The following is a 107,683-nucleotide window of genomic DNA, read 5'->3' as shown; positions in this document are numbered from 1 at the left end:
CAGTTCCTGGACGCGCTTGATCGCCTGCCGCTCGGCGTCCCACTGCGCGAGCAACTGGAGCAGCTTCGACGCGACGCCGAGGAAGCGGAGCGCAACTACGACCTCAACCGCGCCGCCGAGCTGCGCTACGGCGAGATGCGCGACGTGGAACGGAAGTTGGAGGCCGCCGAGGAGCAGTTGAGGTCCAAACAGGGCCAACGGCGGCTACTCCGCGAAGTCGTCACCGAGGATGAAATCGCCGAGATCGTGTCTACGTGGACCGGCATCCCGGTGTCCCGGCTGCAGGAGGGCGAGCGTGAGAAGCTGTTACGCCTCGACGAGATACTGCACGAACGGGTGATCGGCCAGGACGAGGCGGTGCAGCTCGTGGCGGATGCGGTGATCCGCGCTAGGTCGGGAATTCGCGACCCGCGGCGACCGATCGGATCGTTCATCTTCCTGGGTCCGACGGGTGTCGGCAAGACAGAGCTCGCCAAAACCCTTGCCGCAGCGCTGTTCGACAGCGAAGAAAACATGGTCCGGCTGGACATGAGCGAGTATCAGGAGCGGCATACGGTGAGTCGTTTGGTCGGCGCGCCGCCGGGATATGTCGGCTATGACGAAGGTGGCCAACTCACCGAGGCGGTACGGCGCAAGCCGTACTCAGTTGTGCTGTTCGACGAGATCGAGAAGGCGCACGCCGACGTATTCAATACACTCCTGCAGGTGCTCGACGACGGCCGGCTCACCGATGCGCAGGGCCGCCACGTCGACTTCCGCAACACCGTGGTCATCATGACGTCGAACATCGGGTCGCATTACCTTTTCGACGGTGTAACGGGTGACGGCGAGATCAAGCCCGACGCGCGGGAACGCGTGATGGCCGAGTTGCGGGGGCATTTCCGTCCCGAGTTCCTGAATCGCGTCGACGATATCGTGCTGTTCACGCCGCTGGCTATCACACAGATCGAACGCATCGTCGAGCTTCAACTCGAGGATCTGAGAAAGCGTCTGGCGGACAGGCAGATTCAATTCGATATCACACCCGAGGCCAGTCGGATGATCGCCGAGCACGGGTACGACCCGGTGTATGGCGCGCGACCGCTGCGTCGCTACATCGCACATGAGGTCGAGACGAAGATCGGGCGTGCACTGCTCAGGGGTGAGGTCCAGGCTGGCGGCGTCATTCGCATCACGGTCGAGAACGGCGACTTGTCCGTCACCTACTCCGAGTCCGCCATGGCGGCCTGACGAAAGCGAAAACATGCAATCCAATGTTGTGACGTGCCCGAACTGCGGGAAACGCAATCGGGTGCCCGCGGTCGCCGACGGCAAGCCCCGCTGCGGCCACTGCCATCACTGGCTGCCGTGGATCGTCGACGCCGGTGATCAGGACTATATAGATGTTGTCGAGAAGGCGAGTGTCCCAGTACTTGTCGACCTGTGGGCCACGTGGTGCGGACCGTGCCGGATGGTGAGCCCCGCGCTGGAGAAGCTCGCCACGGAACGCGCCGGTCAACTGAAACTGGTGAAGGTCGACGTCGACAAGGCGCCGGCCACCTCACAACGGTTCTCGGTGCAAGCGGTGCCGACGTTGCTGGTCGTCGAGCACGGAGAGGTGGTGGCCCGCCAGTCGGGGGCCGCGCCCGTTACCGCCCTTCGGTCTTGGCTGGATCAGGCCCTGGCCGCACACAGCTCACAGGAGGTTTGACCATGACTTCGATTGGCTTCGACCCGGACGTTGCGGCGATTCGCCCGGTGGCGCCACGCTCAACCGGATGCGAGGAGTGCCTTCGGCTCGGCACCCCGTGGGTGCACCTGCGACTATGTCTCACGTGCGGTCATGTCGGCTGCTGTGATTCGTCGCCCATGCGTCATGCACGGGGACACGCGCACACCGGCGGCCATCCGATTGTGGCTGCGATGGAGGCGGACTGGCGCTGGTGCTATGTCCATGAGAATTATGTCTGAGGCGCCCCCGGCCGAGCAGGTATCGGCGCACCTGCAGGAGACTCCGGATCTCTACGGTGCATATCCGCGTTTGAACGAGATGCAGATCGGCACTCTCGAATCGGGCGGCCAGAGGCGGTCGGTGAACCGCGGCGAGATTCTGGTGCGCGAAGGCACGCCGTCAGACAGCTTCTATGTCATCCTCTCGGGAAAGGTCGCCGTCATCGCCGTTGACCCATTGGGTGATCGACGGACCAGCCGTGTCCACGGTCCGCGACGGTTTCTCGGCGAGCTGGGCGATCTCGAGGGTCAAGCTGCTTTCTACACAGCTGAAGTCGCGGAGGCCGGCGAAGTCCTCGTGGTGCCTGAACAATTGGTGCGTAGCCTTGTCGCTGAGGACCCGGTGCTCAGCGACATCATACTTCGGGCCTACCTCATCCGGCGCACGTTGCTCATCGAAGAGGGCGCCGGGTTCTGGATCATCGGATCGTGCTATTCGCCCGACACCACCCGGCTGCGGGAGTTCGCTGCCCGAAACAGACTGCCCCACCGCTGGATCGATCTCGAACGCGAGAAGAAGGCTGAACGCCTGCTGCAGAGATTTGGGATCGCGCCGCAAGACACACCGGTTGTCATCTGGGGTGACGAAGTCCTCCGCAACCCGCCCAACAGTGAACTGGCCCGTCGGGTGGGCCTGCCGGTGCCAGACGTCATTTACGACGAACAAGACCTCATCGTCGTCGGTGCCGGACCGGCCGGTCTGGCTGCGGCGGTGTACGGATCCTCGGACGGGCTGACCACCTCCGCGGCCGAAGCGATCGCCGCAGGAGGCCAGGCCGGCACGTCCTCGAGGATCGAGAACTATCTCGGTTTCCCCAGCGGATTGTCCGGCGCCGAGCTGGCTGAAAGGGCCATGATTCAGGCCGACAAGTTCGGTGCGCACCTGATGATTTCGACGGAGGCGCGCCGCCTCGAATCCGACGGCGGTCAGCATCTCGTATGCCTCGCCGACGGTTCCTTCGTCGTCGGCCGCGCCGTCATCCTTGCGACGGGAGCTCGATATCGCAGGCTCGCTGTGCCCGGAATCGAGAGGTTCGAGGGGAATGGGATTTACTACGCCGCGACCTTCCAGGAGGCATTGCTGTGTGGTCCCGGACCGGTGGTGGTCGTCGGAGGAGGGAACTCAGCGGGGCAGGCCGCGGTGTTCCTGGCATCCCGGGTTTCCCGTGTCTTTCTGCTCATCCGCAGCGGCGACATCGGCAAGGACATGTCGCGCTACCTCGTCGACCAAATACAACGGCAACCCCGGATCACCGTCTGCCTATACACCGAAGTCCACGAAGTCCACGGACGAAAGCAGGTTGAAACGGTTGTCGCAGAGGACAACCGGACGAGCGAGCGTCGCCGCATCGACACTACGGCGCTGTTCGTGTTCATCGGTGCGGCACCTAATACGGCGTGGGTGCAGGGAATGGTGTCGCTCGATGACAAGGGCTTCGTCGTGACCGGTTCCGGGTTGTACTCGGCCAACGGGCGAGCGGGACTCCGCATCGATCGTGAACCAATGATGCTCGAAACCAGCCGCCCGGGGATTTTCGCGGCCGGTGACGTGCGCAGTGGCTCGGTGAAGAGGGTGGCGTCGGCGGTAGGCGAGGGGTCGATCGCCGTCCGCCAGGTCGAGCAGTACCTGCTGATCTAACGGTGGGTCGATGCGGTTGAAAATGTTGACAATTGACAATAAGGAGGGCACGACAAATGAGCGAAACTTCATTCACATCGTTCAAGACGACGGAAGACAAGACCAACCGAATCCTGCACGAGATCGAACAGATCTTTGACTGGTCGAAGGACCAGCGCACGCATTCATACGCGGCATTGCGGGCCGTCCTTCACGCTCTGCGCGACCGGCTTCCGGTCAATGAGGCTGCTCAGCTGGGCGCCCAGCTGCCGATGCTCGTGCGAGGGATCTATTACACGGGTTGGAATCCAGCGCAGTGCCGATGAAGGTGAACCATGACGAGTTCATGCAGCGAGTTGAGAACTGCTTCGGATATGACTTCGGCGGTGAGACACGTGACCTGGTGGATGCCGTCTTGATAGCACTGCGGAACGACTTCATCACCGACGGTGAATGGGATGACGTCCGGTCGGTTTTGCCGAAAGAGCTCGCCGACGCGTTGCCCTGATCGATGCCATGACACCGTGACGGCGGGTCAATGAGCCCGCGCTTGTATCGTCACCCGACCGACTGACCGGAAGGAACCAGATGACCCACCCATCGGGAATCCCGTTGTTCGAACGCTTCTTTCGCTCGGCCGCTGGAATTAAGGTCGACAAGAACGATCTTCGTCGATTCCAGGAGTTCGTCGACGAGCAGATCGATGACTTCTCCATCGCCGGGCGCGACGCGGCCAAGTGGAACGGTCGCGACGTGATCGAGCCGCAAGATCTGCCCATTACCAAAGGTGTTCAGGAACTCACCCGTGAGTTCGCCAAGCTCGACGAGGCCGACGAAGTGAGAGACCTCTTGCGCCAGCAGGTACGGCGTCCACCGTCGGATGTGACGTTCGGTGAGGATACCGAGAGCGTGCTGGTGGACCTCTTCGGCGGAATGAGCATCGCGCTCGGTCGGACGTTTCGCGTGATCGATCCGACGTCAGAAAATCCGACAACGCAGGACTGGGATCGAGCGTTCGCATTGTTCAAGATGCTTTTTTGAGGCGAAGCCGGCCACTCACGACGGATACAGCTCCGCTGAGGATGACTCTGCTGGTACCGATGGCCGCGTCGTACCACTGAGCCGATTCCTGCTCGAGGGGTTTGTGCTCGAGGCTCGCTACACCTGATTGCCTTGTGAGGCCAGCGGATTCCTCATGTTTTCGCTCTCGTGGGGCGAGGTTGCCCACATCAAGACGTGCGATGGTTGACCTACTCGAGTCGCGGATGCGAAACCGCCGAGAAAGGCGGTAGCTGATGCATTCACCATCGACCGCACGTCCGCCGATCTGGTCACTGCTCGTCGCAGCGCTCGCGGCTCTACTCGTCGCAGCCTGCGGCCGATCAGCACCCCCGGGCCAGACGGCCACCGCGCCCCAAGCCAGACGGCCACAGCGGCCGCACCCGCCCCGACATTCCGGCGATGGTGCGGCAGGTCGAGCCCTGGGTCGTCACGGTGCTCAATCAGTCGGGCCTCGGCAGCGGGATTGTCTACAAAGCCGACGGCACGATCGTGACCAACGCGCACGTCGTCGGCGACGCCCGTCAGGTAACTGTTGCTTTCGCAGACGGCCAGCTGGGACCGGCCACGGTGCGGGCCGTCGATAAATTGGCCGACGTCGCTGTCGTTCAGGCGGATCGCAAGGGGTTGCCTGCCGCGAAGTTTCAGCAGGAGCTGCCACAGGTCGGCGAGGCGGCCGTGGCCATTGGCAGTCCGCTTGGATTCGAGGCCACCGTCACATCCGGCATCATCTCCGGATTGCACCGCCAGATCCCGGGTTCCGCTACCAGCGGTTCTCCGCTTGTCGACCTCGTTCAGACCGATGCCGCGTTTCACCCGGCAACTCGGGTGGAGCATTGCTCGACAGGCAGGGAGACGTTGTGGGTATGAACGTCGCGTACATCCTCCCGGAAGCCGGGGCGGTGTCCATGGGTTTCGCCATCCCGGCAGGGACCGTGGTGAAGGTCGCGGACGAGCTTCTGGCGTCCGGCCACGCCAGCCACGCGTACATCGGCCTCCAGCCCGCGACGCTGACGCCGCAGATCGCCCAGTCGCTGGGCGTCAGCCGTACCAGTGGCGTGCTCGTCCTGCAGGTGGTCAGGCCCAGTCCCGCCACGGACGCCGGCATCCAGCCAGGTGACGTCATCGTCGCCCTCAACGGTCAACAGACACCGACGGCAGAGAAGTTCATCGCGCTACTCAGCGCCGCTAACCCGAACGACCGGACCGAACTGACGGTGGTGCGCGGCGACACGACCCAGAAAGTGACAGTCACCGTGACGGACCGGCCCGCCGATTAGTCGGCTTCTTCACATCATCAATTGGCGCAGCGGCTTTCGTTCCCGATAGCTGCGTTCGCGGCAACGAATCAAGCTCAAAGCGGGTACTCATCGAAAGTAGTTCGGGTTACAAAGGAGGGCCATGGCTTCCGACAGCATGTTCGAGGTGCGGGTGGGTACGCCGGGGAATGTTCTGGAAGTGAGAGTCGGCACGGTCGAAATGGACGTGCCGCGGTCGGTGGGGTATTTCGGCGGGCTGGCGGCCGCGGTGGGCCTAGGCATGATCGAACCGCCGCTTGCGCTGTTCATCGCCGCGGTACCCGCGTTCAAGATATTGACCAACTCGGCGCTTCCGCTATCGGTGCGTGCCATTGGTGAGGTTCTAGAAGGCGCGTCCAAGCCGGTCGACGGTGACGCGGAGGGCGTGATTCAGATCGAAGATCAGCAGAGAGCGCGAACGGACATCGTCAAGGGCCGCCGCACCGCGCGTACAACATCGCCGAGGCGGTCGGCAGGTACCCGCTCTCGCTGACCACGGCCAGGATCCGAAAGGGCGCCTCGGTCACGGGTCGGCAAGGGGGCCGTGTCTGTCAGATCCCCGTCGTAAGGTGACCATTTCTGCGAGTTCGCGAGTAATCGCTTGCCGCGCAGCCTCATTGCGACCGTCCGTCATCAGCCGCTTTGTAGCGGCCACCGACCGCGGGTCGTGCGCTGCGACCGTCGCCGCTGCGAGCGCGGTCTGTTCGAGAAGGGCGCCTTCGGGCACGACCTGCAATGTGAACCCCATCTGCTGCGCCGCCGCGGCGTCGATCCATTCGCTCGAGAGCATCGCCCACATGGCGTCAGCCCAGCGGACGCGTGCGGGCAGAAGCACTGAGCTGCCGGCTTCCGGGACAATGCCGAGCGCGGTGAATGGCAACCGCAGGCGGGCGCTTTCTGCCATCACCACCACGTCGCAGTACAGCAGCATGGTGGCGCCGATGCCAACGGCAAGACCGTTCACCGCGGCGAAAAGAGGCTTCGGGAAGCCGGCCAGTGTTTCTAGAAACAGGCTGAATTCCTCGCCGGCGCGTTCCCGGTCGACCGCGGACAAGTCACCGTCGAGCAGGGACAGGTCGGCGCCCGCGGAGAACGCCCGACCGCGTCCGGTGATCACCGCCACTCTGATGCCGTCGTCGGCGGCCAGACGTTGCAGCGCGATGCGAAGGTCTCGGTAGCCGTCGACGGTGAACGCGTTCAAACGTTCGGGTCGGTTCAACGTCAGCCACGTCACGAACCCGTCTCGCCGCTCGTCGATCATCTCGCCATCTCCCGGCGCACTGCGGTCAGCGCCTTCCGTGCAGCACCATCGGGAACGTCGCCACGGCGCGAACACCGGGGGTGAAGTCGAGTTGGACGCCAGGTTTGATGGAGTAATCGGGTAGGCGCTGATGCCATAGCCGCAAAGCGGTGCGAAGTTCGATGCGAGCGAGGTGTGAACCCAGGCACCGGTGCACTCCGCCGCCGAAGCCCAAGTGGCGGTTGACTCTACGATCCAACCGTACGACTTCTGGGTCGGGCGTGTTGTTTTCGTCGGTATTGGCCGAACCCAGCAACGCCAGTACTTGTTCGCCGGCGTGAATAGGGCATCCGCCCAGCTCGGTGTCTTGGGTGGCTTCCCGCGCCACGGCCATCACCGGTGTTTCGTATCTCAACAGTTCCTCGACGAGGAACGGAATGTTCGCTTCGTCGTCGGCGATGCCCCGGCGAGCGTCGGGATGCTGTGCCAGATAACTGAAAAAGCAGTCCAGCGAGGCCGATACGGTGTCGAGCCCGGCGATGAGGAACAGGAAGCAGATATCGAGTATGTTCTCATCGCTGAGGCGATCACCGTCGATCTCCGCCTCGAGGAACCAGCTCAACATGTCGTCGCGGCGCTGGTGCTTACGCTCCTGCATGGTTGAGGTGAAGTAGCGATAGATCGATTGCGCGGTCGCGGTTTGATAGGCGTCGGTGTCAGGGTCTCCGAGCGGCTTGCCGGTGATTTCGTGCGGGCGGATGATCCCGTCCTTCATCTCCAACAGGTTGGGCGTCTCGTTGAGCGGCAGGCCCAGCATGGTCAGAAATACCTGGGTGGGAAACGGCACCGAGAACTCTTTGGCGAAGTCGATCTCGTCTTTCTCGACGAAGCCGTCGATGAGCTGATTGACCAACGCTGCGATGGACGCCTCGAGTGCTCTCATCCGTTTGGGGGCAAACAGCGGGTCCAAGATCTTGCGGAACTTCCCATGCGCTGGCGGATCCACCTGCAGTGGGATGAGCGGGCGTTCGTTCTTCAGGACGCCCGAGGTCAAAGCCGAGGAGAACAGTTGTGGGTTGTGTAAGACCTCATCGACGAGTTCCCAGGTGCTGACCAGCACGCCGATACCGTCGACGCGCATGACCGGTGCCGAATCGCGCAGCATCTTGTAGGTAGGCTGGGGGTGCCGGGTCAATTCGGGGCTTGCCAACAGGTTCAGGCCAGAAGCCTGCGATTCCTGGGTCATGATTTCCCCTTCACCACTAAAGTGCCGCTGCGTTTCCGAGCACCCGCGGCACGCCATCCGGTATTTATCAAATCTTATTTGTATAGTGTGTAGGTTCGCAGTGCGCAAGCATGCCGTTAAAAGGATGAACCGCTATGCCCCCCTCCGCTGGCCGTGTACTGCCCGTGACACAAGGACCCGGTGGGTTCTTTTGGACGTCGGGCGCCGATGGCCGCTTGCGCTTTCTGCGCTGCGAAACGTGCTCGTATTTCATCCATCCGCCGGTTTCATACTGCCCACGCTGCGGCGGGCGAGGTATCACACCGGAGGTCGTATCCGGTTGCGGCACTGTGTATTCCTTCACAGTCAACCACCAATCCTGGGACGGCACCGGCGACGTCTACATCATCGCGGTGGTCGAAATGGTTGAGCAGCAGGGACTTCGGCTGGTGACAAACATCATCGGCATCGATCCCGAAGATGTGCGGATCGGCATGTCTGTCGAGGTGGTCTTCGAAGACCACGATCCCGTATATCTTCCGCTGTTTCGTCCGGTCGCGTCATGACGGCTGCCGAACGGCGCGCGGTCGTGTCGGGTATCGGTCAGTCGCAGGTGGGACGCCGCCTCGGCCGCGACGGCCTGGACCTGACGATCGACGCTGCGCTTGAGGCCATCGCCGACGCAGGACTTACTGTTGCTGACATCGATGGCCTAGCTACGTACCCGGGAGCGGTCAACGGTCTTCCTGGGTTCTCCGGTCCCGGCTCCGCGGAAGTGCAGGATGCGTTGCGACTGTCGCTGGCGTGGCACAGCGGTAGTGCCGAGGGTCCCGGGCAGCTGCAGGCGGTCGTCAACGCGGTGATGGCCGTATCGATGGGGTTGGCGCGACATGTTCTCGTGTACCGCACCGTGACGGAGTCGACGGCACAGGGCACCGGGCGGCGTGCCGGCATCGGCGTCGGGCGCAGCGAAATCGACGGCGTTCAGCAGTGGTTGATTCCGTTCCGCGCCTACTCCGCGGCGAACTGGTTGGCGCTCTACGCCCAGCGGCACTTTCACGAGTACGGAACGACCGATAAGCAGATGGCACAGATAGCTCTCAACGCCCGTCGTAATGCGGCGCTCAACCCGGCAGCGGTTTTTCGCGCTCCCCTGACCCTCGAGGACTATCTCGCTTCTAAGGTGGTGACTTCGCCGTTTCGCCTTTACGACTGCGATGTTCCTGTGGACGGCTCGACTGCACTGGTGGTGTCTGTAGCCGAACATGCATCAAATGTCGACCATGCGGTTGCGCAATTCGAGGCGGTGGGTACCGCGTTGCGTGGACGGCCCTCGTGGGAGCAATGGGAAGATCTGACGACGATGCCGGCGCGAACTTCGGCCGAGCACATGTGGGCACGGACCGACCTGCGCCAAGCCGATGTCGACGTCGCCGAGTTGTACGACGGTTTCAGCTGGCTGACGATGTCATGGTTGGAGGCACTGGGTTTTTGCGGCCACGGCGAAAGCGGGCCGTTCATCGAGGACGGCACCCGGATCGCGCTTGACGGGGAACTGCCGCTGAACACCAATGGCGGGCAGCTGTCCGGCGGGCGGCTGCACGGATTCGGCTACATCCACGAAGCGGTTTTGCAGCTGCGGGGACAGGCGGGCGCGCGGCAGGTCCCTCACGGGCCTGAAGTGGCGGTGGTGTCCAACGGCGGCGGCCCAATCTCGGGCTGCCTGCTGCTAACGCGTCTGGCGTGAACGGGTTTTGCGGCTACTGCTACTGGATGTCGTGTCTGAGGAGATCCCTAGCGCCGGCCATATGAACCGGATCGCCTGAGCCCGTGCCGACTTCTTGTTGCGCGGGTGGGCGTGCGAAGTCGTCGCAACGCTGCTGACCAAAGCGAACAGGCTCACGGCATCGGCTTCCGGTTTCGGTGAATACATGGTGCCGGCGCGGTGTCCAGCGCGCAGCACTCTGATGAGGGGTTGGTAAAGAAGCCAACGCATTTCGTCCATCAGCTCGGTGTTCATCTGATAAGAATTGAGAATGTCTGGCGTCAGGAAAAGCGCGGTACGCGCGGCTCTTGTCGGTTCGTAAAACTGATCCAACAGCCCGTCGAGCCACGCCTCGAGGGCCGCCACCGGCCCCGAAGCGTTTGCTATGACGCGTTGCAGCCTACGTCGTGCCGATTCCCCATCGCGGCGGATGATGGCCGTCAATAGCGCTTCCTTGGATTGAAAGTGACGGTAGAAACTGGACGTTGACAACTGAGCCTCGGCAAGGATGTCGGCGACCGACAGGCGCGTATACCCTTTGTCGGCCATTAGACGGACCGCGGCGTCCATCACCATCTCCCGTTCAGTGTCGTCGTCGAAGTGGCGTGGCCGGCCCAGCTTGTCGGACGCCTGCCTGTTCAGATTGCCCACGCCACCCTCCGTGCGACCTTCAAACGATGAGCGAACGATATCCTTCGGGTAGAGCGCCCGCATCGCTGTGGTCCTGCAACAGGTCTTCGCCGTCTGCAACAGCTACTGAGCGATGCTGGCAACCCCTTCCGGGCCCAGCGGATTCAGTCCGGCTCAGACGATTGTCATCCTTTGTGGATTCTGTTCGGGTCGCGTCGCGCCAGAAGGCGTCGTCTGGTCGAACAGCGGGGTCGAGCTCAAATCCGCCCAGTGTCGGTTCAAGTCCGACTGGGGGCACGGTGTGCCGTCGCGCCGGCGGGCGCGTCGCTCGATTAGAAGGGTGGGGGTTCGTCTTTCAGGTGGGCCATGGCGAGTGCTTCTTCCCAGCGTCGCCTGCCGCGTTCGACTTCGCGGTCTTGGCGGTTGAGCCGGCGTTCAGCAGCGACACGTAGGGCGCGGTACTGAGCGCGGGTGCGTCGGCGTTTGGGCACTATCGCGGCGCGGTCGGTGGATTGCCAGGCCGGGGCGGGGGAGCCGGTCGCCGCTGCGGTGGGTGTACATAACGAGGGGAACAGCAGCGCGCTGGCCGGTGTGGTGACGTAGGTGTCGCCCGACGGGGAGGTCCAGAGGACGGTGCCGTCGGCAAGTTGTTGGTCGCGCCAGCCGCCGAAGGTTTTGAGCAGATGATGGCAACGACTGGCCGAAGAACACTTCAACCACGACGCGCCGTCGCTCCTACTGGCGCTTCCGCCTGACACGGAAACTGGACGGCTTCCTCGGCTTAGACTTCCGCAATGTTCTCGGAGACGCGCTATGCGATGAACGGGCACTTGCGCGTCGCCTATCGTGCGTCGGGCGAAGGTCCTCGCGACATCGTGTTCGTCCCGAACTGGTTCACCTGCTGCGAGCATTTTCCGGAGCTACCGTCCCTTCAAGGGTGGGTCGAGACGATGACGTCGCTGGGTCGGCTGATCTTCTTCGACCAACCGGGCACAGGAGCGTCCGATCCGGTCATAGCGGGCGCACTGCCGACCTTGGAGCAATGGGCCGACAGCATCACCGCCGTGTTGGACGATCTCGGGAGTCGCGAAGCGGTCCTCCTCGCGAACACCGGCGCGTTCGCGACAGGAGCGCTATTCGCGGCAACACACCCGTCTCGCACCACCGCACTCGTCGTACTGGAGGGCTACGCAAATCCGGTGGCTAACCCAACTGTTATTCATTTGTCCTCTCGGGCTGAGCGCACCGAGGGACCCACACCTGAGCAGTTCCTTGCCGCCGTGGTCGCCGCCTGGGGCACGGGAGAGATGAACCATGTGGTCAATCCGGATATGCCGTGGAACGAGGAGATCCGGGCAGCGTGGGCCCGACATGATCGCATGGCGGCGAGCCCAGCGACCGTTGCCCTCATGCAGCCTCTGGTGGCCGAAATGGACGTGCGGGCGGTCCTTCCGACAGTCCGTGTGCCAACCCTTGTTCTCCAGCACGCCGAAGATCCCGTCATCCCGTCTGAGCAGGGCAAGTACGTGGCTGATCACATACCGGGCGCGAAATACGTTGAGCTGCCGGGGCGCAACCTGTCCCACTTCGTGGAACCGTGGCGCCCGTCTTTCGAGGTGATTCACGAATTCCTCACCGGCCAGCAGGCCGAAGTAGCCGACGACCGGGTGCTCGCCACAGTGCTTTTCACCGACATCGTGGACTCGACGCGTCGCGCGGCGGAGATGGGCGATCGGGACTGGCATGCCTTGCTCGATGCGCACGACGCCATTGTTCGAGTCCAACTCAATCGTTTCCGAGGCCGCGAGGTGAACACCTCGGGCGACGGGTTCCTCGCGATGTTCGACGGTCCTCAGCGAGCGATCCGCTGCGCGGTGGCGATCCGCGACGCGGTGCAGTCCCTGGGTATCGAGGTGCGCGCCGGGTTGCACACCGGCGAGTGCGAGGTGCGCGGCGATGACATCGGTGGGATCGGCGTCCACATCGGTGCGCGCGTGAGCGCACTCGCCGGTGCCAACGACGTGCTGGTATCGAGCACGCTGCGCGACCTAGTAATCGGGTCGGGACTCGAGTTCGAGGAGCGCGGCGCATATGAGCTCAAGGGTGTGCCCGGCGAATGGCGGCTCTTCGCCGTCGCGTAGAGGTACGTTGCGGTTCAACCGATTTCGACCGCGTAAATGGCCTGTGCATCCGGTGTCAACGACTGGCTGAAGAACACTTCGTAATTGGAACTGGACTTAGAACGGATTGAAAATTCTTAGCGGCGGTGAAAAACGACGTCGCAAGCGAGCCGTCACCGATGCGGCGGCCCGAAATGCCACATCAAGATCACTTGCAAATGCTAACTTACGCCTCGACGATGTCCTCCCGATAACGCTCGAACAGCGCAAGGAATTCAGCGCGCTCGGCGTCGCCCACGCCGTTCTTGCCTAGCGCCGCGTCCGAGGCGCTCATATTCGTTTCCCATTCCGCGTCAGTGATGCCGAGTCCGCTGTGCGATGTCTTCATGTTGCGGCCGATGTACTGGCACGGACCGCCACTTAAGGCGCACATCTGGTCGACCAAGAGCTGCCGACTGCGAATGAACGAGTCATTGCTGCGGCCACCGAAGAACCGAGCGAAACCAGGGTCCTCATGCAAGATCGCGAAGAGATCATCGATGACGGCAGCAATCACGTCGTAACCGCCAATCCGCTGATAGAGGGAGCTCGCCGACTGAGTCATCATTCGCCTCCAGAAGGGGTGATTCCGACGGCCTCATGATAGGGCAGCAGTGACCCGAAACGCCCCAACTCCCGTGACGGTGGAGCGGCGAAGAGCATTCCACTGGGCGTGCTACTGACTGGCTGAATGACATTCTAGATAGGAACCAAACCATCAGAGCCGAAGAACTGCGAGATTATGTGCCAGCGCACTACATGGCGGCGCCGGCGTCCGATTCGACCTACGATGCCCTTCCATGCATGAGACCTCTTACTTGGCCGTTCCATCTGATGCTGCGAGCGGCCCCTGGCCCGGCGTCGTCGTTCTGCACGATGCGTTCGGATTTCGGGGCGATGTTCGAGGACAGGCAGACCGGTTCGCTGAACGGGGCTATCTCGCGCTCGCGCCGAACCTGTACGCGCATTGCCGTGGACCGCTCTGTCTGCTGTCCGTATACCGCGGCGCGGCAACGGGTCGCGGCGCCGCGTTCGAAAGCATCGAATCCGCGAGGCAAACCCTGGTCGAGCGTCCGGACTGCACGGGCCAAGTGGGGATGATCGGGTTTTGCATGGGTGGTGGGTACGCGGTGATGTCTGCACCCAGGTTCGACTTCGCCGTGGCCTCGATTAACTACGGCAAGGTTCCCGAGGATGCGGAGCATGCATTGCGAGGAAGCTGTCCAGTGGTAGCGAGTTTCGGAGGCAAAGATGGCTACTCTAAGCGCGCAGCGCACCGCCTAAAAGCGGCGCTGACAGCGCTCGGCGTCGCGCATGACGTTCGGGAGTACGAGACGCTGGGGCACGGCTTCCTGAATGAATTGCCGCGATTTATGCAGTCAGGGCTTAACCCAATGAATCTTGTGCTCAACATTCAACTGCGCGACGAAACTGCCGTCGAGGACGCTTGGAACCGTATCTTCGGCTTCTTCGACGCCCACGTCCGCCGCTAACAAAGCTAGACGTGGCCTGGGTGCCTGATGTCTTCATCAAATGATGGATTCTGCACAGGCACTTCAGGTTTGACGTCTGGGTGGGACCGCCCTGGGTGTAGGGGATCGTATGGTCGACATCGCAGCCGATGGCGGGGCGGTCGCAGCCGGGGAAGCGGTAGGTCAGATCGCGGCAGCGGACGAAATCGGCCAACCGCTGCGATGGGGTGTAGCGGCATTCGGCCGCCGCGTCACCGGGGTGAACGACCGGAACCAGGGTAGCGGTGCGGGCTAGCTCGGCGACGAGGTCGGCAGGGAACAGCTCGTCGGCCTCGACGCTGTGGGCGGGTGTCTCGCTGCTGCCCTCGATGGCGTCTTTGTTGGCCACGACGTAGATGGTGACGGCGCTGGCGGGCTGGTCGCCGGCGGTGCAATCGGGCTGGTCGCATTCGCAGGCCAGGCGGTCTTGTCCGGCGGCCTCGACACGGAGGACGTCTCTCTACGAACACCGATCGAGTTGGCCGGACGCTGTCAGATGATCTGCAAGCCGCCACGCGGAGGATCGCATCCACACTCCCGGTGATGACTCGCGGTTCGGCGGCCGGCTCCTGCCGGACAGAACACATACGTTTAGAAGAGAAATGTATGATCAGTGGACGCAGAAGGCAAGAGCATTCCACAAAATCGCTGTTTGCATTGACCCGCCTAGGCCCCTGGTCATACACTTTGAGGATATCTGTCCGTATGACACTCTAAGTGCAGGTTGAGAGACACGATGAACGCGCATAGCACCGCTCCCGACGTCTTCGAAGCCGGTCTTCCCACGATCGACTACAGCCTCACCGCCACACCGAACGACCTGCTCGATGATCTGCGAAGTGCGCAATCGCGCGCGCCGATCGCCATCGGGCCCTTCGGTCCCGAAATCCTGTCCTACGAGCTGGCTCGTGAAATATTGCGTGACAACAGGTTCCGCTTGCCGCCCGGTATCACTCTGGCGGCGCAGGGCATTACGTCGGGTCCGTTGTTCGAGAAGATGGCGACCAGCCTCCTGGGCCTCGACGGCCCACCCCATGTTCGGTTGCGCAAATTGGTTTCCAAAGCGTTTACCCCCCGCGCCACATCCCGCCTCACCGACACGATCCACGAGGTGGTGAACGGGCTGATCGATCGGGTGATCGACGTTGGACACTGCGACGTGGTGACAGACATCGCGCGCCGGTACCCGACCCCGATCATGTGCGCGCTGATCGGCGCGCCCAGCGAGGACTGGCAGCTGTTCGCGGATTGGACTGAGGAAATCTTCAAAGCACTCAACTTCCAGCCGGATGCCACCTTCGATGAAGGTGCGATCATGCGCGCATGGAGTGAACTCGACGCCTACGTCGACGACATGGTCGCCGCCCGCCGGAACCATCTGACCGACGATCTGCTCTCCGAACTCATCCGCGCCGAAAGCGACGGCGATCGGCTGAATCTCGACGAACTCCGCATGCTGGTGGCCGGCTTCTTGATGGCAGGAACCGACACGACGCGAAACCAACTCGCGGCCTCGGTGCAGGTGCTCTGCGAGCATCCAGATCAGTGGGCGAAGCTGCGCGATCATCCAGAACTTGCCATGCAGGCGGTCGAGGAGAGCATGCGCCACTCGCCGGCAGGCTGCATCGTGCCGCGAGTCGCCGTTGAGGATGCCGCGTTCGGCGGCTATATGTTTCCGGCAGGGACCTTCGTATTCGCGAACACCTTTGCAGCCAACCGAGATCCGGCGATCTATGAGGATGCGGACCGCTTCGACATCGCGCGCAAGGAAGTACCGGCGATTCTGACCTTCGGTGGCGGCGCGCACTACTGCCTCGGGGCGAACCTCGCGCGCCGGGAACTGGCGGAAGCACTCGTAGTCCTGACTCGACGTCTCTCCGCTCCCCATCGTGTCGGACCGAACCCATGGAAATCTGTGTTGGGAATGACCGGCCCCATAACACTTCCCATCGAATTCGACGTCGAAATGCTTGTGACGGCGGATGCGTAGCCGCGGCTGGGCGGGGTCCACGCCCGCCTCGGATGAAGAGGCGATTGCCCGCATTCTGGATGCGGTGGACGAAGTGGTCGCCGAGCACGGATCAGCGATACGCCTTGCCGATGTCGCCCGCAAGCTCGGTGTCACTCGCCAGACGGTGTACCGCTATTTCCCAAATGCCGACGCACTGCTGATTGCCAGCTCAATGCGTGCGGTAAACGGGTTCATCGACCAGGTCGCCAACCATGTACGCGGGGTCAACGACCCGGTCATCGCCATCGTCGAAAGTGTGTCGTTCGGCATCGAGAACCTCGCCGGTGATCCACAACTGGAGAATCTGCTGACCCGTCGGCACGAGGGCGACGCCGTCACGTCACTGACGTCCGACACAGCGATCACTTTCTGCCTGCCCGTTTTTCACCGTTTCGATGTTGATTGGAAACTTCACGGCTTCGACACCACCGCCCTTCGTGAACTCGCCGAAATGACCCTGCGCACCGTGCAATCGCTCCTGACCGACCCCGGACAGCCGCCGCGGCAAGGAATCGAACTTCGCCTTTTCCTTGCTCGATGGCTCGGTCCAGCGATCCTCTTTCCACGGATGACGTCGCTATCGATCCATGAATGGCACGCTGCGGGCCGCCATTTCGCATGACGGTCGCATAGCCTCAGGCGGCGAATCCGCCGTCGACGTTCCAGGTGATGCCGGTGATGAATGCGGCCTCTGGACTCGGCAGGTAAGCCACCGCGCCGGCGATGTCCCCGGGGGCCTCCGTAGTGGCGGTGGGCGAAGGCCCAATGCGCGTGAAAACCTTACGCCTGGCTCGCAGCACGAGTAAGTACTTGACTGAACAACGGCTCATGCGGGCCGCGGAACCGGGTCCGGGAGGTGTCACGACAATGGCGCAACGGAGCAATGCGTGGCCCAGCCTGCGCGTCGACGACTGGGCTCCGACGCGGGACACACTGCACATGTGGCTGCAGATCGTCGGCAAAGTGCGGCTCGTCAATTCGCCCATGATCAATCACTGGTGGCAGGTCACCTCGTACGTGACTCCCCATGGACTGACGACGTCGACGATTCCGTATGCAACCGCTGCTTTCGATATCGAATTTGATCTCATCGATCACCAATTGCTGATCCGGAGCAGCACCGGCCCAACCCGTGTCGTGGCACTGGAACCGAAGTCCGTCGCCGAGTTCTACTCGCAGATCACGCACAGCCTGGACGAGCTGGGATTCCCAACGCGCATCCAGTCACATCCCAATGAGGTTGACCCCGCACTGCCCTTCGACCAGGACGATGAACACGCGTCGTACGACCGTGATGCCGCGAACCTGTTCTGGCGCCAGCTGCTTCAGGCCAATCGCGTCCTCGGCCAGTTCCGATCGCGCTTTATCGGCAAGGTCAGCCCGGTGCATTTTTTCTGGGGCGCCATGGACCTCGCATGTACTCGGTTCTCCGGTCGCGAAGCACCGCCTCATCCGGGCGGCGCACCGAATTGCGGAGACTGGGTCATGATCGAGGGCTACTCACACGAACTGAGCAGCTGTGGCTTCTGGCCGGGAGGGGGCGAGGAAGGCGCGTTCTACGCTTACGCCTACCCCGAACCCGATGGGTTTGGCGATCACCCGGTTAGTCCTCCAGATGCCCACTATCGCGCAGACCTCGGAGAGTTCGTCTTGCCATACGAGGTGGTGCGTCAGGCGGCCGACCCCGATCGGATGCTGCTCGGCTTCTTGCAGGACACGTACGAAGCCGCGGCAGTCAATGCACATTGGGACCGGGCTGCGTTGGAGGCCGACCCGAATCGCTGGGCGGCGTACCAATCGACCCACGGAGCTGACGAACGATAAGCGAATTGCAGCGGGACTCGATCAGCGGCTATTGCGGTGTGCGGCGGCTGCATCGCCGACATCTGCGGGATAGGCATGGATTAGCGCGGTGGTCAGTTTGGGTACTGCGTGGGTGAGTTCGTGCTCAGCGTCATGGGCTATACGGTGCGCATCGCACAGGCTCACAGCCGGGTCGATGTCCAATTCGGCGTCGGCATGCAGGCGATGACCGATCCATCGCATCCGAACGCTACGAACGGCGCGGACATCTGGCCTACCGGCCAGCGCGGATTCAGCGGCGTCAATGAGCTTTGGATCTACGCCGTCGAGCAAGCGACGAAATACGTCGCGCGCAGCGGTGCGCAATACCGCCAGGATCGCCACGGTGATGATCAACCCAATGATGGGGTCAGCCAGGGGAAAGTCCAGAGCGACGCCGGCCGCGGCGAGGACGACGGCGAGTGAGGTGAAGCCATCGGTGCGCGCGTGCAGACCGTCAGCGACCAATGCCGCAGAACCGATCCGACGCCCAACGCGGATGCGGTAGAAGGCAACCCATTCATTCCCGATAAACCCGATAAACCCGGCTAGGGCTACCCAGGCGACGTTTTGGATCGGCTGCGGATGGATCAGCCGCATGATGGCCTCGTAGCCTGCGATGATGGCCGACATCGTAATCATCGCGACGACGAATAGGCCCGCTAAGTCTTCGACGCGACCAAAACCATAGGTGTAGCGACGATTTGCAGGCTTGGTGCTCAACGCGAACGCGACCCATAGCGGTATCGCCGTCAGCGCGTCGGAGAAGTTGTGAATCGTGTCCGCAACGAGCGCAATGGACCCGGAGATCACTACGACGGCGATCTGCGCGAGAGCGGTGACACCGAGCACCAGCAGGCTGATTTTGACGGCACGGATCCCAGCAGCGCTGGACTCCAAAGCGTCATCGAGGCTCTCGGAGGCATCATGGGAGTGCGGAGCGAAGATTCCCTTCACGACTCCGCGTAATCCTTCGGGATGGTCGTGATCGCTGGGAGCCCGGTTGGTCGAGGTTTCGGTGCGTTGGTGAGTCATGAGGTCGCGCTTCTGTTGATCGGGGTGGCGCTGCCGATTGGCTGGATCGCGGGATCGTTTCGGTGATGGGATGGCACACCAGGACCGGCGTGTTCGGCGTTCAACACCGCATCGACCACGAGTCGCTGGACGTGCTCGTTTTCCAGGCTGTAGAAGATCGTGGTTCCCGCTCGCCGCGTGCGAACCAAGCGAGCCATCCGCAGCTTCGCCAGATGTTGCGACACAGACGGCGCTGGCTTGCCCACATGCTCGGCAAGTTCGTTCACCGACATTTCGCCGTCAGCCAGTGCCCACAGCACCTGGACGCGGGTCGGATCGGCAAGCATGCGGAACACCTCGACGATCAGGCTTGATTGGTCGTCACCGAGGCGCCCTTGTCCCTTACCTGCGTTCATACGTAGATATTAGAGGACGCAGCTAATAGAGGCTGGGCCCGCACCGGCCGCGTGCAGCCTGACCGGCAGTAACGCTCCGCGATGACGGCAGTGTCGATACCCTTCGAGGGTGTCGTCGGCCCGCGTGACGCCGAGTAAGCGGCGCGGCAGCGCACGCTCGAACCGTCGTGGAAATTGGCGGCCGACGCTTGGCCTTTTCGCCGTGGTCGCGCTGGCCTACCTCGTCGGCGCGGCGCTGTCGTGGCAGTCCTTCGGCGCCGCCGCCGACCCGGCGTTCTTCCCGCCCGCCGGCGTGACCGTGGCCGCGATGCTGCTGACCCCGCGATGGCGCTGGCCGGTCGTCATCGCCGCGATTATCACGGGGGAGCTGGTCGTCGACCTTTACTACGGCGCGGGCATCGCGGTCGCGTCGGGATTCGCGTTGGCCAATTCTGTGGAGCCGGCGGTCGGGGCGGTGCTCGTCGGGGCGTGGTGCCGAGGCGCGCCGGACCTTCGGGTTCGGGCGGATCTGGTCAAGTTCGTCGCCGGCGCATGTCTGATCGGCCCGGTCGTGGGCGGTGCGATCGGCGGCGCGGTCGGCTCTGTGTCCAACGACGCCTTCTGGCCCGACGCCGCCCTGCACTGGGCGGCCGGTGACGGGATCGGCGCCCTGGTGGTTGGCACACCAATTCTTTTGTGGGCCAAGCAATCTCACCTACTGCGTGCGCGGCTAGCGGAAACCACATTGGTTCTCGCGGCCACCGTATTATTGTCGCTGACCGCACTTTGGTGGCAAGCGCCGCCGACATTGCTACTGCTTCCGGTGATGGCGTGGGCGGCGATCCGGCTCCACATAATCGGCGCCGCGCTGACCGGAGCGGTGCTGGCGGTCACCGTCAACTACATGACGGCCTCCGGCCACGGCCCGTTTGCCGAGTTACACCTGGGCGGCCCGACGCGGCTGGCGGTGACACAGGGCTTCATCGCGGTCATCGTGCTCATCGGGATGCTCATCGCGCAGGAAGCCGCCGGACGCGTCGCCGCGGTCCGGCAGTACGAAGCCGACCGCCGCGAACGCGACCGGCTGCAGATCCTCGCGCAACTGGCACAACGGCTTTCGGCCGCGCTCACGCCGAGTCAAATCGGCGACGCCGTCGTCAAGCAGTTGTTCAATGACGCTGGCGCGCAAGCAGTGGCGCTGGGCCTGCTGACCCCTAACGGACGGCGCCTGGAGTGGGTGAAGGCCGCGGGGTACCCGCCGCTGGCGCGCGACACATTCGGCGACGGCATTTCGCTCGAGGATCGCACGGCGGCGACCGAGGCGGTGAACAGTGCGCACCCGGTGGTGATCAGCACCTCCCCGGAGTATCAGCGGCGGTATTCCGATTACGCGGACATGATGGAGCTGACGGGCGCAGAAGCATTGGTGAACTGGCCGTTGACCTCTGGTGCCAAGTCGATCGGCGTGCTCGCCATGATGTGGACCGAGCCGCAACCGCTCGATGCCGCGCAGTTGGCGTACATCTCGGCCGTCGCCACCATGGTCGGGCAGGCGCTGGTGCGGGCTCAGGTGTACGCCGACGAACATGCCCGCGCCGCGGTTCTGCAGGCCGCGGTGCTGCCCAACGAACCCGCCGACGTCGCCGAACTGGACGTGGCCGTCACCTATGAACCGGCCGACGGGGAGCACGGCCTCGGCGGTGACTGGTACGACGTGATGCGGCTGCCGAAGCAAAAGACCTACCTCGCGGTGGGCGACGTGGTCGGCCACGGCCTGCCCGCCGTCGAAGACATGGCGCAATTGCGAAGCGCCGCGCGCGCCATGGCCCTGCAGGGCCTGCCGCCCGCCCAACTGCTGGCCGAGCTGAACACGTTCACCGCCCACGCCAGCAACGGGCGGTTCGCAACGATGGCCGTCGCTGTCTTCGACCCGCTGGCGGGCACTCTGTCCTACGGTCTGGCCGGACATCCACCGGCACTGCTGCGGCGCTCACGCGACGGAAGAGTGGTGCGGCTCAACGATGCCGATGGCCCGGTGCTCGGGCCCATCCGTGACGCCAGCTATACCGCGGGCAACGTGACGCTGCAGCCCGGCGACATTTTGATCATGTACACCGACGGCCTGGTCGAGCGTCGCCGTCGCGACGTCGAGACGGGCATCGCGCTCGCGCAGCAAATGCTGGCCGGCTGGCCGCCCGACATCCCGCTGGCCGAGGGATGCCGCCACCTCACCGACACGCTGGCCTCGCCGCCCCGCCAAGACGACCTCTGCCTGATTGCCGTCCGCCTGCGTCCTTCCGGCTGAGCCGAATTTTGGTCAATATTCTTTCGCGGGTCCGGGTACCCCCTGTTGATGTTGATCCGTGCATCCGCAGCAGCCGCCCTGCTCGCTACGCCCGTCGCACTGTTGGCGGGTTGCAATTCCGACCAGTCCAGCACTGACAAAACGACGACGACGACGACATCGGGCGCGTCCGCGCAGACCATTAAAGCCGAAGTGAAGACGCCCGACGGTAAGCCCGTCGCCAATGCCACTATCGATTTCACCAGTGGCTACGCGACGGTGACGGTCGAAACCGTCGGATCCGGGGTGCTCTCGCCCGGCAGCCACGGTATGCATATCCACTCGGTGGGCAAATGCGAGGGCGACTTCACCTCCGCAGGGGGACATTTACAGGTTGGGGGTAGCACCGACCATCCTCACAGCAGCGGCGACCTCACCCCGCTCAACGTTCGCTCGGATGGCTCCGGCAAGGTGGTCGCAACCACCGACGCGTTCAAGGCCGACGATCTCAAAGGCCCCCAAGGATCCGCCCTGATCATTCACGCCAACGCGGATAATTTCGCCAATATCCCGCAGCGGTACACCCACGATGGTGTCCCTGGTCCCGACGCCGAGACGCTGGCAACAGGTGACTCCGGTGGACGGGTTGCCTGCGCCGTCCTGGCGCCCGCCTCGGCCAGCGCCACATCGGTGAGCACATCGACCGTCACGGAGACCACTGGTGCGCCCGTGGCTCCCGCCACGAGTCCGACGACAACATTACCGACGTCGCCGACCACGACCACGACGACGCCGTCACCAACGACCACGACGACGACGACAACAACGACGACGACAACAACAACCGCCCCCGCGCCGCCGCCCGGCGGCTAGGCACTCCGACGCCGTGGTCGGGGTATGAGCATCGGCACGTTTTTGCGGTAGTCGCGGTATTGCGCGCCCAGCGCATCGCCGAGATCGCGCTCCTCGAGCTGGATCGCGGTGAGGATGTAGCCGGTGGTGGCTACGGCGAACAGCAGGTGTCCGGCGGTCATGGTCGGCGCCGCCCAGAAGGCGACGATGAAGCCGAGCATCAGGGGATGGCGCACCAGCCGGTAGAGCAGCGACGTGCGGAATGCCAAGTCGGTGTACGGCTTTCCGCGCCATGCCAGATACACCTGCCGAAGGCCGAACAGGTCGAAGTGGTTGATCATGAACGTGGTCGCCAAGACCGTCGCCCAGCCTGCCCAGAACAACACCCACACTGCCAGCCGGCCCGCGGGTGGCCCCACATGCCAGACGGCCGCTGGCATCGTCCGCCACTGCCAGAACAGCAGAATCAGCACGGCGCTCGACAACAAGACGAACGTGCTGCGCTCGACGGGCTGCGGCACGAAGCGCGTCCACCAGCGTTTGAACCCGGGCCGGGCCATGACGCTGTGCTGGACGGCGAAGAGGCCAAGCAGCAGCATGTTGACCACGATTGCCTGACCAATGGGCGCGTCGATCCCGTGATCGACGCTGCGCGGCACGCCGATGCCGCCCACGAAACCAATTGCATAGACGAAGGCCGCCAGGAACAGGACGTAGCTCGCGGCCCCGTAACCGACTGTGAGTAAACGGGTCATGTCTTAACCCTCCGCCGCTTTGTCGCTTTAGCACATGAGGCATCTGCCTCAATCGCGGCTGGCGGCGATTTGACCCTTAGAATCCCCCACGGGGCGGACGGGGGTCCGCGACCAAAGGGGGGTGGTCGTGCTCAGGCTGCTGCAGATCCCTGCGCCGTTACTGGGACTGATGACAGTGGCATTCTTCGTCGTCGTATCCGTCGGCGGGTTGATCCTGTTCCGCAAGGCGGTTTCTCACGAACGGCTCGAGAATGCCAATGCGGTCTCAGGCCAGGTATTTCAGCTTGCCGGCGTTCTGTACGCGGTGCTTGTCGCCTTCGTCGTCGTCGTGGTGTGGGAGCAGTTCGGGGAGGCCGAAAACGCCACCGATGCCGAGGCCAGCTCAATCGTCGATCTGCTGCGGGACTCGACCGCGTTACCAGATGTGTACCAGCCCGAAGTGCAACGGACCCTCGTCGCATACACCGAGGACCTGATCAACGACGAACTGCCCAGGATGCGGCGGGGTGAGCCCATCGAGGAGGAGTCCGAGCACATGACCCAGGTATGGGCCGCATTCCTCAAAGTCCAGCCGGAGACCCGCAACGAAATTTCGTTCTTCGATCACGACATCGAGCAGCTGAACAATCTGAGTGCCAACCGCAAATTACGGGTCTCGGCGGGTGACTCGGCGATTCCCGGAGAACTCTGGGTACTGCTCATCGGCGGAGGCGCGGTCGTCATGGGGTTCACCTTCATGTTCGGGACTCGCGACCTGTTGATCCATGCCGTCGGAGTGGCGCTGACGGCGGCCCTGATGGGCTTTGTCATGTACCTCATTTTCGCGCTCGAGCATCCGTTCGTCGGCGCGCTGTCGGTCAAGCCCGACCCTTACGTGCGCGTGCTGCAGCTGTGGAAAGACGAATTGCCGCATACGTAGCGGTATCGGTCGACGAAGGGCATACGCTCGCATGGTCCCGGCGATCGGAGATCCCATGGCACGCATAACGCCGACCGACGACTTCGCGGCGATACCGACCACCGATATCGGTCAAGGTGATCGCATCAACCTCGGTGTCGCAGGCATCATGTCGCGGCTGCCCGACGTCGCCGCCGCGATCGGCGGCGTCACCGTCGCGCTGCGTGAGACAGGTGCGTTGTCGCCGCGGCTGATGGAGCTGGTCCGGCTGCGTATCGCTTTCCACAACCAGTGCCGCAGTTGCATGTCGATCCGATACCAGAGCGCCGTCGACGACGGCGTCACCGAGGACCTGGTGTGCTCGTTGGAGAAACCTGCCGAGGCAGCGGATTTGACCGACGCCGAGCGTGCGGCCTTGAGGTTCGCCGACCTTTTCGCCACCAACCATCTGGCGATCGACGACGCGGTGTACGACCAGCTCCGCGCGCATTTCACCGAGGATCAGTTGGTCGCGCTCGGGCTGCACTGCGCGATGTGCGTCGGGCTGGGGCGGCTGGCCGCCACCTGGCACGTCATCGACGACCTGCCGCAGGATTACCGCGCCGACAGCGCAACGCCGTTCGCCCCGTGGAGCGCGGCATCGGTGATCGCATCGGGCTAGCCCTACCGGCAATCTCCAACAATCTCCACATCGCCTCCAAGCGCTGACCCGCGCGCTCGCAGCAGCATGGGCCCATGAAGAACTACATGTGTTCGGCCCTGATTGGCTCAGCACTCGCGGTAACGGCACTCTCTTTGGCCGCTCCCGCCTATGCCGAATCCGCCGCCATCACCATCGGCCAGCTCGAGGCCCAAGGCTTCGACGTCAAGCTTGACCGCATCGGCAGCGCACCGCTGAATCAATGCGAGGTCGTCGACGTCCGCAACCCGCGCGAGCGAACCGAACTCGTGCGTGTCGGCGGCCGCGGCGATCGTGATTTCGTTCCCGTGGTGGTGAAGCGGACCATCACCGTCTCGCTGGACTGCTCACGCCACTGACGCTCACGATCACAGAACTTGTTGATAACAAGCCGATCACGCGCGGCGTTGCCGCGTCGGATTCGCTCGGATGCCGTTGCTACCTTGCGCGAAGGCGAGTCCGAGACGGATGAGGTGTGGCGGTGTTGGTGGAGCACGTGGCCTGCAGAACCCTACGAGCGTGGTTGTATGCAGTCGCCGTGGTGGTGGTGGCCGTGCTGACCGTGGTGGTCAGTGTGATTCAGGCGGACACCGCATCGGCCTACTCCCGCGACGGGCTGCCGGTCGAGTCATTGCAGGTTCCGTCACCGTCCATGGGCCGTGACATCAAGGTCCAGTTCCAGGGCGGCGGGCCGCATGCCGTCTACCTGTTGGACGGACTTCGCGCGCAGGACGACGCGAGCGGTTGGGACGTCAACACCTCGGCGTTCGAGTGGTTCTACCAGTCGGGCATCTCGGTGGTCATGCCCGTCGGCGGCCAGTCCAGCTTCTACACCGACTGGTATCAGCCCGCGGTGGGAAGCGCGGGCACCCAGACGTACAAGTGGGAAACCTTCCTGACGCAGGAGCTGCCCGCCTGGCTTGCCGCCAACAAAGGCCAGGATCCGTACAACAATGCCGTTGTGGGACTGTCGATGTCGGGGAGCGCGGCGCTGACGCTCGCCGTCTGGCATCCGGCTCAGTTCATCTTCGCCAGCTCGCTGTCGGGATACCTCAACCCATCGCAGGGCTTGTGGCCGACCCTGATCGGCTTGTCGATGAAGGACGCGGGCGGCTACAACGCGATGAACATGTGGGGGCCGACCAGCGACCCCGCCTGGCGCCGCAATGACCCGATGGTCAACGTGAACACGTTGGTAGCCAACCGGACCGCGCTGTGGATCTACTGCGGCAACGGAGCCATGTCAGATCTGGACGCCAACGACGGCAACTTCGGCACCATGTTCAGCGCCCAGTACCTGGAGAACATCACACTGCAGACGAACAAGGAGTTCGAGCAGAAGTACCTGGCCGCAGGCGGGCGCAACGCGATCTTCAAATTCCCGACCAACGGCACCCACAGCTGGGGATACTGGGGCGCGCAACTGCAGGAGATGAAGCCCGATCTTCTGCGTGTCCTCGGCGTCCAACAGCAGGCCTGAGGACGGAGTTACAGCGGGGCGAGCGTTTCCTGGTTCTCTCTGGAGATCAACGTGTTTCGGTCGGCATGGTTCCAGAGCTCGAAACTCTGAACGGTCCAGAACAGCGCGAACTCGAGCAGCAGGGCGGTCTCTAGGGCGAAGATCGGGATGTTCCACGCGTCGCCGTGCGGGTGAGAGAGCCTGCCGATGACGGCCATCGCGATGGCGCCGGCCACTGAGCCGACCATCATCCATCCGATCACCCGGTACACGCGCCGGTAGCGCTCCCGCTTCAACGGGTCCTGCATGTCCTGATTGCCGGCCAGGTAGGCGTTGATGAAGACGACGGCACCGATGATGACGAAGATCAACACCGCGGCAACCCAGTGCGCCGTCGCCTCGAATTCATCGGGAAACCACCAGAATCCGATGATGAAGGCGGCGACGACGAGCACCGATGCCGCTCGCAGCCCATTGCCCCACCGGCTGGTCTCCGACCGCGATTCTCTGTCGACGAGGTAAACGAACGCGGTGATGGTCCACGCCACCGCCAACGCAACGATCACGGCGCCCACGTTGTTGGAGATCGCCGCCGACCTGTCATCCGCCGTGGGCAGAACCTGTTGGCAGCCGGTGTTATCGGGCAGCGGGATCGGGACGAACGCAACGATGAACGCGAGCGTGCCTGCCAGGTTCAGCAGCACGTCCTCGGTGTCCTTGCTGCCCTTGTAGACGATCAGCAGGATGCCGAGGCAACAGAGCGTCGCGACAAACACGTTGCGTGCGGCGGTGTAGTAGTAGGCGCTGATCGAGTTCTGCCAGCAGTCGGTGGGCAGGCTGTCAATGGCGATGGCTGCGAACAGCATGACGATCACCACGGCCATGCCGGCGCGCAGATAGCGATATGTATCCCGGCCTGTGCGCGGCGATTCCGGGGTGCGCTGGGATGCCGTCGTCATGCCGTCGCTCCTCAGATGACGCAACCGCCGGTGTCGGCGGGCTGTCGCCCATGCACCCGTGCCATCTGCGGGGCCACCTCTTCGGCGGTCATCGCGAAGCCGGTTGTCGAATCGTTGGTGCCCGCACCGAAGAACACGCCGAGGACGTGGCCGTACAGGTCGACGAGAGCGCTCCCGCTCGCACCCGACTGCGCGAAGGAACCGACGAGGAGATAGACCTCGCGCGTCACTATCGTCGCCCGGTAGATGTCGGGTCCGTTGAGGTCGATCACTTGACGGACCTGGACCGGGGACGCGGTGAACGACGCGGCACCCGGATAGCCGAGCACCAATGCGTCTGTCCCGGTGCCCGCGGTGTATTCGGCGAACTCCAACGGTTCCGCCGCCAAATCAGGCACGTCGAGGATCGCGATGTCGGCCTGCGGATCATAGGAGACCACCTGAGCGCCATAAGATTTCGTCTCAGCGGCGACAGAGAAGGATTCGGCGCCCGCGACGACATGGGCGTTGGTCATCACCTTGTGCGGTGCCACTACGAACCCGCTGCCGTCGGTGACCTTCCAGCAGCTCTGCGACTCGCCGTGGACCTTGACCACGCTCGGCCTGGCCTTGGCGACCAGCCCGTCGGTCGACGCGGCGGGCTCCACGTCGTGAGCCGTGGTGGGGTGTGTCAGCCGCCGCACGGTGTCGCCGATGCCCCCGCAGCCCGTGACCGCGACAACCATTGCCACCGTCAGGGCCAGCACGCGAATGAGCTTCACCGTCAACAACTTTACGCCGGCGTCGGTTCGCTGACCTTGACCAGCATCTTGCCGATGTTCGCTCCGGTGAACAGCCCGTTGAGCGCTTCCACGCACGACTCGAGGCCGTCGTACACCGTCTGGCGGTGCGTGAGGAGGCCGTCCCGCTCCCAGCCGCTCAGCGCCGCGAACGCCTCGTCGAAGCGTCCCCACTCGTTGAGCGCATTGAACCCTTGCATCAGCGCGGTTTTCGCCAACAGGTTGACGTAGTTCGCCGGTCCCGGGTGCTCACCGGTCAAGTAGCTGGAGATGACGCCGCACAGCACCACCCGGGCATTGTGTGCCAAGCGGCCCAGCACCGCGTCAAGGATCGCCCCGCCCACGTTGTCGAAGTACACGTCGACGCCTCGCGGGCAGTGCGTTTTGAGCGCGGCCTTCACGTCCTCGTACTTGTAGTCGATGCACGCATCGAAGCCGAAGTCGTCGACCACCGCCCGGCATTTCTCCGGGCCCCCGGCGATGCCCACGACGCGGGCACCCGCGATGCGGGCGATCTGGCCGGCCACCGACCCCGTCGCGCCTGCCGCCGCCGACACCACGACCGTCTCTCCGGGCTGCGGTCTGCCGACGCCGGTCATGCCGAAATAGGCTGTGGCACCGGTCGGTCCGTAGACCGACATGACCGCCAACTGGTCGGTGTAGCCCTCGACCGGCGTGGCGAAGATGTCGTCGCGTATGATCGCGTACTCCTGAAATCCCGTCAGGGTGGTGACCACGTCACCCACGGCGTAGGCGCCACAGCGCGACGCCACCACCTCGCCGATCCCCGCCGCGCGGATGACCTCGCCCACTTGCACCGGCGGCAGGTAGCCGGGTTGGTCGTCGAGCCAGGTGCGTGCGGCTGCGTCGATCCCGATGTAGGTGGTCTTGAGCAACGCTTCACCCTCAGCGATGTCGGGCGCGGGCGTCGTGACCACCTCCGTGTCGTCGGGCTTGACCAACCCGACGGGACGGCGTCGAAGCAGGATCTGGCGATTCATCAGCTCGGCCACGACGCCGAAACTAGCGGAGCAAGCGGCCTTTTGGAGGCGGTACGCGCCAACGTGTCACCGTCTCGCGGATCAGGAAAAGCCGCGCACCTTCGGAAGGAGCGCTTCGGCGACCTGTTCGGATTCGGCCTGGTTCTGCTGATCGTCGCCGCCACTTGCGTACACGTCGAGCTGGATCGTGCCGACGAGCACAAACAGGTGGCAGTCGCGCCAGTAGGCGTCGTCACCGATTCCCGGTAGCGATGGCGACCCGGCCCATGCGGTCGTGAAATCCGCGGGTGCGGTTCGGGTCACGAACAGCGCGAGCTGGCCCCCGGACTGCTGCCACTGGCAGTACCGCGTCGACGCGGTCGCGTCGCCATCCCTATCGACCTGGATGATGTCGCGACCGGTCAGCCCGGTGACGTCGGTGTCGCTCAACAACGTGCACGGGTCGGGGATGCCGGCGCTCGTGCCCGCGGGGCTCTGCGCGCCGACGGAGGACGTCGTCTCGGGGGCGGGAGATTGTGCGGGCGGTGGTGGCTCGTTCCGACTACACGCGGCGGAAACCAGAACGAGGACGATGAGGATGACGAGTCTGCGAATCGATACTCCACCGCCGGGCGCGCGGCCGTAGCCAGAATCGTCAAGATCCGGCGCCCTACCGCCGCGGGCTGTTCCAGCGAACATCGGCGGCGGCCGCACCTAGCGCCGACTGTGACGCGCTCGGACGTCATCCCCCGGTGAGGCGCGGCCGACACGAGTTTGCTGAGCGCAAATAATGTGTTCTGCATCTCATTTTCGGGGCGAAAAGTAAGAATCTGATTTTGAACCTCATTCGTCACATTCCGAAACTTCCCTTGCCTCGGGAATATCCCGACACGTCAGGGCCGTTTTCCTATTTGCCTACGCGGCGTAACAAATTCATAACGGACGCTTTTCTAAGCATTATCTGAGACAAAACATCCCTGAGATGAGAATCCATCGTCAGGCTTACTCGACGGTGGAATTTTCGTCGCTAGACTCGGTCGGGACCTGCGCCGAACACGCGCATCTATTCGTGATCGCTGCCGAACGTAGCCAAACCGGCACAAGCAACCGATGAACAGGGCAAATACCGCCATGCATAAGAACACCGTCCATACGGACCCCACCGGGACCGCGGCCGTAGACCCCGAATACGCCGTGCTCACCGCAGTCGACATCGGCCGCGGCCCGATCGCCGACGTGGCGGTCAGCGCCGACGGCGCGACGATCGTTGCCACCCACTACGGCGACCGCAGCGTCTCTCTCATCGACGCCCACGCGATGATCGTCGAGGCGGACATCGACATGCCTGTCGAACCTCACCTCGTGACCGCCGGCGAACGCCGCGCCTATGTGACGATCTCCGGGCATCACTACGACTCGGTCGCGACGATCGACACGGTAAACAAGCAGGTCATCGCCAATCATCCGGTTGAAGGCATCGCGACCGACGTCGCCGTCAGCCCCGATGCAACCCGAATCTTCGTCGCGCGAATCGCCGACGACCGCCTGGGTCTCGTCGCCATCAACACGTTCGGACGAACCCGCACAATCGACCTCGCCGACGCCGCTGGCCGCACGATCGACGCCGTGCGGGTCAGCCCCAACGGACGCCTCGTCTATGTTGCGACCTCCGACGCCGTCAGCGGCACCATGTTCGTCGTTGATGCCGCCAACGGCCGGGTGGTCCGCGACGTGCCCATCGCATCACCGATCAGGGACATCGTGCTGAGCCGCAACGGCGCGCTCATCTACGTGGCCAGCTTCGACACGCAGTGGGGCGGTTCGGTCGACATCATCGACACCGCCATCAACGAGATCACCGCCAAGGTCGGCATCGGCGGGGCGCCCATGCAGATGGCGCTCAGCGCCGACGGTGAACGCCTCTACATCACCGACTATGAGCACGTCGCCGTCATGTGCACGGAGACCAATTCCGTCATCGACCTACTCAACGTGACCGCAGAGCCGTCCTGCGTCGCGGTCAGCCCGGACGGCACCCGGTTGTACGTCGCCGACCACGCCGGCGCCATCACGGTGCTGTCTGTCGCGTCGGCGCTCAGCGACATGGAGACCGAGCGGCTCATCAGCGTGAACGTGAGCGCTGCACCGGAGCTTCGGCAGCGGGAGCCGGCGACCGTCTAGGTATCAGCGGCCGTTGCAGTCCAACGTCACCGAAATGGACTGGCTGACGACCTGCAGCACCAGCGGCCGGTCGTGGCCGGCATTACCTGGGCCGACGTAGGGCACCCACTGCGTCACCTGTTTCGGGTTGCGGACGTTGGTCACCACACACTCGCTCATCGGTGCTGTGCCGATGCGGTCGATGTTGACGGTGTAGCCCTCGTCGCGCAGCCGGTTGATCGTCGCCTGGGCGTCCTCATCGGCCGACGCGACGCCGACAGGCGCGGCGGCCGCAGCGCACACACCGACGGCCGCAGCTGCGAGCGTCCACCTCATGACCGCACCTCTCTTCGCTGGTTGGGATCAATGATCCCTCACATACATCGCGAGCGACATGCAATTGGTTCCCCGTCGACACTCCCCGCGCGTGTCGTGAGGTTCATCGCTGATCGATGGCCTCGTAATCAACCCCACATCACCAGGGGATGGCATTGGTTTCCGCGAATGGGGAACCATGACGATGTGAGTCAGACATCGGTAGCTCCGCAAGCGGCCACGGCTGCCCGGGTCCGGCTGTCCCACCACGTCCTGACTCTCGACGACGGGCACAAGGTGGGCGTCACCGTCGGTGGCAAAGGTGTGCCGCTGGTCTTCCTGCACGGCATCGCGCTCAGCGGGCGGGCCTACGTGCGATTGCTGAGCCGGTTGGCCGGCATGGGGTTCCTGGTCGTCGCGCTCGACGCGGCAGGCCACGGCGTCACCCCGAACCTGCCCCGCAATGCTGCCGACATGAGCCATCGGGTCGAGCTGACGATGCGCACATTGGATGCGCTCGGCGTCCGCAAGGCGGTCTTCCTCGGGCATTCGATGGGCGGCAGGATGATCGTCCAGCTGGCGGCCATCGCGCCCGAGCGGGTGGTGGCCGCGGTGCTGTTGAACGCCGCCGCAGGCTCGGCATTCGATGAGTCGGTGCGGGCGCCGGTGCGTTCGCCTCGACGGGCCGTGCAGGCGGTGCTGAACGCCGCCTATGACGCGCCGCGCGATCCGCGCCGGCTGCCCGCCCCCGAGCGCAACCGCTACCTGCGGCAGATGGCGGGTGCGCTGGCCCGCAATGTGCGCACGCCGCTCGGGCTGCCCGGCGCCCTGCGGGCGATCATCGACTCCGGCGACTATTCGCCGCTGCTGGAGGCGATGCGCGAGCACGGCGTGCCGACCATCGTCGTGCACGGCGAGAACGACCTCGTCGTTCCATTCGACAGCGCGCTGGACATGGCCGAGCGCGCCGACGCCACGCTGTATCGGGTGCCCGGCGCCTACCACTCGTGGATGCTGGCCAACCCGCGCCAGGGCGCCGACATGATCCGGCAGTTGTTGGCCGCCGAGCTCGGTGACGTGCTGCGCGAGGCGGCTCGGCAGCAGGGCATCGTCGGTGTACCCGGGGGCTGGGCGCAGGCCTTTCTGACCGAGGACTCACGGCTGCACTCGCTGGAGGAAACGCCGCTCGAGGCCGTCGGTGTCGAGCCGTTCGAGCCCGTCGAGCTGGAGCGGCTGCGCAGTGCCCGGCGGGTGCCGCGGCGCAGGGCGGCGTGGCGGTGGCGCTGGTTCGATCGGTGGCGCCGCCGGGGCGACGAGGGGTCATCGGACGGAACCGCCGACACCGCCTGAGCGCCGGATTAGCATCGCGTCCATCTGGCCGCGTCGGGCACGGCGCACGAAGTCTTCAGGGGGTTACCCGATGGACAGCACGATGCAGGACGTCCCGCTGACGATCGCCGCCATCATGCGGCACGCTTGCGATCTGCACGGCGATCGCACCGTCACGACGGCCACCGGCGACGGCTACCGACACACCACCGTTCGTGACGTCGGTGAGCAGGCGGGACGGCTGGCGAATGCCTTGCGCCGCATGGGAATCTCGGGCGATGAGCGGGTGGCGACGTTCATGTGGAACAACGCCGAGCACTTGACCGCCTACCTGGCCATCCCGTCGATGGGCGCGGTGCTGCACACGCTCAACATCCGGCTCTCGCCCGAACAGATCGCGTTCATTGCCAACGAGGCAGAAGATCAGATCGTCATCGCCGACCTGTCGTTGACCGCTGCGCTGGCGCCGGTACTGCCGCTGCTGGAGACGGTGCACACCTTAGTGGTCGTCGGTGACGGCGACATCGACGCGCTATCGGACTCAGGGAAGACCATCGTCCGCTACGACGACGTGCTGGCGGCGGAGTCGCCGGAGTTCGCATGGCCGCAGCTCGACGAGAGATCTGCCGCTGCGATGTGCTACACCAGCGGAACCACCGGCAACCCGAAAGGCGTTGTCTACAGCCATCGGTCGAGCTATCTGCACGCGATGATGACGAACACCGCCAACGCGGTGGGCCTGACGTGCGCCGACACGGTGCTGCCCGTCGTTCCGATGTTCCACGCCAACGCCTGGGGCATGCCCTACGGCGCTCTGATGGCAGGCGCGGGCATGGTGATGACCGACCGGTTCCTCGACTCGAAATCGCTGATCGACCTGATCGAAACGCAACGCCCCACGGTCGCCGCCGCGGTGCCGACGATCTGGAACGACGTTCTGCACTGCCTGGAAAGCTCTCCGGGACATGATATTTCGTCGCTGCGGCTGGTGACATGCGGCGGGTCTGCGGTGCCGACGTCGATGATGAAGGCGTTCCAGGACAAGCACGGCGTCACGATCGTGCAAGCGTGGGGGATGACCGAGACCTCCCCGCTGGCGACGATCGCGCGGCCGCTGCCCGGCGCCGACCGCGACGCATACTGGGCGCAGCGTGCCACGCAGGGCCGCGCGGTGTGCGGCGTCGAGGCGCGGATCGTCGACGACGACGGCAATCCGCTGCCGCACGACGGCGAGGCAGTCGGCGAGGTGCAGGTGCGGGGCCCGTGGGTCACCGGCGCGTACTACGGCGGCCGTGACGAGGAGAAGTTCGCCGGCGGCTGGCTGCACACCGGCGACGTCGGCCGCATCGACGCGGCCGGCTTCGTCACGCTGACCGATCGCGCGAAAGACGTCATCAAGTCCGGTGGGGAGTGGATCTCGTCGGTGGAATTGGAGAACCACTTGATGGGCCACCCCGCGGTCGCCGAGGCTGCAGTCGTAGCGGTGCCCGATGAGCGCTGGCAGGAGCGGCCGCTAGCCGTCGTCGTCGTCAACGAAGGCGCCGATGTGTGCGCGAAGGAGCTACGGGATTACCTCTGCGACAAGGTCGTCCGGTGGTGGCTGCCCGAGCGGTGGGCGTTCATCGACCAGGTGCCGCTCACCAGCGTCGGTAAGTTCGACAAGAAGACGATCCGGGCGCGCTACGCCGAAAACGCCTACGACGTCATCGAACAGCGCGACTGACGGTCCCTGGCGAGCAGACGCTAACGCATGCGACACGCCGCATCACATGATGCGTTTGCGTCTGCTCAGCCGACAAGGGTCGCACGATCGAGGTATCCGAAAATTCGTGCGACGAGATCGGCTTGAGTTCGTCGAATGTCGTCAACGACGATGGGCATCACTGAGTATCCGCATTCTTGCAGTCGCGCAGTCTTGATTCGATCTCGTTTGACGGCTGCAGGATTGGCATGCCATTCCATGCTGTCGTATTCAGCGAGGAGCATCGCGTCAGGCCATGCGAAGTCAACGCGCCACAGATCCCCGCACCTGTCGATGACCTCAAATTGGAGGTCCGGTAGCGGCAGGCCGCCGTCGATGAACACCAGCCGCGCTTCGCTCTCCATCGGCGACTCGGCTCGGCCGTCGGCGTATGCGATCAACTCGCGTACTTTGACGATGCCTCGCCGCCCTGCCTGCTCGTGGATGGCTGCGCTGATTTCCTCGCGATTGCAGGTGCCGGACCTCAACGCAGCGTCGAGGACAGCCAGCACGCGTGGTCGTCTCAGCGTCCGCGCAACTTCGACGGCCGTCCACGCCGGAGCTGTTGCGAGGCGACCGCGCACCCGAATCAGCGGAGCACCCACTCTCTGGTGGACCACGAGGCCTGCTACCGGTCGCATCCTCACTCCGGGATCGAGTACGTGAATGCGTTGGTCCGGCTCGGTATCAAAGCCGTGCAGCTGCGCGGCTGTGTTCATACAGGCCACCATCCGCTCGGGTGCGATCAAGTCCAGCCCGACGAGTTTGGTGCGGGTGTCGGGTGGCGCCAACGCGTAGACACCGCGCCAAACACGCACGAGCGCACCGGACTTGATGTGAGACATCAGCGTGCCCCGGGACATCACGGTCAGCAGCTGTTGCCTGGTGGCGACTCCGCCTGTCGCCATGAACAGCTCCTCGATGAACATTCATCGATGTTGTCCGCAGCCGCAGAGGTGGCCAATACCTCATCGGAGATCTGTGGATAGAAGCGCCAGTCTCAACGGCGAGCAGACGCCAACGCACACGACACGCCGCCAATTCGATGCATTCGCGTCTGCTCGCGGAGGGAAGCTAGCGCTCGGCGCGCTGGTATGCCGTCACCACCGCGGCGCCGCCGAGCCCGATGTTGTGCTGCAGGGCGGCGGTGACATTGTCGACCTGACGCTTGTCCGCGGTTCCGCGCAGTTGCCACGTCAGCTCCGCGCACTGGGCCAGGCCGGTGGCGCCCAGCGGATGACCCTTCGAGATCAACCCACCCGACGGATTGACCACCCAGCGCCCGCCATAGGTCGTCTCGCCGTTGTCGATCAGCTTCGGCGCCTCACCCTCGCTGCACAGGCCCAGCGCCTCGTACAGCAGCAGTTCGTTGGCGGAGAAGCAGTCGTGCAGCTCGATTACTTGGAAGTCCGCAGGCCCAAGACCTGACTGGTCGTAAACCTGCTGTGCGGCTTGGACATTCATGTCGTAACCGATGATGTTCTTGGCGCTGCCGTCGAACGTCGACTCGAAGTCGGTGGTCATCGCCTGCCCAACGATCTCCACCGCCTGCCCGGCCAGGCCGTGCTTGTCGACGAACGCCTCGCTGGCCACGATCGCCGCGCCCGACCCGTCGGACGTCGGCGAGCACTGCAGCTTGGTCACCGGATCGGAGATCATCTTCGCGGCCAGGATGTCGTCGAGGGTGTACTCCTCCTGAAATTGCGCATACGGGTTGTTCACCGAGTGCTTGTGGTTCTTGTAACCGATTTTCGCGAAATGCTCTGCTGTGGTGCCGTATTTGCGCATGTGCTCGCGGCCCGCGGCGGCGAACATCCACGGCGCCACCGGCAACGCAAACTCGTCCATTGCAGCCAGCGCCTTGATGTGCCGCCCCAACGGCGACTCGCGGTCCTCGGCGCCGCCAGCCAGGGCGCCCGGTTGCATCTTCTCGAAACCGAGCGCGATCGCACAATCGGCAAGCCCGCCCCGGATCGTCTGCGCGGCAAGGAAAAGCGCCGTCGAACCCGTCGAACAGTTGTTGTTCACGTTGACGATCGGAATGCCGGTCATGCCGAGCTCGTAGAGTGCCCGGTTGCCGGATGTCGAGTCGCCCGAGCAGTAGCCGACGAAGCCCTGCTCGACCTCGGAATAATGAATGCCCGCGTCCTCGAGCGCTTTGGTGCCCGACTCGCGCGCCATGTCGGGGTAGTCCCAGCCTTCACGGCGGCCGGGCTTTTCGAACTTCGTCATGCCGACCCCGACGACGAAAACCTTGTTTGGCATTTCGACCCATCCCTTCGCTGCACTGCGCGGTCGAGGTGAAACATAGCGCGACGAGGCCCCGGCCGGGGAGAGGTGGGTCCGGCCGGGGCCTCTGGAGGCAGGGCTAGGGGAGCAGCCTGGCGTGCTCGGGGCAGTAGCTGAAGACCGATTCGACGACGAACACGGCGGCCTGGTGTGTGGTCAGGTCGGTGTTGGCGAGGATCTCGTCACCCAGGTCGAGCGGATCGGCGCCGTCGTCGATCGAGCCGCACACGTAATGCGCGTTCGCGACGGCCGTCTTGGCCGAGTCGTACGAGATGCCTTCTTTGCGTATGTTGGCCAGGAATTCGTCGTCGGCCGAGGACACGGCGTTTGCGGTGCCCGCGCCGGTGAAGGCGGCCAGGCCGAGGCCCGTGGCGGCGATCGCGGTAACGGCGAATGTGGTAACTCGATGCGTGGCGAACATTGGCGGCTCCTTGATGTCGATACCCGGCCGTTGTGCCGGTGCGACATCAGCGTCCGACGACGCTCTTGACGGATTCTTGGAGATTTCTTGGGGCTGCCGCGCTCAGCCGACGTCGTTCCACCATTTGTGTAGATCCTCCAGGTTGGGCCCCTGCGCGTCGGCGAGCACGAGGTCGGCATCCTTGGTCCACGTGATGTCGGGATTGCCGTCGTAGGTGCCGCAGGCGACCTGGCCGGCGACCTCGTCGGGGTTGGCGTTGTAATGCCACGCGGTAGGCGAGTCGAGGTCGCTGCCCGGGCACTTCACCAGCTCCGAATTCTGCGCGATCGCGTCCGTGAAGTGCTGGTCCAGCGTGTCCTTGTCGGCGAACAACGAATAGCGCGCGGCCTTCGGGCCGGTGGGGACGTTCGTCTCGCCGCAGTCCACGGTGGCCAGCGCCCCGGTGGCGGGCGGATGCGCCGGCTTGCAGGCACCCGGGTCGTAGCTGTCCGGCAACGCGGAAAGCAGTTTGGCGTCGAACGGTTCGGCGTTCACCGGAGGTGCCGACGTCCTCGTCGGCCTCGTTTTCGTGGTGGTGGCCTTGGTGCTGCTGGTACTGCTGGCCGCGCTGGTGTTCGACGAATCGTCCTTCTTGACCAGCCACCACGCACCCAGAGCGCCGAGCACCAGCACGAACACCGCGGCCGCGGCGGCCAGCGGGATCCACGTCGTGCTCTTCGGCTTGGGCGCGCCGGGCGTCGGCGTATTCCACTGCCCGTGGGGTGCCGACGCGGCGCGAAACGGCGGCGGGGTGGGAGGCGGCGGCGTCGGGTAGGGCGCCGGCGTCGCCGCCGGGTTGGCCAACGCGGCACCGATGGCCCCCGCATAGCCGGGCATCGTCGCTTCCTGGCTGCGCTGCAATATGTCGGCGGCCTGGTCCTGATCGCGTTGTGTCAGCGCGTCATTGGCCGCGGCCGCGAAATCGCCGGCGCTGGCGTAGCGGTCGGCGGGTTTCTTGGCCATGCCGCGGGCGATGACGTGGTCGAAGGCAGCCGGGATCCCGGGTCGCATGACACTGGGCCGGGGTATCGGCTGCATCAGATGCGACGTGATCACCACGCTGACGCTGTCGGCGGGATAGGGCTGCGATCCGGTCAGGCATTCGTGCAGCACGCACGCCAGCGCGTAGATGTCGGCACGGTAGGTCACCTCGTCGTTAGTGAACCGCTCCGGCGCCATGTACGCGTATGTCCCTACCGCCGTACCCAATTCGGTGAGCTTCTCGTCGGTGGCGGCGTTGGCGATACCGAAGTCGACCAGATAGGCGAAGTCGTCGCGGGTGATCAGGATGTTCTCGGGTTTGACGTCGCGGTGCATGATGCCCGCTTCGTGGGCGGCGTCGAGTGCGGAGGCGATCTGACGCACGATCGCCACCGCGCGGGCCGGCGTCATCGGGCCGTAGTTCTTCAAAATTTTGCGCAGATCGGTGCCGTCGATCATGCGCATGTCGACGAACATCACGCCGTCGATCTCGCCGTAGTCATGGATCGGGACGACGTGAGGTTCGAGCAACCTGCCCGCCGAATGCGCCTCCCGCCGCAGCCGCTTGCGGAACACCGGATCGTGAGACACCGCTTCCGGCAACACTTTCAGCGCGACGATGCGGTCCTTCTCGGTGTCCTCCGCCTCGTACACCTCGCCCATGCCGCCCTTGCCGAGGAGCCGACGCAGTCGGTAGCGGCCGAACGTGGTACCCACACGGGAGTCCCCTTCGGTGCCACTCATCCTTTGCTCCTTTTGCATGTGCCGGGCGAACTCACCCTAAGCCACAGTCGGTGTGTCCCACCGCGAATTGCGCTACACCTCGGGCGTCACCACCTCGAAAACGAACTCGTGGTCGCAGATCCGGATGCGGTCGCCGTCGGTGAGAGTGACGCCGGCGCGGATCCGCTGCCCGCGCACGTCGACTCCGTTGGCCGACCGCAGATCCGAGATGACAAAGCTGGTGCCGGTGTCAATGATGACGGCGTGATGGCGGCTGACGTTCGCATTGTCGAGAACGATGTCGTTGTCGGGTAGACGCCCGATCCGGGTTGCGGCAGCCACCAGCGGATATGCGGTACCTCCGCCGTCGCGGAGCCGGGCGACCGCAGATGCCCCGCTTATCGCGGTCCGCTGGTCGAGGGTGTTGGCGGTGTGAATGGCGGTGGTCCTGGCGACCCGCTTGACGTCGAGCGGTTGTTGGCGCAGAACCCGTTCATAGAGCGCCTGGATGGTGGGGCTCGGGTCGATACCCAGATCGTCGGCAAGCGTGATCTTCAGCCGCCGGTAGGCGTCAAGCGCGTCGGACTGGCGTTCGGAGAGATAGTAGGCGCTGATCAGCTGCGCCCACAGCGGCTCGCGATAAGGATATTCGGCGGTCATCCGTTCCAGCTCGCCGATGACGGCATAGCTTCGCCCGCAGGCGATCTCGGCCTCGGCGAGTGCCGTGTGCGCGAGCATCTTGTCTTCCACGAGCGCGGTGGCGAAGTTTTCGACGAACTCGAAGTCACGCAGATCTTCCAGCACCGGACCGCGCCACTGCGCCAAGGCAGCCGTCAGGTGGTCACACGCCTGCTCGAATCGTCCGGCCGCCGCAGCCTGCACGCCCGCTGTCTTGTCCAATATGAATCGGCCAATGTCACAACAGTTTTCGGGCACACTCAGTCGGTATCCCGGCGGCGCGCTGGCGAGCGCAGTGCGCGAGTCGACGCCGATGCCGGCGAGAAGCTTGCGCAGATTCGAAATGTAGGAGTGCAGGCTGGCCCTCGGATCCGGCGGCGGAAACTGTTCCCACGCCGCTTCGATCAAGGCGTCGGTCGCGACGGGGCGATTGCGGTTGATCAGCAGCATGGCCAGCACGGCGCGCTGCTTGGGCGTGCCAAGGGCCACCGGTGCACCGTCGACACAGATCTGCAGCGGTCCCAGCACGCCGAAGTCGGCACCGTTTGCGGCCATCACCGGTCATTGTGACGTGCAGGGCGCTGCCACGGCGCAAAAATCCGTCGCTGCGCCCAACGGTCACGCGGCTATGCTGCCGCCTCCGTCGGCCCGGATGATCTGGCCGGTGATGTAGGAGGCGTCGTCGTCGAGCAGCGCGCAGATGGCATGCGCGATCTCGTGTGGGTGCGCGACCCTTCGCACCGGGATGGCAACCAACAGCCGGGCCTCGCGCTCCGATCCGATCGGGCTGCGCTCCCGGTACAACTCGGTCTCGACCGGGCCGGGCGCCACCGCGTTGACGGTGATGCCGGTCTGTGCGAGTTCGCCGGCCCAGATCCTGGTGCACGCTTCCAGCGCGGCCTTCGATGCGGCGTAGGGGGTCCGCTCTGCCGTGCCGAGGGTGGTGAGGCTGGTGACGTTGACGATCCGGCCCCATCCCGCCTCGAGCATGCCCGGCAGAACCGCCTGAACCACCTGGACGGCGACGCGCACGTTCAGGTCGTACGTGGTGAACAGGTCGTCAAGGTCGATCGAGCCGATCCGGCCGAACCTGGCGAGGCCGACGTTGTTGACCACCGCGTCGATGCGCCCACCCTTTACAACGCGCTCAAGCACCTCGGCAGTGGCCGCCGGGTCGGCGAGGTCGACTTCGTAGAATTCCCCGGGAAAATCGTCGGGTGCATGCCGCGCCAGGCCCACCGGAACGTCACCTGAGGCCGCGACACGGTCGGCGACTGCCCGACCAATTCCCTTCGACGCCCCGGTGATCAGTACGCGCCGTCCAGTCATGGTGTCCTCCTTCGAATGCGTTCGGTGGTTACTACAACGCTTCGGAAAGAAGATCGTGCATAACGCGGTTGATATGGGTGACGCGTGTGCTTTATGGAGGGCCGATGACACCGACGTGGTTGCAGCTCAAAACGTTCGTGACGGTGGTCGACGAAGGAGGATTCACCGCGGCGAGCCGGCGGCTCGGCTTGTCGCAGCCCGCCGTCAGTCGCGCCGTCGCCGCGCTGGAGCATGAGCTGGGACTGCCGCTGCTGGTCCGCGGGCGCGACAGCCTTTCGCTGACAGCGGCCGGCTCCGCCGCCCTGAGCCACGCGCGAGAAGTGTTGCGGCACATGGATCTGATGCGCAGCGAAGTCGCCGGCGTGGCGGGAGACGTTGCCGGGACGCTCAGCTTGGGAAGCATGCCGAGCGTCACCGGAACCTTGATCGCCCCACAGCTGCGGGAATTCGTCGAACGGCATCCGGCAGTGTCGATCCGGCTGTTGGAAGGCAGCGAGGGCGAGATACGCGACTGGCTTGATCAAGGCGCCGTCGAAGCCGGAGTGGTCAGCTTGCCCGCCCGTGGGCTGCGAACCGCTGAACTGGGCAACCAGCTGATGGTTGCCGTGGTGCCTGAGCATAGCTGGCTTGTCTCCAAGGACGTGGTGACCTACGCGGAGTTGGCCAAGGAGCCGTTCGTCCTCGGAACGGCCGGCTGCGCGGACGTCTTCACTCCTGTCGCGCGGGGCCTGGGCGTCGAGTTCGATGTGGCTTTCCAAGCGCGCGATTCGTCGGCGGTGCTCGAAATCGTGCGCGCCGGGCTGGGCGTCAGCATCCTGCCCAGCGATGCGCTGCAGCGTTCGCCCAAAGGTGTGGTGGTGCGCCCGCTGGTGCCCGAAACCGTACGGAAACTGGCTCTTGCGGTGTCGGCGAGCGCATCCGCCCCCGCCCGCGCGTTTCTCGACCAGATCGCCGCGCTCGATCTGCGTTGAGTTGCGTCCACGGCGGGTCCGGGTGGTGTAGACCTTCAGTGGAACGTGTTCTAGTTTCGCGATCCTGGGAGGAATCATGGGCCTTCGGGTCGTGCAGTGGGCCACCGGTGGCGTCGGGGTCGCGGCAATCAAGGGCGTGCTCGAACACCCCGATTTGGAGCTCGTCGGGTGCTGGGTGCATTCACGGGACAAGGCGGGCAAGGACGTCGGTGACCTGATCGGAACCGAACCCCTCGGCGTCGCGGCCACCAACAGCATCGACGACATCCTCGCCCTCGACGCCGACGCGGTGATCTACGCGCCGTTGATGGCCGATCGCGACGAGGTGTGCGCATTGCTGCGGTCGGGCAAGAACGTCGTCACCCCGGTCGGGTGGCTCTACCCGAGCGAACGCAGCGCCGCGCCGATGCGGGAAGCCGCACTGGAAGGTAATGCCACCCTGCACGGCACCGGCATGGCGCCCGGCGGTATCAGCGAGAAGTTCCCGTTGTTGTTCTCCGCGTTCTCCACCGGCGTGACATTCGTTCGCGCCGAAGAGTTTTCCGATCTGCGAACCTACGAGGCACCCGATGTGCTGCGTCACGTGATGGGTTTCGGGGAGACGCCGGACAAGGCCCTCACCGGCCCGATGCAGAAGATGCTCGACAGCGGCTTCATCCAGGCCGTGAAGATGGTCGTCGACCAGATGGGGTTCCGCGCCGACCCGAAGGTGCGCGCCACGCAGGAAGTCGCCGTCGCGTCCGCGCCCATCCCGTCGCCGATGGGCGTCATCGAACGCGGACAGGTCGCGGGCCGCAGGTTCCACTGGGAGGCGCTCGTCGACGGCGAGCCCGTCGTGCGGGTCACGGTCAACTGGCTGATGGGGGAGGAAAACCTCGATCCCCCATGGACTCTCGGTGCCGGACAGCGATATGAGATGGAGGTACGCGGCAACCCCGACATCACGATCACGGTCAAGGGCTTTCACTCCGAGGTCGGCGGGGAGGGCCCGGAGTACGGCATCGTGGGCACCGCCGCACACTGCGTCAACTCTGTACCGGCGACGTGTGCCGCTGAGCCGGGCATCCTGACCTACCTCGATCTGCCGTTGATCAGCGGCAAGGCCGCGCCGGAGCTCGGATAGCGATTCCGGCGTTTCTGCCCTGCGCGGCCGCAGACCTGCGAAAATGCCGGCTATGATCGCTATGAAAACAATCGGCCCGCTCGGGTTGTGCGCTGTCGCGATAGGACTCGCTTGCATCAGCGAGCCGGTGCCCGCTCATGCGGATGTATGCGCATCGGTGGGACGACGGGTGTCGGTATCTGGATGCGGCAGCATCGCGGACGCTGTGGCGCCCTGGGTAGCCCCACCTGCGTATTACGCGCCCCTACCGGAGGACTATGCGGCACCGCCGCCTCCTACACACCCGCCGCCGCCAAACGTCAACGTATGCGCCAACTTTGGTCGGCGCATCAGCGTCAGCGGCTGCGTATAAGCCGCCCCTACCAGTGAAACCGATAGGAGCACAACGAATGTCGATCAATCACGGCTGGGCGCGCGGAGTCGCCGCGTTCGGCGCCGTCGTCGCCGTTGTCACTGCGGCGCCCGCGAATGCCGAGCCCGCGTCGCCGAACTGTAGCGCCGCCGACCTCGCCGGTGTGATGACCGGAGTGTCCGCGGCGATGTCGACGTATCTGTTCGCCCACCCGGACGTCAACGCGTTCTTCACCGATCTGAAAGGCAAGCCCCGCGACCAGCAGCGTCAGGCCGTGCAGGACTACATCGACGCCAACCCGCAGGTGGGTGACGACCTGCGCGGCATCCGGGCGCCGGCGCTCGAGTTCCGTGATCGCTGCGACGTGGAGCTGCCCGACTAGTCTTGGGCCATGGCGAAGCCGTTGGTTGTCGAGCAGTCCGAAACGATTGCGCTGGACCAGGAAAGCGTATTCCGCGAACTGGTGCCGATTCCGCTGCCGGAGTTGTTCCGGCGGTGGTACGGCCCGATCCCACCGATCAAGGAGACGCGCGACCAGACCGGAGATTGGGACGGCGTCGGACAGTCACGCACCGTCGTGCTGGTGGGCGGCGGAAGCATGCACGAGCGGCTCACCGCGTTCGACGCACCGCATTCGTTCGGATACACGCTGTCTGACGTCAAGGGCCCGCTGGCGCCGCTGGTCGATCACATCGATGGTGAGTGGATCTTCGAGTCCCTCGGTGCAGGCACCCGCGTCACGTGGCGGTGGACCATCCACCCGCGCAGCGCGCTCACCGCGCCGTTGTTACCGGTGTTCGGCAAGCTGTGGAAGGGTTATGCCCGGCAGTCGCTCAAGGAACTGTCGAGGCAGCTGGTGCACTGACCCGTCGCCACCGGTTGGCAGACTTACGGTGTGGCATCGAAACGCGCGCTGGTATTGGCCGGCGGGGGACTGGCGGGCATCGCCTGGGAAATCGGCATCCTCAGCGGCATCGAGGACGCCTCCGCCGACACGGCGCGAGCCCTGTTGTCCTTCGACGTGACCGTCGGTACGTCCGCCGGTTCGGCGGTCGCCGCCCAGCTCGGCAGCGGATTGAGCCTCGGCGAGTTGTACGACCGCCAGATCAACGGCGTCTGCAAGGAGATCAACCCCGGCGTCGACATCGACGACATCACCGGCTTGTTTCTCCGCGCGCTGTCGGATCCCGGGGCGACCAAGCAGCAGAAGCTGCAAAAGATCGGCGAGGTCGCCCGAACCACGCAGACCGTCCCCGAGGCCGTGCGCCGCGACGTCATCGCACACCGGCTGCCGTCGCACGACTGGCCGGATGCGGACCTGCGCATCTCCGCGATCGATGTCGGCACCGGTGACCTGGTGGCCTTCAACCGGCATTCGGGTGTCGGCCTGGTCGACGCCGTCGCCGCCAGCTGTGCGGTACCCGGCGCATGGCCCTTGGTGACCATCGGCGAACGGCGCTACATGGACGGCGGCGTCGGCAGCACGATGAACCTCACGCTGGCCGACGACTGCGAGGTCGCCGTTGTGCTGGTGCCCTCGGGCCGGGGCACGCCCTCGCCGTTTGGACCCGACCCGGCCGTCGAGGTCGACTCCTTTCCCGGCCGCGCGTTCGGGGTGTTCGCCGACGACGAATCGCTGGCGGCGTTCGGCAAGAACCCGTTGGACCCCGCATGCCGCGAGCCGTCGGCGCGCGCTGGGCGGGTACAGGGCCGCCGCGTCGCAGCGGAGATTGCGGAGTTCCTGGCCGCCTGACCTGCGGTGATGGATGGTCGAAAACTTTTCTCGAAAGTTTTCGAAAAAAAGTGTGCGACGCCTCCGGGCTCGTTGCTCCTACCTGTGAAAGCGGCCGCGAGGGCCACACAGACAAAGGAGAAATCATGTACACCACCTACCCCCAGCACCAGAACTACGGCCCCCAGCACAACAACTTCGGCTACGCCCCGATGCAGCAGCCGATGCCCATGCAGCCGATGCCGGTGGCAGCGCCGGTGGCGCAGTCCGCAGCCGCCAGCAAGGGCCTGCTGATGGTCGCCGGCATCGCAGTCGTCGGCGCCGCAGCCTTCGGCGGCATTTACCTGATGAACTCCAGCGGCCAGCCCGAGCAGACCGCGGCCTCGCAGCCGTCGACGGTGTTCAACATTCCCTCGGAAATCAACATCCCCGGTCTGAACACCAACAGCGACCCGGCCTCCCCGGTCATCGTCAACAACCCGGCTCCGGTGCGCGTTGTCACTTCGCCGGCTCCGCGGTCCAACACCAGCAGCACGGCACCGGTCCAGGGTCAGGCCCCTGCCGATACGACCAAGCCGGCCGATACCACCAAGCCTGCTGACACGACGAAGCCTGCTGACACGACGAAGCCTGCTGACACGACGAAGCCGGGCGATACGACGAAGCCGGGCGATACGACCAAGCCGGGCGATACGACCAAGCCGGGCGATACGACCAAGCCGGGTGACACCACGAAGCCGGGTGACACCACGAAGCCGGGCGACACGACCAAGCCGGGCGACACCACGAAGCCGGGCGACACCACGAAGCCGGGCGACACCACGAAGCCGGGCGACACCACGAAGCCGGGCGACACGACCAAGCCGGCCGATACGACCGGTGGCGGCACGTCGACCAGTGGTACCGGGCCGTCTCCCGACGATCTCGTCGATTACGGCGGATGTGCATGCGGATAACCGCACAAGCCATCTCCAAGCTTCAGCCCAGGCCTTCTCCCAGCCTGGGCTGAAGCGCGTTGTCAGCTCTCCAGCGTCTTGATCGCTTGCGCGGTCAGCTCGTGGCCGATGTCGATGACCTCGGCGGCGCGGTGGAATTCCAGGCTGCGGCAGGCGGATCGCGGCACTTCGATCAGCAGATCCGGCGGATAGGCGGCCAGCGTGTGCCGCGCCAGCGCGGCCTGCGCGATGTCGATGGTCCGGTTCATCACCTCGAAGCTGCCCATCTTCGGCACCGCCGCTTCCTTGGTGCCGTCAACCAGCTCGTCGTCGCTGCTGTCGGTCGGCTCGTCCGCGTCTCCTTCGTCGGCGGCGGCGCCGAACCGGTTCAGCATGGTGCCGGACTCGAACAGCGACGAAGTGCTGCGCCACATCCTGTTCAGCCATTCCGTCGTGGCCCTCGGTTCGGTTTCGGTCGGCTCGTGGCGGCCGCCCGCTTCACTCCCGCCCAGGCTGACCGCGATCGTCAGATCGGCGTTGACGGCCGCGATCGGTGCCATGGGCAGCGGATCGAGGATCCCGCCGTCGGCAAGCAGGCGGCCGTCGAGGATATGCGGGGTGATGACGCCCGGTATCGCGATCGACGCGCGGATCGCCGCGTCCACCGGGCCGCGCTGCAGCCACACCGACTTGCCCGCGATCAGGTCCGTCGACACGGCCGTATACGGAATCGGCAAATCCTCGATGGTGACCTCACCGAGGATGTCGCGCACCGCGTCAAGGATCTTGGCTGCCCGCAGCACACCGGCGGCGGTGATCTTCGGGTCCAGCAGCCGCAGCACGGCGCGCTGGGTCAACGACTTCGCCCACTCGGCGAAATCGTCAAGCTTGCCCGCGGCCTCCAGCCCGCCGACGAGCGCGCCCATCGACGACCCAGCGATGCCGACGATCTCGTAGCCGCGCTCGCGCAGCTCGCTGATCACGCCGATGTGCGCGTATCCCCTGGCGCCGCCGCTGCCGAGGGCCAGCGCGACGCGATTGCCGGCCATGGGTCTATTCTGCGCGGCCGCGGCAGGGTCGCCGCGGACTTTTTCGCACCCGTGATTCGAATGTCAGCAGAGGGAGTCGGCGCCTGCCTGGGCCGCGATGATCGCCGCCGCTTGGCGTGGGGGTGGCAGCTGCGCCCACGGGGTGCCGTAGGTGCCGGGGCCGGGCGGCGTGTCGGGGCTCTGGAGCATCTTCAGGTACGGCTCGAGCTGCGCGTGCCGGTCGCCGCCCTGCTGGTCGATCCATGCCTTAGCGGCCTGGCAGGCCTGCGAGTACTCCTCTTCGGTCGATTCGGCGTCCGCCCCGACGGCCGTCGTCACTCCGCCCGGCGAGACCTCGATCGCACCCGGCGCCGGGGTGTGGGTTTCGGTGGGTGAGGTGGTCGCCGTGGTCGTCGGCGACGGCTTCTGACCGCTTTCGCCCGAGGACGAACAGCCGGCGATCGCCAGCGCGGTCACCGCGGTCGCGACGAAGAGGGGGTAGGAGCGCATGCCGCCAATCTATGCAACACTCGCCGGCGTGATGGAGGGGACTTGGTCTCGGTGGTGTTGTTCGGCGTAACCGCCGTCTCCCAGTCCGTCCGCCATCCCTGGAGCTCTCATGGTTTCCACCATCTCCGCCCCTGCCCGTGTCCTGCCCTCACGCTCTGCGCCGACCCGCCTGCGGGTGCCCGATCTGCTCTACACCGTCGACCAAGCCGCCGATGAGGTGCTCAGCGGCCGCTACGACCACCTGCTGCCCGCCGGGGGCCTGCCCACCGACGAGCGGTGGTACGCGCGCATCCATGGCGACGACGAACTGGACGTCTGGCTGATCAGCTGGGTCAAGGACCACGCCACCGAACTGCACGACCACGGCGGCTCGCTCGGCGCGCTGACGTTGGTGTCGGGTGCGCTCGACGAATTCCGATGGGACGGTGAGGCGTTGCGGCGACGTCGACTCAACGCAGGCGACCAGGCGGCGTTTCCACTCGGATGGGTGCACGACGTCATGTGGGCGCCGACGTCGACAATCACCGTCTCCGCCCCGACGCTGAGCGTGCACGCCTACTCGCCGCCGCTGACGGCGATGTCGTACTACGAGGTGACCAATCGGAATACCTTGCGGCGCAGCAGAACCGAGCTCACCGACGGCCCGGAGGGGTGAGAAGATGACTAGCCGTATCGACAGGGTGCTTGACGCCGCCCGCGCGCGGCTCGATCGCATGCCGGCCGAGGCTGTCCCCGACGCGCTCTCGCGCGGCGCTGTGCTCGTCGACATCCGGCCGCAGGCACAGCGCGACCGCGAGGGTCACGTCCCGGCGGCGCTGGTGATCGAACGCAACGTGCTCGAATGGCGCTGTGACCCGACCAGCGACGCCAAGCTGCCGCAGGCCGTTGACGACGACGTCGAATGGGTGGTGCTGTGCTCGGAGGGCTACACCTCCAGCCTCGCCGCGGCGTCGCTGATCGATCTCGGGCTGCACAAGGCGACAGACGTGATCGGCGGTTACCACGCGCTGAAGGCCGAAGGCGTTCTGGTGTAGGCGCTTAGGCGTTCTCGTCGTTGGACAGCAGCGGCCGCAGGCGTTCGGTCTTCTCCGGTGTCCATCCCGGGGGCTGCAGAACCGCCGCCCATCCATTGGCGACATCCTTGACGTAGACGTGGCCGTGTCCGTCGGGAACGTCGACGGCCACCGCCATGTCAGCCGATACCTGCAGGAACGTCACCACCGGGATCCACTGCACCCGGCCGGACAAGTCGTAGCCGCGCGGCTCCTTCAGCCAATCCGGTTCTGCGAACAGCAGATCGGGGTTCCACCAGGCGATCGGGTCCGAGGCGTGCTGCAGGTAGACCACGCGCGGCTGACCCCACGGGTCGTTCGGCCGGCCCAGGTTGTCGGGTCGTGCGACGAAGCGGACGTTGTCGCCCTCGTCGTAGATCGGCAGCCACTCCGGCGAGTCCTTATCGCGGTCGCGGGTGAGCGTCGTCCAGATCGTGTTGTTGAACGTGGGCCCGGAGAACAGCGCACCGTCGGTGCGAGCGACCAGGTTGTTCAGCGCCAAAAACGGTGCCTCGCCGCCGAACGAGCCGAGGCTCTCGCCGAACACCACCAGCTTGGGCCGCTGCGCCTCGGGCATCTGCCGGATCAGCCCGTCGACGGCCTCGAACAACGCCTGACCGGCCTGCCGTGCGTTCTCCTTATCGACGAGGAACGACAGCCAGCTCGGCAAAAACGAGTACTGCATGCTGACGATCGCGGTGTTGCCGTTGTACATGTACTCCAGCGCCGAGGCCTCGCCCTCGTTGATCCAGCCCGTCCCCGTCGTCGTGGCGACCGCGACCACATCACGGTTCAGGCCGCCGGTGCGCAGCAGTTCCTGCGCGGCCAGCGCGGCGGTGGCCTTAATGCCGTCGGCCGAATGCAGGCCTGCGTAGGCGCGGATCGGCTCGATCGCGGGTTTGCCGTTGAACTTCGACAGTTCCTCGACCGTCGGGCCTGCCGATACGAAAACCCGGCCTTGATGGCCCAGCGATTCCCAGCTCGCCAGCGATTCCGGCCCGCCGGACCGCAGCCGCGACGTCGGGGCAGGAAACTCCGGGTCGGTTTCGTCGTTCGCCGCGGCGAAAGTCTTGTTCAGGGCGCTCATGCCCGCTCGCACGACGATGCCGTTGAGCAATGCGATCGCCAATGCGACCAGCAGCAGAAACACGACCACCGCCGAAACCCGTGGCGGGGCATAGCGATTCAGCTGGCGGACCAGAAATCGCGCGAGCTTGCCGATGAGTTGACCGATCTCGACGAACAGGAACAGAAAGATGAGCGCGAGGACCGCCGTCAGCGGGTGGTCCCAAAACGACATGCGGGGAACGCCGTTGAGGTCGCGCACCTCGTCCTGCCACACGTGGAAGTAGATGATCATCAGGATCTGGCCGATGATGCCGCCGACGACCACGGCGAGCCACGCCCAGTGCGGAGCATGCGGGCTGGCGTCTTTGGAGAGCATGTAGCGCACCAGCCATACGGCGAAGACGCCGAGCGCGTAGCCAAATGCGCCGGCCGCGCCGCTGACCAGCCCCTGAAACAGCGGCCCTCGGGGCAGCAACGACGGCGTCAGCGACAACCAGAGGAACACCAGGGCGAAGACCGTCCCGGTGAACGTGTAGTGCCGCTGCCACCACGTAGGCCTGGGCTGCGGCGGGTCCTGTTGCGGTGCTGCTTCTTCCGTCGCCTCCGCGGTGTCGGTCACCCAGGTGAGATTAGCGGTGCGTGAAGTTTGGTGGGCGTTTCTCGGTAAAGGCGTTCATGCCTTCGGTCTGGTCGGCGGTGGCGAACGCGGAGTGGAACAGCCTGCGCTCGAAGAGCAGGCCCTCCGACAGCGACGACTCGAAGGCGCGGTTGACGGCTTCCTTGGCCATCCGCGACGCCGACAGTGACATCTGAGAGATGGTGGTGGCCACCGCCTTTGCCTCGCGGATCAGCTCGTCGGCGGGCACGACGCGCGATACCAGGCCGCTACGGTCGGCTTCTTCGGCGTCGATGGTGCGGCCGGTGAGGATCAAATCCATCGCCTTGGCCTTACCGATGGCCCGCGTGAGCCGCTGCGACCCGCCCATGCCGGGCAGAACCCCGAGCTTGATCTCCGGCTGACCGAACTTGGCGGTGTCGGCGGCGATCAGCACGTCGCACATCATCGCCAGTTCGCATCCGCCGCCGAGCGCGTAACCCGCCACAGCGGCGATCAACGGCGTGCGCACCGCGGCCAGCTTGGCCCACGGGGCGAAGAAATCCCCGCCGAACACGTCGCCGAACGACAGCTCGGACATCTCCTTGATGTCGGCACCCGCCGCGAAGGCTTTCTCGTTGCCGGTGATCACGATGGCGCCGATGCCGGGATCGCTGTCGAATTCCGCTGCGGCCGTGGTCACTTCATCCATCACCTGGCTGTTGAGCGCGTTCAACGCCTTCGGCCGGTTGAGGGTGATGGTGCCGACGCGCTCGTCACGTTCGACCAGGATCGTTTCGTAGCTCATGGCTTCTCCTTCAGGGAAAGGTCAAGTCGGGATTCTGCGGGGCGAAGTACGCGTCGATGTCGGCCTGGGTGACCGCCGCCAGGTCCGGCGGCGACCACTGGGGGTTGCGATCTTTGTCGATGACCTGCGCGCGGATCCCTTCGACGAGGTCATGCGATAACAGCGATGCACACGACGTCCGATACTCCTGGCGCAGCACGTCTTCCAGCGTCTCAAGCTCGGCGGCGCGGCGCACCGCTTCCAGCGCGACGGATAGCGAAATGGGGGAGCGGGTCAGGATCAAATCGGCGGCACCGTGGGCTGCTTCCGCATCGTGGCCGCGCAGGGCCGCGACGATGTCGGCGACGGTCTCGCCTGCATAGCACTCGTCGATCCAGCCTCGTTGTGTCATCAGCTCGCTCGCCGGCGGCTCGGCCGCATACGCGGACAGTGCCGCGTCGACACCGTGGGCGACCAGGGTGTCCTTGAGTTTGCCGAGTCTGTCGTGCGGCACGTAATGGTCGGCAAAACCCATTGCGATCGCGTCGCCGGCGGCGAACGGGGCGCCCGTCAGCGCGGCGTGATGGCCGAGGAGCCCCGGCGCCCGCGACAGGATGTACGTGCCGCCGACGTCGGGGATGAAGCCGATACCGACTTCGGGCATCGCCATTTTGGTGGTGTCGGTGACGATGCGGTGGCTGCCATGCGCGCTGACGCCGACGCCGCCGCCCATCACGATGCCGTCCATCAGCGAGATGTAAGGCTTCGGATAGCGCGCGATCTGCGCGTTCATCAGGTATTCGTCCCACCAGAACGAACTGGCGACGCTGTGGTCGCCGCGGGCGCTGTTGTAGACCTCGACGATGTCGCCGCCCGCGCACAACCCGCGCTCGCCTTCACCGGTCAGCACCACCGCGCGGACAGCGTCGTCGTCGCGCCATTCGGCGAGCGTGCGGGATATCGCCGAGACCATCGGATGGGTCAACGAGTTGATCGCTTTGGGCCGGTTGAGACTGATCAGGCCGATCCCACGCTCGACGGTTACTAGGACATCCTCGTTTTCACCCACGGATATGCAATGTAGACGTAATCCTGATTTGCCCGGCCTTGGGTAGGCTTTCCTGTGAACGGCCTGGGAGGTTTCCGCCGGGAACCGCACCGGGTGACGAATCGTTGAGAGTGTGTTCGTCAGCAGACGATCAACAGCACAGGAGAGGATCCGACGGTGCGGGAGACCAGCAACCCGGTATTTCGATCCCTGCCAAAGACGCAGGGTGGCTATGCGCAGTTCGGTACCGGAGCCGCCGGCTACGGTGCGCAGGCCGTACATGCAGACCCCTATGTGACGCAGTACCCCGATCAGCGGCAAGCCGGGGTTTCGCGTCCGATGACCATTGACGACGTCGTCACCAAGACCGGTGTCACGCTTGCGGTGCTCTCGGTCGTCGCCGTCGTCTCGTACTTCCTGGTCGCGGGCAACCCCGCCCTGGCCATGCCGTTTTTCCTGATCGGCGGGCTCGGCGGCCTGGTAGTCGTGCTGATCGCGACGTTCGGCCGTAAGCAGGACAATCCCGCGATTGTGTTGACGTACGCGGGACTGGAAGGGCTGTTCCTCGGGGCGATCTCGTTCGTTCTCGCCAACTTCTATGTGTCCGGCGCGAGCGCAGGCGCCCTCATCGGGCAGGCGATTCTCGCGACCATCGGCGTGTTCATCGGCATGCTCGTCGTTTACAAGACAGGCGCCATCCGCGTGACTCCTAAATTCACCCGGATGATCATCGCGGGCATCTTCGGTGTCGCGGTGCTTGCGCTAGGCAACTTCGTGTTGGCGATGTTCGGTGTCGGCGGCGGTGAGGGCATGGGCCTTCGCGGCAACGGCCCGATCGCGATCATCTTCTCGCTGGTGTGCATCGCGCTGGCGGCGTTCAGCTTCCTGCTCGACTTCGATGCCGCCGACCAGATGATCCGGGCCGGCGCGCCGGAGAAGGCCGCGTGGGGTGTCGCGTTGGGCCTGACCGTCACGCTGGTCTGGCTCTACATCGAAATCCTGCGTCTGCTGTCCATCTTGCAAAGCGATTGACGGACCACCACGACGAAAACCCCCGGCACGCCGGGGGTTTTCTCTTTGACTCTGGACGATTCTGCTAACAGATCGCGATTCGTGCACATATTGCGATCTGCCCGCAGAATCGTCGACGCAGACACGCGAGAGTCGAGCGATGTCGATGCTCGAGGGCCCGTTTGTCGGCAGCGAGGCGATAGCCGTTAAAACGAATACCGCGTCCGACGTACTGCATCGCCTCGACCGGCGTGGCATTCGAATCTGCGTAGAGATCGCGAAAATCTCGTGTTTCACGATCTGTTCGCAGAATCGCGGGCGTCGGTGGAACGCCGAAGTCAGCTCAGGCGCTCGATGATCATGGCCATGCCCTGCCCACCGCCGACGCACATCGTCTCCAGGCCGAAGGTCTTGTCGTGGGTCTGCAGATTGTTCAGCAGCGTCGCCGTGATGCGCGCACCCGTCATACCGAATGGATGCCCCAGCGCGATCGCGCCTCCCGAAACGTTCAGCTTGTCGAGGTCCATGCCCAACTCGCGGGCCGAACCGAGTACCTGCACCGCGAACGCCTCATTGATCTCGTAGAGATCGATGTCATCGATCGTCATGCCCGCGTTCGCCAGCGCCTTACGGGTGGCCTCGATGGGCCCGAGGCCCATGATCTCCGGCGACAGCCCGCTCACACCCGTCGCGACAATGCGCGCCAGCGGCGTCAGCCCCAGCTCCTTGGCCTTCGCATCGCTGGTCACGATCACCGCTGCAGCACCGTCATTCAGCGGACAGGCATTACCGGCAGTGACCGTGCCGTTCGGCCGGAACACCGGCTTGAGCTGGCTGACCTTCTCGTAGGTGGTGCCCGCCCTCGGCCCGTCGTCGGTGCTGACCTGCGAGCCGTCCGGCAGCGTCACCGGCGAGATCTCGCGTGCGAAGAATCCGCTCTTGATGGCTTCCTCGGCCCGGTTCTGGCTGCGCACACCCCAGTGATCCTGTTCCTCGCGGCTGATCCCGGTGTGCAGCACGACGTTCTCGGCGGTCTGGCCCATCGCGATGTAGACATCAGGCAGCAGACCGTCCTGACGCGGGTCGTGCCATTTGTCTGCGCCGGCGGCGGCGTTCACCGATCGCTCCTCGGCGTCGGCGAACAGCGGGTTGTGCGTATCGGGCCACCCGTCGGAGGTGCCCTTCGGGAACCGGGACACCGTCTCCACGCCCGCGGAGATGAACGCGCTGCCCTCTCCGGCCTTGATCGCATGGAACGCCATCCGCGTGGTCTGCAGCGACGACGAGCAGTACCGGTTCACCGTCGTGCCGGGTAGGAAGTCGTAGCCCAACTGCACAGCGACCGCGCGGCCGATGTTGAAGCCCGCTTCACCGCCGGGCTGCCCGCAGCCCATGATCAGGTCGTCGATGTCCTTTGGATCCAGCGACGGCACCTTGTCCAGCGCTGCGCGCACCATCTGCGCGGCCAGGTCGTCGGGTCGCATGTCAACCAGCGACCCCTTGCCCGCGCGGCCGATCGGTGAACGTGCGGTCGCGACAATGACGGCTTCACTCATGACGGGCTCCTCAGTAGTGGCTTACTGGGAAAACCTAGCTGGCGGGCACCACGATCGGTGCGGGGACCCCGGTGGAGCGCCGCCACAACCGGCTCATCCCGCCCAGCCGCGAGAGCAGCGTGGGCATCTCGCCGGCCCTGCTCTCCAGCGGCGACGCAGGTTCCGTCGTATAAGTCAACTCTCCCAACGCATTACACAACGCGGGCAGCAGCTGCTTGGCCGCCAACTCGTAACCGGCGCCCGACGGATGGAACATGTCGTCGGAGAAGAATCGTTCGGGCGCCTGCCGGAAGTCGGTCGTCAGCAGGTCTGCCAGCGGCACCGGCACACCGCCGGAGGTTCGGACGGCGGCGGCCTGGGCGCGCGCCAGGCGCAGGCCGCGAGTGCGGGCGATCGTGCGCAGCGGCTGGGGGATGGCGGTGATGACGCCGAAATCGGGACACGTTCCGACCACGACGACGGCTCCGCTGGCCCGCAACCGGCGCACCGCGGCACCCAGCCGCCGGGCCGACGGGGCCACGCCGTGCAGCCGGGTGATGTCGTTGGCGCCGATCATGATGACCGCCGCATCGGGGGGTGGACCCGCCACGAACATCGCATCGATTTGGCCCGACAACCCCTTCGACGTGGCGCCGACGATAGCCTTGGTGCTCAGCCGGATCCGTTTGCCAGACGCCTCGGCCAGGTTGCGGGCGATGATCACCCCTGGAACTTCTTCGGCGGTACGGGCGCCGTAGCCCGTCGCGGTGGAGTCACCGAAGACCATCAAATGCAGGTCAAACGGCACGCCGCGGTGCCAGCGCTCGACCGGGCCGCCGGCGGGGCTGTAGACGCCGTCCGCGCGTGGCGGGACGTTCCAGGATTTCGGTATGACGCGTCGAGCCTGGTCAGCCTGGCCACTCAGGAAGCTGCGGGCTCCGACGTAGGCGGAACCTGTGCCTGCGAGCGCGGCCGCTGCTGCGAGGGCGGTCGACCGGCGCCATGCCCGGATCCTCACGAAGGCCAGTTTATGGCGAATTCTAGGGATACCCGCGTGGCGAGGCAGGATCTGCGATCACGTTGCGATATCAAGTCGGGTATTGAATAAGTTTCGTTGATTGTTGTATTGGCTATATATGTCAAGCTATGTTCACCGGGGTCGGCCGAGCAACGAGCCACCCCCGGGCACTACGTCGGCGTAGGAAGTGGTGGCGATGACGGCACCAAGTAAGGTTCCCACGACCCCTCGTGCTGTGATTTATGCAGCTAAGGGTCACAAACCTCGCAAGTTTCCTGTCAGCGACGGGGCGCCTGTAGAGGTCATCGAAGACGGTCCCAGCCTGGGCGGACGGATGCTCGCGCTGGGCGCAATGCTCACCATCCGGCCGGCTCTGGCTATCGGTAGCTACGCCCCGCGGCTCCCGTGGCCGTTCGGTGTCGTCGACTTCGCGTGCCGCGTTCTCAAGCCCGCGCCGGGCACCGTCCGGGCAACGATCGCCCTACCGAAGTGCAACGCCCAGCTGGTCCGGGCCGCCGGCGTCCTGCCGGCCGACGGCAACCGCCGCGTCGTTCTCTACATGCACGGCGGCGCGTTCCTGACCTGTGGTGTGAACAGCCACGGCCGCCTGACCGAGGCGTTGTCGAAGTTTGCCGACAGCCCTGTGCTCGTCGTCAACTACCGGATGATCCCCAAGCATTCCGTCGGCATGGCGGTCGACGACTGCTATGACGCCTACAAGTGGCTGCGGCTGAAGGGTTACGAACCCGACCAGATCGTTCTCGCAGGCGACTCCGCCGGCGGCTACCTGGCGCTTGCGTTGGCCGAGAAGCTGCAGCAGGAGGGCTTGGCGGGTGAGACGCCTGCGGCCATCGTCACTTTGTCGCCGTTGTTCGAGATCGACAACACCGCACGCGCCAACCACCCGAACATCCATTCCGATGCGATGTTGCCGCCGAAGGCCTTCCACGCGCTGATCGAGCTGGTGGAGGCGGCCGCCGAACGCAATATCGTCGATGGCAAGCCCGAAGAGGTCTACGAGCCGCTCGACCACATCGAGCCGGGATTGCCGCGCACGCTGATCCATGTATCCGGCTCCGAGGTCCTGCTCAACGACGCCCGCAAGGCGGCCCACATGCTGGCGGCCGCAGGGGTGCCGGTGGAGGTCCGGGTGTGGCCCGGCCAGATGCATGTCTTCCAGATCGCCGGCTCGGCGGTCAAGGAGGCCAGGCGGTCGCTGCGTCAGATCGGCGACTACATCCGAGAGGCCACCTGGTAAGAGTTCCGCCCGCCTGAGACGATGTGCGTATGCGCATCGCCTCGCACGTCAGTGAGCTCATCGGCAACACCCCTCTGGTTGAGCTGAATTCGGTTGCCCCGAAAGGCGGCGGCAGGATCGCCGCCAAGATCGAGTACTTGAACCCGGGCGGCAGCGCCAAGGACCGCATCGCGGTGAAGATGATCGACGCGGCAGAAGCCAGCGGCGAACTGAAGCCCGGCGGCACCATCGTCGAGCCGACGTCCGGAAACACGGGTGTGGGCCTGGCGCTCGTCGCCCAGCGGCGCGGATACAAATGCGTCTTCGTCTGCCCGGACAAGGTGAGCGAGGACAAGCAGAACGTGTTGCGCGCCTACGGCGCCGAGGTCGTGGTGTGCCCGACGGCGGTGCCGCCCGACCATCCCGACAGCTACTACAGCGTCTCCAACCGCCTCGTCGGCGAAATCGAAGGGGCTTGGAAACCCGACCAGTACTCCAATCCGATGGGGCCCGAAAGCCACTACGAGACCACCGGTCCCGAGATCTGGAACGATACCGATGGCACGGTGACGCACTTCGTCGCCGGTGTCGGCACGGGCGGCACCATCACCGGCGCAGGGCGGTACCTCAAGGAGGTTTCCGCGGGGCGTCCAGAGGGTCCCGTTCGCATCATCGGCGCCGACCCCGAGGGCTCGGTCTATTCCGGAGGCACCGGGCGGCCGTACCTCGTCGAAGGGGTCGGTGAGGACTTCTGGCCGGCGGCGTACGACCCGTCCGTGCCCGACGAGATCATCGCCGTCTCCGACGCCGACTCGTTCGACATGACACGCCGCCTCGCCAGCGAAGAAGCACTTCTGGTCGGCGGATCCTGCGGAATGGCCGTAGTCGCCGCGATCGAGGTGGCACAGAAAGCCGGACCGGATTCGCTTGTGGTGGTGCTGCTTCCGGACGGCGGACGCGGTTATATGTCAAAGGTTTTCAACGATGCATGGATGTCGTCGTACGGATTCCTGCGCAGCAGGCTCGGCGGCTCCGTCGAGCAGGCCACGGTCGGGGATGTGTTGCGGGGCAAGTCTGGCGCGCTGCCCGACCTGGTGCACACGCATCCGTCGGAGACGGTGCGCGACGCGATCGGGATCCTGCGCGAATACGGCGTGTCCCAAATGCCGGTCGTCGGTGCCGAACCGCCGGTGATGGCCGGCGAGGTTGCGGGCAGTGTCAGCGAGCGTGAATTGCTGTCGGCCGTTTTCGAAGGCCGGGCCAAGCTCGCCGACGCGGTGTCGCAGCACATGTTGCCGCCGCTGCCGTTGATCGGTGCCGGCGAATTGGTCAGCCAGGCCGCGAAAGCGCTTCGCGACTGCGACGCCGTCATGGTGGTCGAGGAAGGCAAGCCCGTCGGCGTGCTGACCCGCCACGACCTCCTCGGATTCCTGTCCGACGGCAACTTTCGGCGTTAACCCGGCGTCGCCGGTATAACACGCCGCACGGTTTTGTCGAAGACCCTGCGGTAAGCAACTTCTCAGGTACATTAAGCACGCTTGGTCCCAGCTAATGGAACTGGAAGGTGTCCATGACCGATCAACCGCCACCTCCGCCGGGAAATTATCCGCCACCGCCGCCTCCGCAGGGTGGATATCCGCCGCCACCGCCACCGGGCGGTGGCTTCCCGCCGCCGCAGCAGGGCGGCTTCGCGCCACAGGCCACTGGCGCATTGCCGAAAGAGGCTTATACGCCGTGGGGTACGCGGGTGTTGGCGTACATCATCGACTACATTCCGGTCCTCATCATCGAGGGCATCGGCTGGTTGCTGTTGATAGGAACCCGCGAAACCGCCTGCGTCACCGACACATCGGAATACGAACTCGGCGAATTCTGCGCAGAGGGCGCGTCGACGATCGGTCAGCTTTCCATCGCGCTGGCCGGCTTGATCGCTCTGGCCTATGTGATCTGGAACCTCGGCTATCGCCAGGGCACCACGGGATCCAGCATCGGCAAGGGCATCATGAAGTTCAAGATAGTGAGCGAAAAGACGGGCCAGCCAATCGGTTTCGGAATGTCGGTCGTCCGCGAACTGATCTATTTGGTGTTCGGCGGCCTGTGCTTCATCATCTGGCTGATCGCGGTGCTGTTCCCACTGTGGGACGACAAGCGCCAGACGCTCGTGGACAAGATCGTCTCCACGATCGCGGTTCCGCTCTGATCGTCGACGTGCGACCTCGGGAAGTTTGATGACGAATCCACCGCCTCCCCATCCGCCCGGCGGCGGTTATCCTCCGCCGGGGCAGGGCAATTACCCGCCACCCGGACAGGGCGGTTATCCGCCGCCCCCTCCGCCCGGCGGTTACCCACCGCCGCCCCAGCAGGGCGGTTACCCGCCGACGCCACCCCCGAGCGGTTACCCGCCACCACCGCAGCAAGGTGGCTATCCACCGCCGCCGCCAGGTGCGCCGGGATATCCGCCGGGTCAACCGGGATATCCGCCCGCAGGGCCGGGATACGGTGGGCCACAAGCGTTTAACGTCGGCGAAGCGTTCTCGTGGGCATGGAACAAGTTCAGCAAGAACGCCGGTCCGCTCATCGTCGCGACGCTGGTCTACGGCCTGATCACCATCGTGCTGCAGGTCGTCATCAACCTGCTCGAGGCGGCGGTCAGCCCTGGGGCGAGTAGTTACACGTCGGACAGCAGCGGTTTCTCCTTTGCGTGGAGCCCGTTTTCCGGGGGGCCCGTTGCGATCCTGATCTCGATCGTGGGATGGGTTGTTTCGCTGATCGTCAATGCCGCAATCCAATCCGCGTATATCGGCGGCGTGCTCGATATCGCCAACGGCCAGCAGGTGTCGGTCGGCTCGTTCTTCCGGCCGCGCAACATCGGTCAGGTGATCGTCGCCGGGTTGATCGTCGGCATCATCACGACGGTCGGGTTTTTCCTGTGCGTCATTCCCAGCCTACTGGCCAGCATCATGTTGCTCTTCACCGTGGTGGCGCTGCTGGACCGCAACCTGTCGGCCGTCGACGCGGTCAAGACGAGCTTCGACACCAGCAAGGCGAACTTCGGCAACGCGTTCCTCACGTGGCTGGTGTTTGTGGTGACCATCCTGGTCGGAGCGCTGGTCTGCGGTATCGGCCTGCTGGTCGCGGTGCCGGTAGCGACGCTGTTCCTGGTGTACTCATGGCGCCGGATCACCGGCGGTCAGGTCGCCCCGCTCACCCCTTAGTTGTTCATCGGAAAGCGCTGACACCCGTCAGCGCTTCTCCGATGACCAGTTGGTGCACCTCGGACGTGCCTTCGTAGGTCAACACCGACTCGAGGTTGTTGGCGTGCCGAATCACCGGGTACTCCAGCGTGATTCCGTTGGCGCCCAACAGCGTTCGGCATTGGCGTGCGATCTTGATCGCTTCGCGGCAGTTGTTCAGCTTGCCGACGCTGACCTGCTCCGGTCGGATGCGCCCGTCATCCTTGAGCCGGCCCAAATGCAGCGCCAGCAGCTGCGCCTTGCTGAGTTCGACGGCCATATCCGCGATCTTCGCCTGCGTCAGTTGATATCCCGCCAGGGGCTTGTCGAACACCTCGCGGATCCCCACGTACTCGAGGGTGGTCTGCAAGCAGTCCCGCGCGGCGCCGACGCTGCCGAACACGATGCCGAAGCGAGCCTCGGACAGGCAGGCTAGCGGTCCCGACAGGCCCCGCGCCTCCGGCAGCTGCGCTTCGGCGGGTAGCCGCACATCGTCGAGGTGCAGTTCCGAGGTCACCGACGCCCGCAGGGACAATTTCCGCTTCATGTCGGTGGCGGTGAATCCCTTTGTGCCGGCGGGCACGAGAAATCCACGCACCCCTTCTTCGGCCCTGGCCCACACCACCGCGACGTCGGCGACCGACCCGTTGGTGATCCACATCTTCGATCCATTGAGGATCCAGTCGGAGCCGTCGCGGCGCGCGGTGGTGCGCATGCCGCCGGGATTGGAGCCGAAGTCGGGCTCGGTCAGCCCGAAACAGCCGATCGCGTCGCCGGTGGCCATCGACGGCAGCCACTGCTGGCGCTGCTCCTGGCTGCCGTGCCGGTGGATGGCGAACATGGCCAACGACCCCTGCACCGAAACGAGGCTACGCAACCCGCTGTCCACCGCCTCGAGCTCCTGGCAGACCAGCCCGTAGGCAGTGGCGGTCGAGCCGCCGCAGCCGTACCCCCGCAGATGCATGCCCAGCACGCCGAGCTTGCCGAAGTCGGCGGCTAGCTCGCGAACCGGCACCTCACCGGCCTCGAACCACTCGGCAATGTGCGGGCGCAGCCGCTGTTCACCGAACCGGCGGATCGTTTCGCGCAGCTCTTTGTCTTCCGGCGTCAGCAGCGAGTCGAGGTCAAGAAGGTCATCGATGGCGCTCATGGTCCATGTCTACACCGTGGCGTGCTCGACGAATCTCTCCGATGGAGTAGTCGACTACTCCATCGCCGCCGGTGTCTGCGGCCGACAATCACCTCACCTGGAGAAAGGGGTCAACGATGACCACCCTTGAACCCGCTAACTCCGACGTCGCCGTCGAGAGTTGCGACGTCTGCATCGTCGGCGCCGGCGTCACGGGGCTCAACGCCCTGTTCGTCGCCAGCCAGTATCTGTCGCGCGATCAGAAGGTCATCCTGGTCGATCGACGGCCACGCGTCGGTGGCATGTGGGTGGACACCTACCCGTACGTGCGGCTGCACCAACCACATCCGATGTTCACCGCGGGGAACATCGCATGGACGCTGGGCAGGGACCGCTCGTATCTGGCGACCCAGGGTGAGGTGCTCGACCACTTCGCGCACTGCCTTGACGTCTTGAAGGAACGGGTCCGCGTCGACGAGTACTTCGGTTGGGAGGTCGAGTCGCACGACGAGGCACCCGGCGCCGTCCGGATCACGTGCAGTTCGGCCGACGGCCGACGCCTCGTCATCGAGACAAAGCGGTTGATCAAGGCCTACGGCTTCGCGCCCCGGCCCAACGATCCGTTGCAACTTTCCTCCCGGCGAGTGCACTCGGTGTCGCCGAACTACTGCGATGTGCGTGGAGAGGAGATGCGGGGCCGGAACCCGGTATGGGTGATCGGTGGCGGCAAGACGGCGATGGACACCGCGCATGCGCTGATCATCAATTATCCCGGTCGTGAGGTGAACCTGGTGGCGGGGTCGGGCACCTACTTCCTGAGTCGCGACCGCGTGCTGCCGACCGGTGCCGCCAGATGGTGGCGCGGCAAGTCGTTCAACGCGCTGGCGCTGGGTGTGACACGTCGCTTTGATGGCACCAACGAAGACGCCGTCAACGAGTGGTTCAGAGACACCTACGGCGTTCACCTGACGCCGCGCACCGGCAATTTCCTATTGGGACTGATGTCCGAATCGGAGAACACGACGATCGCCGCAGGCTTGAACACCGTGGTGATGGACCATCTCGTCGATGTCGTCGACCGCGATGGCTGCACCCAGCTTGTTTTCCGCAGTGGGGCAACGAAAGTCATCGAGCCGGGCAGTTGGATCGTGAATTGCACGGGATACTTCTCCTACAGAGATGACCTTCCCTACGAGCCCTACGCGTCGCCGAGCGGAGCGGTGCTGTCGATCAATCCGCGGTCGGCCACGCTTCAGTTGACCACGTTCATGGGCTATTTCATGACGCATCTGATGATGCTGGGAATGCTCAATGACATCCCCTTGTATGAGCTCGATGCCATGGAGCTACGGCACAGAGCCAATCCGGTATTCCCGCTGACGATTTTCACGCTGGCGATGCACAACATAAGCCTGATCACCGACGAAGTGCCTCGTAAGGTGTTCTCCCAGTGCGGGATCGACGTCAATCGCTGGTATCCGTTGCCACGCCGGGCGCTGGACCTCGCGCAGTTCATGCTCCTGCACCGGCGGGAACGCGAGCACCTGCGTCACAGCCTCGACACCGTGCGCGAGCGGTTCGACGTCCGGTGCGGCCCGCTCGGACTAGGGGTGGGTGCCGAACCAGTCAAGCAATAGCTCGGCGGTCGCGTCGGGTCGCTCGTCGAGAATCCAGTGCGAGACGCCCGTGAGCACCTCATACCGGTACTCGCCGGTGACATAGTCGGCGCAGAGTCGTGCGCCCTTCTCCTTCAAGGCAATATCTTTATCGCTCCAGACGTACATCGTCGGAACGTCGACCTTGCGCCTGACCTCCTTCGGGTTGCTCAACGGCATGGCCCGGTACCAGTTCAGCGCGGCAGTCAACGCGCCGGGCTCCTGGATGGCCTTCACCTCTGCGTGCGCAAGCTCGGGCGACGATCGAGAGTCCAGGTATCCCTTCTGGGCGCGGGGGTGCGACAGGAACCGCTCGGGTATCCACGGCAGCTGGAAGAACAGCATGTACCAGGATGCGAGTGCCTGGCGGCTGGTGGCGATGGCCTTGAGGAACGCGGCCGGGTGTGGGACGGACAGCGAAGTCAGCGTGGACAGGCGATCGGGATGCTCCTGGGCGACGTACCACGCGACGGCGGCGCCCCAGTCGTGGCCGACCAGGTGCACTTTCTGCGCACCGCTGGCCTCGATCAGCGCCGCGACGTCGCCGACGAGTTCGGTGTTGCGGTAGTCCCGTCGGCGTTTCGGTCGGGCGCCGGCGGAGTAACCGCGCTGCAGCGGCGCAAGGCAGCGGTAGCCCCGTGCGCCTAACCGGTCGATGATCGGCTGCCACATCAGGTGCAGCTCGGGGAAACCGTGCAGCAGGACGACCACCGGTCCGTCGGCCGGTCCTGCGTCGATGACGTCGAATACGAGCTCGCCGCGGCGGAACTGTTCCATCGCCTGACGATATCCCGTATGGGGATCCTGGTTACGCTGAGCGGTGATGAGTGAGAACAGCAGGTGGCAGGGTTTGGCCACCAAAGCCATCCACGCCGGCTTCCGCCCCGACCCGCAGACCGGCGCCGTCAACGCTCCGATCTATGCAACTTCGACGTTCGCCCAGGACGGCGTCGGCGGGCTGCGCGGCGGCTTCGAGTACGCCCGCACCGGCAACCCGACCCGCGCGGCGCTGGAAGCGTCGTTGGCGGCGGTCGAGGAGGCGACGTTCGGGCGGGCGTTCAGCTCCGGGATGGCCGCGACGGACTGTGCGCTGCGGGCGCTGCTGCATCCCGGCGATCACGTCGTGATGCCCGACGACGCTTACGGTGGCACGTTCCGTCTGATCGACAAGGTGTTCACTCAGTGGGGCATCGAGTACACCGCGGTGGCCCTGTCCGACCTCGACGCCGTGCGCGCGGCCATCACATCGCGAACCAAGCTGATCATCGTCGAGACACCGACCAATCCGCTGCTGTCGATCGCCGACATCAGCGCGATAGCTCAAACCGCCGCGTCGTCGGGGCCGCAGCCGAAGGTGTTGGTGGACAACACGTTTGCCTCGCCGGCCCTGCAGCAGCCGCTGCCGCTCGGGGCGGACATCGTGTTGCATTCGACGACGAAATACATTGGCGGGCACTCCGATGTCGTCGGCGGCGCGCTGCTGACCAATGACGGGGAACTCGACGAGAAGTTCGCGTTCCTGCAGAACGGCGCAGGCGCGGTGCCGGGGCCGTTCGACGCCTACCTGACCATGCGCGGGCTGAAGACGCTGGTGCTGCGCATGCAACGGCACAGCGACAACGCGGGCCTGGTGGCCGAGTTCCTATCGAACCATCCCGCGATCGAGACCGTGCTCTATCCCGGCCTGCCCAGCCATCCAGGCCATGACGTCGCGGCCAAGCAGATGAGCGCTTTCGGCGGCATGGTGTCGGTGCGGCTGCGCGGTGGCATCGAAGCCGCTCGCCAGTTCTGCTCGCGGACAGAGGTTTTCATCCTCGCCGAGTCGCTCGGCGGGGTGGAATCACTGATCGAGCATCCCGGCGCGATGACGCATGCGTCGACGGCGGGGTCGCAACTGGAGGTGCCCGACGACCTGGTCCGGCTTTCGGTGGGCATCGAGGATTCGGCGGACCTGCTCGCCGACCTGGAGCAGGCGTTACGTTAGCGCTGGCCGCAGCGCCGACGCGGTGACCGCCAGGTTCATCTCGGGCAACGCGGTTTCGTACTCGTCGATCCAACTGCCGCCGGCGATTTCGCTGGCCCGCATGTGTACCCACCTCCACCCGCGGTCGTTGAGGCTCAGCAGCGCGCCAAGCCCGTCCACGGCGTGCAGCAGCGAGACGATCGCCGCCGTCGGCGGAGTGGGCGGCTCCCGGTCGAACAGGGCCGCCAGCAGCGCCGCGCGGGCCTGCGTCAGCCGTTCGCGGTTGACCACCGGCCACGACGTGTGGTGGCCGAATGGCTTGCTCTGCAACTGAACTTGCTGGATCTGCCCGGTGCGCTCGAGGTGGCCGACGATGGTGTCCTGCACCCGGTGCCGCAGTTTGGAAACGGCGGCCGCGGGCGTCAGCGGCCGCTGCGCCAGCAGTTCGAACGCCGGGTCGACGATGGGATCGATTGGCATGGGCCCGGCCAGCGCCACCAACTTGCCCGGCGGCACGGGTTCACCATTCACGGAGGGTCGGACACGGCACAACAGTGCGAGGTCGAGGAGTACTGCGCCCGACAGCACGCGGCTGCGTCGTGTCCGGTCGAGACCGGGCTGCGAGTCGGCGTTGTCCAACAGCAGCAAAAACAAGTCCTCGGCGATCTGCGCCACGGACGGCACTTTAACGCGCTGGTTCCGGCAGGCTCGCGTCAGGAGTGGTAGGGCTCGGCCTTGACCAGGGTGACCTTGACCGTGCTCCCGTTGGGCACAGTGTAGGTGCGGCTCTCGCCTTCCTTCGCGTCGATCAGGGCGCTGCCCAGCGGGGACGCCGGCGAGTAGACCTCGAGCTTGCCGTCGCTGACGCCTTCCTGGCGGGTGGCGATGAGGAAGGTTTCTTTGTCCGACTTGTCGTCGCCGTAGTAGACGGTCACGACCGAACCGGGCAGGGCGACGCCGGACTGCTTGGGGGCCTCGCCCACCTTCGCGTTGTTCAGCAGCTCCTGCAGTTGGCGGATGCGGGCCTCCTGCTGGCCCTGCTCTTCGCGCGCGGCGTGGTAGCCACCGTTTTCCCGCAGGTCGCCTTCTTCGCGGCGGTCGTTGATTTCCGCAGCGATGATCGGCCGGTTGGCGATGAGCTGGTCGAGCTCGGCCTTCAGGCGGTCATGTGCCTCCTGGGTCAGCCAGGTGACCTGGGTGTCGGTCATGTCGTCGCGCTCCTGTCGTCGTCTTCGCGCTTCTCGCGTATTGAAGTCCGTGCGTCTTCTGCTGGGAGCTCGGTATGTATTGCCACATCGGCAAGCGCCTAATCAACGCGCAAAAGCAGCAATACACGGCCCCAGCAGGAACCGTGTATCAGACGATGCTACCACCGCCGCGACAGCGCAGATTCACGTATTGGCTGTTCGACGTTTGTTGCCAGGCGGCCTCGGCGCGGGTATCAGGACGCCACCAGATAACCCGGCACGTCGGTGCCGCAGCCATACACGTCGCCCATCACCGGCGGCCGGGTCGCCTTGACGGTGGTGGTCACGTTGACCGTGTCCTGCGTCGACGGCGGCACCAGCACCTCGCGGCGGCCGGTCTCGCTGCCGTCGATCGCGCGGGCGCGCACGATGCACACCACTGGGCGCGAGGGGTCGGCCCGGGTGACCTTGATCGTCACCGACAGCGTCTCGTCGTCGACCAGCTGATAGCCGCCGAGTTCGCCCTGCACGTCGCCCCTGCCCAGCCGCTGTGAGCCGACGATCGCCACAATCACGCCGGCCACCAGGACAAGCGCGGTCAGGCCCACCGCCCACCAGCGACGTGACCTGCGTGACATGCGCTGCCGCCCGTAGCGGGCTGCGGGACGATCAATCAAGGGTTCGGTGCCCCGTCGGTCGGCTACATCTACTAGGACTGGAACTATAGGGCTACCGAATCGGTTGGAACGTTCGGTGTGATTCGAATGATGAGGGACCAGTTGAAAGAGCTGCGGTTGATGGCCGTACACGCGCACCCGGACGACGAGTCCAGCAAGGGTGCCGCCACCACGGCCCGCTACGCCGCCGAGGGTGCGCGGGTGATGGTGGTGACCCTCACCGGCGGTGAGCGCGGAGACATCCTCAATCCGGCGATGGATCTGCCCGATGTGCACGGCCGGATGCCCGAGATCCGTCGCGACGAGATGCGCAAGGCCGCCGAGATCCTCGGGGTCGAACATTGCTGGCTGGGTTTCGTCGACTCCGGGCTGCCCGAGGGCGATCCGCCGCCGCCCTTGCCCGAGGGTTGCTTTGCGCTAGAACCGCTGGAGGTGCCCACCGCCGCGCTGGTGAAGGTGATCCGCGAGTTCAAGCCGCACGTGATGACAACCTACGACGAGAACGGGGGCTATCCGCACCCCGACCACATCCGCTGCCACCAGGTGTCGGTCGCCGCCTACGAAGCCGCCGCCGACTACCGGCTGTATCCCGAAGCGGGCGAACCATGGGCCGTCAAGAAGCTTTATTACAACCACGGGTTCCTGCGTAAGCGCATGCAGCTGCTGCAGGAGGAGTTCGCCAAGCACGGCCAGACCGGGCCGTTCGAAAAATGGCTCAAGCACTGGGATCCGGAGTTCGACGTGTTCGCCGACCGGGTGACGACGCGGGTCGAGTGCTCGGAGTACTTCTCCCAGCGCGACGACGCCCTGCGCGCCCACGCCACGCAGATAGACCCGGACGGCGACTTCTTCGCCGCTCCGATCGAATGGCAGCAACGCCTTTGGCCCACAGAGGAATTCGAGCTGGCACGGTCGCGGGTGCCGGTCAGCCTGCCCGAAACCGATCTGTTCGCAGGCATCGAGCCCGACGATGACTGACCCCGTCGTGATACTCGCCGGCCTGCTGGCCGAGGGGCCCAAGGACACCGGACCGGATTTCGGCAAGGCGAGCCCGTTTGGTCTGCTGATCGTCGTGCTGCTGCTGATCGGCACCTTCTTCCTGGTGCGCTCGATGAACCGGCACCTGCGCAAGCTGCCGGAGTCGTTCCCGGGCAAGGAATCCGAGGAGTCCGCCGAGGACACCGCCGAACTGGGTTCGGCCGAGGACACCGCCGAACTGGGTTCGGACGGCAAGGACGGCAAGGACGGCAAGGACGGCAAGGTGCCCTGATGGCACACCCGGGCAATCTCCTCGCCGAGGCAACCAGCCCGTATCTACGCCAGCACGCTGACAACCCCGTGCACTGGCGCCAGTGGACACCTGACGCGCTGGCCGAGGCGGCATCGCGGGACGTGCCGATCCTGCTGTCGATCGGGTACGCGGCCTGCCACTGGTGCCACGTGATGGCCCACGAGTCCTTCGAGGACGCCGAAGTTGCAGCCGCCATGAACGCCGGGTTCGTGTGCATCAAGGTCGACCGCGAGGAACGCCCCGACATCGATTCGGTGTACATGACCGCAACCGTCGCGCTGACCGGGCAGGGTGGCTGGCCGATGACCTGCTTTCTGACCCCCGACGGCAGACCCTTCTTCTGCGGTACCTACTACCCGAAGCCACAGTTCCTGCAGTTGCTCGCCGCAATTTCCGAAACATGGCACAACCGCCGCGCCGAGGTCGAGCAAGCCTCCGATCACATCATCGGCGAGCTGCGGTCGATGGCGTCCGGGCTGCCGGGCGGTGGACCCGCCGTGGAGCCCGGACTGTGTGACCACGCCGTCGCCGGCGTGCTGGAAGAGGAGGACACGACAAAGGGCGGCTTCGCTGGTGCGCCGAAGTTCCCGCCGTCGGCCCTGCTGGAAGCGTTGTTGCGCAACCACGAACGCACCGGTGAGCGCGCGCCGCTGGCCGCCGTGGAACGCACCGCAATGGCCATGGCGCGGGGCGGAATCTATGACCAGCTCGCAGGCGGATTCGCCCGCTACAGCGTCGACGACTCCTGGGTGGTGCCGCACTTCGAGAAAATGCTCTACGACAACGCGCTGCTGCTGCGAGCCTACGCCCACTGGGCGCGCCGCACCCGAAATCCGTTGGCGGTCAAGATCACCCGTGAAACGGCCCGTTTCCTGATCGATGATCTGGGCGCCGACGGGATGTTCACCTCGTCGCTCGACGCCGACGCGGCAGGGCAGGAGGGGCTCACCTACGTCTGGTCGCCTGCGCAACTGACAGAAGTCCTCGACGCCGACGACGGGCGCTGGGCCGCAGCGCTTTTCGGTGTCACCGATAGCGGAACGTTCGAGCGGGGCACATCGGTGCTGCAGCTACCCGCCGACCCGGACGACCCCGCGCGGTTCGAGCGGGTGCGGACGGCGCTGCTGGCCGCACGCCTGACGCGGCCCCAGCCCGGACGCGACGAGAAGATCGTCACGGCGTGGAACGGCTGGGCGGTCACCGCGCTGGCCGAAGCGAGCGTGGCGCTGGCCGAACCCGAATTCCTCGACGCCGCAACGCGATGCGCCCGCGCGCTGCTCGACCTGCATCTGGTCGACGGGCGGCTGCGCCGCGCCAGCTTGGGCGGGCGGGCCGGTGACAGCCCCGCCATCCTGGAGGACTATGCGACGCTGGCCACCGGATTGCTGACGCTGCACCAGATCACCGGTGAAGCGCAATGGTTGGACGCCGCAACCGGATTGCTCGACACTGCCTTGGCGCACTTCCCCGACCGGGACCGCTCCGGCCGCTGGTTCGACACCGCAGACGACGCCGACCAATTGCTGGTCCGGCCCGCCGATCCGCTGGACGGTGCAACGCCGTCGGGCGCGTCGTCGATGGCCGAAGCGTTGCTCACGGCCGCGCATCTGGCAGCAGGGCCCCGCGCCGAGATGTACGCATCGGCGGCCGCAGAGACGCTGTCGGCGGCGACGCCGGTATTGGCGAGGCTCCCCCGATCGGGCGGCCACTGGCTGGCCGTCGCCGAGGCGGCGGTGCGCGGCCCCATTCAGATCGCCGTTGCCACAGCGGGTTTGGACTCGCCGCTGTTAACGGCTGCCCGCAGGATGGCGCCGGGCGGCGCGGTGGTGGTCGGCGGCGCGGTGAACTCGTCAGAGCTTCTGATCGATCGCGATCAGGTCGACGGCGCCGACGCCGCCTATGTGTGCCGCGGCCGGGTGTGCGATCTGCCCGTCACCACCATCGGGGACCTTGCGTCCGCGTTGGGTCGGGGCGTGTAGCGTTCGGCGCATGTCGACGCCCGAAGACAACGCCAAGACCGTCAAGCGATACCTCGAGCTCGCCGCGCAAGGCAAGGTCGACGACATCGTCGACCTGTACGCGGACGACGGAACGGTCGAGGATCCGGTCGGCAGCGAGGTGCACATCGGGCGGCAGGCTGTGCACGGCTTCTACTCGCAGATTCCGGCGGGCAACAACACGACTGAGATGTTCACGCTGCGCGCACTCGGCAACGAGGCGGCCTTTCATTGGGCGCTGATGGTCGAGCTTTCGGGCAACCGGATGTGCATCGACATCATCAGCACAATGACGTTCACTGACGACGGCAAGATCGCCTCGATGAAGGCCTATTGGGGTCCCGAGAACATGACTGCGGCGTGATTTCGGCGTGCTTGATTGCGCTCAGCGCAACTCAGCACGCCGAAACCGCTAGCCCGTGATGCCGCTGAAGACGGCGAACCACATCGCGATGTAATGCAGGATCGCCGCGACGGCCGTGCACGCGTGGAAGAACTCGTGATGTCCGAAGGTCGTGGGCCACGGGTTGGGCCACTTGAGGCCGTACAGCACGCCGCCGATGCTGTAGAGCGCGCCGCCCACGATCAGCAGAACCAGGGCCGCGACACCCGCGCCCTGCATGATCGGGCCGACGAACCAGGCCGCTACCCAGCCCAACAGGATGTAGAGCGGCACGCCGAGCCAGCGCGGCGCCGACGGCCAGAACATCTTCAGCAGCACGCCCGCGATGGCGCCCGCCCAGACGATCCAGAACAGCACCATGCCCTCGTTCGACGGCAGGGCCAGCAACGCGAACGGCGTGTAGCTGCCCGCGATGAACACGAAGATCATCGAGTGGTCGGCCCGCTTCATCCACTTGCGGGCGGTGGCCGACTCCCATGTCACCCGGTGATAGGTCCCGCTGACGGTGAACATCGCCACGATCGTCAGCGTGTAGATGAACGTCGCGATCCCGGCCCGCAGGCCCACCAACGACCAGGACACCGACACCAACGTCGCGCCCGCGATGAGCGCCACGACCGCCGCGTAAACGTGGATCCAGCCCCGCGCACGCGGCTTGCCGATCGCATGGGCAACCCGGTCGACGACCGCTTCGGCAAAATCTTCGGCGCCGTCACCGCTGCGGTGAGTGCGATTCGGGTCTTCGGTGTCGACCGAGGCGGTCACGTCACCTCCATTGCCTGCTCGGTGATTTCCGTCCGCCACAGTAGTCTGGATTTTCGTGGAGATCATTCCCGCTCGCGTCAAGGAGCCGATGTACCGGCTCTACGAGATGCGGCTGCGGCAGGGTCTCACGGCGTCGAAATCCGAACTGCCCCGCCATATCGCGGTGCTGTGCGACGGGAACCGACGCTGGGCTCGTGATGCCGGTCACTATGACGTGAGTTACGGCTACCGGGTCGGTGCGGCGAAGATCGCAGAAATGCTGCGCTGGTGCCACGAAGCCGGCATCGAGATGGCCACCGTGTATCTGCTGTCGACGGAGAACTTGCAGCGCGACCCCGAGGAATTGGCCTCGCTGATCGAGATCATCACCGACGTGGTCGAGGAGATCTGCGCACCCGCCAACCGTTGGAGCGTGCGCACGGTGGGCGATCTGGAGCTGCTCGGCGAGGAGCCGGCGCGGCGGCTGCGCGACGCCGTCGAATCCACCAACGGCCACGGCGACTTTCACGTCAACGTCGCGGTCGCCTACGGCGGCCGACAGGAGATCGTCGATGCGGTGCGGGCGCTGCTGGGCAAGGAGATCGCCAACGGCGCGACGGGCGAGCAACTCATCGAAGCCGTCACTGCGGATGCGATCTCGGAAAACCTCTACACCTCCGGACAACCCGACCCCGATCTCGTCATCCGCACCTCGGGCGAGCAGCGGCTGTCCGGTTTTCTGCTGTGGCAGAGCGCCTACTCGGAGATGTGGTTCACCGAGGCCTACTGGCCAGAGTTCCGGCGGGTGGATTTCTTGCGCGCCCTGCGTGATTACACCGCCCGGCACCGCCGTTACGGCCGCTGACGGCATGCCACACTGAGACCATGGCGGCGCTATCGGCGTTGGTCTTCTCGCTCAGCTGGTGGCTGGGCCTTTACCTGCTGGCCCGTGATCCGCGTAAGCCGGTTCTGGTGCTGGCGGCGCTCGGGCTGACCAGCTTCGCGGCGGTGGTCGCGCTGGACGCGGTCCGCGTCATCACCGGCCTGCACACGCTCAGCAGCATCGAGATCTATCTGGTCGCCGTGCCGGGCATCGCGTGGTTCGCGGTTCTGCTCGAACTGTCGCGGCCACATGAGACATGGCGCAGCAGGGCCGGGGAGATCGGGCTGACGGGTGTGGTGGCGGCGCTCGCCTTCTTCGGCGCTGCGATGGCCGGCAACGTCGACGGCCCGCTGCGCATGGGGCACTGGGTGATGTTCGGCGTCATCTCGGTGTCGTCGCTCGGTGCCATGGTGTGGTCGGTGTTCGGACCGTGGCAGCCGCGGCCGGTCGTCGGCTACATCATCGTCGCCACGATGTTCTTTGCGCTCGGCAACGCGATCCTCATCATTCCGCTGGGGCTGGTGCCGAGTTGGCTTGCGCTGGCCTCGACCGGCTGCGACGTGGTGTTGCTCGGCCTCGCCGTTGCGATGTGGGACGCGTTCGACGAGGGGCAGGCGCTGCGTGGCGACATGCTGCGCTCGTTCGTCGCGACCGGTGTCGTCGTCGTCTTGTTCGGCGGGCAGGCGCTGATCGGCATGGCGCTGACGGGGGAGCGCACCGCGCTGTCGGTGATGCTGTTCACCAGCATCGCGATCGCGGTCTCGATCAACGTGCTGGCCGATCCGCTGGCCGGGCTGCTCGACCGGCTGGCGTTCTCGCACTCGCCGGGGCTGCGCGCCGACCGAGCGACGCTGCGCCGTACCGAAGCCGCGTTGCCGCTGCGCTCGGCCAACCCGCTCTCCGAGGTCGACGACGAGACCTTTGCCCGGCTCACCCGTCGCGCCCTCGGCCATTACGGCGACCTCTCAAAGCTCGTCGCGAGCCCGCTGACCGCGTTGCCCGTGATCGACGAACGCCTCGCCGCCCGCGGCGCACCCGACCAACCCCTGGAACGCGCCAACGAACTCAAGGCCCTGCTGGCCGACCGCATCGCGCGGCTCAAGCCCCGCGACGGCGGCGACTTCGGCACCACCGAGGAGTGGCGGTACTACAACGCGCTGTACTTCCCCTACGTTGTCGGGGTGCGGGCGTATGCACAGAACGCCACCGCGGCGGGCCTGGATCCCGTCGCGCGGCAGGCATGGCAGTGGTTCGTCACCGAAGTGCCGCAGCGCTCGCTGCATAATTGGCAGAACGCAGCCGCGCGGTTGATCGCCGCCGATCTTCGGGGCAACCTCGTCGCGACCCAGGACGCCTGAACGGCCGCTGACCTGCGGTTGGCAGTGACTGGCAGTTTCTGGCGTCGATCTGGCAGTGCGTTCGCACGCAACATCAGTGCCATGACCGCCATCACCACCAGGCCCGTGCAGAGTGGCACGGACTCACGGCCGCGGCCGAGCCGCGAAAGATCACTGTTGCGTTTCGCCCTACGCGCCGACGCCACGCTATGCGCGGCGGTGGGCCTCTTCGTCGCGATGGCCGCCGATCCGCTGTCGCGGCTCTCCGGTCTCTCCGCCACCTCGGAATTCATTGCCGGTGCGGCGCTCGTCGGCTACGGCGTCGCACTGTATGCCGGTGCCAGAGTGCCCGACGTACGACGGCTCGGTGTCGGCGTGCTCGTCGGCAACGTCGCCTTCGCCGTCCTGGTCACGGTCGTGCTGATCGCTGGCTGGTTGCCGCTGACCACCTTCGGGGTGGCCTCGACGCTTACGTTCACCGCTCTGACGGTTGCCTTCGCCTATGCCCAATACCTCGGGGTGCGCCGTCCGGCGTGACCCCCTCATGACTGGGCCGGGGTCGACCCGAAAGAGGTTGCGGCGTCGACTCCGGCACCGGTCCCGTCAGAAGATTCACGGAGATCAGAAGAGAAGGGAAGTCGCATGACCGCAATCACCCCACCCCGGTTCAAGGAGTCGACGGACTCGCTGCTGCGCTTCGCGATGCGGGCCGACGCCGTACTGACCGGGCTCGCCGGCATCGCCGGCATCCCGCTTGCCGGCTGGCTCGCTGAAATCTCGGGCACCACTACGGCTTTCGAATATTCGATGAGCGCGTTCTTCATCGCATACGGTGTCGTGGTGCTCGCGCTGGCGCAGCTGCCCTCGGTCCGCAAGCCCGGCATCGCCACGGCCATCGGCAACCTGGTGTACACGGTGGCGGCCGTCGTGTTCGTGCTGACCGACTGGATGCCGCTGACCACCACCGGCGTGGTGTTGACCCTGGCTACCGGCGTCTACACGCTGGTGTTCGCCGAACTGCAGTACCAGGGCGTGCGGCGCATCAAGAGGTAAGCCGTTGTCGCTCAAGCCCGCCCGGCCGAGTCGGGCGGGTTTCGCGCGTCTACAACTTGCGTAGGCGCAGCCGATTGATGGAGTGGTCGGTGTCCTTGCGCAGCACCAGCGTCGCACGCGGCCGCGTCGGCAGAATGTTCTCGATCAGGTTCGGGCGGTTGATCGAATGCCAGATGTCGCTGGCGGCGAACACCGCCTGCTCGTCGGTCAGCGTGGAGTAGTGATGGAAGTGCGACGCCGGATCGGCGAACGCGCCCGCGCGCATCGACAGGAACCGCGAGATGTACCACTGCTCGATGTCCTCGATGCGGGCATCGACGTAGACCGAAAAGTCGAATAGGTCCGAAACCATAAGGGCCGGACCGGTTTGCAGCACGTTGAGTCCTTCCAAGATGAGAATGTCAGGATGTCGAATAACCTGTTTCTCGCCAGGGATGATGTCGTACAGCAAGTGCGAATACACCGGCGCGCAGGCGTGGTCGGAGCCCGACTTCACCGCCGTCACGAACCGCATCAGCGCCCTGCGGTCATAGCTCTCCGGGAAACCTTTGCGATGCATCAGGTTTCGACGGGTGAGCTCCGCGTTGGGGTATAAGAAGCCGTCGGTGGTGACGAGGTCCACCCGCGGATGGTGTTCCCAGCGGGCCAGCAGCGCCTGCAGCACACGCGCGGTCGTCGATTTGCCGACCGCCACACTGCCGGCCACACCGATGATGAACGGCACCGGGCGATCGGGGTTCTGGTGCGACTCACCAGCCGAATCACCCAGGAATTCCGCGGTCGCCGAGAACAACCGCTGACGGGCCGCTACCTGAAGGTGGATCAGACGGGCGAGCGGTAGGTAAACCTCTTCGACCTCGAGCAGGTCGATCTTCTCGCCGATGCCCCGCAGTTTGACCAGCTCTTCCTCGGTCAGCTTCAGCGGGGTGGACATGCGCAGCGCACGCCACTGACTCCGGTCGAACTCCACGTAGGGACTCGGCTCGCTCAGCCGCGGCATGCGACCAGTCTTACAGTTAGCGTGGTCGCCATGGACATCGGTATGGGGTCAGCCACCCTGATCCGCGAATATCTGATGCTCGGCTTGCGCTTCGACCGGATCGAGGAAGGCTACGTCGACTCCTTCACCGGCGACCCTGCGCTGCGAGAGGCCGTCGCCTCCGAACCGGCGCCCGACCCCGCTGACCTGGCGCGTCAGGCCGACCGGCTGTCTGCCGAGCTGGCCGTCGTGCCACGCACCGACGGGTTCGACGACGTCCGGGCCCGCTACCTCGACGCCCACCTGCGGGCGTTGGCGTGTGCCGGACGCAAGTTCGCCGGCGAGCCCGTCGGCTTCGTCGACGAGGTCGAGGCGTATTTCGACGTGCGGATCGGCAAGGGCGATACCGACCGCTACCGCGAGGCGCACCGGCGGCTCAACGAGGCACTCGGCGGCACGGGCCCGCTGGCCGACCGAATACAGGCCTACCGCAGCGCGGAGGAGATTCCGCCCGAGCGGCTCGAGGAGTGCATCCATGCTTTTTCCAGCGCCCTGCGTGACCGGGTGCGCGCCGAATTTCCGCTGCCCGACAGCGAGACCATCGACTACGAAGTGGTGACCGACAAACCGTGGTCCGGCTTCAACTATTACCGCGGCGACTACCGCTCGACCGTCGCAGTGAACGCCGACCTGCGCCAGCAGATGTCCAACCTGCCGCGGTTAGTGGCCCACGAGTCCTATCCGGGCCATCACACCGAGCACTGCCGCAAGGAGGCGGGCCTGGTCGCCACACTCGGCCACGGCGAGCAGACCATCTTCCTGGTCAACACGCCGCAGTGTCTGATGGCCGAGGGCCTGGCCGACCTGGCGCTCTACGTGGCGATCGGCCCGAAATGGGGAGCGTGGGCCGCCGAGATCTACGCCGACCTGGGCCTTCGCTTCGACGGGGAGCGCGCCGAGGCCCTATCCGAGGCGACAGCGGCGTTGGCCTACGTCCGGCAGGACGCCGCGCTGATGCTGCACGACGAACACCGTGACGTCGACGATGTCGTCGCGTTCCTGAGGCGCTGGCTGCTGGTCAATGACGAGCGTGCCAGGCAGATGCTGCGGTTCCTGGCCTCGCCGCTGTGGCGGGCGTACACCAGCACGTATGTCGAGGGCTACCGGTTGCTGCGGTCGTGGCTGGACGACCGGCCAGCGGGCGTCGGCTTGACCGAGCGGTTCGGCAGGCTGCTCGACGAGCCGCTGATTCCGTCTACGCTGCGCGCCGCCTGAAACGGCGGTGGGTCAGCCGCCGTAGGGTCTGAGGCTTCGCGGTTGAAAGGGCCGATTACGCTGGCAGGCATGACCGCAGACCCGACCGTGTCAGCCCCCGCGCCCGGCGCCGACTACGCCGAAACGGCCAGCGCCGCGTACCGCGACATCCTGCAGATCATCGGATCCGTGGAGCCGCGCATCGCCGATGCAACTCGCAAAGAGCTTGTCGACCAACGTGATTCGCTGAAGCTGATCGCCAGCGAGAACTACGCCTCGCCCGCCGTGCTGCTCACCATGGGCACCTGGCTATCCGACAAGTACGCCGAGGGCACCATCGGGCACCGGTTCTACGCGGGCTGCCAGAACGTCGACACCGTCGAGTCGGTCGCCGCAGAACACGCCGAGGCGCTGTTCGGTTCGCCACATGCTTACGCGCAGCCGCACTCCGGCATCGACGCCAACCTCGTCGCCTACTGGGCCATCCTCGCCACCCGTGTCGAGGCGCCCGGACTGGCCGACGCGGGCGTCCGCAACGTCAACGACCTGTCCGAGTCCGACTGGGAGAAGCTGCGCGCCCAGCTCGGCAACCAGCGGCTGATGGGCATGTCGCTGGACGCCGGCGGTCACCTGACCCACGGGTTCCGGCCGAACATCAGCGGCAAGATGTTCCACCAGCGCAGCTACGGCACCGACCCGCAGACCGGTCTGCTGGACTACGACGCGCTGGCCGCGGCCGCCCGCGAGTTCAAGCCGCTGATCCTGGTCGGCGGCTATTCCGCCTACCCGCGGCGGATCAACTTTGCCAAGTTGCGGGAGATCGCCGACGAGGTCGGCGCGACGCTGATGGTCGACATGGCCCACTTCGCCGGCCTGGTCGCGGGCAAGGTGTTCACCGACGACGAGGATCCGGTGCCGTACGCCCATGTGACGACGACGACCACGCACAAGTCGCTGCGCGGCCCGCGCGGTGGGTTGGTGCTCGCCACTCCGGAGTACGCCGACGCCGTCGACAAGGGTTGCCCGATGGTCCTCGGCGGTCCGCTGTCGCACGTGATGGCGGCCAAGGCCGTCGCGCTGGCCGAGGCGCGTCAACCCGCGTTCCAGGCCTACGCGCAGCGGGTCGCCGACAACGCCAAGGCATTGGCCGAAGGCTTCCTGAAGCGCGGCGCGACACTGGTCACCGGCGGCACCGACAACCACATCGTGCTGCTCGACGTGCAGTCGTTCGGGCTGACCGGCCGCCAGGCCGAGTCTGCATTGCTGGACTCTGGCGTGGTCACCAACCGCAACTCGATCCCGAACGACCCGAACGGCGCCTGGTACACCAGCGGCATCCGGTTCGGCACGCCCGCGCTGACCACGCGCGGCTTCGGCGCCGCCGAATTCGACCGGGTGGCCGAGTTGGTCGTCGACGTGCTGACCAACACCGAACCAAGTTCGACGGGCCCGACTGGACTCTCCAAAGCCAAGTACAAGCTGGCCGACGGCACCGCCGAGCGCGTGCACGCCGCAGCGGCCGAACTGCTGGCGGCAAACCCGCTGTACCCGGGTCTGACGCTGTAGGGCGGTACCGGCGGGCCTGATTTCAAAAAGGTGTGAACCTGGGTTACATTTAGTTTTATGGCACAGAAACCTGTAGCTAATGCGCTGACCCTCGAACTCGAGCCGGTCGTAGCCGAGAACCTGAACCGGCACCTGGAAACCGAGGACATCTGGTTCGCCCACGACTACGTGCCGTTCGATCAGGGCGAGAACTTTGCGTTCCTCGGCGGACGGGATTGGGATCCGTCCCAGGTGACGTTGCCAAAGCACGTCACCGATGCGCTCGAGATCCTGCTGATCCAGAAGGACAACCTCGCCGGTTATCACCGCGAGTTCGTGTTCAGCTTCCTGCTGGAGGACAAGTGGGGCCGCTGGCTTGGCCGGTGGACCGCCGAGGAGCATCTGCACGCGATCGCGCTGCGCAACTACCTCGTCGTGACGCGCGAGATCAACCCGACCGCCAACGAGGACGTCCGCGTCGAGCACGTGATGAAGGGCTACCGCGCCGACACCTACAGCCAGATCGAGCGCCTGGTGTTCATGGCGTTCTACGAGCGCTGCTACGCGGTCTACTGCCGCAACCTCGAAGCGCAGATCACCGAGCCGGTGCTCAACGGTCTGATGGGCCGCATCGCCAAGGACGAGGAGCGTCACGAGGAGTTCTTTGGCAACCTCGTCGCCCACCTGCTCGACCACCACCGTGAAGAGACCATCGAGGCCATCGCGCGGCGCGCCGCCGAGCTCGACGTGGTGGGTGCCGACATCGACGCCTATCAGGACAAGGTGAAGGTCGTCGCCGACGCCGGCATCTTCGACGAAGCCATACTGCGCCGGGTGATCTCCGACCGTATATCGGCGTGGGGTGTGGCCGACGAGCCGCAACTGCGACCTCTGGTCAACGGGTAGGTTGCTGCGGGGTTAAACCCCGGCGCGCCTGCGCGGCGCGCTCGCCTTCTCGGGAGTAGCGTCATTTGCGATGGCTAGCGACATGCTCTGCTGTCCGGGCGGTACCGATCGAGTCGACTCGAGAGGGCCGGCCCCGGCCCTAGTGCCGCAGCGTCCGCCGAGAGGTTCGCGCGGGGCCGCGCGGGCTCGAGGAGTGCTACGTGACCGATTCCTCCACCCGGACCTATGTTCTCGACACGTCGGTGCTGCTGTCCGACCCATGGGCATGCACACGATTCGCCGAGCACGAAGTGGTCGTCCCGCTGGTCGTCATCAGCGAGCTGGAGGCTAAACGCCATCATCATGAGCTTGGGTGGTTCGCCCGTCAGGCGCTGCGCCTGTTCGACGATCTACGGCTCGAGCACGGGCGGCTCGATCAGCCGATTCCCGTTGGCACGCAAGGTGGAACGCTGCATGTCGAGCTGAACCACAGCGACCCGACGGTACTGCCCGCGGGTTTCCGGACCGACAGCAACGACGCGCGGATCCTGACCGTGGCGGCGAACCTGGCCGCCGAAGGCAAGCTGGTCACGCTGGTGAGCAAGGACATACCGCTGCGGGTGAAGGCCGGCGCCGTCGGGCTGTCGGCCGACGAGTACCACGCCCAGGACGTCGTGACGTCCGGCTGGACGGGCATGGACGAAATCGACGTCGCGCCCGAGGTGATCGGCCAACTCTTCGCCGAAGGCGAGATCGACTTGGAAGCGGCACGAGATCTGCCGTGCCACACCGGGATTCGGCTGCTCGGCGCCACCTCGCACGCGCTGGGACGGGTCAACCCCGACAAGCGAGTGCAGCTGGTCCGTGGCGACCGCGAAGCATTCGGTCTCCGCGGGCGATCGGCCGAACAACGTGTCGCGCTGGACCTGCTGCTCGACGAATCCGTCGGCATCGTCTCCCTCGGCGGCAAGGCGGGCACCGGCAAGTCGGCGCTGGCGCTATGCGCGGGGCTGGAAGCGGTGCTCGAACGCCGCACACAGCGCAAGGTTGTTGTCTTCCGTCCGCTGTATGCCGTCGGCGGCCAGGATCTGGGGTATCTGCCCGGAAGCGAGAGCGACAAGATGGGGCCGTGGGCGCAGGCCGTCTTCGACACCCTCGAAGGGCTGGCGAGCCCTGCGGTGCTCGAAGAGGTGCTGTCGCGCGGCATGCTCGAAGTGCTGCCGCTCACCCATATTCGCGGTCGATCACTGCACGACTCGTTCGTGATCGTCGACGAGGCGCAATCGCTGGAACGCAATGTGTTGCTGACGGTGTTGTCGCGGCTCGGCGCCGGGTCGCGGGTGGTGCTCACCCACGACGTGGCTCAGCGTGACAACCTGCGCGTCGGCAGGCACGACGGGGTTGCGGCCGTCATCGAGAAGCTCAAGGGCCACCCGCTGTTCGCCCACATCACGCTTCTGCGCAGCGAGCGCTCGCCGATCGCGGCGCTGGTCACCGAGATGCTAGAGGAAATCAGCCCGGGCGCCCTGCCGTAATTTGCCCAGACTGCGCACAGATCGTGGTTTAGCGCATATCTTCGCCTGACAGCAGTCTCACGTTGCGGAGGGCGAGATGGCGACCTTCAACAAGATGGACAACGAGCGGCTCCACATGTCACCCGTCCACAAGCGGATGCAGATGAACGTCGTCCGCGTCGAACCGGGGGTTGCAATGCTGACGATGCCGCTCAGCGATGACATCCGCGGTTATTTTGACGGAAGTATCCACGGCGGAATGCTCGCCACGTTAGCCGACGCGGCCTCGGCCGCCTGCCTCGATGACGCTTACGATTTCCAAACTCACTTCCCGGTCACCACCGATATCCACGTCCGCTACTACCGGCAACCCAAAGGCGGTCCGCTCGTGGCGGAAGCCAAGCTTGTGCACGGCGGCAGTCGGTTACTGAGCACGGAGTGTTCGGTCATGGACTCGCAAGACCGGGTTCTGATTCGGACAACGGCCACCTTCATGCTTGTGCCCAACCCCAAGCCTCTTTAGCGCGCCACGATCACTCAGGACCGGCCGGTAAGCTGCGGCCGTGCCAAAGCGAATCACCAACCGGGCCTTATGCAGCATGGCCGCTGCGGCGGTGCTCCTCCTCAGCGCGTGCGGGACGGGCCACGAGCAAGCCAGCGCCGACGAGGTCGACTGCGCGAAGGTGAAATGCGTCGCGCTGACGTTCGACGACGGGCCGGGGCCTTATACCGACCGGCTGCTGAAGATCCTCGAGGACAATGACGCAAAGGCGACGTTCTTCCTGATCGGCAACAAGGTTGCCGCGAATCCCGAGGGCGCCAAACGCATCGCCGAAGCCGGCATGGAGATCGGCAGCCATACCTGGGAACACCCCAACATGACGACGATTCCGCCGCAGGACATCCCCGCGCAGTTCAGCAGGGCCAGCGACGCGATCGAGTCCGCGACGGGTCACCGGCCGAAGCTGGTGCGCACCGCGGGTGGTCTGGTCAACGACCAGGTGCTGGCGGAAGCCAAGAAGCAGGGCCTGGCCGACATCAACTGGGACGTCATCCCTTTCGACTGGATGAACGACTCGAACATCGCCGCCACGCGCTACATGCTGATGACGCAGATCAAGCCAGGCTCAGTGGTGCTCATGCACGACACCTATTCCAGCACAGTGGATCTCGTCTACCAGTTCATACCCGTTCTGAAAGCCAACGGCTACCACCTGGTGACGGTCAGCCACCTACTCGGCGAGCGTGAACCGGGCAGCAGCTACGGCTCACGTGAGAACGGTCCGCCCGCCAACGACCTCCACGAGATCCGCGCTGACCAGATCCCGTCGCTGCCCAACACGCCGTCGCCGGCGCCGATGCCGAACTTCCCGATCACCGACATTCCCGGTGCGAACTCCGGCGGCCCCAACAACGGCGCCTAGCCGTCCCCGTCTTTCACCTTCGCCATGGCGAGAACATCCAGCCGCTTGTCGAGCTCCTCTTCGGACAGCTTGTCGCCGATGAGCCCGCGGTCGATGACGGTCTGACGGATCGTCTTCTTCTCCTTGAGCGCCTGCTTGGCCACCGCGGCCGCTTCCTCGTAGCCAATCGCGGAGTTCAGCGGCGTCACGATCGACGGCGAGGACTCGGCCAGCTCGCGCAACCGGTCGTCATTGGCGACCAAACCGTCGATGCAACGCTCGGCGAACAGCTTCGAAACGTTGGTCAGGATCTTGAACGACTCGAGGATGTTTCGCGCCATCATCGGGATGTAGACGTTGAGCTCGAACGCACCGTTGCCGCCGCCCCACGCGACGGCGGCGTCGTTTCCGATCACCTGCGCGGCCACCTGGGTGACCGCTTCAGGGATCACCGGGTTGACCTTGCCCGGCATGATCGAGCTGCCGGGCTGCAGGTCGGGCAGCTGGATTTCGCCGAGGCCGGTCAGCGGGCCAGAGCCCATCCACCGGATATCGTTGGCGATTTTGGTCAGCGAGACAGCAATGGTGCGCAGCGCGCCGGACGCCTCCACGAGCCCGTCGCGGGCGGCCTGGGCCTCGAAATGATTTGCCGCTACCCGTAATTCAGCCAGCCCGGTGTGCTCCTGCAGCACGGCGACGACGCGCTCATCAAAATCGTCGGGCGCATTAAGGCCCGTGCCGACGGCCGTTCCGCCAATAGCGAGCTCACCCAGGCGCGGCAGCGTGGCCTTCACCCGTTCGATGCCCGCCTCCACCTGGCGCGCGTAGCCGCTGAACTCCTGGCCCAGCGTCACCGGCACCGCGTCCATCAGGTGTGTACGGCCCGACTTCACCGTCGTGCGCCACTGCCGCGCCTTGCCGGCCAGCGACTCGTGAAGCACCTCGAGCGCCGGAATCAGGTGCCGCACAGCGGCTTCCGTGGCAGCGATATGCGTAGCGGTCGGAAACGTGTCATTGGAGGACTGCGACATGTTCACGTCGTCGTTGGGGTGGACCGTCACGCCGTTCTGCCCGGCGATGCTGGCGATCACCTCATTGGTGTTCATGTTCGAGCTTGTGCCCGAACCGGTTTGGAACACATCAATGGGAAACTGGTCGTCATGGCGGCCGTCGGCGATTTCATCGGCGGCGGCGATGATCGCGTCGGCCTTCTCCGGGTCGAGTAGGCCAAGGTCCTTGTTGACCTGTGCGCAGGCACCCTTGAGCAGGCCAAGTGCGCGTATCTGGGTGCGCTCGAGGCCGCGGCCCGAGATAGGGAAATTCTCCACCGCGCGCTGGGTCTGCGCCCGCCACAGCGCATCGACCGGCACCCGGACCTCGCCCATGGTGTCGTGCTCGATGCGGTACTCGACATCGTTATCGACGGTCATGCCTGCTAAGCCCTTTCGTGTGTTTACGGCAGCGGATAAACCGCGCTGCTGTCGCCGGTGAAATCGATCGCAGAGTATTCGTTGAGCTTCGACAGGCGGTGGTAGGCCTCGATCATCCGCACCGTGCCGGATTTGCTACGCATGACGATCGACTGTGTCGTGCAGCCGCCGCCGTAGTAGTGCACACCTTTCAGCAGGTCACCGTCGGTGACTCCGGTGGCGCAGAAGAAGACGTTGTCGCCGGACACCAGGTCTTCGGTGAACAACACCTGGTCGAGGTCGAGGCCCTTGTCGATGGCCTTCTGGCGTTCCTCGTCGTCCTTGGGCGCCAGCTGACCCTGGATCGCCCCACCCATGCACCGGATTGCCGCCGCGGCGATGATGCCCTCGGGCGTGCCGCCGATGCCGACGAGCAGATCGGTACTGGTGTTGGGCCGGCACGCCGAAATCGCGCCCGCCACATCACCGTCGGAGATCAGTCGGCACCGCGCGCCCGCCTCGCGCACGTCCTTTATCAGCTGCTCGTGTCGCGGCCGGTCGAGGATGCAGACCGTCAAGTCGGACACGGAGACGGCCTTGGCCTTGGCGACCCGGCGGATGTTCTCACCGATCGGAGCGGTGATGTCGATGGCGTCCACCGCGTCGGGGCCAACGGCGATCTTGTTCATGTAGAACACCGCTGAGGGGTCGTACATCGTGCCGCGTTCCGACACCGCGAGCACCGAGATGGCATTGGACAGGCCCTTGCTCATCAACGTCGTTCCGTCGATCGGGTCGACGGCGAAATCGCACTCGGGGCCGTCGCCGTTGCCGACTTCCTCGCCGTTGTACAGCATCGGCGCGTTGTCCTTCTCGCCCTCGCCGATCACGACGACACCGCGCATGGACACCGAATTGACCAGTTCACGCATGGCGTCGACGGCGGCGCCGTCACCGCGCTCCTTATCGCCACGGCCCACCCAGCGACCTGCCGCCATCGCGCCCGCTTCGGTTACCCGAACAAGCTCGAGGGCGAGGTTGCGGTCGGGGGCTTCTCCTCGTCCTGGACTCATGCCTGGGCCTTCACTCGCGCTCGGGTGCTCATGGCAGCGATTCTCCCATTCGCCGGTCGGCCTGTGGGAGCTGGGATACTGGCGCCTGTGAGTTCCGAATCGCAGCCCAGCCATGGCGGGCCTGCCGTCGACGGCCCGCCGCCGCCTCCGGCCGCCAAGCCCCGGCTGCTGCAGGACGGGCGCGACATGTTCTGGTCGTTAGCGCCGCTGGTCGTGGTGTGCATTGTGCTGGCTGCGGTGCTCGGGATGTGCTCGTTTGCACCCGCCGGTCCCGGTGCTGGACCGGCGCCCAACTTTGACGCACCTGCCGCCCTGCGGGCCGACGCCGATGCGCTGCGGATACCGATCCGGGTGCCCGAGCTGCCCGCCGGGTGGCGGGCGAACTCCGGCAGCCGCGCGGGTATCGAGGGAGGCCGCTCGGTTCCGGCTGGGCAGCCGACGCGCGCCGTGTCCTCGACCGTCGGGTACCTCACGCCGACCGGGATGTACATCGCATTGACGCAGAGCAACGCCGACGAAGAGAAGCTCGTCGGCTCCATCGAGCCCGACATGGTGCCGACCGGGACGCACGATGTCGACGGCACGCGGTGGGTCGTCTACGAGGGCGACGACGGCTCCGAGCCGGTGTGGACGGCCCGGCTGAACAGCCCCTTTGGACCGGCTCAAATCGCGATCAAGGGTGCCGCCGGTACCGATGAGTACCGTACGCTGGCTGCGGCGGTCCAGAAGCAGCCGCCGTTGGCCGCGACGTAGGAGAAGTTATGAAGGCTCCAGAAGCAGATCTGACGGGATGGACCGCCGAACCCTTCACGGCGGCCGGCATCACCCACGATGTCTATCGCAAGGGCGAGGGCCCAGGTGTGGTTCTGATCCCCGAAATGCCCGGCCTGCATCCAAACGTGCTGGCGCTCGGTAATCATTTGGTGGACAACGGATTCACCGTCGCCTCGCCATCGCTTTTCGGGACGCCCGGTGCGCCGGGGCTGCGGCCCGCTGCGGTGCCGATCATGCTCCGCGGTTGTGTGGCAAAGGAATTCGCCGCGTTCGCGACCAACGCCGACCGGCCCGTGGCGCACTATCTGCGGGCGCTGGCACGCGACCTCAACGAGAAGACGCCCGGCAAGGGTGTGGGGGTGATCGGGCAGTGTTTCACCGGCGGGTTCGCCCTCGCCGCAGCGGTCGACGACAGCGTGCTCGCGCCCGTGTTGAGCCAGCCGTCGCTGCCGCTGCCGCTGACACCCAAGCACCGCCGCGATCCGGGGTTGTCCGAGGGTGAGCTGAAAGTCATCGAACAGCGCGCGGCCAACGACGGGCTCTGTGCACTGGGCCTGCGCTTCAGTGAGGATCCGCTGGTGCCCGCCGCACGGTTCAAGACGCTCAAGGACAGGCTCGGTGACGCCTTCGAGGTCATCGAGATCAGCTCGAAGAGGGGCAACGAGCACGGGTTCAGCAGAATGGCGCACTCCGTCCTAACCCTCGAGGTGCGTGAAGAGGAAGCCCATCCGGCTTACGAAGCGCGCAAGCGCGTCGTCGAATTCCTTACGGAGCGTTTGGTTTAGCCGCCTCTTGCTGGGCGGGTTCGGGTGCTTCGGGCTCTGCCTTTCTGGCCCTGCGCGTCAGCCATCCCAGGCGGTGCTTGGTCTTCTTTGCCCTGCGGCTGTCCTCGTCGGTCTCCGGCTCGAGCGGAACACCTTTGTACACCGCCAGGTAGACGCTGATCGTGGTGACGATGACGATCATCAGCACCGGGCCGATGATGATGCCGAACGCACCGAACATCCCGATTCCTGCGAACACCGAGAGCAGCATCAGTGCCGAGTCGAGGCGGGCCGCGCGTGGCACCAGGATCGGCCGCAGGAAGTTGTCGATGTTCGTCACCACGATGAGGTGAAACAGCACGACGAAGATCCCGCCGAACACGTTGCCGAACAACGTCATCCCGATGCCGAACGGGATCGTGACGATGCCGCTGCCGAGGGGGATCACCGACAGCGCGCTCAACAGGATCGCAAAGATGAAGAAGCCGTCGTGGAACCCGCCGAGGTAGATCGAGATCGCGCCGGCGACGCCCTGGCAGACGGCGATGATGAATTGCCCTCTGACCGTGCCGTTGACCATCGCCCCCATCTTCGCGAGGTAGAGGTCGGTGACTTCCTCGCCCAGCGGATTCAATCGGCGGATCAATTGCCGGACGGCGTCCTTGTTCGTCAGCAGTGAGATGAACACGTAGAGGAAAAGGATTGCGGCGGCGATCCCGCCGATCGCGCCACCGGCCGCCTGCTGAAGCGTGTGCAGCAGCCATTGGCCGCCGCTCTGCGCGACGGTCGTCATCGCCTTGCGGATCATCTCGGGCGTCACCGTCACATCGGCGAAGGGCACGCGCGCCAGCAACTCGTTGACCAGGTGCAGCGTCCTGTCGCCGAGCGTGGACAGGTCGGTGCGTTCCACCCAGTCGGCGACGCTCTTGACCATGTCGGTGATCTGCACGACCGCGATCGCCACGATCAAGCTGACGGGGATGATCACGCACGAGACGGCGGCCAGCAGCGTGAGCGTCGCCGAAAGCCCTACGCCCAGCCGCTTTCTGAGCCGGTCGTACAGCGGGCCGAACAGATAGGCGACCACCGCCGCGACCACGATCAGGATGAAGTACGAACGGAGGAAGTACGCGCCGAACAGGATGGCCAGCACCGTCGCGACCGCAAGGGCGCGCCTCTGCGTCAACGTGAAGTCGGTTTGCATTGCGGCCATGGGCATACCGTAGCCAGCTTGGCCGCCCTGGCCGTCCGCTTTGCTCAGCGCGCGTTCGACCGTGTCTTGGCCTGGTGGGCTCGCTGACCGGCGATGAAATGAATGGACGCGCGTTGCATCAGCCCGGGCGCGACCCGCGCCAACAGCCACTGAGCATGCGCGCTGCGCGGACGTACCAGCAGCGCCTTGTTGCGGCGGACGGCCCGCAGCGTGTCGTGTGCCAGTCGGTCGGCCGAATAGGCCTTCTTCTCCCTGGCGCCCTGCAAGAAGTAGTTCCGGCCGTCGAACCCGCCGATCGCGCCCTTGTCGAGAAGCGGGGTTTCGATCGCCGACGGGCAGACGGCGAGCACCCCGACACCGTGCGCGGCGGCCTCTGACCGCAGCGCCAGCGACAAGCCGACGATCGCGTGTTTGGTCATCACGTAGCTGGTGATCTGGCCGGCCGCAGTGAGCCCGGCCATCGATGCGGTGTTGACGATGTGGCCGCCGCGTTGCTTGATCATCTGGGGGTAGGCCGCGGCAACGCCATGCACGACGCCGCGGATGTTGACGTCGATGATCGCGTTCCACTGGTCCAGGGTGAGCAGTTCGGTGTCGCCGCCCCAGACGATGCCCGCGTTGTTGAACATCAGATCCAGCCGCCCGCTGCGGGTCACGACGCCGTCCACCGTCTGCTGAACCGCCGCGGCGTCGGTGACGTCGAGGCGGGCAGCACGCGCACGACCGCCCAGCGATGACGCGGTGCGTTCGGCCGCGTCACCGTCGATGTCGGTGCACAACACGTCGGCACCGGCGTCGGCGAGCGCCCGGCACAGCGCCGCGCCGATACCCGAGCCGGCGCCAGTCACTATGGCTGTTCTCGCTCCTCGCGTGTGCGGTGCCTGTTTGCCACCGAAACTCACTGCGCCTCCGCCAATTTCATGACATGCCCGAGCACGTCGGGATACCGCTTGAGATGGGCGCCACCGTTGAGGTCGAGCACCTCGCCGGTCAGCCAGCTCGACTTCGGCGAGCACAGGAACACCACGGCGTCGGCGATCTCTTCGGGCCTGCCGGCCCGGCCGAGCGCGGTGTTCTCGACATAGTCCTCGACCAGACCCGGCACCAGGTAGGAGCCTTCGGTGAGCGGGGTGTCGACGAAGCCGGGGGAGATGGCGTTGACGCGGATACCGCGCGGTCCCAGCTCGAGTGCCGCGACCTGAGTGAGCATCGACACGCCGGCCTTGGCCGAGCAGTAGGCGCTCATCCCCATGGCGGGCTGGCGGCCGTTCAACGAGCTGATCGTCACCAACGATCCGCCTTCGCGCAACTTCTGGCCCGCGTATTTGGCGACGATGAACCCGCCATTGAGACAGACGTCGACGACGGAGCGGAATTCCTCGACGGCCAGATCGGTGATCAGCCCGAGGCTGCCGAACCCCGCGCAGTTGACGACGACATCGACGGGGCCGATCTGCTCGAAAAGCCGCTGCACCGTCGTCTCGTCGGTGACGTCGACCTCCGCGGCGGTGTGCGGCGCACCGAGTTCGGCGGCCCGTGCCCGCGCGCCGTCGGCGTTGCGGTCGGCGAGCCTGACGCGGCAACCATCGGCGGCAAGGGCGCGGGCGGTGGCCCAGCCGATCCCTGATGCGGCGCCGATGACGACGGCGATCCGTTCGTTACTGTTGCTCATCCGGTTGGCCTTTCGACGGCGAGGGAACGGGTTCTAACTTAGCGTTCTGACACACTCGACCGGTGGCTGATCTGAAGTTGTCGGAGTCGATTCATGTGGCCGTGCCGCCCGAGGCGCTGTACGACATGGTGTCCGACGTGACCAGGATGGGCGAGTGGAGCCCGATCTGTAAGGCCTGTTGGTGGGACGAGGGCGACGGCCCGCGCGTCGGAGCCTGGTTCACCGGCCGCAACGAGACGGCCGAGCGGACGTGGGAGACGCGAAGTCAGATCATCGCCGCCGACCCCGGGCGTAGGTTCGCCTGGGAAGTCAACGACGGCTGGGTGTACTGGGGCTACACCTTTGAACCCGACGGGGACGGCACTCGCCTGACAGAGTCGTGGGAGTTTCTGCCCAAAGGCATCGCCGGATTCCGCGAGCGGTTCGGCGCGCAGGCCGACGCCGAGATCGAGAAGCGTCGTGCGGCCGCCGAAAGCGGTATCCCCGCCACGCTGGCCGCGATCAAGAAGGCCGCCGAGGGCCGATTCCGGGTCAGCGAACCGGCGCGGTGACCCTGAAGACCTCGACCGCGTCGGATATGCCCTTGAGCTGCTGGCCGCCGAGTGGGTCGAACAGCAGCCCCGAGCCCGCCGACAGATCGCGGACGGTGCGGCTGGCAACTACCTCACCCGCGCCGGCCAGCGCCCCGATGCGAGCACCGACGTGGACGGCGACACCGCTCCACTCCTCGCCGCGGCGTTCGCATTCGCCGGTGTGCACACCGACACGAATGCGGATTCCCCTCGCCGCGAGTGCCGGAACCATCTCCAAACCGCAGCGCGACGCCCTGGTGGGACCGTCGAAGAGTGCAAACATGCCGTCACCGGTGTGCTTCACCCGGCGTCCGCCGTACTTGTCGACGAGCCAGTCGACGAGCCTGTCATGTGCGTCGAGTTGTCGGCGCCATTGCGCATCACCCTGGGTGCTGACCTGTGCTGTCGAGCCGACGATGTCGGAGAACAAGACGGTTGACAGCACCCGTTCGCTCGATTCGTCTGCTGGTCTGCCGAGGACGAAGTTCACCACCTCGGTCGCCAGTGCGTCATCCATCAAACCGTGCGGTCCGTTCGGCAGTTCGAGGAAGCGGGCGTTGGGCATCGCCGACGCTAGAGCGCGAGCCGCACCGATGGGAGCCATGGCGTCGCCGGCTCGGCCAAGTATGAGCGTGGGCGTGTGAACGGAACTCAGCACGCCACTGACGTCTATGTCCAGTAACGCGTGCCAGAGCATGAGGCACATCGCGGGACTTGCCCCGAACCGCTGAATCCGCCCGTAAAACTCGAGAAAGCCTGGCATCTTGGCGACCTCGCCGAAGAAGAGCTCGGCGAGCGCCCCTTCGCCCCAATGGTTTTCGATCTCGGCGATGATTTCGTCGCGCTGTGCCTCGGTGAAACCCCAAGGGTGATGAGGCAGTTCGGGAGTGAAGCGTGCCATAGTTCCGTACAGCGTCAGCGCCTGAACGCGTTCCGGATAGGTCGCGGCGAACAAGATGCTCATCGGTCCGCCCTCGGACACGCCGAACAGCGCCGCTGACTCGGCGCCCACCGCATCGAGCACGGCGTGGAGGTCGTCCATCCGTTCGTCCAACGGCGGTACGTGGGTGACCGGATCCGATAGACCCGTCCCGCGCTTGTCCCACGCGACCAACCTGTTGCCGCGGGACAGTGCTTCGAGGAAACTCTGGAACGGCATGTCCGGGTCGGTCAGGATGTCTGCGTTGCTGATCCAGCCTGGTATCCACACCAGGGTCGTGTCGCCCTCGCCGAATACGCGATAGGCCAGCCGTACCGAGCCGTTGCGGGCGTAGTGGACGCCGCCGTCCTTCACGGTCACATCTTCACAGGTGCGCTCCGTGTCATGCACCGAAATCCGATATGACTCATGCCCGTATCGACCATCTGCGGCCGTCGGGCCGCGGGCCGGTACCGCAGACAGTAGATGTCCGCGCAGAGAAACGACCCGCCCTTGATGACTCTGCGTGGCACCTTGAACTGCGGCTGCCGCGGGTCGTAGCTGCCCGCCTCGCAGCACGCGTCGCCGTCGCGGGTGTCGGCGTACCAGTCGGTGGTCCATTCCCAGACGTTGCCCGCCATGTCGAACAGCCCGTAGTCGTTCGGGGGGAATTGGCCGACAGGGCAGGTGCGGCCGTAGCCGGGTTGAGGGCGCCACGGGAATTCGCCGTGCCAATAGTTGGCCAGCTTCTGGCCGTCCTGCTCGGGTTCGTTGCCCCAGGTGTAGGTCGCCGACTCCAGGCCGCCGCGCGCCGCGACCTCCCACTCCGCCTCTGTCGGAAGCATCAGGCCTGCCCACTGCGCGTACGTTTCGGCGTCCTCGTAGGCGACGTGTACGACGGGATGGTCGGCACGCTTGTCGATCGACGACAGTGGTCCCGCGGGATGGCGCCAGCAAGCGCCCGGCGTCCATGCCCACCATTGGCTCAGATGCCGCAGGTCGACGGGTCCCTGCGTACGGGTGAACACCACCGACCCCGGCTGCAAATTAGGCGGTGGTGCATCGGGATAGTCGGCAGGGTTCAGGGGTCGCTCGGCGACCGTGACATAGCCTGTGGCGTCGACGAATTCGGCGAACTCTGCATTGGTGACCGTCTGAGGTTGGATCCAGAACTCGTCGACGCTGACAGTTTGGGCGGGTCCTTCCTCTGCATAGTGGTCATCCGACCCGAGCACCGCCGTCTGCGCGGGAATGCGGACCAAACCCGCGCCGAGGTCGATATTTTGCCGGCAGTTACTCGCACTTTCCCGCCCAAGTGTCGGTTCGGGCGAAGAAGGGGGGTCAGTCATCGAAGATGCTTGCCCAGTCGTTTTTCATGCTGGCGATAGTCCAGCCCCGCGACCTTGCCTCGCTGAGAGACTGTTCCGCGCCTGCGACGTAGTCGAATTCGCGGTCGGCGTCGTCGTGCAGCACCAGCATGCACATCGACGGGCCAGAACCAGCGGCGGTGTATTCGAGCATCTGGATATCGCCATTGGAGTTACCTACGGCAAATATCGGGCGTCGCCCTGTGCGCCCCCAGATCCGGACCGGCTTGACCGGCCCATCGTCGAGGAACTCGGGCTTGGCGGTGGTGCGCAGCTGACCGTCGACGAAATCCAGCCCTACCGAACTGCCGATCACCCGTTCCGGCGCAATGCCGTACATCTGCATGGTGACCGGCCGCATGAAGTCCCGGCCACCGCCGGAGGCGATATAGGTGGTGAAGCCCTCGCCCTCTAGATAGCGCAGCAGCTCCACCATGGGGCGGTAGCCGCAGGACGTGTAGGGCCGGCCCAGCGTCGGATGCCTCGCGTCAGCGAAGAATGCGGTCACCCGTCGCGCGTGGTCTTCCACGGTCAAGCCGGAATATGCCGAAAGTATGCCTGCGGCAAGCACTTCGACCGCCGAGTCGTCCCCGTTGTAATGCTTGGTGACGGCGTCGCCGAACCAGCCCAGGTCGCCCTGCGCAGCAGCCTGGTAGGGCTGCTTGTCCCTCAGCGACGGCTTCTCGGCGGCCTGCTCGGCCAGCCTGCGAACCAGGAAGTCCAGCTGGATGTAGGCCGGCTTTTCGCACCAGAGCGTGCCGTCGTTGTCAAACACGGCAACGCGCTGCTCGGGCGGAACGTCTTTGCAACCGCGTTCGACGAAGTCGACGATGGCCGACTTCGTCGGCCCGTCGTTCCAGCTCTGAAGCATCTAGTCGGCAGCCAGGAACTCTTCGAGCTTCTTGACTATCTGGTCGATGCTGAAGCTCGCCGGTTCGTGCCGCGGCGGGAACTCCTTGAACGTGTCGAGGAACTTGGCCGCCATCGCCGTCGCGTAGAACGCGAAGAAGTCACGTCGGAGGAACCACTCGTAGTACGTGTTCGATGTGATATCGGCGTACTCGAACGGGTCGGTGCGAAGGTTGAACAGCTTCGGCACCCGCAGCGGCGTGAACGGTTCGGCCCAGGTGCGCAGTGTCCCCTGGCACCGCTGCTCGGCGAACACGATCTTCCAATTCTCAAAACGCATCGCGACCAGTTGGGCGTCGTCGTTGAAGTAGAAGAACCCGCGCCGCGGGCTGTGCTCTACCTCGCCCAACAGGTACGGCAGCAGGTTGAAGCCATCGATGTGCACCTTGTAATCGATGTCGCCGATCCGATAACCCTTTTTCAGCTTGTCCATGACGTCGGGATCGCCCGCCGCTGCGAGCAGCGTCGGCAACCAATCGTGGTGCTGAATGATGTCGTTGGACACCACGCCCGCCTTGATCTTTCCCGGCCAGCGGATCATTTCCGGAACGCGGTATGCGCCCTCCCAGTTTGTGTTCTTCTCGCTGCGGAACGGCGTGGTACCGGCATCCGGCCATGAGTTGCGGTGCGGACCGTTGTCGGTGGAGTAGATGACGATCGTGTCGTCGGCGATGCCGAGCTCGTCAAGCACGTCGAGCACCGTGCCGACGTTCTTGTCGTGGTCGATCATCGCGTCGTGATACTCCGACTGCCACAGCCCCGCCTGGCCGCGACTCTCGGGCTTGACGTGTGTGTAGAGGTGCATGTGGGTGAAGTTGCACCACACGAAGAAGGGGTTGCCCTCGGCATGCTGGCGCTTGATGTAGGCGACAGTGGCCTCGGCGATATCGTCGTCGATGGTTTCCATCCGCTTGGCGGTGAGCGGACCGGTATCCTCGATGGTCTGCTTGCCGACCGGTCCGAACTTCGGGTCGTCCGGCTCCGTCGACACCTCGTCGGTGGCCTTGCACTTCAGCACACCCCGCGGCAATGCCTGCTCATAAAGCCGCGGGAACTGGTCCTTGTGCGGGTAGTCGAACTGCTCGGGCTCCTCCTCGGCATTGAGGTGATACAGATTGCCAAAGAACTCGTCGAACCCGTGCACTGTGGGCAGGTACTTGTTCAAGTCGCCGAAATGGTTCTTGCCGAATTGTCCGGTGGCGTAGCCCAGCGGTTTGAGCAGTTCGGCGATCGTCGGGTCCTCAGCAGCCCAGCCGATATCAACGCCTGGCACGCCGACCTTGCTCATTCCGGTGCGGTACACGCTTTGCCCACTAATGAATGCCGCCCGGCCTGCGGTGCAGCTTTGCTCACCGTAAGAATCGGTAAATCGCATGCCCTCGTTGGCGATTCGGTCGATGTTGGGTGTGCGGTATCCCATCAACCCGTCGCTGTAACAGCTGAGGTTGCTGATGCCGATGTCATCGCCCCAGATCACCAAGATATTGGGTTTACCGTCGGGCATGGTGGGCCCCTTCGCCTCGATCTGTGCGTTCAATTGTGGGCTCGAGCCTATGAGGCAGGGACGGCGATGGAGCGGCTTCGGATGGCTGTCACGGAAAATTTTTTCGGAACGGGGGGTCCGGGGCGCTGTGACGGCGCACTCTGTAACGCAGAGAGGTGGCCGTACATGTATGACAAGGTTCTGGATAACGACTGGCACATCGACATCCAATTCGACGAGGACGAAACACACACCCATGCGACACTCCGCGCACGGCTGGGCGACGACGAAACCATGACGGCCATCGGCGACGCATTCCGTAATCCGAGGGACATCAGCCAGCCGATGATCGGCGAGGAGATCGCCGCGGCCCGCGCGCTCATCGCACTGGGCACTGACCTACTGCACCGCGCCGGCGCGCGCATCGAGGCGGTTACCCGCCACCCGGTCCACCTGGTGAGTTGACGCCGAGGCGATCAACCCTCGGGCGGCGCGGCCGTGACGCCGACCGCCGGTTGCGCATCTCCGTTCTTCATCTGGTTGAACAGGTCGACGTAATAGGGCAGGCAGTCGGCCATCGCCTGCTCGGTAGTGAACAGCGGCCGGTATCCCAGGTCGCGCTCAGCCTTGGCGATCGAGAAGTAGTTGTCGAGGTAAAGCCGTTCCACGCCAAGCGGTTCGATCATCGGCTGGGGCAGGCCGAACTTGAAGTGCAGCCACTGCCACACGGTCATCACAAACCACACCAACCGGCCAGGCACCCGCACCTTCGGGTACTTCTGCCCACACGCCTCGACGACCGGCCTGGAGAACTCGAACATGTTGATCGGTTCACCGTCGTTGATGAAGTACGCCTGGCCGGGCGCGGTGCCACCGGGCACGAGATGCTGGGCGGCCAGGATGAACCCGTGAATCAGGTTGTGCACATAGGAGTTGTCGAGCTTGACGTTCTTGCTGCCGACCAGCACCTTGACGTGGCCTGCCAGCACGCTTTCGAACACCCTGCGGAACATGGTCTGGTCGCCGCGGCCCCAGATGCCGCTGGGCCGGATCGAACACGTCAGCATGCCGCGAACACCGTTCTGCGACAAGACGAATCGTTCGGCGACCACCTTGGTCTCGGTGTAGAGGTCGTTGAACCGCTCGGTGTAGGGCAGCGTCTCGTCGCCGCCGGCGATGCGCTTACCGCCCATCACCACGCTGTTGGACGCGGTATAGACGAAGCGTTTCACGCCGGCGTCCTGTGCCGCCCGCACGAGGTTCTCGGTGCCGGTGACGTTGATCGCGAAGCTGCGCTCGCGACTCTCCTTGCTGACTGCGCCGCCACCGGTCAGATCGATGATCGCCGCGGTGTGGATCACGGTGTCGATGCCGTCGACGGCGGCGGCGACGGTGTCCGTGTCGCAGATGTCGCCGTCGATGACCTGAAGTTTTGGATGCGCGGGCACTGGGGACGGCGCCCGGTCGAAGGACCGGACTTCGTGGCCCTTCTCGAGGAGTGTCGCGACCAAGTTGGCGCCGACGAAGCCGGAGCCGCCGGTCACCAGTACACGGCCGAGTTCAGTCTGCAACGTTGCATCACCCATGCCGGGAAGCCTAACTGAAACATGTTCCAGTTTCGAGGGTCGTGCGTAAATCTATTTGAATGATCAAGTTTCTTCGGCGTCGCCGGCGGTGAGGGCGTCCTCGATTCGCTTGCGGGCGCCGGCTAAGTGTTCATCGCAGCGTTTAGCCAGCTCTTCGCCCCTTTCCCAGAGCTTCAGCGAGGCATCGAGATCGAGGCCGCCGTGCTCCAGCTGGCGAACCACTTCGATCAGTTCATCGCGGGCTTCTTCATAGCCCAATTCACTAATAGGCTTCATCGGCTTCCCTCACTGACCGCCGTTATCGCCCCGTCGGAGACCCGCACCCGCAACCGGGCGCCCGCGGGCGCGTCGGCGACGGTATGGAGCACGCCGGCTTCGCCGGTGGATGAAATTGTTTGCACCACCGCATAGCCGCGAGCCAGCGTGGCGGCCGGCCCGAGTGTCGTCAACCGCGCCGACAGATGGCCCACCCGCTCCGACTCCGCGGCGACCAGTCGGGTGATGTCCCGCCGGGCCGCGGTCCTGCACCTGTCGACAGCCTCGGCCCGCGAATCCAGCGCAGCCAGCGGAGACGCGAGCACCGGCCTGCTGCGCAGCTGGCTGACGACGTGCTCTTCGCGGCGCACCCAGTTGCGCAGTGCCTGCGCGCTGCGGCGACGGAGGTCCAGTATTCGCGCCAGCTCGGCGGCGGTATCCGGGACGACGCGTTTGGCCGCGTCGGTCGGGGTCGCGGCGCGCAGATCGGCGACCAGGTCGCAGAGGGGATTGTCGGGTTCGTGCCCGATCGCGCTCACCACCGGCGTCGTGCACGCCGAGATCTCCCGGCACAGCGTCTCATCGGAGAACGGCAGCAGATCCTCCACGCTGCCGCCGCCGCGGGCGATGACGATCACGTCGACGGACGGATCGCCGTCGAGCTCGCGCAGCGCCTCCACGACCTGCGGCACGGTGTTGGTGCCCTGCACGGCGGTGTTGCGGACGGCGAATCTGACGGCGGGCCAACGATCCTTCGCGACCGATATGACGTCTCGCTCGGCGTGACTGGCCCGCCCTGTGATCAGCCCGATCGTGTTGGGCAAGAACGGAATCGGGCGTTTGAGCCTCGGATCGAACAGGCCTTCGGCGGCCAGCAGTTTGCGCAGCCGTTCGATACGGGCCAGCAGCTCGCCGATGCCCACGGCGCGGATCTCGCTGACCCGAAGGCTGAACGAGCCGTTGCGGGTATAGAACTGCGGCTTGCCCAGCATGATCACCTGGGTGCCTTCCGACAGCGGCACCGGTGCGTTGGCGACGAGCTGGCTGGGGCAGCTGACCGACAGCGACATGTCCGCGGCCGGGTCACGCAAGACCATCCACGCCGTCGACTGGCGCAGCTTCAACTCCGTCAGCTGGCCTTCGATCCACACCATGCCCAGCCGGTCGATGTATTTCGCGACCCGAGTGGCGACCGCCCGGACAGGCCACGGGTTCTCGGGCGACTTGCCTTGCTCAGGGTCGGGTGTCATCTGCCGAGCTCCGCTCGGGTCACTTGGCGGACGCGCGGGTGATCCTGTTGGCCAGCAGAGTCTGGAACGGTGCCCGCGACTTCGTCGCTTCCTCGTAGGACAGCAGCTCTTCCAGGTCGTCGACCCGCAGTGACGTCAGCCGCGCCCGCAACTGCGCCAGCGTCAGCGTCTCGTAATCCAGCCGCTTGACGACCTCGGGCACGTCGGCGACCGCGACCGGCGAGGAATTGCGCTTCTCATTCTCGACGGTCACGGGCTCGCCGCCGCTGAACAGCGCGAACCTGCCCTCAGTTCGGCGTTCGCCGTCGGTAGGCGACGACTCGGGTGCCTCGTCGTCGACATCCTCGTCGAACGTCGCCCATTCCGGCTGCTCATCCTTCGGCGGGAACAAGCTCTCCAGCGTCTCGTCGCCCCTGTTCACCAGGTCGGCCACGTCCTGCTGCATCTTCATCACGAGGTGCGCGATCTGGCTCGCGACCGTCATCGGATACATGAGGATGGTCTGCGGAAGCTTTCGGGTTTCCTCGATGGCGGTGACCGCCGCTCCTACCAGCAGACGGACCCCATACGGTGCAGTAGCCATGGGCCCCAGCCTACGGCTGGCCCCGCGGCTGGTCTGATTAGGCTGCGGATCAGTACCCTGGGAGCCATGCCACCGACTATCAATATGGGGATTCCGGGTGCCTCGAGCTCGGCGTCCAGTGGAGTGGCAGGAAAACGTGTTCTGCTGGCCGAACCCCGCGGCTACTGCGCGGGTGTCGACCGCGCAGTGGAGACCGTCGAGCGAGCTCTGGAAAAGCACGGCGCACCGGTGTATGTCCGTCACGAGATCGTCCACAACCGGCACGTCGTCGAGACACTGGCCAAGGCGGGCGCGGTGTTCGTCGACGAAACGGACGAGGTGCCCGAGAGCGCGATCGTGGTGTTCTCCGCCCACGGCGTCGCGCCGACCGTGCACGCATCGGCAGCCGAACGGAGGCTGCAGGTCATCGATGCGACGTGTCCGCTGGTCACCAAGGTGCACAACGAGGCGAAGCGCTTCGCACGCGACGACTACGACATCCTGCTGATCGGCCACGAGGGCCACGAAGAGGTCGTCGGCACCGCGGGCGAAGCGCCCGACCATGTGCAGCTCGTCGACGGCCCCGAGGCCGTCGATCATGTGACCGTCCGCGACGAGAACAAGGTGATCTGGCTGTCGCAGACCACGCTCAGCGTCGACGAGACCATGGAAACCGTGCGGCGGCTGCGCGAGCGGTTCCCGACCCTGCAGGACCCGCCCAGCGACGACATCTGCTACGCCACCCAGAACCGCCAGGTGGCCGTCAAGGCGATGGCACCCGAATGCCAGCTGGTGATCGTCGTCGGCTCCCGGAACTCGTCGAACTCGGTGCGGCTGGTCGAGGTCGCGTTGAACGCGGGCTCCGACGCCGCCCATCTCGTCGACTACGCCGACGACATCGACCCGGCCTGGCTCGACGGCGTCACCACCGTCGGCGTCACTTCAGGGGCGTCGGTTCCAGAAATTCTGGTTCGCGGCGTCCTAGAGCGGCTGGCCGAGCATGGCTTTGACGTGGTGCAGCCCGTCACGACCGCCAACGAGACGCTGGTCTTCGCGTTGCCGCGCGAGATCCGTCCTGCCCGCGCCTAAACGTCGTATTCCCAGGCCTCGGCCCGGTGTTTGGGTGTGCGTGGCCGCGCCCGGTACTGCGTACGCTGATCGCCCTCGTCACCGCCGCGGTAGCGCACCCGCGATACCGGGTGATGGGTGCCGTTGAGCGCGCCGTTGCCGTTGCTGCCGTTGGTGCCGTGCGGCTCGAACGGCTCGAAGCCGTCGAACCCCTCGAACCGGCTGGGTCGTTTGTAGGCCGTCCTGCGCTCGCTCGGCGGTGGCTGCTTGCGAGGTTCGCGCGACGACGACGTCCGTGACGATGACGACCGCGTCGACGACGACCTGGTGCGACGGCGCGGCTCCGCAGGCGGCACCGACGGGTCGGTCGCGCGGCGCGCGGGCCGGGGCCGACGTGGGCGCTCGGTCACCGGCTCGATGATCTCGGTTTCCGGCGGCCTGGTGTGGCGTGACCGCGACGGCTGTGTGCGCTTGGTGGGACGACCGCTGCGGCTCCGCGCCGTCGCCGTCGAGGTCCTGGGGGTCCGGGCGGTCTTGGGCGCCTTGGCCGCTCTGTCGATGGAATGCTGCTTGCGCCGCCGGAGCGGCTTGTCGTCGTCCTCGTCGGCGGTATCGCGGGACAGCAGACCGAAGATCTTGGCCGCGACCGTCGCGAGCCGATTCGACGGCGCGGCCTCGGCGGCTTGCGCGGACGCGGTGCGGCGGCCCATCCCCTGGTACCAGCGGAGAAGCCCGATCAACAGCACGATCGCCGAGGTGAAGAACATCAGCGGGAACCGCTCGATCAACGGATAGCCGCAGTTGATCAGCAGATCCTTGAGGCCGTCCATCTCACCGCCGTGAAACAGGAAGTAGGCGCCGGGCACGCAGACGAACAGGATCAGCGGCGGCTGAATCACGGCAGTGAACAAGCCCGACTGGCGCACCGCCAGCACGGCGGCCACGCAGCCGATGGCATAGGCCGCAGCAAACGCGTGGGTCAACTGCCTGCCGCCCGCGCCGGCGTCGAACGCAAAGCCGAGGGCGGTGAACGTGACGGCGATGAGCACCGCGCCCCACGACGGGACACCGGTAATCGTGGGGATCATGGAGCGATGCTCGGCCGCAATCACAGACCTCGCGCGCTGTCCTGACACATGACGACCGTACCGGGTTCGGCCCGATGTGGCTGCGAGCGCACGCTGGCGCGCCCGTGGTTGTCTCCTAGACTTGTGTCCCTGTGAGCTTGAACCTGGGAATCGTTGGTCTGCCGAATGTGGGTAAGTCAACGCTCTTCAACGCGCTGACGCGCAACAACGTGCTGGCTGCCAATTACCCTTTCGCGACGATCGAGCCCAACGAAGGTGTGGTGCCGCTGCCGGACCCGCGGCTGAACGAGCTCGCGAAAATGTTCGGATCGGAAAAAATTGTGCATGCGCCGGTGACGTTCGTCGACATCGCCGGGATTGTCAAGGGAGCCTCAGAGGGCGCAGGCCTGGGCAACAAGTTCCTGGCGAACATCCGTGAGAGCGACGCCATCTGTCAGGTGGTGCGGGTCTTCACCGATGATGACGTGGCTCACGTCGACGGGCGGATCGACCCGAAATCCGACATCGAGGTCATCGAGACCGAGCTGATTCTGGCCGACCTGCAAACTTTGGAGCGGGCGGTGCCGCGGCTGGAGAAAGAGGCCCGCACCCACAAGGAGCGACGGCCGGCCTATGACGCAGCGGTGGCGGCGCAGGAGATCCTCAACGGCGGCAAAACGCTGTTCGCCGCAGGGCAGTCGGTCGATCTCGCCTTGCTGCGCGAGCTGAACCTGTTGACGACCAAACCGTTCCTCTATGTCTTCAACGCCGATGAGGCCGTCCTCACAGATGACGCGCGGATCGCGTCGTTGAAGGGAATGGTCGCCCCGGCGGATGCAGTGTTCCTCGACGCGAAAATCGAGGCGGAACTGCAGGAGCTCGACGACGAGTCGGCCGCCGAATTGCTGGAATCAATTGGACAGACCGAGCGCGGGCTCGACGCGTTGGCCCGCGCCGGCTTCCACACGCTACGGCTGCAGACGTTCCTCACGGCTGGGCCCAAGGAGTCGCGGGCCTGGACGATTCATCAGGGGGACACGGCGCCGAAGGCCGCCGGGGTGATTCACACCGATTTCGAGAAGGGCTTCATCAAGGCCGAGATTGTCTCCTACGACGATTTGATCGAGGCCGGATCAATGGCCGCGGCCAAGGCCGCGGGCAAGGTGCGTATGGAAGGCAAGGACTACGTCATGGCCGACGGCGACGTAGTCGAGTTCCGCTTCAACGTCTAGCCGGATACCGGTCTAACGATCAGGGCCAGCGTGAGCCCGCCACAATGTCACGCTGACAGCTTCGCGATGCATATATATCCATGGTGAAGCTCTCAGCCGTACATTGTGTCGCCGCCAAATTCGGTCGACGTCCAATCAGGGCGGGCATGCAAGACTTCGCGTGTGGTCGCTGTCGTCCAGATCAATCTCATCGTCGTGGACCTTGAACGTAGCCGTGCATTTTATGAGCTTCTGGGGTTCGCGTTCCGCGCGCGCAGTCGGTACGGCGAAGAGCCGGCCGAGGCATGGGTCTCGACAAACGCCAACATCACGATCGTGCTGCACTCGACGGGGTTCGCCTCGTGGTGGGACGAGACCGCCCCTCAGCCATCAGCCGGCGGCCCGCAAGTGGATCTCGAGCTGCCGTCCGTGAACCATCTCGACGCGATGGTAGAGGCGCTCGCGACGGCCGGGGTGACGATCGTCAAGCAGCCGACAGACATGCCCTGGGGACAGCGCTTCGCGATTGTGCTCGATCCGGATGGCCACCGCATCGGGCTGAAGGCGACGGGTCAGGTTTGAGTGCTGCTGGGCTGCCGCTCGTGAGTTCTGCGGTCACGGCGGTGTCCTCTCGCACGGTTGCGCCGCCACCACAGACTCAATGACTCGGGTGCTGTCGTCCAGCGGCGCGCGCCAAGTTCGGGATCTCACGGTTACATTGACGCTGTGAGTGATTGGCGCGTTGAGCGGATCGACGAGATCCGGTCGATGATCAAGGATGCCGAGCCCGACGTCGTTGAGCAGACCAAGTGGCGCACACGGACGAACCCTGACGGTGTGCAGGCCTTCTACTTGGACGGTCTCATCTGCACGCTGGAAAAATACAAGGGCAAGGTCAAGGTGAATTTCGCCAAGGGCTCGTCGTTGACGGACCCGGACAAGCTGTTCAACGCGAGCCTCAAGGCCCCCGTCGGGCGTGCCATCGATCTGCGGGAGGACGACGAGTTGGATTCGGCGGCTTTCAAGGCGTTGATCCAGGAAGCGGTGAGGGTTAACCGCAAGTAGTCCAGCTTTGGGCAACGGCAGCAGAGATGGTGCTAGTCGCTCGTCTAGCGCGGTTCGAGGAATGAGATCGCGCAAATGATTGCCAGAAGGCCGAAGATGGCAAGCGCCGACAACAGATCGCCGAACTGGAACGGGTAGAGCTCCCCGTCGATCGACAGCACAAGCACCGTTTCGATGACACCGAACACCACGAAGAACACGGCGAACAGGACGCGGGAAATCTTGCGATGCAATGCAGTACGGCGCATCTCCACGATCAGCGTCAACAAAAGCAGCGGGAGGATCTGCGACAGCGCGGCCGCCGTCGGGCCGTCCATCACCACGACCTTGAGGTGGTCTGAGGCACCCATCGCAGAGCCACGCTAGCAGGGCAAGAGGCCTTTACCGCCACCGCCGCGAGTACTACAGTTCGTAGTACGCAGTCTCATCGAGGAGGCGCAGATGCGGTGGCGCGGTGTCAATCACGTCGAGTTCGCGGTGCTGGATTATGACGAGTCGATCGCGTTCTACGACGCGTTGTTCGGCTGGCTTGGCTACAGCAGCTTCTCGTCGATGAACATGGACTACCAGTCCATCTACTACATGACGCGGCATCTCACGCCGCACAGCTACATCGGCATTCAACCCGCGCGCACCGGACGCAAATTGGCGCACGCTGACCAGGCGGTCGGCATCAACCACATCGCGCTGTGGGCCCGCAGCCGCAGCGAGGTCGATCGCTTCCATCGCGAATTCCTCGTCAGCCGTGGCATTTTCGTCACCGACGAACCGAAGGATTACCCGCAATACTGGCCCGGCTATTATGCCGTGTTCTTCGACGACTCGATCAACGGCATCCACTGGGAACTCGCCTGGGTGCCGAGAATACCGAGCCCGCAGCAGGTTTGGTCGTTCTACCGGGCCATCAAAGGCTTCGCCAAGAGCCGGTCCGATCTGGCGAGGACGGTGCCGCGCGTCATGTGGCAGGCGCGGCGAACACTACCGTCGCGGCATGTTGTCAGTCGGCAAACAACAGCTGGCTGATCTCGGCCTGGCGCAACAGGAATCCACGCTCGTCGAGCTTCTTGCGTCGCATCCAGCTCGTCACCTCGGTATTGCACTTGCTGGTGTTGCATGACCGGCAGCACGGGACGACGTTGTCGATCGCGTAGCGGCCGCCCCGCGAGATCGGCAGCACGCAATCCTTCTGCAGCGGTGTGCCTTTGGTTCCGCAGTACGCACAACCGCCCCACGCCGACTTTAGCTCTGCCCATTGAGCCGCGGTGAGCTCCTGGGTTTTGGCAGCCATCCGCCGCCTGCGCCGTCGGGCATATCCCGCCGCGCGCGTGGGTCTGCGGGTCGGCATGCGCTGAGATTATCCGGCCGACCGGCGTTGCTCCGGTCCGTGCAGCGGCGTGTCTACCTGCCTATTCGGGTGGGCGCTAGCGTCGCCTCAGTTCGGGTTGCTCGGATTCGACGTACAGGCTGGGTGGCGCTTCGGCCTCGGACGAACGCTCCCATCACCAGCAGGCTGATCGCCGGGGCCAGCAGGTCTGCCATGACTGCCGACGGTACCGGCACTCAGCCGCCTTGACCCGAATGTCGCGATGTCGGCCGTTCGATGAGGCAGAATCGCGCACGTGACCACGCCGCCGCCGCAAGGCCCAGGCCAGCCCGGTCGGCAGGGCAGGGGCAGTCCCCATCAGGACCCGCCCACCCAGCGGCTCCAGCGGCCGGGCCGACCGCCACAAAGGCCAGCGGGGCCGCCGGAACCGCCGACTGAACAGATCCGATCGCGGTTCCGCGGGACAGATGCACCGGCGACGGAGAAGTTCGCGCCCCCGGCCCCGCCGTCCGGCCGTGGACCCATGCAACCGCCGACACCGGCACCGCAGACCGATGAACCGGCGCCCGACAAGCGCCACGGAAAGGGATTCCTCAACCGGCAGTCGCTGATCCTGATCGCGGTAATGCTCATCGCGTTGGTGGCGGGCAGCCTGGCGGGCGCCGAACTCTACGCGCGCCACCGCGCCGACGACGTCCTGGTCGACGTCGCCGAATGCGTTGTCCGCGACGGTGTCACGATCTCCTACGGGGTCAACCCGCCGTTCCTGTGGCAGCACATGACCGGCCACTACACCAACATCTCGGTGTCTACCGCCGGACACAATGTGCAGGACGCGACGGGGATGACGGCCGACGTGACGGTGTCGGATGTGCGGTTGCGGGATACCGGCGATTCCAAGGGCACCATCGGCGCCCTCACCGCGACGCTGGCGTGGAAGTCTGCGGGCATCAAGGACACCCTTGCGGCCAATCTTCCGGCGGTGGGCAACCTGATCACCGGTGTGCGCACCGACCCTGCGGCGGGCACCATCATCGTCGATGCCGGAGAGAACAGCGTCACCGCCAAACCGGTCGTCACCGACGGCGATCTCAATCTCGAGGTGCTCGACGTCACCGGTCCGTTACCGAAAGACGCCGTGCAGTCGGCGCTCAACGACTTGACGAAGAAGCTGAATGACAACTACCCGTTGGGAATTCACGCCGACAGCGTCGAGGTGACCGACACGGGTGTCGTCGAGAAGTTCTCCAGCCAGAACGCGTCCATTCCCAGAGAGGACGCCAACCCGTGCTTCGCGCGCCTATAGTTCCTATCGCGCGATGAGGCGAAAGATCGGAATGGTGCGCCCAGCGGCTTTCGTCGACTCCAAGTAGTCGCTCCAGCCCTCGTACACCTGCTCTGCGAGCCGGTACAGGCGGTCATGCTCTTCGGGATCGGTGATCTCCTTGGCGATGAAGGGTTCGTCGCCGAACTCGCACTGCGGGTTGGCCTTCAGGTTGTAGTACCACTGCGGGTGCTTGGCTCCGCCGTAGTTCGATGCCGTCAGGATCGGATCGGGACCGTCGTGAAAGTAGGTCAGCTGATGTTCGCGCCGCATGCCCGACTTGGCGCCGGTGGTGACCAGCGGGGCGGTCGACATGCCACCGAAGATCCACGGATATCGGCCGCCGGACTTCCGATACAGCCATGGATCGATACGAGGAAAGACGCGGCGCGCCAGGAACTGTCCGGCTGGCGAACGGCTGAAGCGTTCCAGGGCCCGATACCGAAGGCCGTGCTTCTTGTTCGGATCCACATAATGCAGCGGCATGGCCGGACGATAGCGCCGCAGGGACGTCGCAGGTCGTGATCGGGCAATTCTGCGGCTAATCAGTCGAGAACGACAGCGATCTCGCGGCCCAGTTGGTAACCCTCGGTCAACGGCAACGTGTCGCCGCTCCAGAACTTGCCGGGGTCGAACCAGCTGGAGTGTTTCTCGGTTTCCAGCAGGCCCATCTCCTCGTAAGTGATCGCGACGGTCTCGGCGCAGTAGGCGGTTTCCAAGCCGGCCTTGCGTGATTCGGCCTTTCTACGCCGGGCCGAATCGCGAACCTTCTTGTCCAAGAGGGGGATACCGCGGGTCCAGTCGCTCGCAGTCGGAACGCGGCCGCGAAACCACCGGCCCGTCAATCGGGCGGTGCTGGGAAACGGCGTGCCGTCCATGCGCGCGATGACGCGGAGCACCTGGTCTTCCTGCTGGCGTGTCGCGAAGGGAGTGAGCTCACGCAGCCAGCAGCGCTGCCCGTAGTTGACCATCCAGCGCTCGACGGCCGCGCGGGCATCGTTGAGCTGAACCCCGCGGTGACAGGACCCCGTCCACATGTCGGGCAGCTTGTCACCGAGCTCGGCATGCCATATGAGCGGCGGCAGATCGTCGATCGCCACGGTCATCCCGACATGGTTGACCGGCGCGTTCGTCATCGTCTGGATCGCGCGATCGGGACCTGAAGCGCCGCGGAACAGCCAAATGTCGCCGGTGCGGGTCTCGTCGAGGGCGCGGTCGAGGGTGACCGTGTTCGCATCCACCAGCGCAGCTTAGGCACACTGGCGGGCATGCGAAGCATCTGGAAGTGGGTCGGGCTGGCCGGTGTGGCGGGTGTCGTCGCCGGTGGCGTGCTGGTCGCACGTGATCAGCGGCGCCGCAACTCCTACACTCCCGACGACATCCGCGCCCGCCTGCATCAGCGGCTGGCGGAGTCCGAGCAGATGGGCTGACCGGCTCAGCTGAACGGGTGTGCCGCATGCTGACCGACCCAGCCGATTCCACCGAGTATCGCGACACCGATCCCGCCGACGGTTTCCCAGAAGCCAGGGTTCCCCGATGCGGGCGCGGGCTGGGGCTCCTCACCTTCTTTGGGTAGATGGACCTTCATCGGGTCGCGCCCGTCACCGAATTTGATGTCGATGGTCGTTCCGCCAGACGAACTGTCTTCCCGGATGCCGATCCGTGTGCCGTCGGGCAGCACGCTCGCGGTTCCCTTGTAATCGCTCGGCGGAGCCGGCAGCCCGTTCTGGGCCAGCCAGTCATAAAGGGCCCGGATCTGATCGGACGTCGGCAGCTCACGAACGTGCGACTGTTTACCGGGTGGCAGTGGGTCGACGATCCTGAAGACGTCGTCAGCGTTGTGCGGACCCTTTCCGTCTGTGGGGGTCAACGGAGGACTGCCGCCGAGTCCGAAGTCCAGGCTCTGAATACCGTCAGACGACTTCTTGATCTGGTCTGCAACCCGACGATCCGTCGCGGCCAGTTGTTCTGCGCTGTGCCAGATCTGGCGTGCCATGGATGTGGCCTGCGCGCGCTTGGCCGCCGAAGCGGGCGTCCCGTCGTCGTCGTAGGACACGCTGAGGTCGTCGCCCACGTCGAAACCCGCCGCCCTTGCCGCATTCACGGCGGCCAGTACCTGCTGGCGGGCCGAGGCGAGTGCGCTGGCACCTGCACGCGCATGTGCCGAAGTCGTACGAAGGCGCTGCGCGGCGGCGTTCACCTTCGTTCGATCGGCCAATGCGCGTTCCTGGGCGGCAGTAGCCGCCGCGCCTTCCCAGATGCTCCCGCCCGGCGTG

The 107,683-nt window shown here is 65.3% G+C and carries 120 protein-coding genes and 2 pseudogenes; 68 read left to right on the top strand and 54 right to left on the bottom strand.

The window, feature by feature from the left end; all coding sequences use genetic code 11:
- The 10 genes from A5651_RS01570 to A5651_RS01540 all read left to right on the top strand — a co-directional run.
- On the top strand, nt 1-1,230 hold a 1,230-nt coding region (locus A5651_RS01570), incomplete at its 5' end, for an AAA family ATPase (protein ID WP_156662493.1).
- Nucleotides 1,231-1,243: 13 nt separating this feature from the next.
- Nucleotides 1,244-1,690 (top strand): thioredoxin, encoded by a 447-nt coding sequence (trxA, locus tag A5651_RS01565; protein WP_066974844.1) that lies wholly within the window; start codon nt 1,244-1,246, stop codon nt 1,688-1,690.
- 2 nt (nt 1,691-1,692) lie between these two features.
- Complete coding sequence (locus A5651_RS24750) at nt 1,693-1,950, top strand: UBP-type zinc finger domain-containing protein (RefSeq protein ID WP_082943526.1); 258 nt, start codon at nt 1,693-1,695, stop codon at nt 1,948-1,950.
- Nucleotides 1,943-3,628, top strand: coding sequence for a cyclic nucleotide-binding domain-containing thioredoxin-disulfide reductase (locus A5651_RS01560; RefSeq protein ID WP_231988482.1), 1,686 nt, complete (start codon nt 1,943-1,945; stop codon nt 3,626-3,628). Before A5651_RS24750 ends, A5651_RS01560 begins: the two co-directional genes overlap by 8 nt.
- A gap of 56 nt (nt 3,629-3,684) precedes the next feature.
- Nucleotides 3,685-3,933 carry a DUF2267 domain-containing protein gene (locus A5651_RS25615; protein ID WP_197496500.1) on the top strand — a complete coding sequence of 83 codons (249 nt, stop codon included), beginning with the start codon at nt 3,685-3,687 and terminating at the stop codon, nt 3,931-3,933.
- On the top strand, nt 3,930-4,115 hold the full coding sequence (locus tag A5651_RS25610; RefSeq protein WP_197496499.1) for a DUF2267 domain-containing protein: 186 nt from the start codon (nt 3,930-3,932) through the stop codon (nt 4,113-4,115). Before A5651_RS25615 ends, A5651_RS25610 begins: the two co-directional genes overlap by 4 nt.
- Nucleotides 4,116-4,219: 104 nt before the next feature.
- A complete protein-coding gene (locus A5651_RS01550; protein ID WP_369803897.1) occupies nt 4,220-4,648 on the top strand; it encodes a DUF1931 family protein in 429 nt (142 codons plus the stop codon).
- A gap of 420 nt (nt 4,649-5,068) precedes the next feature.
- Nucleotides 5,069-5,536, top strand: a complete 468-nt coding sequence (locus A5651_RS25840) for a S1C family serine protease (RefSeq protein ID WP_231988480.1) — start codon at nt 5,069-5,071, stop codon at nt 5,534-5,536.
- On the top strand, nt 5,533-5,946 hold the full coding sequence (locus tag A5651_RS25835; protein WP_231988478.1) for a S1C family serine protease: 414 nt from the start codon (nt 5,533-5,535) through the stop codon (nt 5,944-5,946). The genes A5651_RS25840 and A5651_RS25835 overlap by 4 nt, the downstream gene beginning before the upstream one ends.
- Before the next feature lie 121 nt (nt 5,947-6,067).
- Nucleotides 6,068-6,457 carry a hypothetical protein gene (locus tag A5651_RS01540; RefSeq protein ID WP_066974837.1) on the top strand — a complete coding sequence of 130 codons (390 nt, stop codon included), beginning with the start codon at nt 6,068-6,070 and terminating at the stop codon, nt 6,455-6,457.
- Nucleotides 6,458-6,487: 30 nt separating this feature from the next.
- On the opposite strand, the gene A5651_RS01535 is transcribed toward A5651_RS01540, so the two are convergent.
- Nucleotides 6,488-7,225, bottom strand: a complete 738-nt coding sequence (locus A5651_RS01535; RefSeq protein ID WP_066974835.1) for an enoyl-CoA hydratase/isomerase family protein — start codon at nt 7,223-7,225, stop codon at nt 6,488-6,490.
- Between the two features lie 25 nt (nt 7,226-7,250).
- Nucleotides 7,251-8,558 carry a cytochrome P450 gene (locus A5651_RS01530; protein WP_231988471.1) on the bottom strand — a complete coding sequence of 436 codons (1,308 nt, stop codon included), beginning with the start codon at nt 8,556-8,558 and terminating at the stop codon, nt 7,251-7,253.
- A 26-nt stretch (nt 8,559-8,584) separates the two neighbouring features.
- On the opposite strand from A5651_RS01530, the pseudogene A5651_RS26345 reads away from it, so the two are divergent.
- The 3 genes and pseudogenes from A5651_RS26345 to A5651_RS01520 all read left to right on the top strand — a co-directional run.
- A pseudogene (locus tag A5651_RS26345) lies at nt 8,585-8,698 on the top strand (DNA-binding protein); the annotation flags it as partial.
- Between the two features lie 81 nt (nt 8,699-8,779).
- Nucleotides 8,780-8,995 carry a Zn-ribbon domain-containing OB-fold protein gene (locus A5651_RS25830; protein ID WP_231988470.1) on the top strand — a complete coding sequence of 72 codons (216 nt, stop codon included), beginning with the start codon at nt 8,780-8,782 and terminating at the stop codon, nt 8,993-8,995.
- A complete protein-coding gene (locus A5651_RS01520; protein ID WP_066974831.1) occupies nt 8,992-10,176 on the top strand; it encodes a thiolase family protein in 1,185 nt (394 codons plus the stop codon). The genes A5651_RS25830 and A5651_RS01520 overlap by 4 nt, the downstream gene beginning before the upstream one ends.
- On the opposite strand, the gene A5651_RS01515 is transcribed toward A5651_RS01520, so the two are convergent.
- Entirely contained in the window at nt 10,159-10,845 is a 687-nt protein-coding gene (locus A5651_RS01515) for a TetR/AcrR family transcriptional regulator (protein WP_197496498.1), read from the bottom strand. The genes A5651_RS01520 and A5651_RS01515 overlap by 18 nt on opposite strands.
- Before the next feature lie 311 nt (nt 10,846-11,156).
- The gene (locus A5651_RS25165; protein WP_156662491.1) at nt 11,157-11,540 is read right to left on the bottom strand and encodes a hypothetical protein; all 384 of its coding nucleotides are present in this window, start codon (nt 11,538-11,540) and stop codon (nt 11,157-11,159) included.
- A gap of 78 nt (nt 11,541-11,618) precedes the next feature.
- On the opposite strand from A5651_RS25165, the gene A5651_RS01510 reads away from it, so the two are divergent.
- Nucleotides 11,619-12,965, top strand: coding sequence for an adenylate/guanylate cyclase domain-containing protein (locus A5651_RS01510; protein ID WP_066974827.1), 1,347 nt, complete (start codon nt 11,619-11,621; stop codon nt 12,963-12,965).
- A gap of 205 nt (nt 12,966-13,170) precedes the next feature.
- Here the strand turns inward: A5651_RS01510 and A5651_RS01505 are convergent, their stop codons facing one another.
- On the bottom strand, nt 13,171-13,548 hold the full coding sequence (locus A5651_RS01505) for a group 1 truncated hemoglobin (protein WP_082943528.1): 378 nt from the start codon (nt 13,546-13,548) through the stop codon (nt 13,171-13,173).
- A gap of 235 nt (nt 13,549-13,783) precedes the next feature.
- Here A5651_RS01505 and A5651_RS01500 point away from each other — a divergent pair, with 235 nt between their 5' ends.
- Nucleotides 13,784-14,476, top strand: coding sequence for a dienelactone hydrolase family protein (locus A5651_RS01500; protein ID WP_066974823.1), 693 nt, complete (start codon nt 13,784-13,786; stop codon nt 14,474-14,476).
- On the opposite strand, the gene A5651_RS24745 is transcribed toward A5651_RS01500, so the two are convergent.
- Nucleotides 14,391-14,915: an HNH endonuclease signature motif containing protein gene (locus A5651_RS24745; RefSeq protein WP_082943524.1), complete on the bottom strand. Its 525-nt coding sequence runs from the start codon at nt 14,913-14,915 to the stop codon at nt 14,391-14,393. The two genes, A5651_RS01500 and A5651_RS24745, sit on opposite strands and share 86 nt — an antisense overlap.
- A 315-nt stretch (nt 14,916-15,230) precedes the next feature.
- On the opposite strand from A5651_RS24745, the gene A5651_RS01495 reads away from it, so the two are divergent.
- Nucleotides 15,231-16,484 (top strand): cytochrome P450, encoded by a 1,254-nt coding sequence (locus A5651_RS01495; protein ID WP_066974822.1) that lies wholly within the window; start codon nt 15,231-15,233, stop codon nt 16,482-16,484.
- Complete coding sequence (locus A5651_RS01490) at nt 16,477-17,127, top strand: TetR/AcrR family transcriptional regulator (protein ID WP_066974820.1); 651 nt, start codon at nt 16,477-16,479, stop codon at nt 17,125-17,127. Before A5651_RS01495 ends, A5651_RS01490 begins: the two co-directional genes overlap by 8 nt.
- 13 nt (nt 17,128-17,140) lie before the next feature.
- Here A5651_RS01490 and A5651_RS25825 read toward each other — a convergent pair whose 3' ends face one another.
- Complete coding sequence (locus A5651_RS25825; RefSeq protein ID WP_231988468.1) at nt 17,141-17,305, bottom strand: SDR family oxidoreductase; 165 nt, start codon at nt 17,303-17,305, stop codon at nt 17,141-17,143.
- A 67-nt stretch (nt 17,306-17,372) separates the two neighbouring features.
- On the opposite strand from A5651_RS25825, the gene A5651_RS01480 reads away from it, so the two are divergent.
- Nucleotides 17,373-18,329, top strand: a complete 957-nt coding sequence (locus A5651_RS01480; protein ID WP_066974886.1) for a DUF5996 family protein — start codon at nt 17,373-17,375, stop codon at nt 18,327-18,329.
- A gap of 21 nt (nt 18,330-18,350) precedes the next feature.
- Here the strand turns inward: A5651_RS01480 and A5651_RS01475 are convergent, their stop codons facing one another.
- A complete protein-coding gene (locus tag A5651_RS01475) occupies nt 18,351-19,382 on the bottom strand; it encodes a cation diffusion facilitator family transporter (RefSeq protein WP_066974816.1) in 1,032 nt (343 codons plus the stop codon).
- Complete coding sequence (locus tag A5651_RS01470; protein ID WP_066974814.1) at nt 19,379-19,777, bottom strand: metalloregulator ArsR/SmtB family transcription factor; 399 nt, start codon at nt 19,775-19,777, stop codon at nt 19,379-19,381. Before A5651_RS01470 ends, A5651_RS01475 begins: the two co-directional genes overlap by 4 nt.
- A gap of 109 nt (nt 19,778-19,886) precedes the next feature.
- Here A5651_RS01470 and A5651_RS01465 point away from each other — a divergent pair, with 109 nt between their 5' ends.
- On the top strand, nt 19,887-22,061 hold the full coding sequence (locus A5651_RS01465; RefSeq protein ID WP_231988466.1) for a SpoIIE family protein phosphatase: 2,175 nt from the start codon (nt 19,887-19,889) through the stop codon (nt 22,059-22,061).
- A gap of 48 nt (nt 22,062-22,109) precedes the next feature.
- Nucleotides 22,110-22,913 (top strand): superoxide dismutase family protein, encoded by an 804-nt coding sequence (locus A5651_RS01460; protein WP_066974812.1) that lies wholly within the window; start codon nt 22,110-22,112, stop codon nt 22,911-22,913.
- On the opposite strand, the gene mddA is transcribed toward A5651_RS01460, so the two are convergent.
- Nucleotides 22,910-23,647 carry a methanethiol S-methyltransferase gene (gene mddA / locus A5651_RS01455; protein WP_066974810.1) on the bottom strand — a complete coding sequence of 246 codons (738 nt, stop codon included), beginning with the start codon at nt 23,645-23,647 and terminating at the stop codon, nt 22,910-22,912. The two genes, A5651_RS01460 and mddA, sit on opposite strands and share 4 nt — an antisense overlap.
- A 127-nt stretch (nt 23,648-23,774) precedes the next feature.
- On the opposite strand from mddA, the gene A5651_RS01450 reads away from it, so the two are divergent.
- The 4 genes from A5651_RS01450 to A5651_RS01435 all read left to right on the top strand — a co-directional run bounded on the left by A5651_RS01450 (nt 23,775) and on the right by A5651_RS01435 (nt 26,704).
- On the top strand, nt 23,775-24,566 hold the full coding sequence (locus A5651_RS01450) for a DUF4239 domain-containing protein (protein ID WP_066974883.1): 792 nt from the start codon (nt 23,775-23,777) through the stop codon (nt 24,564-24,566).
- A 55-nt stretch (nt 24,567-24,621) separates the two neighbouring features.
- A complete protein-coding gene (locus A5651_RS01445; RefSeq protein WP_066974880.1) occupies nt 24,622-25,206 on the top strand; it encodes a carboxymuconolactone decarboxylase family protein in 585 nt (194 codons plus the stop codon).
- Between the two features lie 74 nt (nt 25,207-25,280).
- A complete protein-coding gene (locus tag A5651_RS01440; RefSeq protein WP_066974808.1) occupies nt 25,281-25,583 on the top strand; it encodes a hypothetical protein in 303 nt (100 codons plus the stop codon).
- A gap of 122 nt (nt 25,584-25,705) precedes the next feature.
- Nucleotides 25,706-26,704, top strand: coding sequence for an alpha/beta hydrolase family protein (locus tag A5651_RS01435; RefSeq protein ID WP_197496497.1), 999 nt, complete (start codon nt 25,706-25,708; stop codon nt 26,702-26,704).
- An 8-nt stretch (nt 26,705-26,712) separates the two neighbouring features.
- On the opposite strand, the gene A5651_RS01430 is transcribed toward A5651_RS01435, so the two are convergent.
- The 4 genes from A5651_RS01430 to A5651_RS01415 form a co-directional block, all read right to left on the bottom strand.
- Nucleotides 26,713-27,642, bottom strand: a complete 930-nt coding sequence (locus A5651_RS01430) for a hypothetical protein (RefSeq protein ID WP_066974806.1) — start codon at nt 27,640-27,642, stop codon at nt 26,713-26,715.
- A gap of 11 nt (nt 27,643-27,653) precedes the next feature.
- The gene (locus A5651_RS01425; protein WP_156662489.1) at nt 27,654-28,403 is read right to left on the bottom strand and encodes a trypsin-like peptidase domain-containing protein; all 750 of its coding nucleotides are present in this window, start codon (nt 28,401-28,403) and stop codon (nt 27,654-27,656) included.
- 11 nt (nt 28,404-28,414) lie between these two features.
- Entirely contained in the window at nt 28,415-29,434 is a 1,020-nt protein-coding gene (locus A5651_RS01420) for an NADP-dependent oxidoreductase (protein ID WP_082943523.1), read from the bottom strand.
- Between the two features lie 69 nt (nt 29,435-29,503).
- The gene (locus A5651_RS01415) at nt 29,504-30,100 is read right to left on the bottom strand and encodes a DUF3558 family protein (protein ID WP_066974803.1); all 597 of its coding nucleotides are present in this window, start codon (nt 30,098-30,100) and stop codon (nt 29,504-29,506) included.
- Between the two features lie 411 nt (nt 30,101-30,511).
- Here A5651_RS01415 and A5651_RS01410 point away from each other — a divergent pair, with 411 nt between their 5' ends.
- On the top strand, nt 30,512-31,582 hold the full coding sequence (locus tag A5651_RS01410) for a YncE family protein (protein ID WP_066974802.1): 1,071 nt from the start codon (nt 30,512-30,514) through the stop codon (nt 31,580-31,582).
- A 3-nt stretch (nt 31,583-31,585) separates the two neighbouring features.
- On the opposite strand, the gene A5651_RS01405 is transcribed toward A5651_RS01410, so the two are convergent.
- Nucleotides 31,586-31,897 carry a hypothetical protein gene (locus A5651_RS01405; protein ID WP_066974801.1) on the bottom strand — a complete coding sequence of 104 codons (312 nt, stop codon included), beginning with the start codon at nt 31,895-31,897 and terminating at the stop codon, nt 31,586-31,588.
- Between the two features lie 186 nt (nt 31,898-32,083).
- Here A5651_RS01405 and A5651_RS01400 point away from each other — a divergent pair, with 186 nt between their 5' ends.
- Both A5651_RS01400 and A5651_RS01395 read left to right on the top strand, forming a co-directional pair.
- Nucleotides 32,084-33,226, top strand: a complete 1,143-nt coding sequence (locus tag A5651_RS01400) for an alpha/beta fold hydrolase (RefSeq protein WP_197496496.1) — start codon at nt 32,084-32,086, stop codon at nt 33,224-33,226.
- A 70-nt stretch (nt 33,227-33,296) separates the two neighbouring features.
- Nucleotides 33,297-34,928: a long-chain fatty acid--CoA ligase gene (locus tag A5651_RS01395; protein WP_066974799.1), complete on the top strand. Its 1,632-nt coding sequence runs from the start codon at nt 33,297-33,299 to the stop codon at nt 34,926-34,928.
- A gap of 65 nt (nt 34,929-34,993) precedes the next feature.
- Here the strand turns inward: A5651_RS01395 and A5651_RS01390 are convergent, their stop codons facing one another.
- The 6 genes from A5651_RS01390 to A5651_RS01365 all read right to left on the bottom strand — a co-directional run bounded on the left by A5651_RS01390 (nt 34,994) and on the right by A5651_RS01365 (nt 41,406).
- A complete protein-coding gene (locus A5651_RS01390; protein ID WP_066974798.1) occupies nt 34,994-35,875 on the bottom strand; it encodes a type IV toxin-antitoxin system AbiEi family antitoxin domain-containing protein in 882 nt (293 codons plus the stop codon).
- A 145-nt stretch (nt 35,876-36,020) separates the two neighbouring features.
- On the bottom strand, nt 36,021-37,211 hold the full coding sequence (locus tag A5651_RS01385; RefSeq protein WP_066974797.1) for a lipid-transfer protein: 1,191 nt from the start codon (nt 37,209-37,211) through the stop codon (nt 36,021-36,023).
- Between the two features lie 103 nt (nt 37,212-37,314).
- Nucleotides 37,315-37,656 carry a DUF732 domain-containing protein gene (locus A5651_RS01380; protein ID WP_066974796.1) on the bottom strand — a complete coding sequence of 114 codons (342 nt, stop codon included), beginning with the start codon at nt 37,654-37,656 and terminating at the stop codon, nt 37,315-37,317.
- Nucleotides 37,657-37,758: 102 nt separating this feature from the next.
- Nucleotides 37,759-39,420, bottom strand: coding sequence for a serine/threonine-protein kinase (locus A5651_RS01375; RefSeq protein ID WP_066974794.1), 1,662 nt, complete (start codon nt 39,418-39,420; stop codon nt 37,759-37,761).
- Between the two features lie 72 nt (nt 39,421-39,492).
- A complete protein-coding gene (locus A5651_RS01370; protein ID WP_066974793.1) occupies nt 39,493-40,632 on the bottom strand; it encodes a BTAD domain-containing putative transcriptional regulator in 1,140 nt (379 codons plus the stop codon).
- A gap of 63 nt (nt 40,633-40,695) precedes the next feature.
- Nucleotides 40,696-41,406, bottom strand: coding sequence for an SDR family oxidoreductase (locus A5651_RS01365; protein WP_066974791.1), 711 nt, complete (start codon nt 41,404-41,406; stop codon nt 40,696-40,698).
- Nucleotides 41,407-41,510: 104 nt separating this feature from the next.
- On the opposite strand from A5651_RS01365, the gene A5651_RS01360 reads away from it, so the two are divergent.
- The 7 genes from A5651_RS01360 (at nt 41,511) to A5651_RS26280 (ending at nt 46,540) form a co-directional block, all read left to right on the top strand.
- The gene (locus tag A5651_RS01360; protein ID WP_066974790.1) at nt 41,511-42,377 is read left to right on the top strand and encodes a LysR family transcriptional regulator; all 867 of its coding nucleotides are present in this window, start codon (nt 41,511-41,513) and stop codon (nt 42,375-42,377) included.
- A gap of 76 nt (nt 42,378-42,453) precedes the next feature.
- Entirely contained in the window at nt 42,454-43,500 is a 1,047-nt protein-coding gene (locus A5651_RS01355) for a dihydrodipicolinate reductase (RefSeq protein ID WP_066974788.1), read from the top strand.
- A gap of 61 nt (nt 43,501-43,561) precedes the next feature.
- A complete protein-coding gene (locus tag A5651_RS25820; protein WP_369803898.1) occupies nt 43,562-43,852 on the top strand; it encodes a hypothetical protein in 291 nt (96 codons plus the stop codon).
- 37 nt (nt 43,853-43,889) lie between these two features.
- Nucleotides 43,890-44,234 (top strand): heme-binding protein, encoded by a 345-nt coding sequence (locus A5651_RS01350; RefSeq protein WP_066974785.1) that lies wholly within the window; start codon nt 43,890-43,892, stop codon nt 44,232-44,234.
- A gap of 9 nt (nt 44,235-44,243) precedes the next feature.
- Complete coding sequence (locus A5651_RS01345; RefSeq protein WP_066974783.1) at nt 44,244-44,717, top strand: SRPBCC family protein; 474 nt, start codon at nt 44,244-44,246, stop codon at nt 44,715-44,717.
- Between the two features lie 30 nt (nt 44,718-44,747).
- Nucleotides 44,748-45,605: a patatin-like phospholipase family protein gene (locus A5651_RS01340; protein ID WP_066974781.1), complete on the top strand. Its 858-nt coding sequence runs from the start codon at nt 44,748-44,750 to the stop codon at nt 45,603-45,605.
- 125 nt (nt 45,606-45,730) lie between these two features.
- Entirely contained in the window at nt 45,731-46,540 is an 810-nt protein-coding gene (locus A5651_RS26280) for a hypothetical protein (RefSeq protein WP_066974779.1), read from the top strand.
- 62 nt (nt 46,541-46,602) lie between these two features.
- Here the strand turns inward: A5651_RS26280 and A5651_RS01330 are convergent, their stop codons facing one another.
- Together A5651_RS01330 and lpqV are read right to left on the bottom strand one after the other, a co-directional pair.
- The gene (locus A5651_RS01330; protein ID WP_066974777.1) at nt 46,603-47,568 is read right to left on the bottom strand and encodes a patatin-like phospholipase family protein; all 966 of its coding nucleotides are present in this window, start codon (nt 47,566-47,568) and stop codon (nt 46,603-46,605) included.
- Between the two features lie 63 nt (nt 47,569-47,631).
- Entirely contained in the window at nt 47,632-48,057 is a 426-nt protein-coding gene (lpqV, locus tag A5651_RS01325) for a lipoprotein LpqV (RefSeq protein ID WP_066974775.1), read from the bottom strand.
- 109 nt (nt 48,058-48,166) lie between these two features.
- On the opposite strand from lpqV, the gene A5651_RS01320 reads away from it, so the two are divergent.
- Together A5651_RS01320 and A5651_RS01315 are read left to right on the top strand one after the other, a co-directional pair.
- On the top strand, nt 48,167-48,712 hold the full coding sequence (locus A5651_RS01320) for a cysteine dioxygenase family protein (RefSeq protein WP_082943521.1): 546 nt from the start codon (nt 48,167-48,169) through the stop codon (nt 48,710-48,712).
- Between the two features lie 4 nt (nt 48,713-48,716).
- Nucleotides 48,717-49,091 carry a rhodanese-like domain-containing protein gene (locus A5651_RS01315; RefSeq protein ID WP_066974771.1) on the top strand — a complete coding sequence of 125 codons (375 nt, stop codon included), beginning with the start codon at nt 48,717-48,719 and terminating at the stop codon, nt 49,089-49,091.
- A 4-nt stretch (nt 49,092-49,095) separates the two neighbouring features.
- Here the strand turns inward: A5651_RS01315 and A5651_RS01310 are convergent, their stop codons facing one another.
- The 3 genes from A5651_RS01310 to A5651_RS01300 are packed head-to-tail and all read right to left on the bottom strand — an operon-like array spanning nt 49,096 to nt 52,628.
- Nucleotides 49,096-50,796 carry an alpha/beta-hydrolase family protein gene (locus A5651_RS01310; RefSeq protein ID WP_066974769.1) on the bottom strand — a complete coding sequence of 567 codons (1,701 nt, stop codon included), beginning with the start codon at nt 50,794-50,796 and terminating at the stop codon, nt 49,096-49,098.
- Between the two features lie 10 nt (nt 50,797-50,806).
- Entirely contained in the window at nt 50,807-51,580 is a 774-nt protein-coding gene (locus tag A5651_RS01305; protein ID WP_066974767.1) for an enoyl-CoA hydratase, read from the bottom strand.
- Between the two features lie 10 nt (nt 51,581-51,590).
- Nucleotides 51,591-52,628 (bottom strand): enoyl-CoA hydratase/isomerase family protein, encoded by a 1,038-nt coding sequence (locus A5651_RS01300; protein WP_066974764.1) that lies wholly within the window; start codon nt 52,626-52,628, stop codon nt 51,591-51,593.
- 156 nt (nt 52,629-52,784) lie between these two features.
- On the opposite strand from A5651_RS01300, the gene A5651_RS01295 reads away from it, so the two are divergent.
- On the top strand, nt 52,785-53,639 hold the full coding sequence (locus tag A5651_RS01295; protein WP_066974762.1) for a Bax inhibitor-1/YccA family protein: 855 nt from the start codon (nt 52,785-52,787) through the stop codon (nt 53,637-53,639).
- A 317-nt stretch (nt 53,640-53,956) separates the two neighbouring features.
- On the opposite strand, the gene A5651_RS01290 is transcribed toward A5651_RS01295, so the two are convergent.
- Both A5651_RS01290 and A5651_RS01285 read right to left on the bottom strand, forming a co-directional pair.
- Complete coding sequence (locus A5651_RS01290; RefSeq protein ID WP_066974760.1) at nt 53,957-55,174, bottom strand: acetyl-CoA C-acetyltransferase; 1,218 nt, start codon at nt 55,172-55,174, stop codon at nt 53,957-53,959.
- Nucleotides 55,175-55,208: 34 nt separating this feature from the next.
- The gene (locus tag A5651_RS01285; RefSeq protein ID WP_066974758.1) at nt 55,209-56,171 is read right to left on the bottom strand and encodes an SGNH/GDSL hydrolase family protein; all 963 of its coding nucleotides are present in this window, start codon (nt 56,169-56,171) and stop codon (nt 55,209-55,211) included.
- 196 nt (nt 56,172-56,367) lie between these two features.
- On the opposite strand from A5651_RS01285, the gene A5651_RS01280 reads away from it, so the two are divergent.
- The 4 genes from A5651_RS01280 (at nt 56,368) to A5651_RS01265 (ending at nt 60,623) form a co-directional block, all read left to right on the top strand.
- On the top strand, nt 56,368-57,429 hold the full coding sequence (locus A5651_RS01280) for an alpha/beta hydrolase (protein ID WP_066974874.1): 1,062 nt from the start codon (nt 56,368-56,370) through the stop codon (nt 57,427-57,429).
- Between the two features lie 29 nt (nt 57,430-57,458).
- Complete coding sequence (locus A5651_RS01275; protein WP_066974756.1) at nt 57,459-58,865, top strand: cystathionine beta-synthase; 1,407 nt, start codon at nt 57,459-57,461, stop codon at nt 58,863-58,865.
- A 113-nt stretch (nt 58,866-58,978) separates the two neighbouring features.
- Nucleotides 58,979-59,608: an RDD family protein gene (locus A5651_RS01270; RefSeq protein ID WP_066974872.1), complete on the top strand. Its 630-nt coding sequence runs from the start codon at nt 58,979-58,981 to the stop codon at nt 59,606-59,608.
- A gap of 28 nt (nt 59,609-59,636) precedes the next feature.
- A complete protein-coding gene (locus A5651_RS01265) occupies nt 59,637-60,623 on the top strand; it encodes a hypothetical protein (RefSeq protein ID WP_066974754.1) in 987 nt (328 codons plus the stop codon).
- A 4-nt stretch (nt 60,624-60,627) separates the two neighbouring features.
- Here the strand turns inward: A5651_RS01265 and A5651_RS01260 are convergent, their stop codons facing one another.
- Entirely contained in the window at nt 60,628-61,791 is a 1,164-nt protein-coding gene (locus A5651_RS01260) for an acyl-CoA dehydrogenase family protein (RefSeq protein WP_156662487.1), read from the bottom strand.
- Between the two features lie 116 nt (nt 61,792-61,907).
- On the opposite strand from A5651_RS01260, the gene A5651_RS01255 reads away from it, so the two are divergent.
- Nucleotides 61,908-63,407, top strand: a complete 1,500-nt coding sequence (locus A5651_RS01255) for an FAD-dependent oxidoreductase (protein ID WP_066974752.1) — start codon at nt 61,908-61,910, stop codon at nt 63,405-63,407.
- Here A5651_RS01255 and A5651_RS01250 read toward each other — a convergent pair.
- On the bottom strand, nt 63,375-64,202 hold the full coding sequence (locus A5651_RS01250; RefSeq protein ID WP_066974749.1) for an alpha/beta fold hydrolase: 828 nt from the start codon (nt 64,200-64,202) through the stop codon (nt 63,375-63,377). The two genes, A5651_RS01255 and A5651_RS01250, sit on opposite strands and share 33 nt — an antisense overlap.
- Nucleotides 64,203-64,248: 46 nt before the next feature.
- Here A5651_RS01250 and A5651_RS01245 point away from each other — a divergent pair, with 46 nt between their 5' ends.
- The gene (locus tag A5651_RS01245; RefSeq protein ID WP_066974865.1) at nt 64,249-65,409 is read left to right on the top strand and encodes a cystathionine gamma-synthase; all 1,161 of its coding nucleotides are present in this window, start codon (nt 64,249-64,251) and stop codon (nt 65,407-65,409) included.
- On the opposite strand, the gene A5651_RS01240 is transcribed toward A5651_RS01245, so the two are convergent.
- From A5651_RS01240 to A5651_RS01230, 3 genes are all read right to left on the bottom strand, one after another.
- Entirely contained in the window at nt 65,401-66,063 is a 663-nt protein-coding gene (locus A5651_RS01240; protein WP_066974868.1) for a GPP34 family phosphoprotein, read from the bottom strand. The genes A5651_RS01245 and A5651_RS01240 overlap by 9 nt on opposite strands.
- 38 nt (nt 66,064-66,101) lie before the next feature.
- On the bottom strand, nt 66,102-66,596 hold the full coding sequence (gene greA / locus A5651_RS01235; RefSeq protein ID WP_066974747.1) for a transcription elongation factor GreA: 495 nt from the start codon (nt 66,594-66,596) through the stop codon (nt 66,102-66,104).
- A 233-nt stretch (nt 66,597-66,829) separates the two neighbouring features.
- Nucleotides 66,830-67,252, bottom strand: a complete 423-nt coding sequence (locus A5651_RS01230) for a DUF4307 domain-containing protein (protein WP_066974745.1) — start codon at nt 67,250-67,252, stop codon at nt 66,830-66,832.
- 102 nt (nt 67,253-67,354) lie between these two features.
- Here A5651_RS01230 and mca point away from each other — a divergent pair, with 102 nt between their 5' ends.
- The 4 genes from mca to A5651_RS01210 are packed head-to-tail and all read left to right on the top strand — an operon-like array spanning nt 67,355 to nt 70,904.
- Nucleotides 67,355-68,230: a mycothiol conjugate amidase Mca gene (gene mca, locus A5651_RS01225; RefSeq protein WP_066974863.1), complete on the top strand. Its 876-nt coding sequence runs from the start codon at nt 67,355-67,357 to the stop codon at nt 68,228-68,230.
- A complete protein-coding gene (locus A5651_RS01220; protein ID WP_066974743.1) occupies nt 68,223-68,522 on the top strand; it encodes a hypothetical protein in 300 nt (99 codons plus the stop codon). Before mca ends, A5651_RS01220 begins: the two co-directional genes overlap by 8 nt.
- Entirely contained in the window at nt 68,522-70,522 is a 2,001-nt protein-coding gene (locus tag A5651_RS01215) for a thioredoxin domain-containing protein (RefSeq protein ID WP_066974742.1), read from the top strand. The genes A5651_RS01220 and A5651_RS01215 overlap by 1 nt, the downstream gene beginning before the upstream one ends.
- A 10-nt stretch (nt 70,523-70,532) precedes the next feature.
- Nucleotides 70,533-70,904, top strand: coding sequence for a nuclear transport factor 2 family protein (locus tag A5651_RS01210; RefSeq protein WP_066974740.1), 372 nt, complete (start codon nt 70,533-70,535; stop codon nt 70,902-70,904).
- A gap of 48 nt (nt 70,905-70,952) precedes the next feature.
- Here A5651_RS01210 and A5651_RS01205 read toward each other — a convergent pair whose 3' ends face one another.
- Nucleotides 70,953-71,708: a hemolysin III family protein gene (locus tag A5651_RS01205; protein ID WP_066974738.1), complete on the bottom strand. Its 756-nt coding sequence runs from the start codon at nt 71,706-71,708 to the stop codon at nt 70,953-70,955.
- Nucleotides 71,709-71,763: 55 nt separating this feature from the next.
- Between A5651_RS01205 and A5651_RS01200 the strand changes: the two genes are divergently transcribed.
- From A5651_RS01200 to A5651_RS01185, 4 genes are all read left to right on the top strand, one after another.
- A complete protein-coding gene (locus A5651_RS01200; protein ID WP_066974735.1) occupies nt 71,764-72,552 on the top strand; it encodes a (2Z,6E)-farnesyl diphosphate synthase in 789 nt (262 codons plus the stop codon).
- Between the two features lie 20 nt (nt 72,553-72,572).
- Nucleotides 72,573-73,928 (top strand): hypothetical protein, encoded by a 1,356-nt coding sequence (locus A5651_RS01195; protein WP_066974733.1) that lies wholly within the window; start codon nt 72,573-72,575, stop codon nt 73,926-73,928.
- 81 nt (nt 73,929-74,009) lie between these two features.
- A complete protein-coding gene (locus A5651_RS01190) occupies nt 74,010-74,444 on the top strand; it encodes a hypothetical protein (protein ID WP_066974731.1) in 435 nt (144 codons plus the stop codon).
- Nucleotides 74,445-74,549: 105 nt separating this feature from the next.
- Nucleotides 74,550-74,960 carry a hypothetical protein gene (locus A5651_RS01185; RefSeq protein WP_082943519.1) on the top strand — a complete coding sequence of 137 codons (411 nt, stop codon included), beginning with the start codon at nt 74,550-74,552 and terminating at the stop codon, nt 74,958-74,960.
- A 49-nt stretch (nt 74,961-75,009) separates the two neighbouring features.
- Here the strand turns inward: A5651_RS01185 and coaA are convergent, their stop codons facing one another.
- Nucleotides 75,010-75,960, bottom strand: a complete 951-nt coding sequence (gene coaA / locus A5651_RS01180) for a type I pantothenate kinase (protein ID WP_066974730.1) — start codon at nt 75,958-75,960, stop codon at nt 75,010-75,012.
- A 42-nt stretch (nt 75,961-76,002) separates the two neighbouring features.
- Between coaA and A5651_RS01175 the strand changes: the two genes are divergently transcribed.
- The 6 genes from A5651_RS01175 (at nt 76,003) to A5651_RS01150 (ending at nt 82,561) form a co-directional block, all read left to right on the top strand.
- The gene (locus A5651_RS01175) at nt 76,003-77,214 is read left to right on the top strand and encodes a DUF885 domain-containing protein (RefSeq protein ID WP_066974859.1); all 1,212 of its coding nucleotides are present in this window, start codon (nt 76,003-76,005) and stop codon (nt 77,212-77,214) included.
- A gap of 69 nt (nt 77,215-77,283) precedes the next feature.
- On the top strand, nt 77,284-78,759 hold the full coding sequence (locus A5651_RS01170) for a glycine hydroxymethyltransferase (RefSeq protein ID WP_066974727.1): 1,476 nt from the start codon (nt 77,284-77,286) through the stop codon (nt 78,757-78,759).
- A gap of 57 nt (nt 78,760-78,816) precedes the next feature.
- Nucleotides 78,817-79,644 carry an acyl-ACP desaturase gene (locus A5651_RS01165; protein WP_066974725.1) on the top strand — a complete coding sequence of 276 codons (828 nt, stop codon included), beginning with the start codon at nt 78,817-78,819 and terminating at the stop codon, nt 79,642-79,644.
- Nucleotides 79,645-79,844: 200 nt separating this feature from the next.
- Nucleotides 79,845-81,158: a PhoH family protein gene (locus tag A5651_RS01160; RefSeq protein WP_066974723.1), complete on the top strand. Its 1,314-nt coding sequence runs from the start codon at nt 79,845-79,847 to the stop codon at nt 81,156-81,158.
- A gap of 76 nt (nt 81,159-81,234) precedes the next feature.
- Nucleotides 81,235-81,660 (top strand): PaaI family thioesterase, encoded by a 426-nt coding sequence (locus A5651_RS01155; protein WP_066974721.1) that lies wholly within the window; start codon nt 81,235-81,237, stop codon nt 81,658-81,660.
- Nucleotides 81,661-81,736: 76 nt separating this feature from the next.
- Nucleotides 81,737-82,561, top strand: a complete 825-nt coding sequence (locus A5651_RS01150) for a polysaccharide deacetylase family protein (RefSeq protein WP_066974719.1) — start codon at nt 81,737-81,739, stop codon at nt 82,559-82,561.
- Here the strand turns inward: A5651_RS01150 and A5651_RS01145 are convergent.
- Together A5651_RS01145 and glpX are read right to left on the bottom strand one after the other, a co-directional pair.
- The gene (locus A5651_RS01145) at nt 82,558-83,970 is read right to left on the bottom strand and encodes a class II fumarate hydratase (protein ID WP_066974718.1); all 1,413 of its coding nucleotides are present in this window, start codon (nt 83,968-83,970) and stop codon (nt 82,558-82,560) included. The two genes, A5651_RS01150 and A5651_RS01145, sit on opposite strands and share 4 nt — an antisense overlap.
- 23 nt (nt 83,971-83,993) lie before the next feature.
- Nucleotides 83,994-85,022 (bottom strand): class II fructose-bisphosphatase, encoded by a 1,029-nt coding sequence (gene glpX, locus A5651_RS01140; protein ID WP_066974716.1) that lies wholly within the window; start codon nt 85,020-85,022, stop codon nt 83,994-83,996.
- 30 nt (nt 85,023-85,052) lie between these two features.
- On the opposite strand from glpX, the gene A5651_RS01135 reads away from it, so the two are divergent.
- Together A5651_RS01135 and A5651_RS01130 are read left to right on the top strand one after the other, a co-directional pair.
- Nucleotides 85,053-85,775 (top strand): DUF4245 domain-containing protein, encoded by a 723-nt coding sequence (locus A5651_RS01135; RefSeq protein ID WP_082943518.1) that lies wholly within the window; start codon nt 85,053-85,055, stop codon nt 85,773-85,775.
- Between the two features lie 8 nt (nt 85,776-85,783).
- Nucleotides 85,784-86,581 (top strand): dienelactone hydrolase family protein, encoded by a 798-nt coding sequence (locus A5651_RS01130; protein WP_066974714.1) that lies wholly within the window; start codon nt 85,784-85,786, stop codon nt 86,579-86,581.
- On the opposite strand, the gene A5651_RS01125 is transcribed toward A5651_RS01130, so the two are convergent.
- The 3 genes from A5651_RS01125 to A5651_RS01115 are packed head-to-tail and all read right to left on the bottom strand — an operon-like array spanning nt 86,562 to nt 89,445.
- A complete protein-coding gene (locus A5651_RS01125; RefSeq protein ID WP_066974854.1) occupies nt 86,562-87,764 on the bottom strand; it encodes an AI-2E family transporter in 1,203 nt (400 codons plus the stop codon). The genes A5651_RS01130 and A5651_RS01125 overlap by 20 nt on opposite strands.
- A gap of 53 nt (nt 87,765-87,817) precedes the next feature.
- Nucleotides 87,818-88,675, bottom strand: a complete 858-nt coding sequence (locus A5651_RS01120; RefSeq protein ID WP_066974712.1) for an SDR family oxidoreductase — start codon at nt 88,673-88,675, stop codon at nt 87,818-87,820.
- Nucleotides 88,672-89,445 carry an SDR family NAD(P)-dependent oxidoreductase gene (locus A5651_RS01115; RefSeq protein WP_066974710.1) on the bottom strand — a complete coding sequence of 258 codons (774 nt, stop codon included), beginning with the start codon at nt 89,443-89,445 and terminating at the stop codon, nt 88,672-88,674. The genes A5651_RS01120 and A5651_RS01115 overlap by 4 nt, the downstream gene beginning before the upstream one ends.
- Before the next feature lie 62 nt (nt 89,446-89,507).
- Here A5651_RS01115 and A5651_RS01110 point away from each other — a divergent pair, with 62 nt between their 5' ends.
- Nucleotides 89,508-89,996: an SRPBCC family protein gene (locus A5651_RS01110; RefSeq protein ID WP_066974708.1), complete on the top strand. Its 489-nt coding sequence runs from the start codon at nt 89,508-89,510 to the stop codon at nt 89,994-89,996.
- Here A5651_RS01110 and A5651_RS01105 read toward each other — a convergent pair.
- Genes A5651_RS01105 through A5651_RS01090 form a run of 4 tightly spaced genes read right to left on the bottom strand, consistent with a single transcriptional unit; the run spans nt 89,977 to nt 94,716 of the window.
- On the bottom strand, nt 89,977-91,311 hold the full coding sequence (locus tag A5651_RS01105; protein WP_066974852.1) for an adenylate/guanylate cyclase domain-containing protein: 1,335 nt from the start codon (nt 91,309-91,311) through the stop codon (nt 89,977-89,979). The two genes, A5651_RS01110 and A5651_RS01105, sit on opposite strands and share 20 nt — an antisense overlap.
- A 2-nt stretch (nt 91,312-91,313) precedes the next feature.
- The gene (locus A5651_RS01100; RefSeq protein ID WP_082943517.1) at nt 91,314-92,285 is read right to left on the bottom strand and encodes a formylglycine-generating enzyme family protein; all 972 of its coding nucleotides are present in this window, start codon (nt 92,283-92,285) and stop codon (nt 91,314-91,316) included.
- Complete coding sequence (locus A5651_RS01095) at nt 92,278-93,174, bottom strand: HAD family phosphatase (RefSeq protein ID WP_066974704.1); 897 nt, start codon at nt 93,172-93,174, stop codon at nt 92,278-92,280. The genes A5651_RS01100 and A5651_RS01095 overlap by 8 nt, the downstream gene beginning before the upstream one ends.
- Nucleotides 93,175-94,716 carry an arylsulfatase gene (locus A5651_RS01090; protein WP_066974851.1) on the bottom strand — a complete coding sequence of 514 codons (1,542 nt, stop codon included), beginning with the start codon at nt 94,714-94,716 and terminating at the stop codon, nt 93,175-93,177. It lies immediately after the preceding gene.
- A 165-nt stretch (nt 94,717-94,881) separates the two neighbouring features.
- Here A5651_RS01090 and A5651_RS01085 point away from each other — a divergent pair, with 165 nt between their 5' ends.
- A complete protein-coding gene (locus tag A5651_RS01085; protein WP_066974702.1) occupies nt 94,882-95,160 on the top strand; it encodes a dsRBD fold-containing protein in 279 nt (92 codons plus the stop codon).
- Nucleotides 95,161-95,171: 11 nt separating this feature from the next.
- Here the strand turns inward: A5651_RS01085 and A5651_RS01080 are convergent, their stop codons facing one another.
- From A5651_RS01080 to A5651_RS01065, 4 genes are all read right to left on the bottom strand, one after another.
- The gene (locus A5651_RS01080; RefSeq protein WP_066974700.1) at nt 95,172-96,281 is read right to left on the bottom strand and encodes an NAD-dependent epimerase/dehydratase family protein; all 1,110 of its coding nucleotides are present in this window, start codon (nt 96,279-96,281) and stop codon (nt 95,172-95,174) included.
- A 63-nt stretch (nt 96,282-96,344) separates the two neighbouring features.
- Entirely contained in the window at nt 96,345-96,557 is a 213-nt protein-coding gene (locus tag A5651_RS01075) for an exodeoxyribonuclease VII small subunit (protein ID WP_066974697.1), read from the bottom strand.
- Nucleotides 96,554-97,786, bottom strand: coding sequence for an exodeoxyribonuclease VII large subunit (gene xseA, locus A5651_RS01070; RefSeq protein ID WP_066974695.1), 1,233 nt, complete (start codon nt 97,784-97,786; stop codon nt 96,554-96,556). The genes A5651_RS01075 and xseA overlap by 4 nt, the downstream gene beginning before the upstream one ends.
- A gap of 19 nt (nt 97,787-97,805) precedes the next feature.
- Nucleotides 97,806-98,369 (bottom strand): lipid droplet-associated protein, encoded by a 564-nt coding sequence (locus A5651_RS01065; protein WP_066974693.1) that lies wholly within the window; start codon nt 98,367-98,369, stop codon nt 97,806-97,808.
- Between the two features lie 66 nt (nt 98,370-98,435).
- Between A5651_RS01065 and A5651_RS01060 the strand changes: the two genes are divergently transcribed.
- Complete coding sequence (locus tag A5651_RS01060) at nt 98,436-99,437, top strand: 4-hydroxy-3-methylbut-2-enyl diphosphate reductase (RefSeq protein WP_066974691.1); 1,002 nt, start codon at nt 98,436-98,438, stop codon at nt 99,435-99,437.
- Here the strand turns inward: A5651_RS01060 and A5651_RS01055 are convergent.
- Nucleotides 99,434-100,504, bottom strand: coding sequence for a DUF6542 domain-containing protein (locus A5651_RS01055; protein ID WP_369803896.1), 1,071 nt, complete (start codon nt 100,502-100,504; stop codon nt 99,434-99,436). The two genes, A5651_RS01060 and A5651_RS01055, sit on opposite strands and share 4 nt — an antisense overlap.
- A 131-nt stretch (nt 100,505-100,635) precedes the next feature.
- Here A5651_RS01055 and ychF point away from each other — a divergent pair, with 131 nt between their 5' ends.
- From ychF to A5651_RS01040, 3 genes are all read left to right on the top strand, one after another.
- On the top strand, nt 100,636-101,715 hold the full coding sequence (gene ychF, locus A5651_RS01050; protein ID WP_066974687.1) for a redox-regulated ATPase YchF: 1,080 nt from the start codon (nt 100,636-100,638) through the stop codon (nt 101,713-101,715).
- 162 nt (nt 101,716-101,877) lie between these two features.
- On the top strand, nt 101,878-102,276 hold the full coding sequence (locus A5651_RS01045; protein ID WP_066974686.1) for a VOC family protein: 399 nt from the start codon (nt 101,878-101,880) through the stop codon (nt 102,274-102,276).
- Nucleotides 102,277-102,420: 144 nt separating this feature from the next.
- A complete protein-coding gene (locus A5651_RS01040) occupies nt 102,421-102,759 on the top strand; it encodes a DUF1801 domain-containing protein (RefSeq protein ID WP_255361774.1) in 339 nt (112 codons plus the stop codon).
- Between the two features lie 44 nt (nt 102,760-102,803).
- Here A5651_RS01040 and A5651_RS01035 read toward each other — a convergent pair whose 3' ends face one another.
- Nucleotides 102,804-103,109 carry a hypothetical protein gene (locus A5651_RS01035; protein WP_066974683.1) on the bottom strand — a complete coding sequence of 102 codons (306 nt, stop codon included), beginning with the start codon at nt 103,107-103,109 and terminating at the stop codon, nt 102,804-102,806.
- Between the two features lie 91 nt (nt 103,110-103,200).
- On the opposite strand from A5651_RS01035, the gene A5651_RS01030 reads away from it, so the two are divergent.
- On the top strand, nt 103,201-103,782 hold the full coding sequence (locus A5651_RS01030) for a VOC family protein (protein WP_066974682.1): 582 nt from the start codon (nt 103,201-103,203) through the stop codon (nt 103,780-103,782).
- Here the strand turns inward: A5651_RS01030 and A5651_RS01025 are convergent.
- Nucleotides 103,757-104,104, bottom strand: coding sequence for an HNH endonuclease (locus A5651_RS01025; RefSeq protein WP_066974680.1), 348 nt, complete (start codon nt 104,102-104,104; stop codon nt 103,757-103,759). The two genes, A5651_RS01030 and A5651_RS01025, sit on opposite strands and share 26 nt — an antisense overlap.
- 502 nt (nt 104,105-104,606) lie before the next feature.
- On the opposite strand from A5651_RS01025, the gene A5651_RS01020 reads away from it, so the two are divergent.
- Nucleotides 104,607-105,389: a DUF2993 domain-containing protein gene (locus A5651_RS01020; protein ID WP_082943514.1), complete on the top strand. Its 783-nt coding sequence runs from the start codon at nt 104,607-104,609 to the stop codon at nt 105,387-105,389.
- Between the two features lie 3 nt (nt 105,390-105,392).
- Here A5651_RS01020 and A5651_RS01015 read toward each other — a convergent pair whose 3' ends face one another.
- The gene (locus A5651_RS01015) at nt 105,393-105,893 is read right to left on the bottom strand and encodes a nitroreductase/quinone reductase family protein (RefSeq protein ID WP_066974677.1); all 501 of its coding nucleotides are present in this window, start codon (nt 105,891-105,893) and stop codon (nt 105,393-105,395) included.
- A 59-nt stretch (nt 105,894-105,952) separates the two neighbouring features.
- The gene (locus A5651_RS01010) at nt 105,953-106,648 is read right to left on the bottom strand and encodes a guanylate cyclase (protein ID WP_066974675.1); all 696 of its coding nucleotides are present in this window, start codon (nt 106,646-106,648) and stop codon (nt 105,953-105,955) included.
- A gap of 27 nt (nt 106,649-106,675) precedes the next feature.
- Here A5651_RS01010 and A5651_RS25160 point away from each other — a divergent pair, with 27 nt between their 5' ends.
- The gene (locus A5651_RS25160; protein WP_156662484.1) at nt 106,676-106,837 is read left to right on the top strand and encodes a hypothetical protein; all 162 of its coding nucleotides are present in this window, start codon (nt 106,676-106,678) and stop codon (nt 106,835-106,837) included.
- A gap of 5 nt (nt 106,838-106,842) precedes the next feature.
- On the opposite strand, the pseudogene A5651_RS01005 reads toward A5651_RS25160, so the two are convergent.
- Nucleotides 106,843-107,683 (bottom strand): annotated as a pseudogene (locus A5651_RS01005) (hypothetical protein); the annotation flags it as partial.

The organism is Mycobacterium sp. 1274761.0, from assembly GCF_001668615.1.
Lineage (GTDB): Bacteria > Actinomycetota > Actinomycetes > Mycobacteriales > Mycobacteriaceae > Mycobacterium.
Note: the sequence above shows the minus strand (reverse complement) of the source record. Positions and strands in the feature narration are given on the sequence as shown.

Bases quoted from the DNA above. Each gene is read 5' to 3' on its own strand.
- trxA (WP_066974844.1), top strand. From the start codon at position 1,244: ATGCAATCCAATGTTGTGACGTGCCCGAACTGCGGGAAACGCAATCGG.
- A5651_RS24750 (WP_082943526.1), top strand. From the start codon at position 1,693: ATGACTTCGATTGGCTTCGACCCGGACGTTGCGGCGATTCGCCCGGTG.
- A5651_RS01560 (WP_231988482.1), top strand. From the start codon at position 1,943: ATGTCTGAGGCGCCCCCGGCCGAGCAGGTATCGGCGCACCTGCAGGAG.
- A5651_RS25615 (WP_197496500.1), top strand. From the start codon at position 3,685: ATGAGCGAAACTTCATTCACATCGTTCAAGACGACGGAAGACAAGACC.
- A5651_RS25610 (WP_197496499.1), top strand. From the start codon at position 3,930: ATGAAGGTGAACCATGACGAGTTCATGCAGCGAGTTGAGAACTGCTTC.
- A5651_RS25840 (WP_231988480.1), top strand. From the start codon at position 5,069: ATGGTGCGGCAGGTCGAGCCCTGGGTCGTCACGGTGCTCAATCAGTCG.
- A5651_RS25835 (WP_231988478.1), top strand. From the start codon at position 5,533: ATGAACGTCGCGTACATCCTCCCGGAAGCCGGGGCGGTGTCCATGGGT.
- A5651_RS01540 (WP_066974837.1), top strand. From the start codon at position 6,068: ATGGCTTCCGACAGCATGTTCGAGGTGCGGGTGGGTACGCCGGGGAAT.
- A5651_RS01535 (WP_066974835.1), bottom strand. From the start codon at position 7,225: ATGATCGACGAGCGGCGAGACGGGTTCGTGACGTGGCTGACGTTGAAC.
- A5651_RS01520 (WP_066974831.1), top strand. From the start codon at position 8,992: ATGACGGCTGCCGAACGGCGCGCGGTCGTGTCGGGTATCGGTCAGTCG.
- A5651_RS01510 (WP_066974827.1), top strand. From the start codon at position 11,619: ATGTTCTCGGAGACGCGCTATGCGATGAACGGGCACTTGCGCGTCGCC.
- A5651_RS01505 (WP_082943528.1), bottom strand. From the start codon at position 13,548: ATGACTCAGTCGGCGAGCTCCCTCTATCAGCGGATTGGCGGTTACGAC.
- A5651_RS01500 (WP_066974823.1), top strand. From the start codon at position 13,784: ATGCATGAGACCTCTTACTTGGCCGTTCCATCTGATGCTGCGAGCGGC.
- A5651_RS01495 (WP_066974822.1), top strand. From the start codon at position 15,231: ATGAACGCGCATAGCACCGCTCCCGACGTCTTCGAAGCCGGTCTTCCC.
- A5651_RS01490 (WP_066974820.1), top strand. From the start codon at position 16,477: ATGCGTAGCCGCGGCTGGGCGGGGTCCACGCCCGCCTCGGATGAAGAG.
- A5651_RS01480 (WP_066974886.1), top strand. From the start codon at position 17,373: ATGGCGCAACGGAGCAATGCGTGGCCCAGCCTGCGCGTCGACGACTGG.
- A5651_RS01475 (WP_066974816.1), bottom strand. From the start codon at position 19,382: ATGACTCACCAACGCACCGAAACCTCGACCAACCGGGCTCCCAGCGAT.
- A5651_RS01470 (WP_066974814.1), bottom strand. From the start codon at position 19,777: ATGAACGCAGGTAAGGGACAAGGGCGCCTCGGTGACGACCAATCAAGC.
- A5651_RS01460 (WP_066974812.1), top strand. From the start codon at position 22,110: ATGTTGATCCGTGCATCCGCAGCAGCCGCCCTGCTCGCTACGCCCGTC.
- mddA (WP_066974810.1), bottom strand. From the start codon at position 23,647: ATGACCCGTTTACTCACAGTCGGTTACGGGGCCGCGAGCTACGTCCTG.
- A5651_RS01445 (WP_066974880.1), top strand. From the start codon at position 24,622: ATGGCACGCATAACGCCGACCGACGACTTCGCGGCGATACCGACCACC.
- A5651_RS01440 (WP_066974808.1), top strand. From the start codon at position 25,281: ATGAAGAACTACATGTGTTCGGCCCTGATTGGCTCAGCACTCGCGGTA.
- A5651_RS01430 (WP_066974806.1), bottom strand. From the start codon at position 27,642: ATGACGACGGCATCCCAGCGCACCCCGGAATCGCCGCGCACAGGCCGG.
- A5651_RS01415 (WP_066974803.1), bottom strand. From the start codon at position 30,100: ATGTTCGCTGGAACAGCCCGCGGCGGTAGGGCGCCGGATCTTGACGAT.
- A5651_RS01410 (WP_066974802.1), top strand. From the start codon at position 30,512: ATGAACAGGGCAAATACCGCCATGCATAAGAACACCGTCCATACGGAC.
- A5651_RS01405 (WP_066974801.1), bottom strand. From the start codon at position 31,897: ATGAGGTGGACGCTCGCAGCTGCGGCCGTCGGTGTGTGCGCTGCGGCC.
- A5651_RS01395 (WP_066974799.1), top strand. From the start codon at position 33,297: ATGGACAGCACGATGCAGGACGTCCCGCTGACGATCGCCGCCATCATG.
- A5651_RS01390 (WP_066974798.1), bottom strand. From the start codon at position 35,875: ATGTTCATCGAGGAGCTGTTCATGGCGACAGGCGGAGTCGCCACCAGG.
- A5651_RS01385 (WP_066974797.1), bottom strand. From the start codon at position 37,211: ATGCCAAACAAGGTTTTCGTCGTCGGGGTCGGCATGACGAAGTTCGAA.
- A5651_RS01380 (WP_066974796.1), bottom strand. From the start codon at position 37,656: ATGTTCGCCACGCATCGAGTTACCACATTCGCCGTTACCGCGATCGCC.
- A5651_RS01375 (WP_066974794.1), bottom strand. From the start codon at position 39,420: ATGAGTGGCACCGAAGGGGACTCCCGTGTGGGTACCACGTTCGGCCGC.
- A5651_RS01370 (WP_066974793.1), bottom strand. From the start codon at position 40,632: ATGGCCGCAAACGGTGCCGACTTCGGCGTGCTGGGACCGCTGCAGATC.
- A5651_RS01365 (WP_066974791.1), bottom strand. From the start codon at position 41,406: ATGACTGGACGGCGCGTACTGATCACCGGGGCGTCGAAGGGAATTGGT.
- A5651_RS01360 (WP_066974790.1), top strand. From the start codon at position 41,511: ATGACACCGACGTGGTTGCAGCTCAAAACGTTCGTGACGGTGGTCGAC.
- A5651_RS01355 (WP_066974788.1), top strand. From the start codon at position 42,454: ATGGGCCTTCGGGTCGTGCAGTGGGCCACCGGTGGCGTCGGGGTCGCG.
- A5651_RS25820 (WP_369803898.1), top strand. From the start codon at position 43,562: ATGAAAACAATCGGCCCGCTCGGGTTGTGCGCTGTCGCGATAGGACTC.
- A5651_RS01350 (WP_066974785.1), top strand. From the start codon at position 43,890: ATGTCGATCAATCACGGCTGGGCGCGCGGAGTCGCCGCGTTCGGCGCC.
- A5651_RS01345 (WP_066974783.1), top strand. From the start codon at position 44,244: ATGGCGAAGCCGTTGGTTGTCGAGCAGTCCGAAACGATTGCGCTGGAC.
- A5651_RS26280 (WP_066974779.1), top strand. From the start codon at position 45,731: ATGTACACCACCTACCCCCAGCACCAGAACTACGGCCCCCAGCACAAC.
- A5651_RS01330 (WP_066974777.1), bottom strand. From the start codon at position 47,568: ATGGCCGGCAATCGCGTCGCGCTGGCCCTCGGCAGCGGCGGCGCCAGG.
- lpqV (WP_066974775.1), bottom strand. From the start codon at position 48,057: ATGCGCTCCTACCCCCTCTTCGTCGCGACCGCGGTGACCGCGCTGGCG.
- A5651_RS01320 (WP_082943521.1), top strand. From the start codon at position 48,167: ATGGTTTCCACCATCTCCGCCCCTGCCCGTGTCCTGCCCTCACGCTCT.
- A5651_RS01315 (WP_066974771.1), top strand. From the start codon at position 48,717: ATGACTAGCCGTATCGACAGGGTGCTTGACGCCGCCCGCGCGCGGCTC.
- A5651_RS01305 (WP_066974767.1), bottom strand. From the start codon at position 51,580: ATGAGCTACGAAACGATCCTGGTCGAACGTGACGAGCGCGTCGGCACC.
- A5651_RS01290 (WP_066974760.1), bottom strand. From the start codon at position 55,174: ATGAGTGAAGCCGTCATTGTCGCGACCGCACGTTCACCGATCGGCCGC.
- A5651_RS01280 (WP_066974874.1), top strand. From the start codon at position 56,368: ATGACGGCACCAAGTAAGGTTCCCACGACCCCTCGTGCTGTGATTTAT.
- A5651_RS01275 (WP_066974756.1), top strand. From the start codon at position 57,459: ATGCGCATCGCCTCGCACGTCAGTGAGCTCATCGGCAACACCCCTCTG.
- A5651_RS01270 (WP_066974872.1), top strand. From the start codon at position 58,979: ATGACCGATCAACCGCCACCTCCGCCGGGAAATTATCCGCCACCGCCG.
- A5651_RS01265 (WP_066974754.1), top strand. From the start codon at position 59,637: ATGACGAATCCACCGCCTCCCCATCCGCCCGGCGGCGGTTATCCTCCG.
- A5651_RS01260 (WP_156662487.1), bottom strand. From the start codon at position 61,791: ATGAGCGCCATCGATGACCTTCTTGACCTCGACTCGCTGCTGACGCCG.
- A5651_RS01255 (WP_066974752.1), top strand. From the start codon at position 61,908: ATGACCACCCTTGAACCCGCTAACTCCGACGTCGCCGTCGAGAGTTGC.
- A5651_RS01250 (WP_066974749.1), bottom strand. From the start codon at position 64,202: ATGGAACAGTTCCGCCGCGGCGAGCTCGTATTCGACGTCATCGACGCA.
- A5651_RS01245 (WP_066974865.1), top strand. From the start codon at position 64,249: ATGAGTGAGAACAGCAGGTGGCAGGGTTTGGCCACCAAAGCCATCCAC.
- greA (WP_066974747.1), bottom strand. From the start codon at position 66,596: ATGACCGACACCCAGGTCACCTGGCTGACCCAGGAGGCACATGACCGC.
- A5651_RS01220 (WP_066974743.1), top strand. From the start codon at position 68,223: ATGACTGACCCCGTCGTGATACTCGCCGGCCTGCTGGCCGAGGGGCCC.
- A5651_RS01215 (WP_066974742.1), top strand. From the start codon at position 68,522: ATGGCACACCCGGGCAATCTCCTCGCCGAGGCAACCAGCCCGTATCTA.
- A5651_RS01210 (WP_066974740.1), top strand. From the start codon at position 70,533: ATGTCGACGCCCGAAGACAACGCCAAGACCGTCAAGCGATACCTCGAG.
- A5651_RS01195 (WP_066974733.1), top strand. From the start codon at position 72,573: ATGGCGGCGCTATCGGCGTTGGTCTTCTCGCTCAGCTGGTGGCTGGGC.
- A5651_RS01190 (WP_066974731.1), top strand. From the start codon at position 74,010: ATGACCGCCATCACCACCAGGCCCGTGCAGAGTGGCACGGACTCACGG.
- A5651_RS01185 (WP_082943519.1), top strand. From the start codon at position 74,550: ATGACCGCAATCACCCCACCCCGGTTCAAGGAGTCGACGGACTCGCTG.
- coaA (WP_066974730.1), bottom strand. From the start codon at position 75,960: ATGCCGCGGCTGAGCGAGCCGAGTCCCTACGTGGAGTTCGACCGGAGT.
- A5651_RS01175 (WP_066974859.1), top strand. From the start codon at position 76,003: ATGGGGTCAGCCACCCTGATCCGCGAATATCTGATGCTCGGCTTGCGC.
- A5651_RS01170 (WP_066974727.1), top strand. From the start codon at position 77,284: ATGACCGCAGACCCGACCGTGTCAGCCCCCGCGCCCGGCGCCGACTAC.
- A5651_RS01165 (WP_066974725.1), top strand. From the start codon at position 78,817: ATGGCACAGAAACCTGTAGCTAATGCGCTGACCCTCGAACTCGAGCCG.
- A5651_RS01155 (WP_066974721.1), top strand. From the start codon at position 81,235: ATGGCGACCTTCAACAAGATGGACAACGAGCGGCTCCACATGTCACCC.
- A5651_RS01150 (WP_066974719.1), top strand. From the start codon at position 81,737: ATGGCCGCTGCGGCGGTGCTCCTCCTCAGCGCGTGCGGGACGGGCCAC.
- A5651_RS01145 (WP_066974718.1), bottom strand. From the start codon at position 83,970: ATGACCGTCGATAACGATGTCGAGTACCGCATCGAGCACGACACCATG.
- glpX (WP_066974716.1), bottom strand. From the start codon at position 85,022: ATGAGTCCAGGACGAGGAGAAGCCCCCGACCGCAACCTCGCCCTCGAG.
- A5651_RS01135 (WP_082943518.1), top strand. From the start codon at position 85,053: ATGGCAGCGATTCTCCCATTCGCCGGTCGGCCTGTGGGAGCTGGGATA.
- A5651_RS01130 (WP_066974714.1), top strand. From the start codon at position 85,784: ATGAAGGCTCCAGAAGCAGATCTGACGGGATGGACCGCCGAACCCTTC.
- A5651_RS01125 (WP_066974854.1), bottom strand. From the start codon at position 87,764: ATGCAAACCGACTTCACGTTGACGCAGAGGCGCGCCCTTGCGGTCGCG.
- A5651_RS01115 (WP_066974710.1), bottom strand. From the start codon at position 89,445: ATGAGCAACAGTAACGAACGGATCGCCGTCGTCATCGGCGCCGCATCA.
- A5651_RS01100 (WP_082943517.1), bottom strand. From the start codon at position 92,285: ATGACTGACCCCCCTTCTTCGCCCGAACCGACACTTGGGCGGGAAAGT.
- A5651_RS01095 (WP_066974704.1), bottom strand. From the start codon at position 93,174: ATGCTTCAGAGCTGGAACGACGGGCCGACGAAGTCGGCCATCGTCGAC.
- A5651_RS01090 (WP_066974851.1), bottom strand. From the start codon at position 94,716: ATGCCCGACGGTAAACCCAATATCTTGGTGATCTGGGGCGATGACATC.
- A5651_RS01085 (WP_066974702.1), top strand. From the start codon at position 94,882: ATGTATGACAAGGTTCTGGATAACGACTGGCACATCGACATCCAATTC.
- A5651_RS01080 (WP_066974700.1), bottom strand. From the start codon at position 96,281: ATGGGTGATGCAACGTTGCAGACTGAACTCGGCCGTGTACTGGTGACC.
- A5651_RS01075 (WP_066974697.1), bottom strand. From the start codon at position 96,557: ATGAAGCCTATTAGTGAATTGGGCTATGAAGAAGCCCGCGATGAACTG.
- xseA (WP_066974695.1), bottom strand. From the start codon at position 97,786: ATGACACCCGACCCTGAGCAAGGCAAGTCGCCCGAGAACCCGTGGCCT.
- A5651_RS01065 (WP_066974693.1), bottom strand. From the start codon at position 98,369: ATGGCTACTGCACCGTATGGGGTCCGTCTGCTGGTAGGAGCGGCGGTC.
- A5651_RS01060 (WP_066974691.1), top strand. From the start codon at position 98,436: ATGCCACCGACTATCAATATGGGGATTCCGGGTGCCTCGAGCTCGGCG.
- A5651_RS01055 (WP_369803896.1), bottom strand. From the start codon at position 100,504: ATGATCCCCACGATTACCGGTGTCCCGTCGTGGGGCGCGGTGCTCATC.
- A5651_RS01035 (WP_066974683.1), bottom strand. From the start codon at position 103,109: ATGGGTGCCTCAGACCACCTCAAGGTCGTGGTGATGGACGGCCCGACG.
- A5651_RS01030 (WP_066974682.1), top strand. From the start codon at position 103,201: ATGCGGTGGCGCGGTGTCAATCACGTCGAGTTCGCGGTGCTGGATTAT.
- A5651_RS01025 (WP_066974680.1), bottom strand. From the start codon at position 104,104: ATGCCGACCCGCAGACCCACGCGCGCGGCGGGATATGCCCGACGGCGC.
- A5651_RS01020 (WP_082943514.1), top strand. From the start codon at position 104,607: ATGCAACCGCCGACACCGGCACCGCAGACCGATGAACCGGCGCCCGAC.
- A5651_RS01015 (WP_066974677.1), bottom strand. From the start codon at position 105,893: ATGCCGCTGCATTATGTGGATCCGAACAAGAAGCACGGCCTTCGGTAT.
- A5651_RS25160 (WP_156662484.1), top strand. From the start codon at position 106,676: ATGCGAAGCATCTGGAAGTGGGTCGGGCTGGCCGGTGTGGCGGGTGTC.